The sequence below is a fragment of the Bradyrhizobium jicamae genome (genome assembly GCF_018130695.1).
Lineage (GTDB): Bacteria > Pseudomonadota > Alphaproteobacteria > Rhizobiales > Xanthobacteraceae > Bradyrhizobium > Bradyrhizobium jicamae_B.
Genome location: NZ_JAFCJX010000024.1, coordinates 56992 through 138379, shown reverse-complemented (window position 1 = coordinate 138379; position 81388 = coordinate 56992). Strand labels below are relative to the sequence as shown.

The following is an 81388-nucleotide window of genomic DNA, read 5'->3' as shown; positions in this document are numbered from 1 at the left end:
GCTTTACGGCTTATACGTGCTCGCCCTGGTGAGACTCTGCGTTTGTGCCACCATCATCCGCGATCGGCTTTGGACCTCTCGCGTGCTTGCCACCTGCATCGGGGCGGCAGGCCCACACGACTTCACCGTCCGCCTTGCGCGCACACGCCTGTCGCACGCTCAGCGGCCACCGCATCTGCACCCACGTTCATGGCGTTCGCGAGCGCCCCTCGTGTCGGGTGAGACGGGCGCATCTTACACTAATCAGAATTCGTGTAAAGCGAAATATTTTTGATTGTGGGGCTTGACACGATTCCGGCGATCCGAACTGATTTGCCCGTCGTGTCGAATGGGCAACACTCGTCGCTATCGAGCGATATCCGGGGGCTTCGTCCCCATCTCGCTCTGCGAGCTACGAGCCCGCTCTCAGAACGGAAGCAGATCCTTCGTAAAGCTGGCGACGAAACTTTGTACTCCGACGAGCGCAGAGTGCCGCTCGAGCCCCGGAAAGCCGCCCCAACGGAACGCGAGACGCAGATAGTCGAGGAACGGCACCTCATGCCGTTCGTCCGTAAACATTGGATCCGGACCGAGATATGGCACTTCAATGCAATATGGGGGACCGCCGCTTATGTTTGCCTTATGCAGATAGTCGGGTGCGAGATCGATGCGAAACGGGCGCTCCGTATGCCCTTGATCGATCCATTCATCGAACAGGTAGGTGATGACGGAGGGAGCGTGCACGCAGAGAGCGTCCAGTTCTTCTGGCGGCAATGAAAAGTCCAGGACCGTCGGTTGAGCTCCAGAATCGTAGTCCCATGCCCAGTTGATGCCGCCGACTCTGCGCCAGAACGCGAATAGCGTGGGCGGAATGGGCGCTCCGGAAATCTCCGCGATCTGAGCGAACACTGCCTCATCGCCAGGGTGGGGTGGCGTTCGCAGCCCCTGATATTTTTGTGCTTGCCAACCAATGCTCTGTAGCCGCGCAGCGATCACGTCCGCATTGTGCGCAACCCGCTGCATGGTGGCATCTGCGACCTCCATGACTTGCTCGCGCAACTCGCCTTCGATGGTCGCACAGGCGCGAATTTCTCTCCAAACCTGATCAAACTCGCTGGAGAAGTAGCGCTTCAACCAAGTCCCGTCGCGCGGCATTGTCGTTAGCTCCAATGCTTAATCGGATTGATCAACGCGGCATTGTACCGCAAACGTAGTCCGATGAGCGCGCGCACGAATCGCTGCGCGCTCATCCCAATTTCGTCGATTCAAATCGACATAGTCGGTCATGCCGAACACCATGTGGCGTACGCAAAAAACTGGCAAGGGACCGTCAATGCTGCTGACGGTAATTCGCCGGAATTGCTGTTATTCTCAACGCGGTCTGAGATGCTGCATTCAATGCATCCACTCGACGTCGAGACAGCTCCTGTTCCTGTATTTCCATTGGAGACGATCATGCGCATCATGGCACTGGTGATTGCAATCGTGATCTCATCGGCCGCGCCGGCTTCGGCTCAGAAGGCCGAGATCGACGCGATCAACGCGAAATGGATTGAAATGTTCAACAAGGGCGACTTTTCCGGAATTGCGTCACTGTACGGCTCTGATGCCATCGCGTTGCCGCCCGGATCTGCGATGGTGCAGGGACGAGCGGCCATCGAGGTCATGTGGAAAGGCATGGCGGAGCAGGTAGGTGAACCCAGGCTCACAACCATCGACGTCAAGCCGCTGGGCCCCAACGCGGCACGCGAGATCGGGACCTACATGCTGAAGACCAAGGGACCGACGCCGCAGGAGGTGTCCGGAAAGTATGTCGTGGTTTGGGAGAAGGTCGGAAACGACTGGAAGCTCATGACCGACATATGGAACGACGGCAAGTAGGCGCGTTTCTGTCGACGTCTTGTATCGCGTCACCGTAACCTTCGCTTGTTGCGGATCTTCCCGGATTTCGCTCTGCGCTTAGAACCAGGCCGTGCCTTGCAGGCGAATCGTGCCCACGTTCCGCGCTTGGGAGTTCGGAACGCGAAATCAGAATTTGGCTGGATTTCGCGAGGCTAGCTGACTTTGCCCTGCATGCAGGCGATAACAAAGTCGCGCGGCTTGATGGCGCCTTTGGTTCGGCCGCCGCCTAAAAAGCCCCGCTCGCGGGCAAGCTCCCGGCACTTCTCCCGCTTCTGGGCAAGGTCCGGACCTTTGCGACTTGCAGCGCCGATGCAGCGAGGGGAGTCAGCAGGGCAGCGATCAAGAGAATTCCCGCGATCAATCGAGGCATAAGCATTCTCCTAAAAAATAGCAGATGAAAGGCTCATGGAACCGCAACAGAGCTGCGCGCGCAAGGGCGCCGCACAAACTTTCCTGAAATGCGGAGGTCACGGTGAACCGAGCGCAGCCCCGTGACCTGGAGGCCTCGTGCCGCAACGTCACGCGTGCCCTTGCTGGCTGCGGGCCGCCTACCGCTTCCGCTCCAGAAACCCCTGCATCAGCCGCTGCGGCTCGCCGGTCAGGAAGGACTTGCCGAACACGCCGACGCTGAGGTTGACGGATTCCGTCAGCGGCAGCTCTTCCCATTGCCGCAGCAGATCCTTCTGGATGCGTAGCGCTTCGGGGCCACATTCAAGCAGCGCTTTCACGGTGTGCTCGACGGCGGCGTCGAGGCCGCCTTCCTTGGCGACGACGTCGACGAGGCCCCAGGCGAGTGCGGTCGGTGCGTCGATATTCTCCGCGGTCATCACCAGCCAGCGGGCGCGGCCCCAGCCGATCAGGCGCGGCAAGAGCGCGGCGTGGATCACCGAGGGGATGCCGACGCGGACCTCGGGCATGCCGAACATCGCGTCGTGCGCGGCGATGCGGAAGTCGCAGGCGGCCGCGACTTCCAGCCCGCCGCCGAGGCACCAGCCGGGCAGGCGGGCGATCACAGGCGCGGGGAATTGACGCACGGCCTCGCAGAGGTCGCGCAGGCGGGTGATGAAGGCTTCAGCGGATGTTTGATCGAGCGTCGCCATCTCCTTGATGTCGGCGCCGCCGATCATGCTGCGCTCGCTTTCGCCGGCGAGGATCACGGCGCGGATGTCGCGATCGGAGGCCAAGCGCTCGAATCCCTCGCGGACGCCATTGGTGACGGCCGACGAGAGGATGTTGAGCTTGCCGGCGTTGCAGATCGTCAGGCGAACGACACCGCGATCATCGCGGGTCATTCCACAATGCGGATTGAGCATGTCCATGTCTTGGCTGTGGCTCCCTTGCGCACGCGTGCTTCGAGAGGGCCACTTCCTCGGCAAGGGCGCGCCTTGTCAAGGGTCGCCGGCGCAGGGTTCTCAGGCCGGCGCGGAATGGATGCGCCGCGAGGCCGCTTCATAGGTTGCAGCTTCGGCGGCCGCCAGCCGCTCCAGCCGGACCGGGACATGCTTGTGATAGGGCGTGCCGGCGATGGGATCGCAATTGCCGCTGTCGGTCAGCACGTTGACGCGCGGGCCGTTGTTCAGCCGTTCGCCGTCGGCAGCGGGATAATCCTGGCCATAGCCGTGCGGCAGGGCGAGCTGGCCGCTGCGCATGCTGTCGTCGCGCTTGCAGCGTGCGACGACGCGGCCGGCGGCGGATTGCACCGCGATCCACTCGCCATCCGCAGCGCCAAGCGAGGCCAGATCGGCGGCATTGATCAGCAGCGCGCCATCGGGATCGTCGCGGCGCCAGGCGGGATCGCGAAAAATCTGGTTGGCATTGAACATGCGCCGCTGTCCGGCGGCGAGGACGAAGGGATAATCGCCGCGGGGCGCCGCGTTCGCCGGGTCGAGCCGGCCGAGCCAGTCCAGCATCGGCGCGATCGCGAGGCGGACCTTGCGGTCGGGATGCGAGATCAGCGACCAGACCTCGTCGTAATCATGCGCGGTGAAGGCGGCGCCGTTGCGCGATCCGACAATGGCATCGAACAGCGCTTCGCCGAGCATCTCGTCCTTGACGTCAGGGCCCGCATCGAGGGCGCGGCGCACGGCCTGCGGCGATCGCTTGGCGCAGAGCTGCGCGGCCTGCCACAGCGGCGCGGCGGCCGCCGTGCCGTCGGGCAGGGTGGCGCCCAGCGTGTTGTAGAGCACGAGCGCGCCGAGTGCTGCCGCTTGCGGATTGACGCCCATGAAGCTGCGCAGCTCGGCGGCGAAAGCAGGCCGGGAGCGGAAGGCGGTGTCGCGCAATGGCGCCAGCGCGTTGTCGCCGGGCAGCAGGCCCAGTGCGCGGCTCAGCCGCGTGTAGATCTCCGGCTCGGGCAGGGTGCCCGCCAGCGGCGGCACCACACCGGCGCGCACATGGAAATAGTTCGTCGGAAATTCGAAGTTGAACAGCGTGAATTCGGTCTTCTCATATTGCGACGAGGCGGGCAGCACGTAGTCCGCCAGCTGCGCGGTCTCGGTCATGGCGACGTCGACGACAACGACGAGGTCGAGCGCGCGCAGCGCCTGTTCGACCCGCGCGGTGTTGGATGCGGTGTTGGCCGGATTGGAGCTGTCGACCCAGACCGCGTGCAGGCGGTCGGGGTGATCGGACAGCACCGCATCGGGAAACAGATTGGGCGGCAGCAGTCCGCCGATCACTTCGATATCGGCTGCCGCGAAGCGCTGGTTCGGCGAGTTGCCCCACAGCGGCACCAGCCAGCTGTGCAACTGGTTGGTGCCCTTGCGGCCGAAGCTGCCGGTCAGCATGATCAGCAGCTTTTCGAGATAGGAATTCAGCGTCGAGTTGACGCCCTGCTGGATGCCGAGCTCGACGCGGACGGTCATCGCTTTCGCCGCCACGATCATGTCGACGCATTGCTCGATCTGCGCGAGCGGGATGTCGGCGGCCTCAGCCCATTGCTCGACCGGAATCCGCGTGAGCGCGTCACGGACCTCTGTATAGCCTGTGGTGTGCTCGGCGATGAAGGCCTGGTCCACCGCCTCGCGCGCGATCAGCCGTGCGAGGATTGCGCCGAGCAGGAAGGCGTCGGTGCCGGGTCGGCAGGCGAGATGCAGGTCGGCGCGCTCGGCGGTCTCGCTGCGCCGTGGATCGATCACGATCATCTTGCGGGCGGGATCCTTGCGGATGTCGTTGAGATGGTCGCGGGCATTGGGAAAGCCGTGGGCGATCCAGGGATTGGCGCCGATCACGAACAGCAGGTCGCAGTGGTGGACGTCCTCGGCGGTGTGGCAGGTCTGGCTGCCGAACATGTGGCCATTGACCCAGAAATCGCCGGTCTTCTCCTGCGACAGCGCGTTGAACACATGGCGCGAGCCGAGCGCGCGCAACACCGCCGTCGCATACGCGCCGCCGGCGTGATTGCCCTGGCCGCCGCCGCCATACAGCGCCAGGGACTTGCCGCCGTGGCGATCGACGATTTCGCGCAGCCTTGCGGCAATTTCGGCAATCGCGGTGTCCCAGTCGATCGCGTCAAAGCCGCCATCCGCGCGCCGGCGCAGCGGCGTGGTCAGGCGATCGCGGTGGTGGGCATAGAACGGGATCCGCGCCGCCTTGTTGCAGAGATAGCCTTGGGATTTCGGGTTGTCGCGGTCGCCCCGCACCTTGGTGATGCGGTCGTGCTCGACCAGCACCTCGAGGCCGCAATTGACATAGCAGAGATTGCAGGCGGTCTTGCGCCAGTCGGGGCTCGGCATGGCCATCTCTTCCCATGTTGGAACCGGGCTGTTATATATTATGATCGTCATTCAATCAATCGGCTTCACCGGCCGTCATCGAGGAGAGCGATCATGACCGCCGCCGACACCACCGACCTGTTTTCGCCGGAGTTGCGCCGCGAGCGCCTGGTCGACTGGCAGGCGCCGGGGCCGGCCGCGAAGGCTGCGATGACCATGTCGGGCATGGAGGCGATGCTCGCGATCCGCGATGGCCGCCTGCCGCCGCCGCCGATGGCGAAGCTGATCGGTTTCCGCATGGCCACGGTCGAGCAGGGGCGCATTGTCATGGACCTCGACCCGCATGAGAGCCTGGAGAACACGATCGGGCTGCTGCACGGCGCAACGGCGGCCGCGCTGCTCGACACGGCCATGGGCTGTTCGATCTCGACCCTGCTGCCGGTCGGGCAGACGTCGGTGACGCTCGAGTTGAAGCTCGCCTATCTGCGGCCGCTGTCGATGCGCTCCGGAACCATTGTGGCGGAGGGCAAGGTCGTCAAGCTCGGACGCCAGACCAGCTACACCGAAGGGTTTATCCGCGACGGCAGGAACAATCTGGCCGTGCACGCGACTGCGACTTTTTCCATGATCGGTACGGCGGTATAGGCGTAGCTTTTTCGGCCAGAAGCTGCTATTATATGATTAGAAACATTCTATGAGACCAGGTCATGCGCTATTCCAAAGAGCACAAGCAGGAAACACACGCGCGGATCGTCAAGAAGGCGTCCGTCAAGCTGCGGGAGAAGGGCGCGCACGGCATCGGCGTCGCCGACCTGATGAAGGACGCCGGCCTGACCCATGGCGGTTTCTACGCGCATTTCGATTCGCGCGAGGCGCTGGTGATCGAGGCCTTCAACTTCGCGATGGACCGCGCCAATGAGCGCTGGCGCAAGGTCGCCGAGGAAACGGCGCCGGAGAAGCGTCTGGCAACGATCGTCGACGGCTATCTGTCGGCGGTGCATCGCGACAACCCCGGCCAAGGCTGCGCGATCCCCGCGCTCGGTGCCGAGATCGCGCGCGAGAGCCTGAAGACGCGCAAGGCATTCTCGGCCAAGCTCGAGCAGATGATCGACATGATGGCCGACCAGATCCTCGACGTGCCGCGCAAGGTCGCGCGCAAGCAGGCGATGGCCACGGTCGCGACCATGATGGGAACCATCGTGATGTCGCGGATCGCGGGCAATGGCGAATTGTCCGAGGAGATCCTGAGTGCCGGCCGCGAGACAGTGCTGGGCCGCGCCGCCGCGGCGAAGGCGCCCGCGAAGAAGGCCAAGGTGAATTAGGTAAGCCGAGATTTGTAGGGTGGGCAAAGCGAAGCGTGCCCACCATTCCCGGCCTGCTTGTGACGGTGGGCACGTCGCTTCGCTCCTTTGCCCACCCTACAAGTCGCGGCTTCACACCCCACTGAACAACGCCCGCTCGGTCTCGACGAGCTCGTAGATATAATCCGCCACCGCCCGGATCCGCGCCAGGTCCTTGCTGTCGGCGTGCATCAGCAGCCAGAAGGTGCGGGAGATCCGAACCTCGTCCGGCAGCACGGGCTGCAATTCCGGATGCGCCGTCGCCATGAAGTGCGGCAGCACGGCGATGCCGAACCCGGCGATGGTGGCGTTGAGCTGCGCGATCAGATTGGCGCTGCGGAATTTGGCGGAAATCTTTGGCGAGACCTGCGGCAGGTAGTCGAGCTCCGGCGTGAACAGCAGTTCCTCGATATAGCCGACGAAGCGATGCTGCTGCAGGTCGCCTCGCGCCGTGATCCTTGGCGCCCGCGCGAGATAGGCAGGGGCGGCGTAGAGGCCGAGCGTGTAGTCGAGCAGCTTGCGGCCGACGATGCGGCCTTCCTTCGGCATGGTCAGGCTGATCGCGATGTCGGCCTCGCGCTTGGAGAGTGAGAACAGCCGCGCGGTCGCGACCAGCTGCAGGTCGACATCGGGGTACCGCTCGGTGAATTTCAGCAACCGCGAGGCGAGGAAGTGGCTGCCGAACCCGTCCGGCGCGCCGATCCGCACCGTGCCGGTCAGATGCGCGCGCGAGCCGCCGACCGCCTCCTGGTTGGCGACGATGGTCGACTCCATCGCCTCGGCGCTGTCGGCGACGCGCTGGCCGGCCTCGGTCAGGAGATAGCCGGTCTTGCGGCGATCAAACAGTTTTGCGGAGAGGTGGCGTTCCAGCCGGTCGACACGGCGGATCACCGTGGCATGATCGACGCCGAGCTGTTTTGCCGCTGACGAGACCGACCCGCCGCGCACGATCGAGAGCACGAAGCGGAAGTCGTCCCAGTCGATCGTGCCGCCGTCTTGATCCTGCATTTCCGCACATCTATGGTGCAATTTATCGCACTTGAATCCTATAAAATGCAGGGTCAATAGGGTTTGTAAAGTGGGCTGGCCGGCGGGTCGGCGATTCAGGTCCTCAAGGGAGGTTTTCCATGCGCGCAATCGGACATTTCATCGGTGGCAAGGAGGTCAAGGGCTCCTCGGGTCGCACCGCAGACGTCTTCGAGCCGATGACCGGCGAGGTCCAGGCCAAGGTGGCGCTGGCCTCCAAGGCGGAAGTCCGCGCCGCGGTCGAGAATGCCCGCGCCGCGCAACCGGAATGGGCCGCGACCAACCCGCAGCGCCGCGCCCGCGTGATGATGAAATTCGTCGAACTGGTGCAGCGCGACTATGACAAGCTCGCCGAACTGCTGGCGCGCGAGCACGGCAAGACCGTTCCCGACGCCAAGGGCGACATCCAGCGCGGCCTCGAGGTCGCCGAATTCGCCTGCGGTATTCCGCATCTGATGAAGGGCGAATACACCGAAGGCGCCGGCCCCGGCATCGACATCTACTCGATGCGCCAGGCGCTCGGCGTCGTCGCCGGCATCACGCCGTTCAACTTCCCGGCGATGATCCCGATGTGGAAATTCGCCCCCGCGATCGCCTGCGGCAATGCGTTCATCCTGAAGCCCAGCGAGCGCGACCCGGGCGTGCCGATGAAGCTCGCCGAACTGATGATGGAGGCGGGCCTGCCGGCCGGCATCCTCAACGTCGTCAACGGCGACAAGGAAGCGGTCGACGCGATCCTCGACGATCCCGATATCAAGGCGGTCGGCTTCGTCGGCTCGACCCCGATCGCGCAATACATCTATGAGCGCGCTGCCCAGACCGGCAAGCGCTGCCAGTGCTTCGGCGGCGCCAAGAACCACGCCATCATCATGCCCGATGCCGACATGGACCAGACCGTCGACGCGCTGATCGGCGCCGGCTATGGCTCGGCCGGCGAGCGCTGCATGGCGGTGTCGGTCGCAGTCCCCGTCGGCAAGACCACGGCCGATCGTCTGATGGAAAAGCTGATCCCGCGTGTCGAGTCGCTCAAGATTGGCACCTCGGTCGATCCGTCCGCGGATTACGGTCCGCTGGTGACGCGCGAGGCGGTCGAGAAGGTCAAGAACTACATCGATATCGGCATCAAGGAAGGCGCGACGCTGGCGGTTGACGGCCGCGGCTTCAAGATGCAGGGCTATGAGAAGGGCTTCTATCTCGGCGGTTCGCTGTTCGACAACGTCACCAAGGACATGCGGATCTACAAGGAAGAGATCTTCGGCCCCGTGCTCTCGGTGGTCCGCGCGCACGACTACAGCGAGGCGCTGGCGCTGCCGTCCGAGCATGACTACGGCAACGGCGTTGCGATCTTCACCCGCGACGGCGACGCCGCGCGCGACTTCGCCGCCAAGGTCAATGTCGGCATGGTCGGCATCAACGTGCCGATCCCGGTGCCGATTGCCTATTACACCTTCGGCGGCTGGAAGAAGTCGGGCTTCGGCGACCTCAACCAGCACGGTCCGGACTCGATCCGCTTCTACACCAAGACCAAGACGGTGACCTCGCGCTGGCCCTCCGGCGTCAAGGAAGGCGCGGAGTTCTCGATCCCGCTGATGAAGTGATCCAGTCCTGACGAGGCGAAACATGCAGTTCGCTCTCAACGAGGACCAGATCGCCATTCGCGACATGGCGCGGGCGTTTGCGGCGGAAAAGATCGCGCCGCACGCGCTCGAATGGGATGAGACGAAGCACTTCCCGGTCGACGTGATGCGCGAGGCCGCCGGCCTCGGCATGGGCGGCATCTACATCAAGGACGATGTCGGCGGCTCCGCGATGACGCGCTTCGACGCGGCGCTGATCTTCGAGGCGCTGGCGACGGGATGCCCGACGACGTCAGCCTTCATCTCGATCCACAACATGGCCTCCTGGATGATCGATGCCTATGGCAACGACACCCAGCGCCGCAAATGGCTGCCGAAGCTCTGCACCATGGAGCTGATCGCAAGCTACTGCCTGACCGAGCCCGGTGCGGGCTCGGACGCCGCAGCGCTGCGCACCCGCGCGGTGCGCGACGGCGATCATTATGTGCTGAACGGCCAGAAGCAATTCATCTCCGGCGCCGGCGGGACAGACTTGCTGGTCGCGATGGTGCGCACCGGCGGCGATGGTCCCGGCGGCGTCTCGACGATCGTGATCGACGGCAAGACGCCCGGCGTGTCCTACGGCAACAACGAGCGCAAGATGGGCTGGAATGCGCAGCCGACCCGCGCCGTGATGTTCGAGAACGCCCGGGTGCCGGTCGAGAATCGTTTGGGCGACGAAGGCATCGGCTTCAAGATCGCGATGGCCGGCCTCGACGGCGGCCGCCTCAATATCGCGGCCTGCTCGCTCGGCGGTGCGCAGGCCGCGCTCGACAAGGCGCTCACCTACATGAAGGACCGCAAGGCGTTCGGCAAACGCCTCGACGAATTCCAGGCCTTGCAGTTCAAGATCGCTGATATGGCGACCGAGCTCGAGGCCGCGCGCACCTTCCTGTGGCGCGCCGCGGCGTCGCTGGACCGCAAGGATCCCGATGCCTCCATGCTGTGCGCGATGGCCAAACGCTTCGGCACTGATGTCGGCTTCGAGGTCGCCAACCAGGCGCTGCAGCTGCATGGCGGCTACGGCTACCTCAGCGAATACGGCGTCGAGAAGATCGTGCGGGACTTGCGCGTGCACCAGATCCTCGAAGGCACCAACGAAATCATGCGGCTGATCGTGTCGCGCAAACTGATCGAGAGCGCGCGATGAGCGAGGCGGGAGACGACCTGATCGCACGGAAAGAGGGTTTTGCGGGCATCATCCGCCTGAATCGGCCGAAGGCGATCAATGCCGTGACCCTGGAGATGTTTCACGACATCGACACGGCGCTCGACGCCTTCGAGGCCGATCCCGAGATCGCCGTCATCGTGCTGGAAGGCGCGGGCGAGCGGGGGCTGTGCGCCGGCGGCGACATCCGCGCGCTCTGGGAGAGCTCGAAGGTCAAGGGCGATCTCGGCAAGATTCTGTGGCGCGACGAGTACATCCTCAACGCGCGGATCAAGAAATTCCCGAAGCCCTATGTTGCCTTCATGGATGGCATCGTGATGGGCGGCGGCGTCGGGCTATCGGCGCATTCGGCTCACCGCGTGGTGACGGAAAAGACGAAGCTGGCGATGCCCGAGGTCGGGCTCGGTTTCTTCCCCGACGTCGGCGGCACCTATCTGCTGTCGCGCTCGCCCGGCGAGATCGGCACCTATTTGGGCCTGACGGGTACGACCATGAATGGCCCGGATGCGATCAACGCGAAATTTGCAGACGCGGTGGTGCCGACGGCAAAGCTCGCCGCGCTTCGCGACGAACTGACCAAGGTGCAGCCGGGCACGACATCCGCCGAGATCGCGGCGCTGATCGCGGGCTTTGCGACCGGCGGGACGGCAGGTCCCGTCGCGGTGCAGCAGGCGAAGATCGACGGCTGGTTCGCGCATGACCGGATGGAGGACATCATCGGCGCGCTCAAGGCCGACGGCTCCGAGCTGGCGCAGGCGACGCTGAAGACGCTGGGCGAAAAGTCGCCGCGCGGCATGGTGGTGACGCTGAAGCTGCTGCGCTTGGCGCGTCAGACCGCGACTCTGGAAGAGTGCCTGGTGCGCGAATATCGCGCCGCATTGGAGGTGTTCGCCAGCGACGATTTCCGCGAGGGCGTGCGCGCCGCCGTGATCGACAAGGACCGCAATCCAAAATGGTCGCCGCCGGCAATCGAGGACGTGACGCCGGACATGGTCGCGCCTTACTTCGCCGAAATCGGCGCCGATGAATTGAAGTTTCCGAACCACAAATAGAAACGACTTCGCGGAGGAACATCATGGCAAACGTCGCATTCATCGGGCTCGGCAATATGGGCGGGCCGATGGCGGCCAATCTGGTCAAGGCCGGCCACAAGGTCACCGCGTTCGATCTGGTTGCGGCCTCCCGCGATCAGGCCAGGAGCGATGGCGCTGCGCTCGCCGAGAGCGGCGCGGCGGCCGTGAAGGGCGCCGATGTCGTGATCACGATGCTGCCGGCCGGCAAGCATGTGCTCGGCGTCTGGAATGAAGTGATCCCGGCGATGGCCAAGGGCACGCTGATCATCGACTGCTCGACCATCGACGTCGAGAGCGCCAAGCAGGCGCATGCACTGGCAGCCAAGAGCGGCATGCTCTCGGTTGACGCGCCGGTCTCCGGCGGTACCGGCGGCGCCAAGGGCGCGACGCTGACCTTCATGTGCGGCGGCGAGGACAAGGCGTTCGCCGCGGCCAAGCCCGTGCTGGAGAACATGGGCAAGAAGATCGTGCATTGCGGCGGCGCCGGCGCGGGGCAGGCGGCAAAAATCTGCAACAACATGATCCTCGGAATTTCCATGATCGCGGTCGGCGAGGCCTTTGCGCTCGCCGAAAAGCTCGGCCTGTCGCACCAGGCGCTGTTCGACGTCGCCTCGACCTCGTCCGGCCAATGCTGGTCGCTGACGACCTATTGCCCGGTTCCAGGCCCGGTGCCGACTTCGCCGGCGAATAATGGCTACAAACCCGGTTTCGCCTCGAATCTGATGGTGAAGGACCTGACCCTGGCGCAGGACGCAGCCAAGGCCGCGGGGGCGGCGACGCCGCTCGGCAAGCATGCGCAGGAGATCTATCAGGCCTTCGACGCCGCCGGTCACGGCGGGGTCGACTTTTCCGGAATTATCCAGCACGTTCGCAGCCTCGCTGGGAAATAGCGAGGCTTCGTAGCCCGGATGGAGCGAAGCGAAATCCGGGACGGTTTATCCGTGGGCACAAGGCCCCGGATTGCGCTTCGCTCCATCCGGGCTACGTTGAAGACAACTTCGACGGGCCGGAAACATGACCACCTTTCAGGACGCACGCGCCTTTCTGCTCGAGCACCGCACGGACTACGATGCGGCGGTGAAGGGTTTTCGCTGGCCGGATCCAGTGCCGTTCAACTGGGCGTTGGACTGGTTCGATGCGGAGTTGGCGCACAGCCCCGAGAGCCGCGAGCGGCCGGCGCTATGGATCGTCGATGCCGGCAGCAACAAGGAGACAAAGCTCTCCTTTGCCGCGCTGTCGCGCCGCTCCAACCAGGTGGCCAATTTCCTGCGCGGGCAGGGGCTGAAGCGCGGCGATCACCTGCTGTTGCTGCTCGGCAATGTCGTGCCGCTGTGGGAGACCATGCTGGCGGCGATGAAGCTCGGCGTCGTCGTGATCCCCGCGACCACGCTGCTGACCCCGGACGAACTGAAAGACCGGCTCGACCGCGGCAAGGCGAGGGCGGTGGTCGCGACGCAAGACCAGGTTGCGAAGTTCGCGAACCTCGGCGGCGACAAGCTCGTGCGCATCGTGGTCGGCGCGACGCAGGCCCATGACGGCTGGCTGCCGTTCGAGGATGCGGCCAAGGCGAGCGAGACATTCACACCGGACGGCGTGACCAACGCCGACGATCCGATGTTGCTCTATTTCACCTCGGGCACCACGGCAAAGCCAAAGCTGGTGCGGCACAGCCAGCGCAGCTATCCGGTCGGCCATCTCTCGACCATGTACTGGATCGGCTTGCAGCCCGGCGACATCCATCTCAACATCTCCTCGCCCGGCTGGGCCAAGCATGCCTGGAGCTGCTTCTTCGCGCCGTGGAATGCGGGAGCCACGATCTTCATCGTCAACCAGCCGCGCTTCGAGGCGAAAGGACTTTTGGCGACGATCGGCCGCTGCGGCGTCACCACGCTGTGCGCGCCGCCGACGGTGTGGCGTCTGTTCATTCAGGAGGAGCTCGCGAGCTTCAAGGTGAGCCTGCGCGAAGTCTGCGGCGCCGGCGAGCCGCTCAATCCCGAGGTGATCGATCAGGTGAAAGCCGCCTGGGGTCTGACCATCCGCGACGGTTACGGCCAGACCGAGACGACGGCGCTTGCCGGCAACTCGCCGGGGCAGAAGGTCAAGGTCGGTTCGATGGGTCGGCCGCTGCCGGGTTATCGCGTCCAGGTCACCGACAATGACGGCAACGCGGCCGGGGAAGGCGAGGTGACGCTGCTGCTCGGCGCTGCCAGGCCCGCCGGCCTGATGCAGGGCTATCAGGGCGACGACGGCAGGCTCGGCGGCGCCGATGGCGAGATCTATCGCAGCGGCGATGTCGTGTTCACCGACGACGAGGGCTATCTCACCTTTGTCGGCCGCACCGACGACGTCTTCAAATCCTCCGACTACCGCATCTCGCCGTTCGAGCTGGAGAGCGTACTGCTCGAGCACGACGCCGTCGCCGAGGCCGCGGTGGTGCCGAGCCCCGATCCCATCAGGCTCGCGATCCCGAAGGCCTATGTGCTGCTGGTCTCAGGCGTCGAGCGCACGCCGGAGACGGCGCTGTCGATCTTCAAGCATCTGCACACGCGCCTTGCGCCATTCAAGCGGATCCGGAAGATCGAGCTGGTCACCGAGCTGCCGAAGACGATCTCGGGAAAAATCCGCCGCGTGCAGTTGCGCCGGCTCGAGCATGACGATAATCGCTCGGATGCGTTGCGCGGAAACGAGTTCCGCGAGGAAGAATTCCCGGAGCTGCAGAAGGTCCGGGCGGCCGGATCGGAGAGCCAATAGAAATGAACGAAGTCTGGAAGAATCCGCCGGTGTCGCTTGCGACGTATCAGGGCATGGTCGGCAAGGAGATCGGCGTGTCCTCCTGGCATCTGCTCGATCAGCCCCGCATCGATACCTATGCCGACGTGATCGAGGATCACCAGTTCATCCATGTCGATCCGGAGCGCGCCGCCAGGGAGACTGCGTTCGGCACCACGATCGCGCACGGCTTCCTGACGATGTCGCTGATGTCGATCATGTCCTACGAGGTGATGCCGGTCGTCGAGGGCACCGCGATGGGCGTCAATTACGGTTTCGACAAGCTGCGCTTCCTCTCGCCGGTCCGCTCCGGAAAACGCGTCCGTGGCCGCTTCGTGCTGGCCGAGGCGACGCTGCGCAAGCCGAAGGAATTGCTGTCGCGGACGAACGTGACCGTCGAGATCGAGGGCGAGGACAAGCCGGCGCTGGTCGCGGATTGGCTCGGGTTGATTTATTTCAACTAGGGTTTTGGCCGAATGGCCTGGGCTTGACCCGACGATCCATCGCTGCTCAAAAGCGTGCCGACCACGCGCTCGCTGCACCCTCTCCCCCTGTGGGAGAGGGTGGCTTCGCGGAACGCGAAGCCGGGTGAGGGGTATCTCTCCGCGAGCGCGTCTGTGGAGAGATACCCCTCATCCGGCGCTTCGCGCCACCTTCTCCCACAAGGGGAGAAGGGAAGAAAAAAACAGGAAGTCTAGGCATGGCAATCAGGTTTGACGGACGCGTCGCTATCGTCACCGGCGCGGGCAATGGTCTGGGGCGGGCGCATGCGCTGGGGCTGGCCAGCCGCGGCGCCAAGGTCGTGGTCAACGATTTCGGCGGCGCGCGCGACGGCACCGGCGGCTCGCTGTCGCCGGCCGAGACCGTGGTCGAGGAGATCAAGAAGGCCGGCGGCACCGCGATGGCCGATGGTGCCGACGTCTCCAATTTCGAGCAGGTCACCGCGATGGTCGAGCGCGCCACCAAGGAATGGGGCAGCGTCGATCTCTTGTGCGCCAATGCCGGCATCCTCCGCGACAAGTCGTTCGCGAAGATGGAAGTCGCCGACTGGGCCAAGGTGCTCGACGTGCATCTCACCGGCACCTTCTACTGCTGCAAGGCGGTGTGGGCCGGCATGCGCGAGCGCAATTACGGCCGCATCGTGCTGACGACGTCGTCATCGGGCCTGTTCGGCAATTTCGGCCAGGCCAACTACGGCGCCGCGAAAGCCGGCATGGTCGGCCTGATGAACGTGCTCGCGGAAGAAGGCCGCAAGAACAACATCAAGGTCAACACGGTGTCGCCGACGGCCGCGACCCGCATGACCGAAGAGCTGTTGCCGCCACAGGCGCTGCAGCTGATGCGCCCCGAGGCGATCACGCCGGCGGTCGAGTTCCTGCTCTCGGAGGACGCGCCGACCCGCACCATCATGGGCGCCGGCGCCGGCTCGTTCGCGGTCATCAAGGTGCTGGAGACCGAAGGCGTGAACCTGCCGCAGTCCGACTGGACGCCGGACGCGATCGCGGCACACTTTGCCGAAATCGGCGACATGTCGACCGCAAAGGCGCTGCAGGGCGCGTTCGAGCAGACGCAGAAATACGTAGCCCAAGCCGCCGCGCGCGCGGGCGTAAAACTCTGAGTCCGTAGGGTGGGCAAAGGCGCGCTTGCGCCGTGCCCACCATCTACGGCGTGCTCGTGAAGGTGGGCACGCTTCGCTTTGCCCACCCTACGCACTGCCCTACACTCACGCCATGTCACCAAGCATCAAAAACGTCGCCGTCATCGGCGCCGGACCTGCCGGGCTGATGGCGGCGGAGGTGCTCGTGCATGGCGGTGCTGATGTCACCGTCTACGACGCGATGCCGTCGGCTGGCCGAAAATTCCTGATGGCCGGCCGCGGCGGCCTCAATCTCACGCATAGCGAACCGCTCGCCGATTTCCTCGCGCGCTATCGGGAGGCGACGCAGCATTTGCGCGCTTCCGTCGAAGCGTTTCCGCCGCAGGCGCTGCGTGACTGGAGCGAGGAGTTGGGGCAGCCGACTTTCGTGGGCAGCAGCGGGCGAGTGTTTCCAAAGACCTTCAAGGCCTCGCCGTTGCTGCGCGCCTGGCTGCGCCGGCTCGACGCGGCCGGTGTGCGCTTCGCCTTCCGCAATCGCTGGCTCGGTTGGGACGAGGGCGGTCGCCTGCTGTTCCGGACGACAGACGGTCAGCAATCCGTTGCAGCCGACGCAACGGTGCTCGCACTCGGCGGCGCAAGTTGGCCGCGCCTTGGCTCGGATGGCGCGTGGACCGATATCCTCGCTCCCAAGGGCGTTGCGATCTCAAAGCTGCGTCCCGCGAATTCCGGTTTCACAATCGCATGGTCCGACGTGTTCCGGGACCGCTTCGAGGGCCAGCCGCTCAAGGGCGTCGGCTTGAGGATCGGTGCGCACACCGTGCTCGGCGAAGCGATGATCACCCGCACCGGCATCGAGGGCGGCGCGATCTACGCGTTGTCGGCGGAGCTGCGCGAGGCGGTGCTGGGCATCGGGCGGGCGACATTGATGATCGCGCTGCGGCCGGACCTCGATGCTACAGCGCTGACCACGCGGCTGTCAGGCACGCGCGGCAAGCAATCGCTGGCGAACTTCTTGCGCAAGGCCGCGCAGCTGGCGCCGGTCGGGATCGGCTTGATGCAGGAGGCGGCGATCGCGTCAGGCAAGCCGCTGGCGTCGTTTTCGCCGGCTGAGCTTGCGCAGCTCATCAACGCGATCCCGGTTCAACTCATCGGCGTGGCGCCGATCGATCGCGCGATCTCGACCGCGGGCGGGATTGCATTCGACGAGCTTGACGAGAATTACATGCTGCGGAAGTTGCCGGGCGCGTTTGCCTGCGGCGAGATGCTCGATTGGGAAGCGCCAACCGGCGGCTATCTGTTGCAGGCGTCGTTTGCGACGGGTGTTGCCGCAGGGAAGGGCGCGTTGCGGTATTTGACGAAATCGTAGGGTGGGCAAAGCGAAGCGTGCCCACCATCACGAGCACGTCGTGGATGGTGGGCACGGCGCAAGCGCGCCTTTGCCCACCCTACGAAATCACCGCAACTTCCCCCGCGCCGCGACCGGCAGCGTGCCGATGATCTCGTCGCCGCGGACCATCACGACCTCGTCCATCATGTTGACGACGACGCAGACGTGGTTCGGCACGATGCGCACGACGTCGCCGACATTCGGCCGCGTGTTGCTGCGGGCGAGGTCGAGGAAGCCGTGCTCTTCAGCAAACTTCGCGATCTTGGCTTCGGGATGCTCCAGGATCAGCCCGTGGCCGTCGAGGCCACCGGTGTCCGTGGTCAGCGTCTTCGAGCCGGCGTCGAGAATGCCGCGTTCGGGGCCGGCGCGGCTGACGACCGTGGAGTAGATGTTGAGCGCGCAGTCGTCCCAGGTCGCGACGCCGGCGGCGACCTGCATGCGGTCGTTGTAGATGTAGGTGCCGAAGCGATGCTCGGTGCCGCCCTTGAGCTTGCCGATGTTCCTCAGGTTCGGCGTGCCGCCGGTCGAGACGATCTCTGGCTCCAATCCGACCGCCCGCACCCCGGCGAGAGCCTCGTCGAAGAAGCGTTGTGCTTCGGGCCAGCCCGTTTCGGTTGGATACATAAGAAAGCCAGCAAACTTTAGTCCGGGCCAGGCTGATAGTTCGCGTGCCAGTTCGATCGCTTCAGCGGGAGTTTCGACACCGGCACGCTTTCGGCCTGTATCGCATTCAACCACCACAGGAAGGTCCCGACCGGACATTTGAGGCACTTTGATCAGTCCATCGACAACAGTCAGATTGTCGACGGTGACCGTCACGTTTGCCCTGGCTTGCAGCGCAGCCAGCCGCGCCATCTTCTCGTCGCCGAGCAGATTGTAGCTGATCAGAATGTTGTCGATGCCGGCATCCGCCATGATCTCGGCCTCGCCGAGCTTCTGGCAGGTGATGCCACGGGCGCCGGCCGCGATCTGCATCCGCGCCAGCATCGGGTTCTTGTGGGTCTTGATATGCGGCCGGTTGGCGACGCCGGCGGCATCGCAGGCCGCCTGGATGCGCGCGATGTTGCGCTCGACCTTGTCCATGTCGATGACGGCGCAGGGCGTGCCGTATTCGCGGGCGATCTTGGCGGCGAGCGGTGTGGTCATCGGGTCAACTCCAGTTCAGTGCTTCCTTCATTGCGAGCGCAGCGACTTGTCCGCCGAAGCCTTGGCGAAGGCGGAAGCAATCCGTTGTTCGGCACAACGGATGGATGGATTGCTTCGTCGCTTCGCTCCTCGCAATGACGGTGGAAATAGCTATGCCTGTTCGATCTCTTCGCGCAACACTTCGAGCTCGAGCCAGCGATCCTCGGCGGCAGACAATTCCTCTTGCGCCTTGCCGATCGCCGCGGACGCAGCATCGAATTTCTTGCGATCCTTGGCGTAGAGGTCGGGATCGTCAAGCAGCTTCTGCTGCTTTGCGATCTCGGCCTGCAGCTTCTCGATGGTCTTCGGCAGGGTCTCCAGCGCGTGCTTCTCGTTGAAGTTCAGCCGGCGCTTTGGCGTCGCCTCGGGCGCAGCGGCCTTCGCTTCCTTCTTCTCCTCGACCACGGCCTGCGCCTTGACGGCCTCACGCCGCACATCGGCACCGCGTTGGGCCAGCATGTCCGAATAGCCGCCGGCATATTCGATCCAGCGGCCCTGGCCTTCGGGCACGATTGCCGAGGTAACGACGCGGTCGAGGAAGTCGCGGTCGTGGCTGATCAGGATCACGGTGCCGTCGTAATCGCCGAGCATCTCCTCGAGCACGTCAAGGGTTTCGAGATCGAGGTCGTTGGTCGGCTCGTCCAGCACCAGTAGGTTCGACGGCTTGGCCAGTGCGCGCGCCAGCATCAGCCGGCCGCGCTCGCCGCCGGAGAGGGCTTCGAGTGGCGTGCCGCGCTGCTCCTGCGCGAACAGAAAATCCTTCATGTAGCCGATCACGTGCTTCGGTTTGTCGCCGACCATCACGTGGTCGCCGCGCCCGCCGGTCAGCGCTTCCGCCAGGGTCAGCTTGGGGTCGAGGCTTTCGCGATGCTGGTCCAGCGTCGCCATCTCGATATTGGCGCCAAGCCGCACCGAGCCGCTATCGGGTGGATCGTTGCCGATCAACAGATGCACCAGCGTGGTCTTGCCGGCACCGTTCGGGCCGACAATGCCGATGCGATCGCCGCGCTGGATCCGGGTCGAGAAGCCGTCGACGATGATGTGCTCGCCATAGGCTTTCGAGATGTTCTTCGCCTCGATCACCAGGCGACCGGATTTCTCTGCCTCCGAGGCGGCAAGGTTGGCATTCCCCGTGGCGCCGCGATAATTGCGGCGCTGGTCGCGCAGCGCATGGAGATTGCCGAGTCGCTTGACGTTGCGCTTGCGGCGGCCGGAGACGCCGTAACGCAGCCAGTGCTCCTCGTTGACGATCTTGCGGTCGAGCTTGTGCTGCTCGCGCTCTTCCTCTGCCAGCACCTCATCGCGCCAGGCCTCGAAGGCGCCGAAGCCGCGGTCGATCTGCCGGATCTGGCCGCGATCGAGCCAGGCGGTCGCGCGCGACAGATTGGTGAGGAAGCGGCGATCGTGGCTGATCAAGACCAGCGCGCAGCGCCGGCTCTCCAACTCGCTTTCCAGCCATTCGATGGTCGGCAGATCGAGATGGTTGGTCGGCTCGTCCAGCAACAGGATGTCGGGCGAGGGCGCCAGCACCCGTGCCAGCGCCGCGCGGCGCGCTTCGCCGCCTGAGACATGGGCCGGGTCTTCCTCGCCGGTCAGGCCCAGCTGCTCGACGAGATAGCGCGCCTGATAGTGATCGTCGCCGGGACCGAGGCCGGCCTCGACATAGGCAAGTAGCGTCTTGTGTTCGCCGAAATCAGGTTCCTGCGGCAGATAGCGGATGGTGGCGCCGGGCTGCACGAAGCGGCTGCCTGAATCCGGCTCGACGAGCCCGGCCGCGATCCGCAGCAGCGTCGATTTGCCGGAGCCGTTGCGGCCGATCAGGCAGACGCGCTCGCCCGCGGACACCGATAATTCGACGCCGGTCAATAGCGGTGTGCCGCCGAAGGTGAGGTTGATGTCCTTGAGCTGAATGAGAGGTGGCGGCATGGGTCAGCTCTCGCTCCAGCCTTGACTCGTAGCGGCCGTCTCGGCGCGGCGGCGCTGAATGCGGCGGATGGTCTGGTCGAGCGTCGACAGGAAGGTCGAGCGGTCGCGCGGCGAATAGGATTTCGGCCCGCCGGTGATTTCGCCTGACGAGCGCAGGTCGGTCATCAGGTTGCGCATCGCCAGCGTCATGCCGATCGAGGCTTCCGTGAACGGCTTGCCGTTCGGCGCGATCACCTCGGCGCCGGCCTTGACGCAGCGGCTCGCCAGCGGAATATCCGCGGTGATGACGATATCGCCGGCATGCGCGCGCTCGGCGATCCAGTCGTCGGCGGCGTCCATGCCGGAACCGGCGGCAATGCGCTCGATCAGCGGGTCCTGCGGCACGCGGATAAAGCTGCCCGCGACCACGCTGACCGGCAGGTCATGGCGGATCGCGACGCGATAAATCTCGTCTTTCACCGGGCAGGCGTCGGCATCGACATAGATGCGGGGAGAGCTAGGGGGTTCAGTCATCGATTCAGGGGTTCGGCGGATGGCCGCGTGTACTCCATCGTGCGGAAAATTGCGAGCAAAACGAGAGGCTTGCCACGTATGCCGGTTCGATTACCATTATCCGCAGAAAAACAACCGAAATAAGGGGAAACCCGTGGGGCAACTGACGTATCGCGTCTCGGCGCACAACACCTCAAAACAGTCCGAGAACAAGATCCACGACGACACCGTGGCGCGGCGGTTTGGCTTTTCCGGCGGGCTGGTGCCCGGCGTCGACGTGATGGCCTACATGATGCATCTGCCGGTCGAGACATGGGGCCGCGATTTCCTCGAACGTGGTCTGATCGAGGCGCGCTTCATGAAGCCGGTCTATGACGGCGAGACCGCCGAGTTGACGGCCAGGGAGAGCGGTGGCGCGCTCGCAATCGAGGTGCACAGCCGCGGCGAGCTCTGCGCTACCGGAGCTGCGTCGCTGCCGGCATCAAGGCCGGTGGTCGCGATCGATGAGTTCGAGCAGGTCGCGGCGGTCGCCGAGCGCAAGCCTGTGAGCCCGTCGTCCTACGAGGTCGGCAAATGGCTCGGCACCATCCCGCGCGACTGGTCGGGCGAAGCTGCGAAGGAATATCTCGCCGACATCAGGGAGACCGATCCGATCTTTGCCCGCGACGGTCTCGGCCATCCCGGCCTGTTGCAGCGGATGATGAACCGGGCGCTGACCGACAACGCCATCCTCGGGCCCTGGATTCACGTCGGCAGCCGGATGCAGCTGTTGTCGGCGGCGAAGGTCGGCGATGAACTGACGGCACGTGCGAAGGTCACCGGCAATTACGACAAGAAGGGCCATCGCTTCGTCGAGCTCGATGCGCTTGTCGTCGCCAACGGTACGACGCCGCTGGCGCATTGCTGGCACATCGCGATCACTCAGCCGCGCGAGCAGGAGGCCGCCTAGATGTCCATCACCATCGACTATTATCTGTCGCTCAACTCGCCCTGGACCTACATGGGCAGCGCGCCGTTTGCCGAGATCGCGCGGCGCCATGGCGCGACCGTCAACGTCAAGCCGAGCAAGTTCGGCCCGATCTTCGAGCAGACCGGCGGCCTGCCGCTGCCGAAGCGTTCGCCGCAGCGGCAGGCCTACCGGCTGATGGAGCTCCGGCGCTGGCGTGAGGTGAGGGGCATTCCGCTCAATGTCGAGCCGAAATATTTTCCGAGCGATGATCTCGCCGCGGTGCGCCTCGTCATTGCCGCCAGGCTGCAGGGCAAGGACGCGCACCGCCTGTCGCTGGAGTTCGGCCGCGCGATCTGGGAGCGCGAGGAGTCGCTCGCCGACGCCGCGGTCATGTCGGCCGCTGCGGAGCGCGCTGGCCTCGATGCAACGGCATTGCGCGCCGGCGGACCGTCGGATGCCGAGCTCGATCAACTCTATGAGCAGTATACGCAGGAAGCGCTGAAAGCCGGCGTGTTCGGTGCGCCGAGTTACGTGCTGCCGTCGGGCGAGATTTTCTGGGGCCAGGACCGGCTGGAGCTGCTGGAACGCGCGTTGAAGAAGTTGGCTTGATCTTCACCTCGCCCCGCTTGCGGGGAGAGGTCGCCGCGCATTTGCGCGGCGGGTGAGGGGGTACAGGTCCCTCGACAGACTGTAGTCGCGGAGAGATGCCCCTCACCCTAACCCTCTCCCCGTAAGAACGGGGAGAGGGGAAGAGATTTACGCCGCCGCCTTCGCGTCCTGGATCGCACGCCACACGCGCTCCGGCGTCAGCGGCATGTTGATGTGCTTGATGCCGTATTCCGACAGCGCATCCACCACCGCGTTGACGATGCAGACGAGGCTACCGGCGCAGCCGGCTTCGCCGCAGCCCTTGGTGCCCAGCGGATTGGATTTCGCCGGCGAGGGATGATCGCCGACGGACATCGACGGGATGTCCCCGGCGCGCGGCAGCGCGTAGTCCATGAAGGAGCCGGTGATCGGTTGGCCTGACGTGTCGTAGTTCACTTCCTCCATCAGCGCTTGTCCAATGCCCTGGGCGACGCCGCCGTGCAATTGCCCGGCGACGATCATCGGATTGACCACGGTGCCGAAGTCGTTGACTGCGGCGTAGCGCACGATCTGCGTCACGCCGGTCTCGGGATCGATCTCCACCTCGGCGACATGACAGCCGTTCGGGAAGGTCGAGGGCGTTTCCTTGGTGGCGTGGTCGACGTCGAGGGAAGCCGGCGCGCCGTCCGGCAGCTTGCCGTCGCGCATGCGCTGCGCCAGCTCCATGATGCCGATCGAGCGGTCGGTGCCGGCGATGGTGAAGCGCCCCTGGCCGAACTCGATGTCGGCTTCGGAGGCTTCCAGCACGGCAGCCGCGGCCTTCTTGCCCTTCTCGACGACCAGCGCGGAGGCTTCGACGATTGCCTGACCGGTCGCAGTGATCGAGCGCGAGCCGCCGGTGCCGTTGCCGAAGCGGACGAGATCGCTGTCGCCCTGTTCGAGCGTGATCTTCTCGAAGGGCACGCCGAGCTGATCCGACAGCACCTGCGCGAACGGCGTGGCGTGGCCCTGGCCGTAATCGAGCGTGCCGGTGGTGAGCTTCACGGAGCCATCCGGCTCGAAGGAGATCTTGCCGAGCTCGCCGCTCGGCGGCGCGGTGACCTCGAGATAGGAGCCGACGGCGATGCCGCGCAGTTTGCCGCTCTTCTTGCTCTCCTTCTTGCGCCTGGCAAAGTTCTCGTAGTCGGAGATCTCGAGCGCCTTCTGGAACACGCCGCCGAAATCGCCGCTGTCATAGGTGACGCCGGATGCCGCCGGGAAGGGCAATTGCTGCGGCTTGATGAAGTTGCGCTTGCGTAACGTGAGGCGGTTGATGCCCATCTCGTCGGCGGCGGCGTCGATCAGCCGCTCCATGTAATAGTTCGCCTCGGGCCGGCCGGCGCCGCGATAGGCGCCCATCAGCGTGGTGTTGGTCAGCACGGTCTTGATGTCGACCCCGAGCAGCGGCGTGCGATAGACACTGGCGAGGTTCTTGCCGGTATTGAGCGACAGCGGCCCGGGCGCGACGCCGGTGATGTAGGCGCCGAGATTGCCGTAGCCGGAGAGCCGCACGGCGAGGAATTTGCCGTCCGCATCGAGCGCGAGCTCGGCATGGATTGTCTGCGCGCGGCCGTGGCTGTCGGAGAGGAAGCTGGTCGAGCGCTCGTCGAGCCATTTCACCGGGCGGCCGAGCACCTTCGCCGCATGGGCGATGCAGGTGTATTCGGGATAGTTCAGGTTCTTCATGCCGAAGGAGCCGCCGACATTGGCGGTGAGGATGCGGACCTTCTCCGCGGGAACGTTGAGGATCTTTGCGAAGGTCGCCTTGTTGCCGGAGACACCCTGGGTCGGGACCTGCAGCGTGATGCGCTCGGTCTTCTTGTCGTAGGCGGCGAGCGCGACGCGCGGCTCCATCGAGACCACGGCGACGCGGGTGTTGACGATGTCGAGTTTTGTCACATGCGCGGCGCTGGCGAATGCGGCGTTGATCCTGTCGGTGTCGCCATAGTGGTAGTCGAGGGCAACGTTGCCCGGAATGTGATCATAGAGAAGCGGCGCGCCGGGCTTTGCGGCCTCGGCGGCATCCGTCACCGCCGGCAGCGGCTCGATGTCGAGCTCGACGGCCTCGGCGGCATCGCGCGCCTGCGCCGCGGTCTCGGCGACGACAAAGGCGATGGGGTCGCCGACGAAGCGGACCTTGTCGGTCGCGAGCGCCTTGCGGTTGGTCTGCAGCAGCGGCGAGCCGTCACGGTTCTTCAGCGGCAGCCCGCAGGTGAAGGGGTTGTAGCCGGCCGCTTCCAGGTCGGCGCCGGTCCATACCCCGAGCACGCCCGGCATCGCCTTGGCGGCCGTGGTGTCGATGCCCTTGATGAGCCCATGGGCATGGGAGGAGCGAACCATCCAGCAATAGGCCTGCCCGGGCAGCGAGAAATCGTCGGTGTATTTGCCCTTGCCGCGGACCAGCGTGTCGTCCTCCTTGCGGCGCACAGGCTGGCCGACACCGTATTTTTGCAGCGCAATAGCGTTTTCCAAGGAGGCGGGGGACGTATGATCTTGCATCGGAAATGACCTGAAAAGCCCGGATTTACGGTGGTTTGGGGGTTGGATACGAGATAACCCACGCACCCCTTAACGACAACGTCCGATTGGGCATGGAGCCATTGTGAACGGATGTTGCGTAGGGCTTTGGCGCTGCTAAAGTTTCCGTGAACGGTAATTTCTTCGGCGGGCCTTGAACGGGGTCTGCGGAAAGACAGGTTTGATGAACGACGATGTGCGGCTTTGCGATGGCCCGGTGGCCGCCGAAGCCCCGTCAGGGATGGTTGCGGCGGGCGCCGAGAGCGGCGTCTACGCCGCGCTCGACCTTGGCACCAACAACTGCCGGCTCCTGATCGCCTGTCCATCAGGCGACGGGTTCCGCGTGGTCGACTCGTTCTCGCGCATCATCCGGCTCGGCGAGGGCATCGCGGCGACCGGTTCCATCAGCGAGGCCGCGATCGAGCGCGCGATCGCAGCCCTCAGCATCTGCAGCGACAAGATCCGCTACCGCAAGGCGCGCCGGCTCCGGCTCATCGCCACCGAAGCCTGCCGCGCTGCTGCGAACGCCGAGAATTTTCGCGCGCGCGTTGCAGCCGAGACCGGCATCAAGCTCGAGGTGATCGATCGCGAGACCGAGGCGACGCTGGCCGTCATCGGCTGCTCGCCGCTGCTCGACGCAAAAGGGCGGGGCGCCATCCTGTTCGATATCGGCGGCGGCTCGACCGAGCTGGTGCGGATCGAGCGCGATCCGGCCGAGCCGAACGCTGTGCCGCGGATCAAGGCGTGGATGTCGATCCCGCTCGGGGTCGTCACGCTGGCCGAGCACTTTGGCGGCAAGAACGTGACCAACGAGTTGTATGCGCGGATGATCGCCGAGGTCGCGCAATATGTCGCGCCGTTCGCGGCCGAGCACGGCCGGGATTTGCGCGACATGCACATGCTGGGCACCTCAGGCACGGTGACGACGCTCGCCGGTGTGTTCATGAATTTACCGCGCTACGACCGCCGCCGCATCGACGGCATCTGGATGAACGACGCGGATGTGACGTTCGTGATCCAGAAGCTGCTCGGCATGAGCTATGCCGAGCGCGCCAACAACAATTGCATCAGTGTCGAGCGCGCCGATCTGGTGCTCGCCGGCTGTGCCATTCTCGACGCGATCCGCAACGCCTTCCCGATGCCGCGGCTGCGGGTGGCTGACCGGGGCCTGCGCGAAGGCATGCTGGTCGAGATGATGCGCGAGGACGGCGCGCTGCGGGCGTGCTAGAACGCGGCTCAATCCTTCGAATCCCGTAAGAACCATCATGGCGAAAGACACCACCGGGCGGATGCACGTCCAGGTCAAGAGTGCCGGCAAGCGCAAGCTGTCGTCAAAGCTCTGGCTGGAGCGCCAGCTCAACGATCCCTATGTGGCCAAGGCGAAAGCGCTCGGCTATCGCTCGCGCGCGGCCTTCAAGCTGCTGGAGATCGACGACAAATATCGGCTGCTGAAGCAGGGCATGACGGTGGTCGATCTCGGCGCCGCGCCCGGCGGCTGGAGCCAGATCGCCGCCAAGCGCACCGGCGCCGTCGACGGCAAGGGCAAGGTGGTCGCGATCGATCTGCTGGAGATGGGCGAGATACCCGGCGTCACTTTCGCGCAGCTCGACTTCCTCAACAATGACGCGCCCGAAAAACTGATCGCGATGATGGGCGGCCGCGCCGACATCGTGATGTCCGACATGGCCGCCAACACGACCGGGCATCGCAAGACCGATCAGCTGCGCATCGTCGGCCTGGTCGAGACCGCCGCGCAGTTCGCATGCGAGGTGCTCAATCCCGGCGGCGCGTTCTTGGCGAAGGTGTTTCAGAGCGGCGCCGACGCCGAGCTGCTGGCGCAGCTCAAGCGCGATTTCGCGACGATCCGCCATGTGAAGCCGTCGGCGAGCCGACAGGATTCCTCCGAGCGCTATGTGCTGGCGACCGGGTTTCGCGGGCAGGCCGGTCGCCCCTGAGCGCAATAGAGCATGATCCGGAAAAGTGTGAAGCGGTTTTCCCTCGCGACAAACGCGAAGCGTTTGCGCGGAGATCATGCTTGAACAAAGAGCTTTCGTCGCCGCGCTCGAAATCCCTTTGTGCACAGAATTTCGGAGGTAGCCCTTTCGAGCGAAGCGCGCCGTTTCGCCGCGCAGTGAATTGATTGGAACGTTGCTCCGCAACGGCGTATTTAATAAGTCTCGGTGCGGTCTGTTTGTTGCGTATGCAGCGTGGCGCCACAGCTGATTTGTGCAGCGAACCGCACCTCCGTCTGGGAGCTTACCCGTGATGGAGCACAAGATGAGCATTGGCAATCGCCTCTTGGCCGCGCTGCCGCCCGCCGATCTCGATTTGCTTGTACCTCACCTGCGGAAAGTCTCGCTGGAGCGCGATCTCGTGCTGATCCGGTCCGGCGACGCGGTCGAACACACCTATTTCCCCTGCAGTGCGGTGGTTGCGTTCGTCATGGACATGCCGAACGGGCAGACGGTCGCGACAAACATCGTCGGCAACGAGGGGGCGGTCGGTATCTTGTCGGCGCTACGGCCGGTGAGCTCGCCGATAACGGCGGTCGTTCGCGTTGCCGGTACCGCGTGGCAGCTATCCCCGGCACGGCTTCAAACGGCGCTTGCCCGGGGTGGGGCGCTTGCCGAGGCGGTGCAAGTCCACATGCGGACGCTCTTGATCCAATTCCAGCACATCGCGGCGTGCAACGCGCTGCATTCGGTGGAGGCGCGTCTGGCCCGCTGGTTGCTGCAGGTCCACGATCAGGTCGGCAATGACGTCCTGCCGCTGACGCAGGAGACGCTGTCGGAGATGCTTGGTGTGCGCCGAACGACTGTGACCCATGCGGTGCACAAGCTCCGTGAAACGCAGGCGATCCGGTCCAACCGGCGGAGCTCGATCGAGATCGACCGGCCACGGCTCGAGGCGGCGGCCTGCGACTGTTATCAGCTCATGCGCGGCAGGGTCGATCATCTTGTGTCGCCGGAAGCTGCGAAGCCGCACGGCCATGGGCGGGCGGCGCATGGACATCCGCGCCATCACGCTTCGGTGTGGGCCGAGACCGGCACGCTGCACGCACGATTTCAAGCCGCGAGCGGCCAGCGGTCAGGGGACCATTGAAGGTATCGTCTGATGGACCGGCGTGGCGGCGCAGACGCCGATGTCACGACATGCCTTGGTTCATGAAGCCTTGGTCATGATGCCTTGCGCAGCTCTTCGGTCGGTTCATGGACCCAGGCCTCCTTGGCGAACCATTCGTGACTGATCCGGCAGATCTTGCAGTAGGTGCGCGCAAAGAACACCGCGCTGCAGCGGAATGTCTCGCGGTCGGTCTTCATGTCGGTCGGAATCGCGCGGCCCGTCTCCGGGCACCTGATCATGACAACTCCCACATCGATCTCCCTTGTATCGGTGATTGTCGGCTGGGCGCCGTCAGCCGAACTGCGCCTTCTTGTGGGAGGCGTTTGATGTGGCGACCTTATGCGCGATCGAGATCAGGGCTTCAGTTCGCTTCCTGACTCTTGGCGAGATTTTGCCGCCGGTGCGTCAGGCAGCCGCAGGCTGAAGCGGAACACGACAATCCAACATCGCCACGTTTCGTGGGCACGCCAATCGTGCTTGAGGGCGGTGAGTGGCACTGCGGTTAACCAGCTGTTAACCAAGCCGTCCCATCCTCGATGCGTCTCCAACATCGCGGCCTGCACCATGATCGCCGACAGCAACAGCAGCATCGCCTGGCACCGGGTTCAATTGAAGAAGAACCGCGAGGCCCTCCGAGATCTCGAGATCGCCCGTTTCAAGGTCGGCGCATTTTCCGGCGCAGCCGGTCAGGCGCAGGACAGGGCTGCGGCCGGCATCAAGCGCAAGATCGCCGAATCCGAGCGCTGCATCGCCGATTACGAGCGCCGCACCAAGCGCCCGCTCGCGACCGACCTGCGCAGCCTGGCGCGGGTCAACTGGGCGGCGTGGGATACTTATGTGCCGCAGCATCGGCAGGCCGTTTCGAGAACCACAACGCTAGCCCGACCACAGGCCTTGCGGGCAGTCAGGGATGCTATACAGTAGCTCGTCGATCAGCATCGACCAGCGCGCAGTCTGCTCATATGCGCAGGAGCGATCTGCAGCAGAAAGAGCAATGCCGGAGCATTGCCCTCTTTGCAATGACAGTTCAGGTGCTGGGGCACCAGCAATCACGTCGCCGGCATAGCCGATCATCTGCGCCCGATCTGCAAGCATCACGCGTGTGCCGACCGGCACCTGACGGTGCGACTTGGCACGGGAATACGGCAGTTCATTCATCGACTTACCATTTGGGTAAAGCGCTTCATGCTCGGCCCAATTATCGAAATTCAAGCGATCGATATTATCGACGAATGTTTTAGCCGGAGTGTTATCGGCCAGGATCAGCGAGTGATCGTCCAGCTCAACATGGTAGTAGGTGTAAGTCGTTGGGACGGCCGACTCGCGTACGATTGATGTGCCATTGACAAGGGCGCCGGCCTGGATCAAGGCGCTATCAACCAGCAAAGCATGGTCCGGAGAGACCAAGAGATCCCGGCATATGGGATCGCATATCAAGCCGTAAACCGGTATAATCGTACTTCGGCACCGGGTGGCTGGCGTTAATGATGCGGCAGCGTTCGAATTCCCGGATAGATTATGTTGATGTAGTACGTTTGAGTCTGTCTTGCGCCCATTTCTCAAAGTCGATTTTCAGTTCTTATGACCACGTCCAATTCTAATGAAGCTCATCGATTGATCGAGGAGGGCCGGCGACTGCGTAGCGCCGGAAACCGATCTGGATCGCTTGATGCCTTTAAAAGAGCCGCCGTTGCTGATCCGGCGAGCACGACTGCGATTGTCGAAGCTGCCTATGACCATTTGCATCTTGTCCAGATTGCCGAAGCGCGTACTGCATTCGAACGTGGCCTCACGTCTGATCCGGAAAACAAGGCGGCGTTAATCGGTTTGGGTCACACTTTTCGCCATCTCGGGCAACTCGGCGATGCAGAGCAAAATTTCCGAAAGGTTCTTGCCCTTGAGCCGGAGCACGGGGGCGCCAACGCCGGTCTCGGCTATACATTACGGTCGCTCGGCCGTAAGGACGAGGCGCTCGATGCTTTTCGCACCGTCATCAAGGGGGCTCCGACGAATAGCGGAGCCAAGATCGAAGCTGCAAATCTCCTGCGGGACCTGGGGCGCGCCGAGGAGGCGATCACACTTCTGAGGGAGGTCGTCGATCGCGAACCCGGAAACGTCGGGCAGTTGGTCGCACTCGGCAGGCTGCTCAAGCAGGCTGGGCGATTAGATGAAGCGGCGGACGTCTTTCGCACGACGATTGCAATTGACCCTGACAATCCGGGCTACAAGATCGAGCTCGGGCATTTGCTCCGTGACGTCGATGCGCTCGATGAGGGCCAAACGCTGCTTGAAGGCGTCTTGCACCAAAGCCCGGACAATGTAGCCGCTTGGGTCGCATTGGGTTGGCTGCATCGTAAGGCCAAGCGCGTCGAGGCCGCCTCCGACGCGTTCCGCAAAGCGGTTGCAATACAGCCCAGCAATGCCGGTTCCCTTCACGCTTTGGGATTGATCGAGCGTGAACTCGGTCACTACGCCTCGTCCCTCGATTATTTCAATCAGGCTCGTCAAACTGATCCGGAAGCACTGTATATTCGTCTGGAAATCGGCAATACCCTGCAGAAGCTTCAGCGCTTCGACGATGCCATTGGCGAATACGGAGCTGCTATCGCAAAATGGCCATCTTCGCGCGACGCGCATCTCGGTCTTGGCTACGCGCTCCGCAGCGCCGGTCGCAGCGAAGAGGCGCTCGCTGCGTTCGAGAAAGCTGCGATCGTCGATGTGAAGCACCCGAATGCGTCCATCGAAGCCGGCCATCTGTTGCTGCGATTCGGTCGGCCACTTGAGGCCGATCAGCGTTTTCGCATGGCGCTGGAGCGCTCGCCTGGTAACGGGGCCGCGCTGGTGGGGCTCAGCTATGCTGTTCGTCGTTTGGGCCGGCTGGACGAAGCCGAAACCGTTTTACGCGAAGTCCTGGCCAAACAACCGGACAACAGTGGTGCGCGCGTGGCGCTCGGACATCTGCTCGATGCTCTGTACAGGCTCGATGAAGCGGCTGAGTTGTTTTCGGCGGTCATAGACCGTCAGCCCGATCACGCCGATAGCCACGCCGCACTCGGCAACATTCATCGCCGCCGCGGTGATCGTATGGCTGCCCTTGAAGCATTTCGGCGCGCTGCTGACGCAGACCCTCTCAATAAGGCACGCTTGGTCGATGTTGCCACCGAACTCCGCGATCTGGGCCAGTTTGAGGAAAGCAGGCTGATCCTTGATGACGTGCTCAAGGCCGATCCGACGGACGCACGGGCGCTGCTCCAGCGCGGCCAATTGTTGCGACGCCAGGACCAGAGAGTAGAAGCTCTTGCTGTGTTTCAGCAACTTTTATCGGCGCATCCCGGCCACGCGCAAGCTATGGTCGAAGCGGCGGCTGAAGAACGTGCTCTGGGACGTCCGGTCGAGGCCAAGCAATTGCTGTTGCGGGCACTCGAAACGGAAACGGATCAAATCGGTGCGCTGATGGCGCTGGCCGAAATTGCTATGCAGAGCGACGACGCTGCCGGTGCTCTGGACTTCTATCGGCGCGCTGCGGCAGCACATCCAACCCACGTCTGGACCTGGATGGGTGGGGCCCGCGCCGCTTTCGAATTGGGCGAGCGCGACGAGGCGTTCCGAATGATCGCAGAGGCGCGCGACAAACTCGGCGCGCATCCGGAGATCACGGGCACCGAGATCGAACTGCTGCGCCACCAGCGCGACTGGAGTCGCGCCATGTCGATTCTGGACGAAGAGTTTGCCCGGACGCCACGGCAGAACTTCTGGCTATGGTCGCATCGCGTCCAGATTGCGACCATGACAGCAGACTACGACCGGGCGGCGGAAGCACTGGACAAGTCGCCGGCCTCAAGCGTCGTGGACCACGCCCGCGTCGCATTGCTCCGCGGCCAGTTGGCTGAAGCGCAGTTCCGATACGACGACGCAATCTCAGCCTATCGGGAATCGATCGCCGGCAATCCCAGTGACGCGTGGGCTCATTTCGAGCTTGCGCGGGCCGCCCTGATGAACCTCGACCTAGAGACGTCGCGAACCGCGCTGGGCCACTTCATCCGGATAAGCCGCTCCTCTCTGCTGCTCAAGGGGCAGTCGCTAAGCCCGTCACAAAACCATGTCGGCCAGTTGCTTGACGAATTCGTTCTGGACGGAGAGGCTCTGGCCGAGCTGAAGCGAATCTGGGGGCAGCCGCGAGAAGATCGGTTCAAAGGGTTGCGCGCGATGCTGCGCGACTATCCGGACTATACCCCGGCGGCGATCGCAGTCTGCATCGTCTTAAGGCAGGAAGGGGCGTTTGCACCGGAGAAACCAGCCGCTGATGAGCCGCAAAGTCCGATCCCGCGGCATGTGTTGCAATTCTGGGACCGCGATCCGCCGGACGACGTGCGTGAACTGATGGCGACGTGGCGGCGACTCAATTCAGGCTATCGCTGGACTGGATTTGAGGATTCAACGGCAGCCGACTTCCTTCGCTCCGAATTTGGCGGCGATATTCTGCGGGCCTATACGCGCACGCAGTTGCCGGCGCAGAAAGCGGATTTGTTCCGTCTCGCATATCTGGCGGCGCGAGGCGGGATTTATGCGGATGCGGACGACCGTTGCCTGGTTGGATTCGACAGTTATTTCGATCCTCGGGCGACGTTGATCGTGCATCAGGAGAACTATGGTTCCATCGGCAACAATTTCATTGCGGCGGTGCCGGAGCATCCGGTAGTTGTGCGCGCGCTGGAGCTTGCCGCGGCGGCCATGGTGCGGGGGGATACAGATTTGGTTTGGCTCGCGACCGGACCGGGGCTGCTCACACGGGCGTTTGCACTGCAATGGGCGAAGCAAAGCGACGGCCAGTTGCTGCGTAGGACGCAGGTGCTTGACCTCGGAGAATTGCAGCGACGGATCGGCATCCACTGTCCGGTACAGTATAAATCGACGGACCGTCACTGGAGCCGGAAAGCATTTGGCCGAGCAAAGCGACGTGTTTAAGGTCTCTATCGAAGCCGCTCGTCAGGCGCAGGACAGGGCTGCGGCCGGCATCAAGCGCAAGATTGCCGAGTCCGAGCGCCTGATCGCCGATTATGAGCGGCGCACCAAGCGTCCGCTCGCGACAGACCTGCGCAGCCTGGCGCGGGTCAACTGGGCGGCGTGGGATACCTATGTGCCGCAGCACCGGCAGGCGTCGTCACGCGCCTGATTGTTCGAGGCAAGGGATCCGCTGCGCGATTGCGCCGGGGCCCGCGACGCGCCGGCACTTTGTCGTCGCAGGCTGCAGCGGCGCCGCGACATCTCGCATCGCCACCGGGCTGTGTGCCACAGCGAAGATATCCATCGCATCGTCAAAGCCCTTGAATGCCCGCTTTGCGAGCCGCGTCAGTGCAAAGTCGTCGTTGACCTGCCTGGCCATGACGGGATCGAGCAGGATCTGAGCGTCGTCCGCCGCATCGCAGAGCCGTGACGCCAGGTTGACGACATTTCCGATGGCGGTGTAGTCGAGCCGGCCCTCATAACCGACTGTTCCGACGGTGGCCGGCCCGATCGCGGCGCCAATCCCGAAGCCGATCGCGTAACCCCTGGCGCGCCAGTTCGCGACCAGCGCCTGGACCGCCGCCTGCATGTCGATCGCCAATCGGACGCCGAGCTGCGCCGGATTCTCGCAAGCCACGGGCGCATTGACGAGCACCATGACGCCGTCTCCCGCGAAGCGGATCAGGGTGGCGCGATGGCGTGTCGTCACAGCGCCGACAGCCTCGTAATATTCCCGCAGCAGCGCCATGATCGAGTCGGGGGCGGCACGCACCGAGCAGGCGGTGAAGCCGCGCAAGTCGCCGAAGATCGCCACGACATCGCGCTGTTCGTCCAGAAGGCGCTGATTGGAGGTTTCGATCAATTCGGCCACCTGGGGCGCCAGGAACTGCTTCAACCGGGTGATGCGCTCGGATTTTTGCTGTGAGATGCCAAGTTCCTCCGCCATCTCGTTGAAGCGAGCGGCCAATTGCTCCAGCTCGTCGCCGCTGTGGATGGCGATGCGGTGGTCGAAATGGCCCATGCCGATGCGTTCGACGCCGGTCTCGAGGTGTTTGATCGGCCCGGACATGCGGTGTGCGAGCCAATAGGCGAGGGTGCACGCGACCACGGCGCCGATGGCGATCAGCGCCAGCGAGCGCCAGAGTGCCCAGCGGATCGATTCGAATGCCTCGAAGATCGGCTGCTGGGCGATCACGGTCCAGCCGACATTGCTGGCACGCACCGCGAGCGCGACGACGGGTTTGCCGTCGTCGCCGGTCGTCACCACGGCCGAACCGTTGGCGGCGCTGACCGCGGCCTTGAGCCCCTCGAAATCGCCGGATGCGGCGTTGCCGCGCAGAACCAGGCTGATGTCAGGATGAGCGATCAGGCGGCCGGAATCGTCGATGATGAAGGCGTGGCCGGTGTCGCCGATCCTGATGGCGGCAATCACGTCGCGGATCAGTTTCAAATTGATGTCGGCAATCACGATCCCGGCCACAGGGCGCTTTCCGGCCACGGCGATCCGCATGTAGGGTTCCGAATCGTGCCGGTACTGAACGGGGCCGTACCAGACGCCGCCGGCGCGCGCGCCGATCACGGCGGGGTCCTCCGACATGTCGATGCCCCGGCCGATGCGGTTCAGTCGCATGCGCGACACGAACACGCGCTCGATCCCGGCCTGATCGATCAGGTTGACCGAAACGACCGCGGGGACCTGCTGCAGCAACCGCAGTGCATCGATCCGGCGCCGGTCGTCCTCGTTCGCTGTCCATGGCGACTGCACGACCCAGCCGAGCTGGTCGCTGATGCCGTCGATGAACGTCTGCATCCGGCTGGCGGTCGAGCGGGCTTCGACCTGGAGAACCTCGTTGAGATAGCGCCATTGATCGCGGTACGCGAACCACGCTTCGCTCATGGCGCCGAGCATGAGGGGAACGGCGACCGCGGCAAACATCGTCACGAAGTATTTGACGAAGAGCGGGCGGCGCGCACGGGTCACGACGAGGGAACCTCGCAAGCGCGGCGTCGCACCGGCAACCGACATGGCGGTTTCATTCGATCACCCTGTTGGTCCGAAACAGCACCGAGGATTCGTCCAGCTCGATACCGAGCAGCCGGGCCGTCCTGAGATTGACGACGAACTCGAATTTGGTGGGCTGCACGACCGGAAGATCGGCCGGACGCTCACCGCGCAGGATCCGGTCGGCGTAGGCCGCCAGCGAGAAGTAGGTCGCCCGCTGGTTCGCGCCATAGCTGGCAAGGCCTCCCGCCTCGCAATACTCGCTCCATCCGAACATCGAGGGCAAATGCTGGTCGATGGCGAACTGAGCGATCCTGGACCGATGCACCATCGTGGTGGCGTCCGGGAACACCAGCAACGCATCGGCGCGTGCATTGGCGGCCGCGCCGAGCGCAGCTTCCACTTCCCGCGGGCCGGCGAACGGGACGTAGACTGGTGTGATCTCCAGCTCGCGGCAGGCCTCGCGGGTCGCGCGCCATTCGGATTGCTCACCGGGGTGATTGGTGTTCGACAGCACCGCAAGCCTGCGCAGCTTCGGGAAGATGTCCTTCAGCAGCTCAACCCGTTTTCCTGCCAGCTCCAGCGAGAGGAATGTCGAACCCGTGAAGTTGCCGCCGGGTTGGCCGAGGCTCTTGACGATGCCGAGCTCCACCGGGTCTCCGCTCAGCGCGAACAGGACGGGGACCTCGGTCACTTCGGTCATCGCGCGCGTCGCCGGACCGCTCGATACCGCGAGGTCGATGTTGCCGCGCCTGAGTTCGGAAATCGCCTGACGCAGCCCGGCCGGATCGCCGGGAGCGTAGTGCAGCTCGAAGGTCAGGTTCTTTCCCTCGACGTAGCCCCGTGCGCGCATGCCTTCGCGGAACCCGTCCAGGAACGGGTCCGGCAGCGACTGGGTGGAAAACCACAGAATATGATAGCGCTTGGTCGCTTCCTGCGATTGCGCGGCGACCGGCCATGCCATCGCTCCACCGACAAGCCTGATGAAATCTCGCCGTCTCATGGCCGCCAAGTTAGGCCTAAACCTCTGGCAACGCTTTGAGCTGGTGCTTAGGCGCAGTCCAGACAAGCTTGATTTTTGCTTGACCACGACTGTGCGCCGCTGCGGCTGCAATGCACGTATCCGTGCGCGCAGTCGTCCCGTCCAATAGGTCAGTGTCCCTCAATCTCAGCGCGAGCCAATTCAAACCGGCCCGCGGCAGCGTCCGTTGCGCTGATCCAGAATGTCAGATTGCCTGCGTCCCACCAGCAGAACCGCGGACCCCACGGATCGGTGTCGAGCTGAAGCAGGAGCACTGGTTCCGGCCCGGTCATGGTCTCGCCCTGGATGTCGTTGGGGGGACCCAGCATGCGGTGGCCCGACCCGAAACAGGATTGGGTCGGGTGCGCTGCCAATACTTCGTCTGCATGTCCGATAGCCGTTTCGGGATGATCAATTAGCAATGTCGCGAGCGATATCTTCGCTGCCTGCTGCGATTCGAACGACGAAAAGCCCAGGCCGTATCTTGTAATCTGCTCCCGCAGCGCGTCCGCCTCGGCGACAATAGCGACCACTGACGCGCGGTGTTCGCTATCGAGAATAGTCGCACGTCCGAGATCCGTGAGCTGATGCCACAGCGCGATCGCGCGTTGCCGCCAGTCAGCATACTCGCGCTCATACTTGAGCCAAAACTCGGGAGATACCACGTTGTCGATGTAGGCTGGTCGGGGCAGTTTGTCTTCCCACTTGGAGGGACGCTTCTCAAATTCCAGGTATTCTTCGCCATATTGAATTGCTGCGCTTCGAATGGTCGAGAATGGCAGGATGTTTTCACTCCAATCATTGCGAGCGAAGTTGATATGGAGCAGTGCGTCTTCGACACGAAAAGGCAGATCGGTATCGCGAAATTCGAAGCCGGTTTCTGTTCGTCTCTGACGCGGCTCAGGCTCGTCGGCGATGAGGGCCGCCCTGGCCCTCAATGGACAACGTGGAAAGAGATCGCCCGGCGGTGCATCGGTGTTGCGGAACTCCGCGGCATGCATGTGCGCGTAATCCAAATCGCCCAAGCCCCAACCTGCATCAGGTGGCGGTGCGCGTCGCGGAATGTCGCGTGCGTCCCCTGGATAATACAAGACGCGGGCGGCTTCAGGCCCATACTCGTGGAGCGGAACGTTGCTCTGGGACAGCACGAAAAAATAGAGTGTGCCGGTGGCCGGCAGCAAGCTGCGCTGGGAGACAGTCGGAAGCCCCGCCAGATCGATCTGCGCGACGAAGTCGAGCGCTGCGCTGGATCCGTCCTCGAACTGAATGCGTGGCCATGGCCAATCAGCCGGCAGGTTCGGCCAACCACCGAGTTGGCTGATCGTGTCGGCCGGGGCGGTGGCGGGCGGCCAATAACGCTCCAGTAGAATGACATCTGACGCCATTGAGAGACCCCCGGGACAGGACCCCATCCATTATGGCGCAACGCCAAGGTGTGGCACAACCGCCGATCGCCGCCAACGCAATCCGTGAAGCGGATACCGATCAGCCCAACCGCTGATCGCGTGCGTCTTGGGTGTCCTCGACCGCGACCTTGACCGCGGCGCTCGCCGCACTCTTGGCGGCTTCCTTGCGGCTTCCGATCTCGATCGCCTTGCGGCCGGAGATCTCGTGGCCGGCATCCTGCGGCATCTGCCAGAAGAACCAGCTCGAGGCCACCGAGATCAGCGAAACCACGATGAAGGCGGGCACGAACACGTCGGCCGTCAATTCGGCCTGGTGATGCAGCGCCAGTGTCGTCTCCACCGAGAACGCGCCGACCGCAACGCCGGCGGAGACTGCCAGCTGCTGGTTGACGCTGACCAGCGTGGTCGCGCGGCTCATCTGCGCGGCGTCGACCTCTGCGTATGCGACTGTGTTGATCGCGGTGAATTGCAGCGAGCGGAAGAAGCCGCCGACCACCAGGATGATGAAGATCAGCAGCAGTGGCGTCGTCACCGTGAACAGCGCGCAGGCCGCGAGGAAGACCGAGGAGATCACCGCATTGACGGTCATCATATTGCGAAAGCCGAAGGCGCGGATGATGCGTGCGGCCAGCGTCTTCATGCCCATCGCGCCGACCGCGGAGGCAAACGTCACGAGGCCGGACTGGAACGGCGTCAGGCCGAAGCCGATCTGCATCAGCAGCGGCAGCAGGAACGGCAGCGCGCCGATACCGAGACGGAACAGGAAGCCGCCGATGATCGCCGCGCGCAACGTCGGCAAGCGCAGCAGCGTGAAGTCGAGCACCGGCGAGCCGGTGCGGCGGGCATGGATCACGTAGAGCGTCATCGAGATCGAGCCGATGCCGACGAGGCCCGCGATCACCGACCACGGCAACAAATTGAGCCCGGCGACCGAGAGGCCGAAGGCGATGCCGGCAAGGCCGATGCCGGCGAGCACCAGGCCATAGAGGTCGAACGGCTCCGGATTCTCGCTCTTGATCGGGTCGATGTATCTCATCGCCAGGAAGATGCCGAGCAGCCCGATCGGAATGTTGATCAGGAAGATCCAGTGCCAAGAGGCGTAGGTGGTGATGAAACCGCCGAGCGGCGGGCCGATCACCGGCCCGATCAGCGCGGGGACCGTCACCCATGCCATGGCGTTGACGAGCGCGCTCTTGTCGACGGAGCGGAGCAGCACCAGCCGTCCGACCGGCGTCATCATCGCCCCGCCCATGCCCTGCAGGATGCGGGCGAACACGAAATCGGTGACCGAGGTCGACACCGCGCAGCCGACCGATCCCAGCATGAACACGACGATGGCGCCGGCGAACACGATGCGCGGGCCGAAGCGGTCGGCAGTCCAGCCGCTCGCCGGGATGAACACTGCGAGCGACAACAGGTACGAGGTGATCGCAAGCTTCAGCGTCAGCGGGCTGGTGCCGATGTCGGCGGCGATCGCCGGCAGCGAGGTCGCGATCACCGTGGAGTCCATGTTCTCCATGAACAGGGCAGTGGCCACGATGAGCGGGATCAGGCGTTCTTTGTTCATCAAATTCGGCGGGCTGAAAAAGGCGGGCGAGGGGGCTGTATCATCCCGCTGTCAGCCATGCCATTGCGGAACCTCCCGGATCACCTAAATCCTGCGTGACGCTGCCATGCATGGAATGGGCGTCGGAGGTTTGCCGTGATCTACGTCCTCGCCGCCCTGCTGCCGCCGATCGGCCTGCTCCTGAACGGGCAGCCGTTTTCGGCGATCTTCAATCTGGTCCTGATCGTGTTTTGCGCGATTTTCGGGCTGATTTTCCATGTGTTGCTGCTGGTGCCCTCGGCACATGCCCTGATCGCCGTGCACATGAAGCGGCAAGACCGGCGCCACCGCGAGGTGGTCGAGGCGATCCGCCAGCACGGGCCGCCGGCCGGCTACCGATAGCGTTTTCAAGCGAAGTGGGCGCCGGTTCGCGTGAAGAAAACGCGTCAAAACATAGAATCCGGGGCATGTCCCATCAGATTTTGGCGGGATGCAGGCCCTTAAAAAGCCTGTGCATGGCTGGCAAACGCTTTGATTCGGCCGCCTGCCATGCTAGGGACCAGCGTCAACCCCACCGATGGGCACCGATTCGACGGTGACGCCTCTGGCGCCGCCGAAGATGGCGTTCATCCCTGTTTGCTTTTGCGGCGGGATGCCGCTGAAAGGAGTTGGCAATGGCAACCGGACTTCAGGCGATCCGTGAGGCCTTCACGTTCGACGACGTGCTGCTGAAGCCCGGCCTCTCGGACGTTCTCCCCGGCGAAGTCGACATCCGCTCTCGCGTCACCCGCGCGATCCCGCTCAACATCCCGATCATGGCGTCCGCCATGGACACCGTCACTGAGGCGCGGATGGCGATCGCGATGGCCCAGGCCGGCGGTCTCGGCGTCATCCACCGCAACTTCGATCCCGAAGGGCAGGCCGCCCAGGTGCGGCAGGTCAAGCGCTACGAGTCGGGCATGGTGGTGAACCCGCTCACGATCGCGCCCGATGCGACGCTCTCCGATGCGCTGGCGCTGATGAAGGATCACGGCATCTCCGGCATTCCCGTCGTCACCGGCGGCAGCAAGACGACGCCCGGCAAGCTGGTCGGCATCCTGACCAACCGCGACGTCCGCTTTGCTACCGATCCGCGGCAGAAGGTCTCGGAGCTGATGACGCACGAGAACCTCGTCACCGTGCGCGAGAGCGTCAGCCAGGACGAGGCCCGGCGGATGCTGCACAAGCACCGCATCGAGAAGCTCGTCGTCGTCGACGACCAGTATCGCTGCGTCGGCCTGATCACCGTCAAGGACATGGAGAAGGCGGTCGCCCATCCGCTCGCCTGCAAGGACGCGCAGGGCCGTCTCCGCGTTGCGGCTGCGACCACGGTCGGCGAAACCGGCTATGAGCGTACCGAGCGGCTGATCGATGCCGGCGTCGACGTCGTCGTGGTCGATACCGCCCACGGCCATTCCAGGCACGTGCTGGCCGCGGTCAACCGCATCAAGCGACTCTCCAACGCGGTGCAGGTCGTCGCCGGCAACGTCGCCACCGAAGGCGGTGCGCAGGCGCTGATCGATGCGGGCGCCGACTGCATCAAGGTCGGCATCGGCCCGGGATCGATCTGCACCACGCGCATCGTCGCCGGCGTCGGCGTGCCGCAGCTCACCGCGATCATGGATGCGGTGGCGGCGGCCAAGAAGGCCGACATCCCCGTGATCGCCGATGGCGGCATCAAGTTCTCCGGCGATCTGGCCAAGGCGCTCGCCGCCGGTGCCGATATCGCGATGGTCGGCTCGCTGCTCGCCGGCACCGACGAGACGCCTGGCGAAGTCTTCCTGTGGCAGGGCCGCTCCTACAAGGCCTATCGCGGCATGGGCTCGGTCGGCGCGATGGCGCGCGGCTCGGCCGATCGTTACTTTCAGCAGGACATCAAGGACACGCTGAAGCTCGTGCCCGAGGGCATCGAGGGCCAGGTGCCCTACAAGGGCCCGGTCGGCAACGTCATGCACCAGCTCGCCGGCGGCCTCCGCGCGGCGATGGGCTATGTCGGTGCGAAGAATATCGCCGACTTCCACGAGAAGGCCGAGTTCGTCCGCATCACCGGCGCCGGCCTGCGCGAGAGCCACGTCCACGACGTGACGATCACGCGCGAAGCGCCGAACTATCCGGGCGGCGTGTAACGCGCTGCCGCGTCATTCCGCGGCGCCTCGTCCAACTGTGACCTGCAATTGCGCGCCGGAGAATTCTGGAATTCTCCGATGCGCAGTCGTGCGTTGCGCTCACGACTACCGAACATCATTTCAAACTTTGTTCGCTGGAAAGAGCAAATCCGTCTCCCTTGCGGGGAGGCGGGTTGCGTGACTACGTGTGCGCGACGAACCAACACCCAAGAGAGGAAAACCCAGATGTCCCAAGGCAAGCGCATCGTGCTCGCATCCCGCCCGCAGGGCGAACCCAACGCGTCCAATTTCCGGACCGAGGATTATGCGGTGCCGACGCCGGGTGCGGGCGAGGTGCTGTTGCGCACCATCTGGCTCTCGCTCGATCCCTATATGCGCGGGCGCATGAATGACGGCCCGTCCTACGCCGCGCCGGTGCCGGTCGGCGGCGTGATGGAAGCGGGCACGGTGTGCGAGGTGATCGCCTCCAACAATCCCGCCTTCGCCAAGGGCGACATCGTGCTGTCGCGCGCCGGCTGGCAGACCCATGCGATCTCCGACGGCAAGGGCCTTGCCAAGGTCGATCCGAAGCTCGCGCCGATCTCGACCGCGGTCGGTGTGCTCGGCATGCCCGGCATGACGGCGTACACGGGCCTGCTCGAGATCGGCAAGCCGAAGCCGGGCGAGACGGTGGTCGTTGCTGGCGCTTCCGGCGCGGTCGGATCGGCGGTCGGCCAGATCGCCAAGATCAAGGGCGCGCGGGCGGTCGGCATCGCCGGCGGCAAGGACAAGTGCGATTATGTCGTCAAGGAGCTCGGCTTCGAGGCCTGCCTCGATCACCGCGATCCGGATCTGGCGGCGAAGCTGAAGGAAGCCTGCCCGAAGGGCATCGACGTCTATTTCGAGAACGTCGGCGGCCCCGTGTTCGAGGCGGTCTATCCGCAGCTCAACGCCTTCGCGCGCGTGCCAGTGTGTGGCCTGATCGCCCACTACAACGACCGCGAGGCGCGGGCGCCGAAATGGGCCTCCTCGATCATGTTCGCGATCCTGACCAAGCGGCTGACCTTCCGCGGCTTCATCGTCAGCGACTTCGCCGCCATGCACGGCGACTTCCTGCGCGACATGTCGCAGTGGGTCCGCGAGGGCAAGGTGAAGTACAAGGAGTTCGTCACCGAGGGCCTCGACAGCGCGCCGGAAGCCTTCATGGGCCTGCTCAAGGGCGCCAATTTCGGCAAGCAGCTGGTGCGGGTCGGGCCGGACAAGGCCTGAGCGACGCTCGCACGTTTGGCCGCCGTTTCGTCCTGGGACGTCCTCGGCCGCCGCGGGGGTCTCAGCCCGCGCAGAAACGTAGCCAAAAGGCCACAATGGCCGGCATTTTGGGGGCTTTATGCCCCCATTTGCTTGACCGCGATGGGATCCCATTGAATCAATAGGTTAATTTTTAGTGTACTGAACACCAATTTTCGGGTGTCGCCATGTTGTTTGAGCTTGTTGTTTTCGGAATTATCCTGGTCGCCGTCGGCTATTGGGCAACCATGTACACCATGGGTCGCCGCGATGACGTGATCCACGGAAACTTCGTGCAGGACGAGGCCGCCGAGCCGGCCCCGCAAATGGCCGCGCGCCCGCAAATGCCGCCGCTTCCGGCGCGCCGACCCGCGCCCGCGGCGCCCCGCGCCAGCCGGGAATCGCTGCAGTCACTTCTCGCCGTCATCAAGCAGGATCTGAAGGACGCGGCGCAAGTCTAGGCGCCGCGCGATTTTCCGCTCACACGCTGCCGCGCTCGACGAGCACCAGCTCGACCATGCGGTGCTGCTCGGTCGCTGCGCCGGCGAGGTGCGCGAGCAGCAATTCCCCCGCGGTGCGGCCGATCGCTGGCGCATCGAAGGTGATGGTGGTGAGTCCCGGCGTGATCTGGGCCGCCACGTCATTGTCGCCAAAGCCGAGCAGTGCGAGATCGTGCGGGATCACGAGGCCGCGCGCGCGCGCCTCGATCAGCGCGCCGGTCGCCAGGAGATCATTGGCGCAAAATAGGGCGTCAATCGACCCGCCGCGGGCAAGCAGGTCGGCGAAGGCGGCGCGGCCGTCGGCGAGGCCGGTGATCTCGCCGACGCCGATCTCGTGGATGACCTCGAGCCCGAGCGCCTGGGCGGTGCTCCGAAAGCCGTCGCGGCGGAGCGCACCGCGACCGCCGCTGCGGCCGATGAAGGCGACGCGGCGATGGCCGGCGGCGGCCAGCCGTCGGGCTGCCATCGCGCCGGCATCGGCGTTGGAGAAGCCGACCAGCATGTCGATGGGGTCGCGGGGATAGGCCCAGGTCTCGATCACGGGGATCGCGAGCTCCTGCAGCGCCGCGCGGTTTTCCTCGAGCTCGATCACGCCGGTGAACATTACGGCCGCGGGGCGGATGCCGCGCAGCGACTGGATCATCGCGACTTCCTTGGCGTAGGAGTAGGAGGTCTGGCCGACCAGCACCTCAAAGCCCTCCGGCTCCAGCGCGGCGGCGAAGCCGCGCACCGCCATGCCGAATTGCTGGCTCAGGATGTTCGAGACGAAGGCGACCACGACGTTGGAGCGGCCGGAGCGCAGCGCGCGGGCGTGCGGGTTGGAGGCATAGCCGGTGGCCTCGATCACCTCGAGGATGCGGCCGCGGGTTTCCGGATTGACCATCTCGGGATGCCGCAGCACCCGCGACACCGTGATCGGGGAGACGCCGGCGCGGCTTGCCACTTCCTCGATGCGCGGCGGCCGTCCCGATGCCGCGCGGCCGGGCGGCGCGGGGACGCGCAGCACATCGTCGAATGTCGGCCTGGTCGGATCGGGCATCGAACCTCAGCTAAAGCGCGATGAGATTAGGTTGAATCGTCATCGCGCTTTAGTCCTTTGTTTGAGCATGATCTCCGCGCAAACGCCTTTGGCGTTTGTCGCGAGGGAAAACCGCTTCACACTTTTCCGGATCATGCTCTAAACGCGAAGCTTCGCATCAACTGCTCATCGAACCAAAGCGTGCGTCGGTGTCAACGGCCGACCGACCTGGACCAGGCAGTCGCCGCTCTGGCAGTCGGCATGCAGGCGTTGCGAGATCACGATGCCGTCGGCCGGGAAGTGGAGTGTTTCCTCCGGCGCCTCCGGCCGTTCGAAGTCGTGATACCAGCCCGCGACGTCGCCCGCGGTGACCCGTGCGCCCGGTGCGACCGCCGGCTCGAACCAGCCGCGCCGCGTCGCGAACACCGCCTGGGCATGGCTCTGCAGCGCCAGCAGCTCGGTTGCGCCCTCGACCGGCGCATGCGGGCCGAGCACCGGCGATGTGATGACGCGAAGGGCGATCAGCAGGCGGTCCACCGCACGCGCCGTCAGCGCCATAGTCTGCGGCGTCACCGTGCCGCCGCCGCCGAATTCGCCTGACAGGCCGATCGCGCCGGCGCGTGCTGCGCCCGCCATCGAGGTCGGCGCGTCGGCGCCATTCTCGGCGACGAAGGCGAACGGCATCCCCAGGCCCTTCATCAGGTCGAGCGCGCGTGAAAACATGTCGGGCGGGCCCTGCTGCTCGATCAGCGCGCAGGGCAGGTGCGCCATCGACGTGCCGCCGGAATGCAGGTCGAACACGACGTCGTGGCGCGGGAACAGCTCGTGCTCGAGGAAGTGCGCGAGCCGGAATGTCGGCGTGCCCGCCGCGTCGCCGGGGAAGGCGCGGTTGAGATTGCCCTCGTCGAGCGGCGAGCGGCGCCGCGCGGCCATCACCGCCGGCAAGTTGGCGAACGGCAGGATCGTGATCTCGCCGGTCACCGCGCTCTGGTCGAGCCGGCGATACAGCCGCGCCAGCGTCATTTCACCCTCATACTCGTCGCCATGGTTGCCGGCCATCAGCAGCACTTTTGGCCCGGTGCCGTTCTTGATCCGGAACACCGGAATCTTGAGCTGGAAATAGGGCGAGCGATCGATCGAGAAGGGAATGCCGAGATGGCCGGACCATTTCTGGTCCGCCGCGAAGTCGATGTCGTGGAAAACTCCGGTATGCATGTGCGTCTCAGAGTGCGGCGACGGCCGTCATCTCGACGCGCAGATCGGGATCGGCGAGCCGCGCTTCGACGCAGGCGCGCGCCGGCGGATTGGCCGGATCGATCCAGGCGTCGTAGACCGAGTTCATGGTGTCGAAGTCGGTGATGTGCGGCAGGAAGACGTTGACCGCGACGAGCTTCGAGCGGTCGGAGCCGGCCTGTTTGAGCAGCGCATCGATCTTGGCGAGCACCTGCTCGGTCTGCGACACGATGCCGGTCTTGCGGTCGTCGGCGACTTGTCCGGCGATATGCACCATACCGGCGCAGGCCACGGCCTGGCTCATGCGCGAGCCGACGACATAACGTTTGATCATTGTTGTTCTCCCGGTGAAAGTGGCCTCCCGCGCATTGCGCGCGGGAGGTTGATTGGTTCAGAGCGTCGGCAGCGACTGCTCTTCCTTGAACCATTTCAGCTGCAGCGCGCCGAGCTTGCCGTTCAGCTTGTTGGTGAAGAGGTCGGTGTTGATCCAGTTGAGCAGGTTCTGCTCGCCCTGCCGCACGCCGATATGCGCCGGCGACTGGCGGATCAGGAATTTCAGCTCGACCTCCTTGGTCGGGTTCTGCTCCTGCACCTTGATCGCGATCGCGCTGTTCTCGGCAAAGCTGTCGGCCTGTCCGGCAAGATAGGCGGCGATCGCGGCCGGCGTATCCTCGAAGCGCACCAGCTTCACCTTGGGCGCGTTATCGGTCAGCCAGACGTCGAGTGTGGTGCCCTTGGCGACCGCAACCGTGCGGCCCTCGAGATTGTCGGGCTTCTTGCCCGTCGCGGCTGCAATCGCCTTCGGCCCGTAGACGCCGAGATTCACCACAGCATAGGGCTGCGAGAACATCACCTGCTGGGCGCGCTCCGGCGTCGCGCCGAGGCCGGCGATCAGGATGTCGATCTTGTCCGAGAGCAGGCTCGGGATCCGCGCCGCGCCGGTGACCGGAACGAGCTCGAGCTTTACGCCCATGTCGGCGGCGATCAGCTTGGCGAGGTCGGCATCGAGGCCGGCGATCTCGCCCTTGTCATCCTTGAATCCCCACGGCGCGGCGTCGGTCAGGATGCCGACGCGCAGCTTGCCCGAGCCGAGCACGTCCTGCAGCTTGTCGGCTGCAGTAGCGAGGCTGGGGACAGCCGCGATGGCGAGCGCGGCGACGGCGATGCTGAAGAGGGACTTCCACTTTCTCATGACGGTCTCCTGGTGGCGGGTGTTGGAAGGACGTTCATTTCGCGGAGGCGATGAAGCTTGCGAGCTCGGGTGTTTTCGGTGATGCGAACAATTCGGCCGGCGGTCCCTGTTCCCAGACGCGGCCCTGGTGCATGAAGACGATGCGGTTGGCGACGTTGCGGGCAAAACCCATCTCGTGGGTGACGAGAATCATCGTCATGCCCTGGCGCGCCATCGCCTCCATCACCTTCAGCACTTCGCCGACCAGCTCGGGGTCGAGCGCCGAGGTGGCCTCGTCGAACAGCATCAGATGCGGCGCCATCGCCAGACACCGCGCGATCGCGACGCGCTGCTGCTGGCCGCCGGACAATTGATCGGGCCAGGCATCGATCTTGTCGGCGAGGCCAACGCGGGTCAGCACATCCTCGGCGAGCACACGCGCCTTTGCCTTGTCGATGCGGCCGGTCAGGAGCGGGGCGAGCGTGATGTTGCGCTCGACCTTGAGATGCGGAAACAGGTTGAAGGCCTGGAACACGATGCCGACGCGCTGACGGAATTGCTTGAGGTCGGGCATCCCGGAATGGATCTTCTGGCCCTCGACGCGGATCTCGCCGGCGTCGACCGTCTCCAGCGCGTTGATGCAGCGGAGCAGCGTCGACTTGCCCGAGCCGGAGCGGCCGATGATGGTGACGATCTCGCCTTCCTCGACGTCGAGCGAGACGCCCTTGAGCACGTCGACCCGACCGAATGTCTTGTGCACGTCGCGGATTTCAACGAGAGCCATCGAGGCGGGCCTCCAAAGAGCGGGACCAGAGCGTGAGCGGCAGGCACAGCGCGAAATAGACCGCGGCGACCAGCGCGTAGGTGAGCAGCGGCTGGAACGTCGCCGCGCTCACCACCTGTCCGGCGCGGGCGAGTTCGACGAAGCCGAGGATCGAAGCGAGCGAGGTGCCCTTGATGAGCTGCACCAGGAAGCCGACCGTCGGCGGCAGCGACAGCCGCAGCGCCTGTGGCGCGATGATGTGGCGGAACTGCTGCCAGGCGGAGAGGCCGAGGCAGGCGCCGGCCTCCCACTGCGCCTGCTTCACCGCCTCCAGCCCGCCGCGCCAGATCTCGCCGAGGAAGGCCGCAGTGTAGAGCGTGTAGGCGATGGTGACAGCGATCAGCGCCGGCACCTGGATGCCGAGGAACACCGGCATGCCGAAATAGAAGAAGAACAGGAGGCCCAGCAGCGGCACGCTCTGGATCACCTGGATGCAGGCGGCCATCGTCCAGCGTAAACCAGCGAAGCGGCTGATACGGCCCATCGCAAGCCCAAGCGCCAGCGGCGCGCCGAAGGCGAGCGCGAGCACCACGAGTGTCACCGTCCAGCGCAGCGCTGACACCAATGAGACGAAATCGATGAGGGAGAAGGATCGCATCGCCTCTCCCTCAGCGCCGTCGCGGCCAGCGGAACGCCGCCGCGCTGATCAGCGCGAACAGCGCCTTGAACGCCATCGCCATCGCGAAATAGACCGCGCAGATCACTGCATAGACCTCGAAGCTGCGATAGGTGCGGCTCTCGATGAAGCCCGCGACGTGAAACAGCTCGTCGGCCGCGACCTGCGAGGCCAGCGAGGTGCCGAGCAGCAGCAGCACGAATTGGCTGGTCACGGCCGGATAGGCGTTGCGCAGCGCCGGCGGCAGCAGGATGTGGCGAAACACCTGCCAGCCACTGAGGCCGAGGCACTGGCCGGCCTCGATCTGGCTGCGCGGCACGGAGTCGAGGCCGGCGCGGATGATCTCGACCGAATAGGCGCCGAAATAGAGCGACAGCGCGACCGCCGCAGCCTCGAACGCCGGCAGCTTCAGGCCGACGCTCGGCAGCACGAAGAAGATGATGAAGATCTGGATCAGCGAGGGTGTGTTGCGGAACAGCTCGATGTAGCCGCGCACCAGCCAGCGCAGGAAGGTCGCACGCCCCTTGAGCGCGACAGCGCCGCCGATTCCGATGATGAGCCCGCACAACGCCGCGATCACGGTCAGTTCGAGCGTGATGATGGCGCCGTCGATCAGCTGGTTCTGGTAGCGCCAGAGCGGCAGGAAATTCATCGCGCGCGCTCAACCGAAATGGGTGGTGAGCGCCCGCGTCACCGTGCCGTCGGCGCCGAGGCCGAACAGCACGCGCCAGCGGTCGAGGCAGGTGCAGGGATGCGAGATGCCGAAGGCGATGACGTCGCCGACGGCAAGGCTGCTGCCGGCGGGGAGGGCTATGAAGGCGTGCTGATCGTTGAGGCGGGTGACGGTCAGTCCAGCGGCGAGCTCGCTTTGCTCAACGCCGTCGCGCCAGACGCGCAGCGCCACCGGCAGTCCCTGGTCGAAGGAGGCATCGCGCATGCCGAAGCCGCAGATCGCAAGGCCAGGCTCCGGGCGCGACAGCACCTCGGCCCACAGCGTCAGCGAGGGGCGAAAACTCTCGACCGCCGACCGACGCACGCCATCGATGACGAGGCCGCCGCGGCGGTCGATCTCGGCGAAGGCGCGGGCGTAGACGCCGTGGTCGGCGAAGAACAGCGCGCCGGAGCGCAGGATGACGGTCGCGTTGCAGTCGCGTGCGGCGACCGGCGCAAGCGCTGATGTCACGACGTCGAAATAGGCCGAGCCGCCGGCGCTGATGATCAGGGGGCGCCCGGGTGCAGCCGCACGAACGCGCGCGAACGTGTCGATGGTCCGTTCCATCAGCCGCGCGATGGCGCTTGCGGTCTCGTTCGCGTCTGATGTCGCGGCGGCGCCTTCATAGGTCGCGACGCCGCCGAACGTGACGCCTTCGGTGTTGGCCACAGCGTTGATGATCGCATCGATCGCGGCACCATCGCGCGCGCCGCCGCGGCCGGTGCCGATTTCAACCAGCACGGAGAGTTCAGCGCGAGCCGAATGCCCGGCGGCTTCAGCCAGCGTTGCGACCGCGGCTGGTGAGTCCGCGAAGGCATGGAATTCGACGCCGGGATAGGCCGAGAGCAGAGCGCCGAGCCGTCGTCCGGCCTGCTTGCCGCCGATTTCATTGGCTAGCAGCAGGCGCTTCTCACCATGGGCGAGCAGCACGGCCGCCTGCTGCAAATTGGCGACGGTCGCGCCCCAGGCGCCGGCCTCGCGCAAGCTGCGTGCAAGCTCCGGCGACATCGGTGTCTTGGCGTGCGGGGCGATTCTGACGCCGGCCCCGGCGCACCAGCGCAGGAACAAGTCGCGATTGGCGGCAAACGCGGTTTCATCCAAGGTCAGGACGGGCAGGGCCAAATCGCCCCGCGACGGCGACCAGCCGGCGGTCCCGATCTCGGCGGCAACAATGCCGTCGACCAGCGGAATTCCCCGCGTGGTCGCGTCGAGGCGCAGCGTGCCTGTCCCGGCCATGGAATGCATCGTTACTCCGTCTCAGGCGGTCTCAATCGCGGAACAGACGCTATTATGTAATGACAACGTTGTCATTAGCGATTTTGAGGGAATTTTGGGCTGTGGACAGATCAGTTTAGGAGCAGGAGGAGGGCCGACCGGATGTGAGATCCGGTCTGGCCGGGAGGACAAGCCCGTTCCGGCTAGCCGGCCGGCTCCTTCTCGAACAGCTCATCAAGGTCAACATTGAGCTGCCCCTTGGCCCTGACATGGCGGACCTCAAAACTGTCGGGCGCAAAACGATACTCGACGAGACCCGTCTCCTTGATCCCGATCAGCTCCTGCTTGGCATCGGAGATCACGAAGCCTGTCGAGGGCGCCCAGACATGGCGGACACGCTCGAAGGTGAAGTCACGGCGCTGGTGGACGTGGCCGCTGCCGACCAGCCGCAAATCGACCTTGCCCAGCATGTCGAGCAGCCGCCGCCGCGCCGGCTGCGGCACGTAGCGGAACGAGGTCTCCTCGCGTTCGGCATCGTCGGGCGCGTCGAGATAGAGCGGCTTGTGCACGAACAGGGCGACCGGCTTGCCGCTGGTGCTATCGAGCTGCGAGGCCAGCCAGTCGAACTGCGCGGCCTCGCGATCGAGGCCGGTGTTCACGATCAGCGAGTTCAGGCCGATGAAGCACCAGCCGGCGGCCTCGAAGCGCCAGTGATCTTCGCCGATGATGGATGTGAAGGCCGCGCAGGTCGCCTCGGTCGGCAGCTGCTTCGGCGTCGGGGCGACGGCCGTCGGGTTGTCGCCGATGTCGTGATTGCCGGGCAGGTAGACGCAATCGACCGGCAGCGCGTTGTGCAGCTCCCTGGCGAACACGAGGTCCTCGCGGCTGGTCGGGCCGTCGAAGGAGACATCGCCGGAGTTGAGCACGAGGTCAGGCCGCGTCGCATCGATGTGCTCGGCGACGCGATGGAAATTGTCGGTCAGCTTCGGCAGCCAATGCGCGAGATGCGTGTCGGAGATCTGGGTCAGACGAAATTGGGACATGCGGCGCTCCTGTTTGCCCCGATTATAAATGCGTCGGCGACAAATTCATGAAGCTGCGGCGGCGATTGTCGCTGCGTTGTTTGAGACCTTGTTTGAAAGAGCGTTCGAATAGAGATGCAAGCACCGTTGTCGTACCCGCGCATGCGGGTACCCAGTACGCCGCGGCCCATCGGCTCAAATGTAGGTCTCTGGAATACTGGATCGCCCGCACCTGTGCGCAAGTGCGCACAAGGCGGGCGACGACACTATTGGTGTGGCGCGGTCGCGTGCGGCAAGCCGCATGTCAGAGCACGCGATAGCGGATCGCGAACGCATCGTTTGGTCCTGCGTTGTCGGCGATGCCGTCGGAGAGATGCCACGGGCTGAAGCGATCGGAATGCGTCGGGCTCGCCGGCAGGCGGAGCTTGAACTGGCGCTGCGCCTGGCCGGGCAGGTTCAGCACCATCACGCGCTCGGTGGTGCGGTAGTCGAGCGTCACCGTGCCGCGCATCAAGCTGCGGCCGTCGGCGGTCTGGTCGAGCGCGTCCTGCACCTTCGCGAGCCTCTGGTTTTGGTCGGTGCGCAGCTCGATCTGGGTGTCGGTCACGTGAGAGAGTTCGGTCCGCGGCAGGCGGATCTCGAACTCGATCGCAGGCCTGGTCGGGTTGAGCCCGAGATAGGCCAGCGCGGCATGGCGCATGTCCGAGATCACGAAGGCGATCAGGCCGAGCGCCAGCACGGCCGCCAGCCCATGCCTGACGATGTCGCGGGCCGAACGATGCCCGGTGCGCAGATAGATCGAGAACAGGATCGCGACCGCCAGCGCCGCGGCGACGCCTGCCAGCACCGACATCACCATGCCGAGCCCGCCATCCGGATTGTCGTCGAACAGCCCGGTGGTCGGGCCGATCACCTTGAGGATGGAGGTCATGGAATCGCCGGGCATCTCGGCCACGCGGACTGCGCCGGCAAAAATCGGGGAGGTGATGTTCATCGCGCGCTCGGGAAAGGCTGAAACCGCCAATACGCTTCAAGCGTTGGTCACAGGCCCGCCGATTCCGGTTCAAGTCGGATGCGTTTTTCCAGCGAAGTGGGTACCGGTTCGCGTGAGCAAAACGCGTCAAAACCAGAATCCGGCGGCCTCGATTGTCAGACGGGGATGCGGCGGCTAAAAGCCGGCCAACCCCGATTTAGGGAGAATCCGATGTCCGTTCAAATGGTCCTGTTGCCGGTGTTCGTGCTGGTCGGGCTCACCTTTTGTCTCCTGATGGGGATGGCGGTGGCGCGGACGCAGGCGCTGTCGGGCGGGCAGACGAAATTCAAGGACATCGCGCTGCGCCAGCAAAACTGGCCGGAGCGCGCCACCCAGATCGCGAACTGCTTCTCCAACCAGTTCGAGGTTCCCGTGCTGTTCTACATCCTGATCGCGCTGGCGCTGCCGCTGCGGCGGACCGACCTGTTCATGGTTTTGCTGTCCTGGGTATTCGTGGTAACGCGCTTTGCCCATGCTGGCATCTTCGTCACCTCCAACGACGTTCGCACCCGCTCGCTCGCCTGGTTCGCCGGCGTGCTCGTGGTGTTCGCGATGTGGATCTATTTCGCGCTGAAGATCCTGCTGCTGATCTAACCGAAAGACCCAAATGACTCCCGCTGCCCGGCTCTCCGCCGCCATCGAGCTGATCGAGACCATCGACGCCCAACGTGTGCCCGCTGCGAAAGCGCTGAAGGAGTGGGGCACCGCGCACCGCTTTGCCGGCTCCGGCGACCGCGCCGCGATCTCCGGCCTGCTCTGGGACGTGCTGCGCCGGCAGTCGTCGGCGGCGTATCTGATGGACGATGACAGCGCGCGCGCCCGCGCGCTCGGCATGCTCAAGCTCGAGCGCGGCATGGATGTCGCTGCTATCGCCGCGCTGTGCGACGGCGGCCGCTTTGCGCCGCAGCCGCTCACCGACAGGGAGCGTGATGCGCTGACCGCGCGCTCGCTCGACGCAGCACCGGCGCACATTGCCGGCGACTATCCGGAATGGCTTGATCCCCACCTAGCGAAAGTGTTCGGCGACGATCGCGCGGCGGAAGCGACCGCCATGGCGAGCCGCGCGCCGCTCGATCTGCGCGTCAACACGCTGAAGGGCAAGCGCGAGAAAATCTTGCCGCGGCTGTCGCATCTCGGCGCTGCCGAGACGCCGTGGTCGCCGCTGGGCCTGCGCATCCAGCTCGGCGCCGACGCGCGCAACCCTGGGGTCTCGTCGGAAGAGGATTTCATCAAGGGCGCGATCGAGGTGCAGGACGAGGGCTCGCAGCTCGCGGCCTTGCTCTCGGCGGCAAAGCCCGGCGAGCAGGTGATCGATCTCTGCGCCGGCGCCGGCGGCAAGACGCTGGCGCTGGCGGCGATGATGGGCGGCAAGGGCCGGCTCATTGCAACGGACCACGACAAGCGCCAGCTCGCGCCGATCCATGAGCGGCTGTCGCGCGCCGGCGTGCACAATTGCGACGTCCGCACTCCGCGCGGCGAGGCCGACGTGCTGTCTGACATCAAGGCCTCCGCCGATCTCGTGCTGATCGACGCGCCGTGCACGGGCACCGGCACCTGGCGCCGCAATCCCGACGCCAAATGGCGCATGCGCCCCGGCGCACTCGAAGTGCGGTTGAAGGATCAAGCCGAAGTGCTGGATCGTGCGGCGCCGCTGGTGAAGGCGGGCGGGCGCATCGCCTACATCACCTGCTCGGTGCTGGCGGATGAGAACAGCGAGCAGGTGAAGGCGTTCGTTGCGCGCCATCCGGAGTTTTCCGTGCAGCCGCCGGAGCAGACCGCGAGCGTGCTCTGGGACAAGGCCGAGGCGTTTGCGGAAGCGGCCATGCAGTTGCCCGAGGGATGGCTGATGACCCCGCGCCGCACGGGCACGGATGGGTTCTTCGTGTCGGTGTTGAAGAAGGCGTAGGTTTTGTAGGGTGGGCAAAGCGCTTGCGTGCCCACCATCACAAGCCCGCCGAGAAGGGTGGGCACGTCGCTTGCGTTCCTTTGCCCACCCTGCGGCACTCAAATATCCAATTCGGCCCAGATCGCCGCGTGATCCGAGGCCGCTTCGACCTCTCGCTCGATCTCGGGGAAATGCGGGAACAGGTCGCCGTTCTTGCCGCCCCAGACGCCCATGCGGAAGATGCCGCCGGCGGTCGCCTTCTCGAACAGGGCCGGCGACAGCAGGATGTAGTCGATCTTGTTCGAGGCCGTGCCGTTCTTGAAGGTGCCGGGGCGTCCGCCATCGTCGAATCCGTCGAGCTCGCTGATGTCCTTCAGTCCGGTCTGGCTGAACAGCGGGCCGATCGGGTCGCTGTCCGCCGTATCGTTGAGGTCGCCGATGACCGCAATAAACTTGTGCTTGTCACGGAGCTGCCGGTAGATCTGGGCCACCCGCGCGGACTGGCGCTTGCGCTTCGCGTTCGACGTCGCCGGCGTGCCGAAGCCCTTGCTCTTGAAGTGGTTGGCGAGCACGATGAGGGAGTTCCCCTTCGCGGTCTCGATCTCGAATTGCGCGCAATCGCGGCTGAAGATCAGGCCGCCGTCGTCCTCGTCGTCGACATGGCTCGCGATCGAGGCGATCTCGAATTTCTTCTTGGTCATGATCCCGACATCGATGCCGCGGTCATCGTTGCCGTCGATCAGCATGATGTGGTCGTACGGGGTGCCTTCGACGGCCCGCATGACGTCCTTGCAGAACCGCACCAGCGCCGGACGACTCTCCGCTTCCACGACTCCGAGCACGTCGGCATCGATCTCCTTGATGACACGTGCGGTGTTCTGCGTGGCCTTCTCGTTGACCTGCTCCAGCGTGAGGTCGACCCAGCCGATCCAGTCGTCGCGTCCGTCGGCCACGATTTCGATCGGCTTGCCGTTCGGCCGCTTGACGAGATGCCCGCGGTTCTGCCGCAGGATTGCGAATTTGCTTTCGTCCGACTTCTTCAAGCCGAGCGCATCGAGCAGCTCGACGATCCGCTTCTTGTCGTTGGCGGTGTATTTGTCCTTGCCGAGGATGGCATTGATGTCGGCCTGGGCTTTCAGGATTTCGCGGCCTTCGTCGGAAAATCCCGAACCGCCGAGGGCGCGTGCGCGCATGAAAAGGTTTTCGACGTTGTAGGACGCAAGCTTCATCTCGAACCTCCGGGTGCTGAAATGGATGATGCAATTATGGGTAGAGAATAGCCGTGCGGTCCGGCCAAGTCGTGGCGCGGATTGTCGCAAGCCCGTCCGAAAATGAGTTCAAGGGAAATCCGACGATCGCGCCGTGAGCGGCGCGCCGCCGGTCTCAATCGACGATGAACAGCGTCGCGCCCGCCGCCGTCGACGACCGATGCGCGGCGTCGCCGAAATCCGACACCTGGTAGCTCATTCCCGGCGTCAGCTTGAACCTGCGCCCGTCGCGCAATTCGGTATCGAGCTCGCCCGCGACGACGAACAGAACATGCCCGCGATCGCACCAGTGGTCGGCGAGATAGCCCGGCGAATACTCGACCATCCGCACGCGGACGTCGCCGATCTCGAGCGTGCGCCAGATCGCCTGGCCGGTCTCGCCGGGATGCACCGTCGGCGCGACCTTGCTCCAGTCGGTGACGGTGAAGGGCAGGGTCGGGATTTTCATGGCGGAACCCCAGCGGTGTCGGGCCAAATTAGGTCAATAATACTGACATATAGCGTGCTGTCCACGCCCAAAGAAGCATGTGGGCGCCTCCCTCCGCGCGGTTGCTCCGCCGCCCCCTGTCGCGTATTGGCTTGCCATGACAGCCGCACCGCAAACCAGCTCGCCGTCGACGCCTTCAGTGGCCTCGGCGCATGACAAGATTCTGATTGTCGATTTCGGCAGTCAGGTGACGCAACTGATCGCCCGCCGCGTTCGCGAGGAGGGCGTTTATTCCGAGATCGTGCCGTTCCAGAAGGCGGAGGCCGCCTTCAAGGAGATGAAGCCGAAGGCGGTGATCCTCTCCGGCGGTCCGGAAAGCGTGCATGAGGCCGGCTCGCCGCGCGCGCCGCAGCTGATCTTCGATGCCGGCGTGCCCGTGCTCGGCATCTGCTATGGCCAGATGACCCTGGCCGCCCAGCTCGGCGGCGAGGTCGAGGGCGGCCATCACCGCGAATTCGGCCGCGCCGATGTCGAGGTGAAGGCGCAGAGCTCGCTATTCGACGGCATCTGGGGCCAGGGCGAAAAGCATCCGGTGTGGATGAGCCACGGCGACCGTATTACCAAGATGCCGCCGGGCTTCACGGTGGCTGGCACCAGCGCGAATGCGCCGTTCGCGATCATCCAGGACGAGGCGCGCAAGTACTACGGCCTGATGTTCCACCCCGAAGTGGTGCACACGCCCGACGGCGCCAAACTGATCCGCAACTTCGTCCGCAAGGTCGCAGGCCTCACCGGCGATTGGACCATGCGCGCCTTCCGCGAGGAAGCGATCGAGAAGATCCGCGCCCAGGTCGGCCGAGGCAGGGTGATCTGCGGCCTCTCCGGCGGCGTCGATTCCGCGGTTGCGGCGGTGCTGATCCATGAGGCGATCGGCGACCAGCTCACCTGCGTGTTCGTCGATCACGGCCTGCTGCGCAAGGACGAGGCCAAGACCGTCGTCGACCTGTTCCGCCACCACTACAACATCCCGCTGGTGCACGTGGATGCCTCCAAGCAATTCCTCGGCGAGCTCGAAGGCGTCACCGATCCCGAGGTGAAGCGCAAGACCATCGGCCGGCTCTTCATCGACGTGTTCGATGCCGAGGCGAAGAAGATCGGCGGCGCCGAATTCCTGGCGCAGGGCACGCTCTATCCCGACGTGATCGAAAGCGTCTCCTTCACCGGCGGACCTTCTGTCACGATCAAGTCGCACCACAATGTCGGCGGCCTTCCGGCGCGCATGAACATGAAGCTGGTCGAGCCGTTGCGCGAGCTGTTCAAGGACGAGGTGCGCGTGCTCGGCCGCGAACTCGGCCTGCCCGAAATCTTCGTCGGCCGCCACCCGTTCCCCGGGCCGGGCCTTGCCATCCGCTGCCCCGGCGACATCACCCGCGAAAAGCTCGACATCCTCCGCAACGCGGATGCCGTCTACATCGACCAGATCCGCAAGCATGGCCTCTACGATGCGATCTGGCAGGCATTCGCGGTGCTGCTCCCGGTGAAGACGGTCGGCGTGATGGGCGACGGGCGCACGTATGACTACGTCGTGGGCCTCCGCGCCGTGACCTCAACTGACGGCATGACCGCGGACTTCTATCCGTTCGAGATGAAGTTCTTGGGAGAGACGGCGACGCGGATCATCAATGAGGTGAAGGGGGTCAATCGGGTGGTGTACGACGTGACGTCCAAGCCGCCGGGGACGATTGAGTGGGAGTAGGTCGGGTGGGCGCCACCCACCCAAACGTTCCAATCCAGTTCCGTTGTCGATCAGCCGAGGGAGTTGATCTGCAGTGGAGGCTGCCATGGCAAGAGGCCAGTACGTCGACGATCTTCCTTCAAGAAGCCAAATATTCGAGTTTTGGAAGGATCGCATTGTTAATGCGGTACGGTGGATTGACTGGGGCGAGCCCGGATGTTGGGCCTGCGGATTTTACTACGGCCGGAAGTACGATATCAAACGATCCGACGCGAGTTGGGACGAGATTCTGCGCTGTTGGGATCGCATTCCCCTTCAACGGTGCCACATCGTAGCGCGCTCGCTCGGCGGCGCCGACGACGTCTCAAATCTATATTTGTTGTGTCGCGAGTGTCATGACCGGATGCCGAATACGAGCATTCCCGAGATATTCTTTGAATGGGCACGCGCTCAAAGTTGGAATGCACGGGAGGATGCCAAATACCGTGATGCGATGAGGGCATTTGGGGTTGACGAAGCGCTTCTACCCGAACTGTATCGGGTGATGAACTCTGAGAATTTCAAGGCTTGGTCTGACGGCAAACGTGGCTTGCACTGGCCTCAGTCCAATTATGCTCCCGTCTCGTCGAGGTTGACGCCAGCAACCACATTTGGACTAGCCGTCTACTATCTTCGTAGTTTTGAGCGCAGTCGGCCCAACGCCGATGCAACTTGCCGAACGAGCCCAACCAGGCGGCTGGGTAAGCCTACTCGCTTGAGAAAATTGACTACAAGGTGTATATGACTACTGTAGTTATAATAACGGTGGATTCATGCGCGAAATTCAGCTTCGTGATGCTAAGGCCAATCTGTCTGCGGTTGTGGATGAGGCTGTTGACGGTAAACCCGCCGTCATCACGCGGCACGGGAAGAAGCAGGCGGTAGTCGTGGGCTACGAGGAGTGGCGGCGGCTGTCGCAGGTTCCAAGCTTCGGACGCCTGCTTATGGCGGCTCCTGTGAAAGCGGGTGATCTGCCGGCGCGCAATCGCGCCAAGCTGCGCAAGACCGATTTTTGAGACGTGTACCTCGTCGATACCAACGTGATATCCGCGGCCTCGCCTGGTCGGCCTGCGCCTCCGGCACTCGTCGAGTGGATGGATGCGCACTCTGTTTCCCTGTTTTTGTCGGTTGTGACGATTGCGGAGATCGAGGACGGAATAGCCAAACTGCGACGCGAGAAGGCGGCGCGCAAGAGCAAGGACTTGGCCCATTGGCTTGAAGCCTTGCTGCACCTCTATGGCGACCGCATCCTGGCGTTCGACACATCGATCGCGCGCGTCGCGGGGGAGCTATCGGACCGGGCTCGAGGGCAGGGGCATGCGCCCGGATTTGCCGATATCATCATTGCCGCCACCGCTCGCCAGCATGCGCTGACGATCCTGTCGCGCAACCTCAGGCACTTCGAGCCGCTTGGCGTGCCCGTGCTCGATCCCTTTGGCAGGTTGCTGCCGCCCTGATCCATCGCATGGGGCGGGTTCACCCCGAACCGCAAGATCGGTCGAGCGCGCCACCGCGACTTGCGCCCAACTGCCCTCCGCGACGGAGGAGGGACGATGAAGGCGGCGCTACGGAATTATCAGCGCGTAGGGTGGAAGTTAGTCTAACCAGCCCTACGAGGCGCTTCAAGAACCGCCGTTTGACGTCTGCTCTTTGTAAGTCTTCATAATTGCATCGTGCAGAGCAGCCGATCGCGTGTCGCCTCCCTTTAGACCTGCAGCACATTCACCCCACTGATCTGCCGTGCGAGTCTGTAGAGCGGTGACGAGGCGATCAGGATCGAAGTCCAGTTCTGGACTCGACATTATCCGCACAAGGCCCCCAAAAATGGCGCCACCGTGCCGCATCTTTTGATCTGGGAAGGCGACCGCCATATTTGTGAGAACGGCTGATGTAACGGCTGGCCCAAATCGCCGAACTGAATTCGCGATCGCTGAGGTGAAGGCAACCTCACCAGGTCCCCAGGCGGTCAAGGATGTTGTCCTCGCGACTTGTAGCCCGGCATCTGTAACGAGTTGCTGAATTTCCAGAGCATCCTCATCCGCGGCTGCAACAGCAGCGAAGAAATCATCGAGACGATTCATCGGCTTTCGAGCGCGATTGGCAACGATGAACATCCGAGCTTCTTCTTGGATGCTCTCATATCTGAAAACGCAACAGGGGAGCTGTGGAATGTCTTCCCTCTGCGAAGCAGCCATCCATCTATGCTGGCCGTCGATGATCGTAAGGGTGTCGTCGGGGCGTCTCTATACAACGAGCGGAGCGCAAAGTCGCCAATCGAATTTTGCAGCAATGCTAGCTATCAGGCGTCGAGATGCCGCATTGTCAGTGGATCGTTGATAGGCCTGATCGATCGATAGCCGCTCAAGATGAATCCATTCAATGGATGGTTGCGAACCGACCGGCGGGAGATGCCGAGGGCGCTTGTCTTTACCTTTGCTGGCTGTTTCGGGCTTTCTTTGGCGAGTGTTCAGGCCAAACTGCCGCACCTTTCCTGGTCCGACACTCGTCATTTCCGACGAGGTATTGGATTTGAGCCCTTCGATAAACTGCGGAACCTCCTCGACTGGTCTAACCCACACATCCCCGCGGCTCTCGATGATGACGTTGCCGAGGTGGACTCTGGCCCGGCCAAGCTCAGTCGCGAGCGTAAAAGTTCCATTTGCTTCTATGCCCCCGGCCATGTGCGGCGGCACCCAGTCCGGCATCGGAAAATGTCCATGCGTCCAGGTTCGTATCTCGCAGCCATCTCGGGTCGCTAAGGTGGGCAGATCATGTGCCATCGCTATCCTCCCGTTTGAATCGGCCTGCCGTTGTTGGCTGGAAGGGACACGATGCCGCGATCAATCGACCCCTCTATGAAGGATATGCGAATAAAAAATGTGATCATTAGAGTTCTATCGCGACAGAACGCATAGCATCGCGTGCTAATCTAGCTCGTTCGCCCCATCTTCTCGAACCGCTTGATCAGCCGCTCGCGCTTCAGCCGTGACAGCCGCTTGATCTAGAACAGGCCGTTCAGCTGATCGATCTCATGCTGATGGCAGACCGCGCGCAGGCCCTCTGACTCTTCGCTCCGCTTGTTGCCATCAACATCCCAATAGCTGACGCGGACGCGGGCGTGGCGTTCGACCTCGTCGCGGACGCCGGGCATCGAGACGCTGCCTTCGATGTGCATGATCATCTCGGGTGAGGCCTAGACGATCTCCGGATTGACGTAAGTCCGCGCGCCTTCGCTGTCGCCGAGGTCGAGCAGGACGACGCGCAAGGCGACGCCGACATGCGGCGCGGTGATGCCGATGCCGGGGGCGGCGTGCATGGTGTCGAGCAGGTCCCGCGCGAGGTCGCGCAAGCCGTCGTCGAAGGCGGTGACGGCTGCGGGCGAGCGCGTAGAGCGGATCACCCACACGGGGCGTGCCTATCGCGGCGACTCAAAGCGCCGGCTATCGTCGATACTGTTCGTCCGTCACCTTCTCCATCCACTCGACGGACTTGCCGTCGAGCGATTCCGAGATGGCGATATGCGACATGCCGTTGGTCGGGGTGGCTCCGTGCCAGTGCTTCACACGCGGTGGAATCCATACGATGTCGCCCGGCATGATCTCCTGAATGGCGCCGCCCCATTCCTGGACAAGGCCGATGCCCGCCGTGACGATGAGGGTCTGGCCGAGTGGATGGGTATGCCAGGCCGTACGGGCGCCCGGCTCGAATGTCACGATTGCTCCGCCGATGCGGGCAGGGGCAGTTCCCTTGAATCGGGAGTCGACCCTCACTGAACCAGTGAAGTTCTCGGCAGGACCTGCGCTGGACGGCTGCGATCCCGGACGCGTGACGGTGATCATGAGATCAGACTGGGCTGACGCCGCCGAGGCGCCGAAGACAAAGATGAGGAGCGCCGCTACGGGGGACTTCATTCACTCGTAACCCCGTCAATTTTTGAAGACTTCGCGGGCAACGCCGACGGCGGTGATCGCGTTGGGCCAGCCCGCATAGAAGGCGAGCTGGGTGATTGTTTCGACGATCTCCTGCTCGGTCACGCCATTGCGGCGCGCAAGGGCTATGTGGGAGCGGAGCTGCTCGGGGCGGTTGAGCGCCACCAACGCTGCGACCGTGATCAGGCTCCGATCTCGCTTGGCGAGGCCGGGCCGTTCCCAGACATCGCCAAACAACACGTCATCTGTCAGTTCGGCGAGCTTGGGCGCGACGTCGCCCATCAGCTGCTGCGCGCGCGACTGCTGCGGGGCAGGTGCCGCGTCGGAGGCAGCGGGTATCTGATTTTGGGCGTTAGCCATGGTGGACAATCCTCCGGCTAGAAGCAGGCTGGCCGTGACGAGCAGATTCCTGGTGAGCGTCTTCAATGCTGTCTCCTCGCTTATGAACGGTCGGAGACGAGGGTTCGGGTAAAAAACGGCGTCAGCTTGCCCATCGCCGCCTCGACATATTCGGGAATCCAATAGGTTTCGATGTGGGTCGCGCCGGTGATCTTGAACAGTTCCTTGTCTTTCGTGCCGCTGGCTTTGGCAAAGACATCCTCGGTCATGTACAAGCTGTCGGCCTTGCTGCCGGCGATCATCAGCAACGGCGTGTTGATGAGTTCGATCTGGTCGGCGGCATCCCAGCGCATCAGGTCCAGCAAGCTGCTCGTGGTGTACTTGAAGGTCGAGCCGGGGTGGGCGTGGGTTTTCCAATAGTATTCATAGCCTTGCCGATAGAGATCGAAGGGCAGCGCGGCGATCTGCGCATCCGTCAGATTGGCATCCCCCGAATAGAGAATTTCTCCGCCGGCGACCTCCCGGGCGCGCGCATTCGACGCCTGCTGGAGCCGGGCCTGGACTGTCCCCAGTTGCGAGTCCGCGTAGCCATTGCGGCGAACCCGCCCTGAATTGAACATGCTCAAGGTCGCGATCGACTTGAAGCGCTTGTCGGTCTTCGCCGCGGCGAGAGCGTAGCCGCCGCCACCGCAAATTCCAAACAGGCCGAGGCGGCTGGCGTCCACGCCGGGAAATCGGGTGATGAAATCCGCTGCGCCATGAATGTCGTCGATGCGGAATTGTGGCTTGTCCACGCTGCGCGGCTCGCCACCGCTACCTCCCTGATATGCGGCTTCGGCTGCGATCGTGATGTAGCCCTGTTCAGCGAGATGCTGAGCATAGAGGCCCGCGACCTGTTCTTTCACCCCGCCGTTCGGGTGCGCCATGACGATCGCAGGATACTTCTGGTTCGGATCATAGTTCGCTGGCGTGTAGACGTTGGCGACGATGTCCAGGCCATTGAGCCTGTAGGTGGCCGGATGGATGTTGACGTTGCCCGGCTCGTTCTTCGTGATGGCGCCGTCGTAGACGAGGGTGAGCGGATTCTGCTTGTGGTCGGCTGCAACGGCCGTTGCGTGGATCATTGCTGGATCTCCTAACATTGCAGCTGAAACACCAAGTGCGGAGGCTCCGAGCAACGCGCGCCGACCCTTGTTGATGATTTCGTCGTTCATCTCGAACTCCAAATCTCTGATCCGCAGCGCCGATCGTCCGCGCGGGCGGATCAATCCAGTGTTTTCTCGGCGAGGAACCGTGAGACCTGATCGGCGATCTGGACATTGTTCAAGTCGGACATCAGGAAGTGCGTGTTGCCGCGGATTCCGATATCTGGAAGATGGACCAGTTGGGCGTCGCCGCCATGTTTGTTGATGGTGTCGACCCAGAGCCGGGCCATGGCCAGCCGCACCCGCCAGTTGTCCTGACCGCGCTCTGTGGTTGGCTCGACCGGGAAGTTGTCGCCGTAATAGATGACGATCGGGATGCGCGTCAGTTTCTCGAAGTCCGCGAGCGGCACGGCTTCAGGCTTCAGCGTGCCGGCTGCGCTCGGCATCTCCGCAGGCAACTCGCCTTCCGGGAAGATGAAGCCGCTGCCCGGCTCGAAGGCGACGATCGCCTTGACGTTGGGATTCTTGATCGCCGTCAGCCAGCCCGGACCGCCACCCTGCGAATGCGTGAAGAGGGTGGCCGGACCGATCTTTGCGAACAGCGCGGACATGGCGTCCGAGATCACGCCGACATCGTAGGGGCCGGTGTTGGGCGTAACCGAACGAAAGAACTGGTCCAGCGTCTCTGGCTTGCGATCGAACTGGACGTTGTCGAAGTAGTTGGGCCACTTGCCGAGCCGGAACTGGTCGAAGAAGAGCTGGTCGTAGGGGGACGGCTCGAGCGTCGCAGCGACCGTGCTGTTTCCCGCCCGTCCACGACGCGGCTGATCGGCCAGATAGACTGCGAAATGCCGACGCAGGAAAATGTTCTGAAACCCCTCGCGGCCATCTGAAGTGGTCTCCCAGCTGCGCGCCGACTGATAGGCGCCATGCAGCATGACGATGGGTAGCCGCCTCGGGTTCTGCGGCACTTGATAGGAAGCATAAAGATGATCGCCATGAAGGGTTTGCCCTTCGGCGGTGGGCGAATTGTTGTTGTAGGTGCCTGGACGGCTCAGAATCGTGCCGCCGACGGCGAAGCTCCCTTGCTCTTGGATGACGAGCGGTTCCCGCCTGCCAGCCTGCTGGGCGATCGCCACGGGAATTGCAGCGATGCCGACAGCGACGGGCAATAGCGCGAGCAGATGCGTCCAAGAGGAGAAAATCGTCATTGCATTTTCGATTGTTCGGGATCGGTCCTGAACGTAGCGCGGGCGCCGGTGTTTGATTAGACAGCTGGATGCGATAGCGTTTATGAATTTGGCTCATGAATGAACGCAGACATCGCTCGCAACGAGAGACCGTCATATCGAGCAGGGCGCGCTGACGGTCTTTTTTCGATGGCGTCCGAGCATTGGGAGCCGGAGCGGGCCGATCGTTTGCGCCGGCAAGCATGGCGCGCAAATCCGCCAGCGCTCGTTTTTTACAGCGGCGCCGATGAATTTCGCGGACATCGACGGTCTTCACAGCACGCACACCAAGGCGGTGGCAAGACCAGCCGCCTCCTCGCGCGTCAACCCGAAATGGGAAGGGACTGGCTATGCTGCTCGAAAACAAGACCGCAATAATCCATGGCGCCGGAGGGGCAATCGGAGGCGCCGTGGCCCGGACATTCGCTCGCGAAGGCGCCAAGGTTTTCCTTTCGGGCCGCACGCTGGACAAGGTCGAGCGGGTCGCACGGGAGATCGTTGCCGCCGGCGGAGCGGCGGAGGCCTTCCAGGTCGACGCCCTCGACGAAGCGGCTGTCGAAGGCCACGTTGCCAGGGTCTTCGAGGCTACGGGACGGCTCGACGTTTCGTTCAACGGCATTACCCCTGTCCCGCAGCCCGGGACCCAGGGCATCCCGATCGCTCAGCTGTCGGTGGATGCCTTCGCCGCGCCGATCACCCTCTACCTCCGGTCGCACTTTCTGACGGCGCGGGCCGCCGCGCGGCGGATGGCCGAACAGGGCTCGGGCGTGTTGCTGATGAACACGCCCGAGCCGGCTCGCCTCGGGTTGGCTCGAGTTGGCGGAATGGGCCCCGCCTGGGCCGCTATGGAGGCCTTGAACCGCAATCTCTCCGCGGAATTCGGCGCTAACGGTGTCCGCGCAGTTTGTATCCGCTCGTCGGGCATGCCGGAGACGAAGACGATTGACGTTGTCTACGGTCTCCATGCTGAGGCGATGGGGATCTCCCGAGAGCAGTTCCAAGCCTTCGGCGAAAGCCTGACGCATCGCAAGCGCTCGTCCCGGGTTTCGGAAGTGGCGGAGATGGCCGCCTTCCTGGCCTCCGACCGAGGGAGCGGCGTGACCGGGACCGTGGCCAACCTCACCGGCGGGCTCATCGTCGATTAACGGGCAGTCCGCATCGCACAGTACGTCGAGGTCCATCTGCGTTGAGGCGTGGGCTGCCGATCGCTTCGGTGCGGCGGGCGAACCTAAAGAGTCTTCGCCGGACCGATGAGTTTCCCGTCGCCCGCGATCTCGACAACGACAATGATATCTGAGGTGATTTGAACCATGTCGTCGGAGAATGGGCCGCTACAGGGCAAGCGCGTGGTCGTGCTGGGCGCGAGCCGGGGCGTCGGACGCGAGATCGTGCAGCGCGCGTCGGCCGAGGGCGCGCAGGTCCTGGCGGTCGCCAGACAAGGACGCGGCCTGGCCGAGCTCGCGAAGCGCACGCGCAGCGTTGAGACGATGGCGCTGGACGCCGCGACCGAAGCCGCGCCACGGAAAGTCTTCCGGAAGACGAGGCCCGACCTCTTGGTCATCTGCGGCGGCGCTACGCCTCCGGTCCGGCCGATATCCGAGCTCACCTGGGCCGAATTCGGGGTGAATTGGGAGGTCGACACCAAGATGGCCTTCCTGTTCTGCCGAGCGGCGCTGCGGGCGCCACTCGCGCCGGGCTCGACCGTCGTGATTATTTCTAGCGGCGCCGGCCTTGGCGGCTCGCCGATCTCGGGCGGTTATGCCGGCGCCAAGCGCATGCAAATGTTCATCGCCAAGTACTGCCAAGCCGAATCCGATCGCCTGGAGCTCGGCATCCGCTTCATGGCGCTCGTACCCTCCCGCGTCATGCCAGAGACCGACCTCGGGCAGGCCGCAGTGAATGGCTACGCTCAATACCTCGGCGTTACAGCGGAAAAATTTCTCGACAATATGGGGCCGCGACAGTCGCCCACAAATGTGGCCGAGGCGGTGCTCGACGTTGCAAAGAAGCCACCGGTGGAGCCCGGATCGATCTTCACCATTTCAGCCAATGGCATGGCGGCGGCGAGTTGAAGATGCCAAAGTGGAAGAGCTGTGGAGCTGGAAGTTTGAGCGTGTTGCAATGAAAGACAGGACGCTCGTGGGCTCTGTCGGCGGCGTTCCACCCGGTCGCGCCGACTTCGCCAAGGCGGCCGAGGCGCATCGCCGCGCGCTCAAGCTGCATTGCTATCGCATGCTGGGCTCCCTGCACGAGGCCGAGGATGCGGTCCAGGAAACAATGCTGCGTGCTTGGCGGGGCTTCGACGATTTCGAGGCGCGCGCCTCGATCAAGAACTGGCTCTATCGGATCGCGACGAATGTGGCCCTCAACATGGTGGCGAGCCGTTCGAGGCGCGGCCGGTTGATGCCTGACCAACTGGGCGGCCCGTCTAGCGAACGGCCGCGGGGGCGGCCGGATGCGGAATCGCTGTGGGTCGAGCCCTATCCGGACGCCGAGCTGGAGAACTTGCCGGATCCGGCCGCCGGCCCAGATGCCCGCTACGAGCTGCGCGAGTCCGTCCGCCTCGCGTTCATCGCAGCGATCCAGCAGCTACCGCCGCGCCAGCGTGCGGTTCTGCTGCTGGCCGATGTCCTCGGCTGGTCCGCGATCGAGGTCGCCGCTGTGCTCGACGCCTCGGTCGCGTCCGTGAACAGCGCGCTGCAGAGGGCGCGAGCTAGGCTGGCCACACTTGGTCGCGCCGCTCCACTGGTCCCAATGGCCGATGAGCACCAGCGGAGCCTGCTGGAACGCTATGTGCAGGCGTGGGAGAGTGCCGACCTCGAACGCTTTGTCGCGCTCCTGAAGGAGGACGCCGTCTGTTCGATGCCGCCTTGGCGAGAATGGTATCACGGCCGCCGCTCCATCAGGGGATTCTTCGGAGCCGTTTGGCCAGCCTATCGCGGCTTCCGTCTCGTCCCGGTCGGCGCGAACCTGCAGCCCGCGTTCGCCCTCTATTCCTTGGGCGCGGAAGGCCGCTGGAACGCGCATTCCATCCAGCTCTTGGCACTAAACGAAGATGGGATTGGCACGATGACGATGTTTATGCAGCCGCTCGCCCAGAAGCTCTTCACGGTGCTCCAACGGCCGATGGTCTTGGGAGCTTGACGAAACGACGAGACTGTCAGGTGGCGCAGTCGCCTCGGCCCTATCGTCTGCCACGCTCGAACCCGAGTGACCTCGGAAGATGGGAAGCCCCGTTACAATTTGCAACGATGGTCGCCGCGGTCTCGGAGATGTGGAAGGCCTGCCTGCGGGCACCGGCGTTTCCGTCAAGGCTCCGCTGCATCTTGGCAACGAGCTGCGCAGGCACTCACGCGTCTTGCCCGACGCGATCGCCTGGTCCGGGCCGGACGGGCCTGTTCCTGTCTTCCGTCCATGGTCGGTTCGGGACAGGGGGGCCCTCGATCGAAGAGACGATAAGGGCGATTGCAGTCCAGAGCGGCGAGGTCATCGTGCTGTCGTCGATGCCATCTCCCGCCAACGTGTCGGCAAGACTCCGTCCTGCCTGAAGCTGCCGAGAAACCGCAAGCGTGCGGCCTGCGGATTTGCGCCGGACTCGATTGTTGTGCCGATGATCTGCACGACATCTGTCTCATACGCGGGCCACACCGGCAGACCCGATCCATTCGGATCGCTGCACCTCGCGAAATTCACCCAGTAGCTCATCATCGTCTCCGCCAACGCTCGATCCTCCTCCGCCGGCGGCACCGCGCACCCGATCACCTGCTGCGGCGTCAACGTGCCGAACACGAACGGGATCTCGGTGACGTGCGAGGCGATCGGCGTGTAGGGCGAGGTGTAGCTGAAATGGTAGCCGTAGACGGGCGCTCCGCCCAGGCGATGCAGCCGCAGCCACTGCCAGACCTGTTCGCCGATCACGGTGTCGCCGGTGAGCGCGGCGGCGGAGACCTTTGCTTCCGCGTCGGTCGCGGAGGGGTAGACCTTCAGGAAATCCGCCATGCGCTCTTTGCCGAACATCGTCTCGGCTGCGGCGCGAAAGGCTTGCGCCGATTGAGCGGGGAGCGATTGTGCCATGAAGGGAAATTCCTCCGCGGCATTCCAGCCGGCGAGCAGGGGGATCCGCATCTGCTCGCCGCGCAGGAAGCGTCGGGCGGGCACGTCGGGCACGACGTGGCGATCGATACTCGGTGAGAACGCCGATACGACGTGGTCCATCTTGAAGTTCCAGGACGCGGCTGCGTTCAGCTGCTCGGCGCGTATGGCGCGCAAGGCTGATATCGACGCGTTGCCTTGCCCGCGCGCGAAGGCGACGCCGCGGGCGCGGGCTTCGTCGAAGCTTTGCAGTGGTCCGTGCCGGCCATCCCAGAATGCGCCGCTCTGTCCGATCGCCTTGTGGAACAAGCCATGCGCGAGCGGAGAGGCCATCAGGATGCCAACGGCCATCGCGCCGGCGGATTCGCCGAACAGGGTGACGTTATCAGGGTCGCCGCCGAAGGCAGCGATATTGGCTTTGACCCAGCGCAGCGCCGCCAGTTGATCCCTGAGGCCGTAATTGCCTGAAGGTGCCTCAGCGTCGAGATCGGGATGGGCGAGAAAGCCGAAGATGCCGAGGCGATAGTTGAAGCTGACGACGACGACGCCTTTGGCGGCGAGCCGCCCACCATCGGTGGACGGATTGGCGGATGAGCCGAACTGAAAACCGCCGCCGTGAATCCACACCATCACGGGCCGCTTCTCGTGAGCCTCTGTCGCGGCGGTCCAGACGTTGAGATAGAGGCAATCCTCGCTGCGCGGCCCTGGTCGGTGATCATTCTCGAGCGATGAAAGACAGCCGGCACCAAAGGTGAGGGCGTCGCGCACGCCGACCCAGGGCGCGCGCGGCTGCGGCGTGCGCCAGCGCAGCAGCCCGACCGGCGGCGTCGCGTAGGGGATGCCCTTGAACGCCAGCACGCCGTTTGCGTCGCGCGCGTGACCGCGCACGAGACCGGATTGGGTACGGACCTCTCGTCCGAGTTCGGCAGGTCTGGAAATAGGGGCGTGCACGGTCGTGTTTCCTGATTGTGTGAGCGGAAACCTATCGACTTTGCCGTCCGGCGAATTTAGATATTCAGCCAATCAATCGCTAAAAACTGTCAGGCATGCGACAGCCCCTCCAGTATCCCTGGCTGAACCTCGATGTGGACGCCGTCGCCGCGCCGGTCATCGCCGTGCGCGTCGACGTCACAGGTACCAAAGCAGAGGTGGCCGATCACAGCCACCGCAAGGGGCAGCTCGTCTTTGCGCTGGGCGGCGGCGTCACCTGCCGCGTGCCGTCAGGCCTGTGGATGGTACCGCCGCATTGCGCGGTGTGGGTTCCCGGCGGCATGCCGCACAGCAATCGCGCGACCGCCAATGCGCGGCTGTTCTTCGTCTACATCGCGCCCGACAATGTCGCGCTGCCGGATCGCTGCTGCACGCTGTCGATCTCGCCGCTGCTGCGTGAAGTGATCGTCGAGCTGTCCGATCAGGCCGCTGACGATGATGAGCGCGTGGACCTCCTGACGAGCGTGCTGCTGCGTGAGCTCCCGCGTATGCCCGTGCAGCAGCTGCATCTGCCGCTCTCGTCCGAGCCGCGCTTGAAGCGGATTGCTGCAAGCCTTGCAAAAGACCCGTCCGATCGCCGCACGCTGGCGGAATGGGCCGATCGCGTCGCGCTGAGCGAGAGCAGTCTCGCGCGCCTCGTGGTCAAGGAGACCGGGCTCACCTTCGGCCGCTGGCGCCAGCAGCTGCACCTGATCGTCGCGATCCGCGAACTCGCCGCCGGCGCCAGCGTGCAACAAGTCTCGGCCGATCTCGGCTATGAGTCCGTCACGGCCTTCATCACGATGTTCAAGAAGGCGCTGGGCAAGCCGCCGGCGAAATATATCGATGGTGTCGCGTTCAAGCCGTGAGGCACGGGGTAGGGTGTATGTTGTCCCTCATGGTGAGGAGCGCGCAGCGCGTCTCGAACCATGTGGCCCGGCTGGTGGCCTCGTCCTTCGAGACGCTTGCTTCGCAAGCTCCTCAGGATGAGGGGCTTGGACTTTTGTGACGCAACAGGACCAACCGCCCTACGAATTCCGCCCCATCTTCTCGAACCGCTTGATCAGCCGCTCCCGCTTCAGCCGTGACAGCCGCTTGATCCAGAACAGGCCGTTCAGCTGATCGATCTCATGCTGATGGCAAACTGCGCGCAGTCCCTCGGACTCCTCGCTCTGCCTGATGCCGTCGATGTCCTGATAGCTGACCCGCACGCGAGCGTGACGTTCGATCTCGTCGCGAACGCCGGGCATCGAGACGCTGCCTTCCATGTGCATGATCATCTCCGCCGAGGCCTGGACGATCTCCGGATTGACGTAAGTCCGCGCGCCGTCGCTGTCGCCGAGGTCGAGCACGACGACGCGCAAGGCGACGCCGATATGCGGCGCGGTGATGCCGATGCCGGGGGCGGCGTGCATGGTGTCGAGCAGGTCCTGCGCGAGCTCGCGCAAGCCGTCGTCGAAGGCGGTGACGGGCGCGGCGGGCAGGGCGAGGCGCGGGTCGGGATAGCGGATGATCGGACGCAGCGGCATGTGAGCTATTTCGTTTTGCCGGGCCCTTCTAGCACGTCCAAAATTGCCGTGCATCGGCGCATGGCATAACAATGCGCACAACAATATCAATCCGGGGAGGCAAACTCATGCGCGCGATCGCGATCACTCTGGCTGCCATCGTCACGGCGGCGACGCCGGCGGCGGCCGATTATCTCGTCAAGGAGGTCGGCAGCTTCCATGTCGGCGGCCGCACGGAGACGCTGAACGGACTTGCCTCGAAGGAGATCGTGTTCTCGCCCGGCGCGCCGCCGATCAAGGTCGATCCGAACGGCGAGTTCGAGGTCGAGCAGATGTATGTGCAGTACGTCAAGCAGGCCGCGCCGAAGTCGAAACTGCCGCTGCTGCTCTGGCATGGCGGCGGCTTGTCGGGCGTCACCTGGGAGACCAAGCCCGACGGCAAGCCGGGCTGGCAGCAGTTCTTCCTCAACGCCGGCTATGACGTCTACGTCTCGGATGCGGTCGAGCGCGGCCGCGCCTCCTGGGCGCGCTATCCGGAAATCTTCAAGAGCGAACCGTTCTTCCGGCCGAAGAAGGAAGCCTGGGAGCTGTTCCGGATCGGGCCGGCTTACGAGGTCGGCGGCAAGCGCGAGGCGTTCGACGGCGAGCAGTTTCCGATCGAGGCGTTCGATCAATTCGCCAAGCAGGGCATCCCGCGCTGGGCGACCAATGATGCGGCGACGCAGAAGGCCTATGACGCGCTGGTGCAGAAGGTGTGCCCGTGCATCGTCGTGGTGCACAGCCAGGGCGGCAATTTCGGCTTCACCGCCGCGCTCAACGCGCCCGACAAGGTGAAGGCGCTGATCGCGATCGAGCCCTCGGGTGCGCCCGATCCCGCCAAGGCCGATGCCGCCAGGCTGAAGGACGTGCCGCATCTGATCGTGTGGGGCGATTACATCGACCGCGTGCCGGTGTGGTCGAAGCTCGTGGTCAATCCGACCAAATGGAGCCAGGCGATTGCCTCCGCCGGCGGCAAGGTCGATACGTTCGAGCTGCCCAAGATGGGGATCAAGGGCAACACCCACATGATGATGATGGACCGCAACTCCGACGACATCGCGAAGCTGGTCAATGACTGGATCGAGAAGCAGGGGCTGCGGTAGGGTGGATTAGCCGATAGGCGTAATCCACCGACGCGTATCGCGGCGAAGGATGGCGGATTACGCTAACGCTAATCCGCCCTACAACCGCTTCTCGAAAAACAGATCCGGATACGGATCGTCGTTGAACCGCGGGATCTCGGTCCAGCCGGTGCGGCGATAGAGCTGGCCGGCCTCGGGGAGCGCGCTGTTGGTGTCGAGCCTGAGCACCGCGATGCCGAGCTCGCGCGCGGCGGCCTCTGCCGCGTCCATCAGGCGGCGGCCGAGGCCGAGGCCGCGCGCTGACGGCGCGACCCACAGCCGCTTGATCTCCGCGATCTCGCTGCCGCTGCCTTTCAGGCCGACGCAGCCGATCGGCAGGCCGTCGGACATCGCGACGACAAAACTGCCGCGCGGGCGCACCATGTCAGCAGCATCGGGGTCGCGCGACAGCTTGACGTCAAAGCCCTGTTTGAAGCGGCGCGCGAGCTCGGCGTAATATTCGCCGAGGCAGTAGCGCGCCTCGTCGCCGCGCGGATCCATCTCGCGCAAATCTGTCGCGTCGCGGCCGAGCGCCGACGCGATCAGGTCCATCGCCGCCAGCAAGGCTTCGCGTTGCGTGTTGCGGGCGAGAAAATCCTCCGCCTGGCTGTTGGAGAGCGCCTCATAGGCACTGAACTCGCGCTTGCCCGCGCGCGTCAGCTTCGCGACGCGTCGGCGGGCGTCGTCGCCATGCGCTGATGTCTCGATCAGTCCTTCGTCTTCGAGACTGCGGAGCAGGCGGCTCATCAGGCCGGAATCGAGTCCGAGATAATCCCTGACCTCGCCGACCTCCGAGCGCCCATGCCCGATCGCATTCAGCACCCGCGCCGCGCCGAGCGGCCGGCCACGGCCGAGGAACGAGGTGTCGAGCGCGCCGACGGCTCTTGTGACGGCGCGGTTGAAGCGGCGAACGCGGGTGACGGGGTCAAGCATGATATCTGACTTTAGTCAGATATTATCGGCAGGTCAACAAGCTTCGGCCTTGTGCCGGGCATCCACGTCTCGGTTCCAAAGACGTGGATGGCCGGGACGAGCCCGGCCATGACGAAAGAGAGATGCATGCGTCGGGCGCTCACGTCGCCTTCGCCCGCTTCGGCCGCCGCACCGCGCGCAGCTTGCCGCTGCCGCCACCGCCGCAGAAGAAGGTATCGCCGCCGTCGCTCTCCATGCCCGACACGCCGGTGCCCGCGGGCATTTCCAGCCGCTCCAGCACTTTTCCCGTTTGCGGATCAATACGCCGGATGTCGCTCTCCTCGCCTTCCCAGGTGCCGTGCCAGAGCTCGCCATCGACCCAGGTGACGCCGGTGACGACGCGGTTGCTCTCGATGGTGCGCTGGATCGCGCCGGTCTCGGGATCGATCTGGTGGATCTTGCGGTCGCGATGTTGGCCGACCCACAGCGATCCTTCCGCCCAGGCCAAACCTGAATCGCCGCCGCCGCCGGGCGCCGGAATCGTGTGCAGGATACGGCCACTGGCCGGGTCGATCCTGTGGATGCGGTCTTCGGCGATTTGATAGAGGTGCTTGCCGTCGAAGGCGGTGCCGGCATGGGAGGCGACATCGATCGTGCGCTGCGGCTTGCCGCTGTCCGGATCGAGCGCGATCAGTTTGTCGCCCGAAGCGATCCAGACATGCCGGCCGTCGAAGGTCACGCCGTTGACGCGCGCGGCCTCGGGATAGGGGCCGTATTCGCGGAGGATTTCGGCTGAAGAAGTTTTCATGGCTGCACTCTCAATTGCCGGGGGCATGATCATCATCTAGTCGCTCGGCAGCGGACCCGGGAGTAACAAGGTTGTCGTGAAACCCGCGACCTGCGCCGTCATCCAGCGTTGTGCGCGGCCGCGGCCGTAAGCCTGCACCTTGCCCGCGACCGCAAGCTGGTCGAGCGCGCGCTGCACCGTGCGCGGACTGGCGCCGAGCGCGAGCGCCAGCGCCGAGCTCGACCACGACTCGCCGTCGGCGAGGAAGGCGATCACGGCGGCATGCTGATCCTCGACCGGCGGCGCCAGCACGACGATCCCGGCTGCGCGGCGTGGCGTCAGCGCAAAGCCCTGCGCCGTCGCGCTCACGCTCGCCAGCGGCCGCAGTTTGGTGCGGAGCCGTCCGATCTCGACCCGCAGCCGCGCGCGATGCGATTCATCGGCGCGCTTGGCGCGGAACACGCGCCGGACCAGCTCGTCGCGTCCGAGGTCGGAAGGCCAGGCTTCGCCAAGCGCCCGCGCCAGCGCGAGCAGGACAGGGCGCTTTGCCAGCGACACCACTTGATCCCCACCGCGCACGACATGCCGGCACGCATCCACGACAACAGTGTCGGATGTCAGCACCGCTTCGACGTGGTCGAGCTGCAGCTGCTTCTCTTCACCGTTCGCGATCAGCCGCGCCACCGGCATGTTCAGCGCGTGCAGCGCGCCGTCCACCTCCGCGATCAGGGCAGGGATGCTGGCCTCCAGCGCAGCCTGCCTGGCCCGCATCAGCGCCGCCCGCGCGGCCTTCGCGCGAATCCGCCGCATTGCAATTCCTGCAACGACCAGATCATGCGCCGCGCGCGAGGCCGGCGGCAGCGGCGCCACGTCGAGGCCGTCGAGCGCGCGCTCGGCATCGTCGAGCCGGCCGATCAAGAGCAGACGCCGCACCTCGAGATGCCTGGCATGCGCGGCGTTCAGGCGATCGCCATGCCGTTCCAATGTTGCACGCGCTGCACCAAGGGCCTGCGGCGACCAGCCGAGATCCCGCGACACCAGCGCGATTTCGGCCTCCGCGACGACGCAGCGCGCCCGCGCCACGGTTTCACGGGAACCGAACGCACGCGCCGCGCTTTGCAACAGAGCCTTCGCGCGCGCGTAATCGCCGAGCTGGGCCATCGCGATGCCGCGAAGCGCAAGCGCCGGCGGGTCCTCGCGCAGCGCAACCCGCTTCAACACGCCGAGGAGATCTCCCGCGGCGAGGGCCCGCGCTGCCGCCGTGATCAGCGAGTCCATCGAAATCCCGTCACACTTGTCACTCCCACCGCCTCGATGTGGCGCGTTAAGCCAAGGTCACGAACCATAGGAAGGAAGCTACACCATGAACACGCCAAACATCGTCTCACCCCAGGAGTGGACAGCCGCGCGTGAAAAACTGCTCGTCAAGGAGAAGGAACTGACCCGCGCCCACGACGCACTGGCCGCCGAGCGGCGGCGGATGCCGTGGCAGGCTGTCGACAAGACATATACGTTCGATGGTCCCAATGGCAAAGCGAGCCTCAACGACCTGTTCGAGGGGCGACATCAACTCGTCGTCTACCGCGCCTTCTTCGAGCCCGGCGTCCATGGCTGGCCGGAGCATGCCTGCATCGGCTGCTCCATGGTCGCCGACCAGGTCAGCCATCTCAGCCATCTGCACGCCAAGGACACGTCACTGGCCTTCGCCTCGCGCGCGCCGCAGGCCGATATCAAGCGGCTGCAGGCGAGGATGGGGTGGGAGCATATCCCCTGGTACAGCATCACGGACAATTTCGACCTCGATCACGGCGTCGACCAGTGGCACGGCCACAACGCCTTCATCCGCGACGGCGACCGCATCTTCCGCACCTACATGATCAACAGCCGCGGCGACGAGGCGATGGGCACGGTGTGGAGCTATCTCGACATGACCGCGCTCGGCCGCCAGGAGGAGTGGGAGGATTCGCCGAAGGGCTATCCGCAGACCCGGCCCTACAAATGGTGGAACTGGCACGACAGCTACGTCCCCAACGCCGCGCCCGATCCGAAATGGGTCGCCGTGTCGGATGCCGGCGAGGCCGCGTTCCGCAAGCGGAACGGGTAGGTCTTCAGGTAGGCACGGCCGAACGCGAGGAGATGCATGATGTCCAGCACGATGGATGCAATTGCCCCAGATGTTCGGCCGCGCCCTGCGCATTGGCTATCACTAGCGGCGGCACCAACTTTCGCCGTCATGGCGCTGGTCACCGGTCTTCATGACGGCAATATGCCCGCGATGCTCTGCGCGTCCGATGCATCGCCATTCACCGGCATGGTCGCGATGTATCTCCTGATGTGCGCCTTCCATCTGCCGCCGTGGCTGCGGCTGGTCACGAGATGGCGCGAGGACTCGTAGGGTGGGTAGAGCGCAGCGAAACCCACCATTCGTGCCGCGTGGCGAGATGATGGGTATCGCTTCGCTCCACCCATCCTACGAAGTCAAAGCATCCCTTATGCTCTGCATAAGCTCCCAAAGCTTCACTTATAGAGGCGAACGCCGCATGCTCGGGCAGTGCAATCGAGCAAGGCGAGACGAGGGACATGAGCAGGGAGGTCGTGATCCGGCCTGCGGCGGAAGCCGACATGGCCGAGGTGCAGCGGATCTACGCGCCGTATGTGCTGACGGGACTGGCGACCTTCGAGGAGGTGCCGCCGACCACTGACGAGATGCGCGCACGTCGCGCCGCCGTGGTCGCGGCCGGACTGCCCTTTCTCGTCGCCGAGCTCGGCGGGCAGGTCGTCGGCTATGCCTACGCGACCTCCTATCGGCCGCGGCCGGCCTATCGTCATACGATCGAAGACTCCGTCTATGTGTCAGACACGGTGCACGGGCGCGGCATCGGCGCCGCCTTGCTGCACCAGCTGATCGCGCGCTGCGAGGCGGGGCCGTGGCGGCAGATGCTGGCCGTGATCGGCAACAGCGCCAATGCCGGCTCGATCGCGCTGCATCGCCGGATGGGCTTTCAGCCGGTGGGCACGCTTGCCTCGGTTGGCTTCAAGCTCGGGCAATGGGTCGACACCGTGCTGATGCAGCGCGCGCTCGGCCCCGGCGCGGCCACATCGCCGGGAGACGTCGCGACGTGATCGCGCGGCGGGTCGTAGTCGCCCTTGGATTGGCCCAGCTGATCTCCTGGGGCGTTACCTACTATCTGATCGGCGGCTTTGGCGAAGAGATCGCCGCCGATCTCGGCTGGAGCCGCGACATCGTCTATGGCGGCTTTGCAATGGCGCTCCTGGTGATGGGCGTCACGTCGCCGCTGGTCGGAAAATGGGTCGATCGCCGCGGCGGCCGCGACGTCATGGTCACCGGCGCGCTGGTCAATGCGGCCGGTTGTACCGGACTCGCGTCAGCGCAACAGACGAGCCTCTATTTCGCCGCCTGGATGGTGCTCGGTGTCGGCATGCGGCTGACGCTGTACGATGCCGCCTTCGCGGCGCTGGCGCGGATCGGCGGACCCGACGCACGCCGGGCCATGGCGGAGATCACGCTGCTCGGTGGACTCGCCGCCACGGTGTTCTGGCCGCTCGGCCACATCCTCTCGCAGCATTTCGGCTGGCGCATCGCGCTCTTCGTCTACGCAGCCGTCGCGCTGCTGACGATCCCGCTGCATCTCGCCATCCCGACGCATCGATACGCCGGCGTGCCGCGTCACGACGATCCCGAACGGCGAAAGCTGCGCGCGTCCGATCCGCGCAGCGTGCTGATCGGAGGAGGGCTCTATGCGGTGATCGCGACCGGTGCCAATTTCCTCAACGCCGGCCTGTCCGCGTACATGATCGCCGTGCTCACGGGTCTCGGGCTCAGCGCCTCAGTTGCAGTGTGGATCGCAACATTGCGCGGCGTCGGACAATCGGCGGCGCGTCTCTGCGAAGTCCTGTTCGGCAGACGGATCGATCCCGTCGCGCTCAACCTGGCGGCCTGCCTGATCACGCCGCTGTCCTTCATCGCCGGACTGTTCAGCGGCGCCTCGACCGCGATGGCAATTGCCTTTGCGCTGCTCTACGGCGCCTGCAACGGCATCCTCACGATCACGCGCGGCACCTTGCCGCTGGTGCTGTTCGATGTCGGGAGCTACGGCACGCTGGTCGGCCGCCTCATCGTGCCGAGCTTCATCCTGCCGGCGGCGGCCCCGCTGGTCTATGCCGTCGTCATCGACCGCATCGGCAACGCTGGCGTGCTGTATTTGTCGACCGGCATCGCCTGCGTGACGCTCGTTGCGGCGGTGTTGTTGTGGATGCTGTTTCCTCGGACGGAGAAGCCGTAGCCCGGATGGAGCGAAGCGCAATCCGGGGCGGTCGATCTGCGGAGAAGCTGTCCCGGATTTCGCTGCGCTCCATCCGGGCTACGGACTTCCGGCGCGGCGCGCTTCGGCATCCATCACTTCGCCAGCGTCAGCGTCGGCTTGCCCTTCTCGACGATGTATGTCGCAAGCTCGCTCGCATTGTCGTTCCCGACATTCTTCGCCGCGTGCACGGTACCCGCCGGAATGAACAGCACGTCGCCGGCCTTCAGCGTGGTCGGCTTGCCGGCCACGTCGTATTCGATCGTACCCGACAGCACGTAGATGATCTCCTCGCCGGGATGGGTGTGGTTGGGGAAGGCGATACCGGGCGCGAGGTCGACGCGGACCTGGATCGCTTCGCGGCCGGGTGCGCTGAGGTCGCGGCGCTGCAAATCGGTGCGGGTGATGCCGGCTTGCTGCGCCTGGGCGCTCGGGATGGTGAGGAAACTTGCGGCGAGCAGGGCGGCGCGGGCGAGGACGCGCGCCTTCAAGAGGCTGGTCATGACGAATTCCTTTGTCTGGTCCGGACCGCGGACTTGGCCGTGATGCGGCCGGTCCGCGTCGGGGAGGTAGATTGGCATGGCGTATTGTCCGCGCTGCCGCGATCAGGCGAGCGTCGTGGTCACGTCGATGTTGCCGTGGACGGCCTTGGAGTAGGGGCAGATGCCGTGCGCGGCCTCGATCAGCTCCTCGGCAACCGCGCGGTCGATGCCGGGCAGGCTGACGTTGAGACGGGCGCGCAGGAAGAAGGATCCGCCGGCCTGGTTCAGGTCGATCTCGGCATCGACAGCGGGCTCAGCGGGCAGCTTCACTTTGCGCTGGGCTGCGGCGAGCTGGATCGCGCCGAGATAGCAGGCCGACCAGGCGGCGCCGAACAGGTTTTCGGCGGCCGGATGCGGCTGCGCCAGCTTGACGTCGACGAAGCCGTCGGCCGAGCGCGCGGCGCCGTTGCGGCCGGCGGTGGTGTGGGTCTTGCCGGTGAAGAGGACCTTCGCGGCGGTTGATGTTGCAGTGGCGGTCATGGCGAACTCCTTCTGGTGAATATTGATCGTGTCCGATTTAATCTGATGCGATGTGAAATAGGCCGGTGTCTCGACCAAGTCAAGCTCTTCCGATTTAATCGGATACGATATATATTGCCGGCGAGATCACAAATTCCGGAGGTTCCCCGTGACCCGTGCCCCGAAAGCCGCCCCGCGCGAGCGAAAACTTTCGAATTTCCTGTGCTTTGCGGTCTATTCCGCCAATCTGGCGTTCGGCCGGGCCTACAAGCCGATCCTGGATGCGGTCGGGCTGACCTACACCCAGTACATCACGCTGGTGGCGCTGTCGGAGGAGGACGAGCAGACCGTCAGCGCGCTCGGCGAAAAGCTGTTTCTGGAATCCAACACGCTGACGCCGATCCTCAAGAAGCTCGAGCAGATGGGCTACATCGCGCGCCGCCGCGATGCCGCCGACGAGCGGCAGGTGCGTGTCAGCCTGACGCCCGCGGGCCGCAAGCTGATCGAGAAGGATATCGGCCATCCCATGGTCGCAGCGACCGGCCTCGGCGACGAATTTCCGGTCGTGCAGCAGACGGTGAGCCGGCTGCGCGACAATCTCCTGCGCAGCACCGGGGGCGAGGGGGCAAGGGAGGGTGGACGTCAGCTCGCAAAAAAGTGAGGCTCGGATGTCGGAATCCGGTCTGTCCCGTTCGTCTTCATTCCGAACGGGAAGACAGGGAGATCAGGAATGACCAATTCGAGCTATCGCTGGGTGATCGTGGCGGCAGGTGGCACGCTTGGCTGCGTTGCGATCGGCGGCATGTTTTCGTTGCCGGTGCTGCTGCAGCCGATCGCGCACGACACCGGCTGGTCGGTGACGGGCATATCGAGCGCGATGACCATCGGCTTCCTCGCGATGGCCTTCTCAAGCATGATCTGGGGCACGCTGTCCGACCGCATCGGGCCGCTGCCGGTGGTGCTGACCGGCTCGATCGTGATTGCGCTGAGCCTTGCGCTCGCGAGCATGGCGACATCGCTGATCGCGTTCCAGTTCATCTTCGGCCTGATGGTCGGCGGCGCAACGGCCGCGATCTTCGCGCCGATGATGGCGACGGTGACGGGCTGGTTCGATACCCATCGCAGCCTTGCGGTGTCGCTGGTCTCGGCCGGCATGGGCATTGCGCCGATGACGATGGCGCCGATGGTCGCCTGGCTGGTTTCGCACCATGACTGGCGGACCTCGATGCAGATCGTCGCCGGTATCGTCGCCGCGATCATGATCCCGGCGTCGCTGCTGGTGCGCCGTCCGCCGGCCCTGCAGGCCGCTGCCGCTTCGCCAGCGGGCGGCCCGGCCGCGTCCGGAGAGATGTCGATGGCGCAGGCGCTGCGCTCGCCGCAATTCATCATCCTGCTCGCGACCAATTTCTTCTGCTGCGCCACGCATTCCGGCCCGATCATCCACACCGTCAGCTATGCGGTGAGCTGCGGCATTCCGCTCGCGGCGGCCGTCACGATCTACAGCATGGAAGGCTTTGCGGGACTGTTCGGCCGCATCGGCTTCGGCCTGCTCGGCGACCGCTTCGGCGCCAAGCGCGTGCTGGTGTTCGGTCTGCTGGCGCAGGCATTCGGCGCGCTCGGCTACGTCTTCGTGCGCGAGCTCGCCGCATTCTACGCAGTCGCCGCGGTGTTCGGCTTCATCTATGCCGGCACCATGCCGCTCTATGCGGCGCTCGCGCGCGACAATTTCCCGCTGCGCATGATGGGCACTGTGATTGGCGGCACCGCGATGGCCGGCAGCCTCGGCATGGCGACCGGCCCGCTCGCGGGCGGGCTGATCTACGACACCTTTGCGAGCTACGCATGGCTCTATATCGGCTCCTGCATCATGGGCCTCGGCGCGTTCCTGATCATCATGAACTTCAAGCCGATCCCGAAGGTCGAGCCGCAGCAACCGATGCCGGCGCCGGCGTGAGGCGCTAACTTTCGGAGCGGATCAGCTTGATATCCTGGTCCGCGGCCCAGGCGGCGACGTCCTCGCGCTTCAGGGCGGTGGCCATCAGGTCGGGAAACTGATCGGGCGTGCAGGCGAACACGGGGATGCCGAGGGCTGCGACCCTGGCCGAGAGCGCGGGATCGTAGGCGGGGCGTCCGGTGTCGGTCAGCGCCAGCAGCACGATCACGTTGACGCCGCGCACCGCGATCCGCGCCAGCCGGTCGACCAGCGCATCGGCATTGCCGCCCTCATAGAGGTCGGTGATCAGGATCAGATGGGCTTTGGTCGGCCGCTCGATCTTGTCCTCGCAATAGGCCACCGCGCGGTTGATGTCGGTGCCGCCGCCGAGCTGGACGCCGAACAGCACCTCGACGGGATCGGCGAGCTCCTCGGTGAGATCGACGATCGCGGTGTCGAAGCAGACGAGCTTGGTCGCGACCACCGGCAGCGAGGCCATCACCGCCGCGAAGATCGAGGCATAGACCACCGAGGTCGCCATCGAGCCGGACTGGTCGACGCACAGG

81 protein-coding genes and 1 pseudogene (1 of these 82 cut by a window edge) are annotated in these 81388 nt (G+C 64.6%); 40 read left to right on the top strand and 42 right to left on the bottom strand.

The genetic code is table 11. The annotated features are described in order from the left end of the window. Positions 1 to 405 precede the first annotated feature (405 nt). Complete coding sequence (locus JQ604_RS30155; RefSeq protein WP_212364327.1) at positions 406 to 1134, bottom strand: hypothetical protein; 729 nt, start codon at positions 1132 to 1134, stop codon at positions 406 to 408. Positions 1135 to 1197: 63 nt separating this feature from the next. On the opposite strand from JQ604_RS30155, the gene JQ604_RS41700 reads away from it, so the two are divergent. Further along, positions 1198 to 1860, top strand: coding sequence for a YybH family protein (locus JQ604_RS41700; RefSeq protein ID WP_249158864.1), 663 nt, complete (start codon positions 1198 to 1200; stop codon positions 1858 to 1860). 569 nt (positions 1861 to 2429) lie between these two features. On the opposite strand, the gene JQ604_RS30145 is transcribed toward JQ604_RS41700, so the two are convergent. Next, on the bottom strand, positions 2430 to 3200 hold the full coding sequence (locus tag JQ604_RS30145; protein ID WP_212364326.1) for an enoyl-CoA hydratase: 771 nt from the start codon (positions 3198 to 3200) through the stop codon (positions 2430 to 2432). A gap of 93 nt (positions 3201 to 3293) precedes the next feature. Further along, positions 3294 to 5615 carry a molybdopterin-dependent oxidoreductase gene (locus tag JQ604_RS30140; RefSeq protein WP_212364325.1) on the bottom strand — a complete coding sequence of 774 codons (2322 nt, stop codon included), beginning with the start codon at positions 5613 to 5615 and terminating at the stop codon, positions 3294 to 3296. Positions 5616 to 5708: 93 nt separating this feature from the next. Here JQ604_RS30140 and JQ604_RS30135 point away from each other — a divergent pair, with 93 nt between their 5' ends. Together JQ604_RS30135 and JQ604_RS30130 are read left to right on the top strand one after the other, a co-directional pair. Beyond that, entirely contained in the window at positions 5709 to 6239 is a 531-nt protein-coding gene (locus JQ604_RS30135; RefSeq protein ID WP_212364324.1) for a PaaI family thioesterase, read from the top strand. 62 nt (positions 6240 to 6301) lie between these two features. Then, the gene (locus tag JQ604_RS30130) at positions 6302 to 6916 is read left to right on the top strand and encodes a TetR/AcrR family transcriptional regulator (protein ID WP_212364323.1); all 615 of its coding nucleotides are present in this window, start codon (positions 6302 to 6304) and stop codon (positions 6914 to 6916) included. Between the two features lie 111 nt (positions 6917 to 7027). Here JQ604_RS30130 and JQ604_RS30125 read toward each other — a convergent pair whose 3' ends face one another. Further along, positions 7028 to 7942 (bottom strand): LysR family transcriptional regulator, encoded by a 915-nt coding sequence (locus tag JQ604_RS30125; protein ID WP_212364322.1) that lies wholly within the window; start codon positions 7940 to 7942, stop codon positions 7028 to 7030. A gap of 119 nt (positions 7943 to 8061) precedes the next feature. Here JQ604_RS30125 and JQ604_RS30120 point away from each other — a divergent pair, with 119 nt between their 5' ends. The 8 genes from JQ604_RS30120 to JQ604_RS30085 all read left to right on the top strand — a co-directional run bounded on the left by JQ604_RS30120 (position 8062) and on the right by JQ604_RS30085 (position 17549). Next, positions 8062 to 9558, top strand: a complete 1497-nt coding sequence (locus JQ604_RS30120; protein WP_212364321.1) for a CoA-acylating methylmalonate-semialdehyde dehydrogenase — start codon at positions 8062 to 8064, stop codon at positions 9556 to 9558. Positions 9559 to 9580: 22 nt separating this feature from the next. Beyond that, positions 9581 to 10726: an isobutyryl-CoA dehydrogenase gene (locus tag JQ604_RS30115; protein WP_212364320.1), complete on the top strand. Its 1146-nt coding sequence runs from the start codon at positions 9581 to 9583 to the stop codon at positions 10724 to 10726. Continuing rightward, entirely contained in the window at positions 10723 to 11796 is a 1074-nt protein-coding gene (locus tag JQ604_RS30110; protein WP_212364319.1) for an enoyl-CoA hydratase/isomerase family protein, read from the top strand. Before JQ604_RS30115 ends, JQ604_RS30110 begins: the two co-directional genes overlap by 4 nt. Before the next feature lie 23 nt (positions 11797 to 11819). After that, positions 11820 to 12707: a 3-hydroxyisobutyrate dehydrogenase gene (gene mmsB, locus JQ604_RS30105; RefSeq protein ID WP_212364318.1), complete on the top strand. Its 888-nt coding sequence runs from the start codon at positions 11820 to 11822 to the stop codon at positions 12705 to 12707. Between the two features lie 124 nt (positions 12708 to 12831). Then, on the top strand, positions 12832 to 14568 hold the full coding sequence (locus tag JQ604_RS30100; RefSeq protein ID WP_212364317.1) for an AMP-binding protein: 1737 nt from the start codon (positions 12832 to 12834) through the stop codon (positions 14566 to 14568). A 2-nt stretch (positions 14569 to 14570) separates the two neighbouring features. Continuing rightward, a complete protein-coding gene (locus JQ604_RS30095) occupies positions 14571 to 15050 on the top strand; it encodes a MaoC family dehydratase (RefSeq protein ID WP_212364316.1) in 480 nt (159 codons plus the stop codon). 236 nt (positions 15051 to 15286) lie between these two features. Continuing rightward, on the top strand, positions 15287 to 16204 hold the full coding sequence (locus tag JQ604_RS30090) for an SDR family NAD(P)-dependent oxidoreductase (protein WP_212364315.1): 918 nt from the start codon (positions 15287 to 15289) through the stop codon (positions 16202 to 16204). A 112-nt stretch (positions 16205 to 16316) separates the two neighbouring features. Next, positions 16317 to 17549: an NAD(P)/FAD-dependent oxidoreductase gene (locus JQ604_RS30085; protein WP_212364314.1), complete on the top strand. Its 1233-nt coding sequence runs from the start codon at positions 16317 to 16319 to the stop codon at positions 17547 to 17549. Positions 17550 to 17636: 87 nt separating this feature from the next. Here the strand turns inward: JQ604_RS30085 and JQ604_RS30080 are convergent, their stop codons facing one another. From JQ604_RS30080 to JQ604_RS30070, 3 genes are all read right to left on the bottom strand, one after another. Then, complete coding sequence (locus JQ604_RS30080) at positions 17637 to 18716, bottom strand: D-TA family PLP-dependent enzyme (RefSeq protein WP_212364313.1); 1080 nt, start codon at positions 18714 to 18716, stop codon at positions 17637 to 17639. A 150-nt stretch (positions 18717 to 18866) separates the two neighbouring features. Then, a complete protein-coding gene (locus tag JQ604_RS30075) occupies positions 18867 to 20681 on the bottom strand; it encodes an ABC-F family ATP-binding cassette domain-containing protein (RefSeq protein WP_212364312.1) in 1815 nt (604 codons plus the stop codon). A gap of 3 nt (positions 20682 to 20684) precedes the next feature. Further along, positions 20685 to 21194 (bottom strand): YaiI/YqxD family protein, encoded by a 510-nt coding sequence (locus JQ604_RS30070; protein WP_212364311.1) that lies wholly within the window; start codon positions 21192 to 21194, stop codon positions 20685 to 20687. Positions 21195 to 21327: 133 nt separating this feature from the next. Between JQ604_RS30070 and JQ604_RS30065 the strand changes: the two genes are divergently transcribed. Together JQ604_RS30065 and JQ604_RS30060 are read left to right on the top strand one after the other, a co-directional pair. Then, the gene (locus JQ604_RS30065; protein WP_212364310.1) at positions 21328 to 22122 is read left to right on the top strand and encodes a hypothetical protein; all 795 of its coding nucleotides are present in this window, start codon (positions 21328 to 21330) and stop codon (positions 22120 to 22122) included. After that, positions 22123 to 22731, top strand: a complete 609-nt coding sequence (locus JQ604_RS30060; RefSeq protein ID WP_212364309.1) for a 2-hydroxychromene-2-carboxylate isomerase — start codon at positions 22123 to 22125, stop codon at positions 22729 to 22731. Between the two features lie 147 nt (positions 22732 to 22878). Here the strand turns inward: JQ604_RS30060 and JQ604_RS30055 are convergent, their stop codons facing one another. After that, positions 22879 to 25248 carry a xanthine dehydrogenase family protein molybdopterin-binding subunit gene (locus tag JQ604_RS30055; RefSeq protein ID WP_212364308.1) on the bottom strand — a complete coding sequence of 790 codons (2370 nt, stop codon included), beginning with the start codon at positions 25246 to 25248 and terminating at the stop codon, positions 22879 to 22881. Positions 25249 to 25450: 202 nt separating this feature from the next. Here JQ604_RS30055 and JQ604_RS30050 point away from each other — a divergent pair, with 202 nt between their 5' ends. From JQ604_RS30050 to JQ604_RS30040, 3 genes are all read left to right on the top strand, one after another. Then, positions 25451 to 26494: a Ppx/GppA phosphatase family protein gene (locus tag JQ604_RS30050; RefSeq protein WP_249158856.1), complete on the top strand. Its 1044-nt coding sequence runs from the start codon at positions 25451 to 25453 to the stop codon at positions 26492 to 26494. A 37-nt stretch (positions 26495 to 26531) separates the two neighbouring features. Further along, entirely contained in the window at positions 26532 to 27221 is a 690-nt protein-coding gene (locus tag JQ604_RS30045; RefSeq protein WP_212364307.1) for an RlmE family RNA methyltransferase, read from the top strand. Positions 27222 to 27531: 310 nt separating this feature from the next. Beyond that, complete coding sequence (locus JQ604_RS30040; RefSeq protein WP_212364334.1) at positions 27532 to 28368, top strand: Crp/Fnr family transcriptional regulator; 837 nt, start codon at positions 27532 to 27534, stop codon at positions 28366 to 28368. Positions 28369 to 28442: 74 nt separating this feature from the next. On the opposite strand, the gene JQ604_RS30035 is transcribed toward JQ604_RS30040, so the two are convergent. After that, a complete protein-coding gene (locus JQ604_RS30035) occupies positions 28443 to 28628 on the bottom strand; it encodes a hypothetical protein (RefSeq protein ID WP_249158854.1) in 186 nt (61 codons plus the stop codon). A 114-nt stretch (positions 28629 to 28742) separates the two neighbouring features. Continuing rightward, positions 28743 to 28979: a hypothetical protein gene (locus JQ604_RS30030; protein ID WP_212364305.1), complete on the bottom strand. Its 237-nt coding sequence runs from the start codon at positions 28977 to 28979 to the stop codon at positions 28743 to 28745. Between JQ604_RS30030 and JQ604_RS30025 the strand changes: the two genes are divergently transcribed. After that, positions 28954 to 29313 carry a hypothetical protein gene (locus tag JQ604_RS30025; RefSeq protein WP_212364304.1) on the top strand — a complete coding sequence of 120 codons (360 nt, stop codon included), beginning with the start codon at positions 28954 to 28956 and terminating at the stop codon, positions 29311 to 29313. The two genes, JQ604_RS30030 and JQ604_RS30025, sit on opposite strands and share 26 nt — an antisense overlap. Here the strand turns inward: JQ604_RS30025 and JQ604_RS41695 are convergent. Beyond that, complete coding sequence (locus tag JQ604_RS41695) at positions 29266 to 29796, bottom strand: Hint domain-containing protein (protein ID WP_283818038.1); 531 nt, start codon at positions 29794 to 29796, stop codon at positions 29266 to 29268. The two genes, JQ604_RS30025 and JQ604_RS41695, sit on opposite strands and share 48 nt — an antisense overlap. Before the next feature lie 207 nt (positions 29797 to 30003). Here JQ604_RS41695 and JQ604_RS30015 point away from each other — a divergent pair, with 207 nt between their 5' ends. Beyond that, positions 30004 to 33354, top strand: coding sequence for a tetratricopeptide repeat protein (locus tag JQ604_RS30015; RefSeq protein WP_212364303.1), 3351 nt, complete (start codon positions 30004 to 30006; stop codon positions 33352 to 33354). After that, positions 33347 to 33562: a hypothetical protein gene (locus tag JQ604_RS30010; protein WP_212364302.1), complete on the top strand. Its 216-nt coding sequence runs from the start codon at positions 33347 to 33349 to the stop codon at positions 33560 to 33562. The genes JQ604_RS30015 and JQ604_RS30010 overlap by 8 nt, the downstream gene beginning before the upstream one ends. Here the strand turns inward: JQ604_RS30010 and JQ604_RS30005 are convergent. The 4 genes from JQ604_RS30005 to JQ604_RS29990 form a co-directional block, all read right to left on the bottom strand. Further along, positions 33551 to 35419, bottom strand: a complete 1869-nt coding sequence (locus JQ604_RS30005) for a HAMP domain-containing protein (RefSeq protein WP_212364301.1) — start codon at positions 35417 to 35419, stop codon at positions 33551 to 33553. The two genes, JQ604_RS30010 and JQ604_RS30005, sit on opposite strands and share 12 nt — an antisense overlap. Positions 35420 to 35426: 7 nt before the next feature. Beyond that, positions 35427 to 36509 carry an ABC transporter substrate-binding protein gene (locus JQ604_RS30000; RefSeq protein WP_249158850.1) on the bottom strand — a complete coding sequence of 361 codons (1083 nt, stop codon included), beginning with the start codon at positions 36507 to 36509 and terminating at the stop codon, positions 35427 to 35429. Positions 36510 to 36547: 38 nt separating this feature from the next. Next, entirely contained in the window at positions 36548 to 37801 is a 1254-nt protein-coding gene (locus JQ604_RS29995; protein ID WP_212364300.1) for a DUF1963 domain-containing protein, read from the bottom strand. A 100-nt stretch (positions 37802 to 37901) separates the two neighbouring features. Then, positions 37902 to 39389 carry an MFS transporter gene (locus JQ604_RS29990; protein ID WP_212364299.1) on the bottom strand — a complete coding sequence of 496 codons (1488 nt, stop codon included), beginning with the start codon at positions 39387 to 39389 and terminating at the stop codon, positions 37902 to 37904. 135 nt (positions 39390 to 39524) lie between these two features. Between JQ604_RS29990 and JQ604_RS29985 the strand changes: the two genes are divergently transcribed. The 4 genes from JQ604_RS29985 (at position 39525) to JQ604_RS29970 (ending at position 43260) form a co-directional block, all read left to right on the top strand. Beyond that, on the top strand, positions 39525 to 39770 hold the full coding sequence (locus tag JQ604_RS29985; RefSeq protein ID WP_212364298.1) for a hypothetical protein: 246 nt from the start codon (positions 39525 to 39527) through the stop codon (positions 39768 to 39770). A 272-nt stretch (positions 39771 to 40042) separates the two neighbouring features. Further along, positions 40043 to 41533 carry an IMP dehydrogenase gene (gene guaB / locus JQ604_RS29980; RefSeq protein ID WP_212364297.1) on the top strand — a complete coding sequence of 497 codons (1491 nt, stop codon included), beginning with the start codon at positions 40043 to 40045 and terminating at the stop codon, positions 41531 to 41533. A 225-nt stretch (positions 41534 to 41758) separates the two neighbouring features. Then, positions 41759 to 42781 (top strand): NADP-dependent oxidoreductase, encoded by a 1023-nt coding sequence (locus JQ604_RS29975; RefSeq protein ID WP_212364296.1) that lies wholly within the window; start codon positions 41759 to 41761, stop codon positions 42779 to 42781. Between the two features lie 206 nt (positions 42782 to 42987). Then, a complete protein-coding gene (locus JQ604_RS29970) occupies positions 42988 to 43260 on the top strand; it encodes a hypothetical protein (RefSeq protein WP_212364295.1) in 273 nt (90 codons plus the stop codon). Between the two features lie 19 nt (positions 43261 to 43279). Here JQ604_RS29970 and JQ604_RS29965 read toward each other — a convergent pair whose 3' ends face one another. The 10 genes from JQ604_RS29965 to JQ604_RS29920 form a co-directional block, all read right to left on the bottom strand. Continuing rightward, entirely contained in the window at positions 43280 to 44338 is a 1059-nt protein-coding gene (locus JQ604_RS29965; RefSeq protein WP_212364294.1) for a LacI family DNA-binding transcriptional regulator, read from the bottom strand. 165 nt (positions 44339 to 44503) lie between these two features. Then, entirely contained in the window at positions 44504 to 45532 is a 1029-nt protein-coding gene (locus JQ604_RS29960) for a succinylglutamate desuccinylase/aspartoacylase family protein (protein WP_212364293.1), read from the bottom strand. A gap of 7 nt (positions 45533 to 45539) precedes the next feature. Next, positions 45540 to 45884, bottom strand: a complete 345-nt coding sequence (locus JQ604_RS29955; protein WP_212364292.1) for a RidA family protein — start codon at positions 45882 to 45884, stop codon at positions 45540 to 45542. Positions 45885 to 45941: 57 nt separating this feature from the next. Beyond that, a complete protein-coding gene (locus JQ604_RS29950) occupies positions 45942 to 46742 on the bottom strand; it encodes a transporter substrate-binding domain-containing protein (protein ID WP_212364291.1) in 801 nt (266 codons plus the stop codon). 34 nt (positions 46743 to 46776) lie between these two features. Beyond that, positions 46777 to 47505 (bottom strand): amino acid ABC transporter ATP-binding protein, encoded by a 729-nt coding sequence (locus JQ604_RS29945; protein WP_212364290.1) that lies wholly within the window; start codon positions 47503 to 47505, stop codon positions 46777 to 46779. Beyond that, the gene (locus JQ604_RS29940) at positions 47492 to 48142 is read right to left on the bottom strand and encodes an amino acid ABC transporter permease (RefSeq protein ID WP_212364289.1); all 651 of its coding nucleotides are present in this window, start codon (positions 48140 to 48142) and stop codon (positions 47492 to 47494) included. The genes JQ604_RS29945 and JQ604_RS29940 overlap by 14 nt, the downstream gene beginning before the upstream one ends. A gap of 10 nt (positions 48143 to 48152) precedes the next feature. Further along, on the bottom strand, positions 48153 to 48812 hold the full coding sequence (locus JQ604_RS29935) for an amino acid ABC transporter permease (protein WP_212364288.1): 660 nt from the start codon (positions 48810 to 48812) through the stop codon (positions 48153 to 48155). 9 nt (positions 48813 to 48821) lie between these two features. Continuing rightward, positions 48822 to 50108 carry an alanine racemase gene (locus tag JQ604_RS29930; protein ID WP_249158848.1) on the bottom strand — a complete coding sequence of 429 codons (1287 nt, stop codon included), beginning with the start codon at positions 50106 to 50108 and terminating at the stop codon, positions 48822 to 48824. 182 nt (positions 50109 to 50290) lie between these two features. Continuing rightward, positions 50291 to 51130 carry a metallophosphoesterase family protein gene (locus tag JQ604_RS29925; protein WP_212364286.1) on the bottom strand — a complete coding sequence of 280 codons (840 nt, stop codon included), beginning with the start codon at positions 51128 to 51130 and terminating at the stop codon, positions 50291 to 50293. 283 nt (positions 51131 to 51413) lie between these two features. Then, positions 51414 to 52103: an acriflavin resistance protein gene (locus JQ604_RS29920; RefSeq protein ID WP_249158846.1), complete on the bottom strand. Its 690-nt coding sequence runs from the start codon at positions 52101 to 52103 to the stop codon at positions 51414 to 51416. Positions 52104 to 52313: 210 nt separating this feature from the next. Between JQ604_RS29920 and JQ604_RS29915 the strand changes: the two genes are divergently transcribed. Further along, positions 52314 to 52736 (top strand): MAPEG family protein, encoded by a 423-nt coding sequence (locus JQ604_RS29915; protein WP_212364285.1) that lies wholly within the window; start codon positions 52314 to 52316, stop codon positions 52734 to 52736. A gap of 13 nt (positions 52737 to 52749) precedes the next feature. Then, positions 52750 to 54048 (top strand): RsmB/NOP family class I SAM-dependent RNA methyltransferase, encoded by a 1299-nt coding sequence (locus tag JQ604_RS29910; RefSeq protein ID WP_212364284.1) that lies wholly within the window; start codon positions 52750 to 52752, stop codon positions 54046 to 54048. A 98-nt stretch (positions 54049 to 54146) separates the two neighbouring features. Here the strand turns inward: JQ604_RS29910 and JQ604_RS29905 are convergent, their stop codons facing one another. Both JQ604_RS29905 and JQ604_RS29900 read right to left on the bottom strand, forming a co-directional pair. Then, positions 54147 to 55256 carry an endonuclease/exonuclease/phosphatase family protein gene (locus tag JQ604_RS29905; protein ID WP_212364283.1) on the bottom strand — a complete coding sequence of 370 codons (1110 nt, stop codon included), beginning with the start codon at positions 55254 to 55256 and terminating at the stop codon, positions 54147 to 54149. Positions 55257 to 55410: 154 nt separating this feature from the next. Next, the gene (locus JQ604_RS29900; RefSeq protein WP_212364282.1) at positions 55411 to 55743 is read right to left on the bottom strand and encodes a DHCW motif cupin fold protein; all 333 of its coding nucleotides are present in this window, start codon (positions 55741 to 55743) and stop codon (positions 55411 to 55413) included. A 136-nt stretch (positions 55744 to 55879) separates the two neighbouring features. On the opposite strand from JQ604_RS29900, the gene guaA reads away from it, so the two are divergent. From guaA to JQ604_RS29880, 4 genes are all read left to right on the top strand, one after another. Continuing rightward, positions 55880 to 57478, top strand: coding sequence for a glutamine-hydrolyzing GMP synthase (gene guaA / locus JQ604_RS29895; RefSeq protein ID WP_212364281.1), 1599 nt, complete (start codon positions 55880 to 55882; stop codon positions 57476 to 57478). 85 nt (positions 57479 to 57563) lie between these two features. Continuing rightward, the gene (locus JQ604_RS42215) at positions 57564 to 58241 is read left to right on the top strand and encodes an HNH endonuclease (protein ID WP_212364280.1); all 678 of its coding nucleotides are present in this window, start codon (positions 57564 to 57566) and stop codon (positions 58239 to 58241) included. 28 nt (positions 58242 to 58269) lie between these two features. After that, positions 58270 to 58512 (top strand): type II toxin-antitoxin system Phd/YefM family antitoxin, encoded by a 243-nt coding sequence (locus tag JQ604_RS29885; protein WP_212364279.1) that lies wholly within the window; start codon positions 58270 to 58272, stop codon positions 58510 to 58512. Between the two features lie 3 nt (positions 58513 to 58515). Next, a complete protein-coding gene (locus JQ604_RS29880) occupies positions 58516 to 58953 on the top strand; it encodes a type II toxin-antitoxin system VapC family toxin (protein ID WP_212364278.1) in 438 nt (145 codons plus the stop codon). A gap of 165 nt (positions 58954 to 59118) precedes the next feature. Here the strand turns inward: JQ604_RS29880 and JQ604_RS29875 are convergent, their stop codons facing one another. From JQ604_RS29875 to JQ604_RS29845, 7 genes and pseudogenes are all read right to left on the bottom strand, one after another. Further along, entirely contained in the window at positions 59119 to 59610 is a 492-nt protein-coding gene (locus JQ604_RS29875; protein ID WP_212364277.1) for a hypothetical protein, read from the bottom strand. A 129-nt stretch (positions 59611 to 59739) separates the two neighbouring features. Continuing rightward, on the bottom strand, positions 59740 to 60276 hold the full coding sequence (locus JQ604_RS29870) for a hypothetical protein (protein WP_212364276.1): 537 nt from the start codon (positions 60274 to 60276) through the stop codon (positions 59740 to 59742). 149 nt (positions 60277 to 60425) lie between these two features. After that, positions 60426 to 60902: pseudogene (locus tag JQ604_RS29865) on the bottom strand (peptide deformylase). 34 nt (positions 60903 to 60936) lie between these two features. After that, positions 60937 to 61407: a (R)-mandelonitrile lyase gene (locus JQ604_RS29860; RefSeq protein ID WP_212364275.1), complete on the bottom strand. Its 471-nt coding sequence runs from the start codon at positions 61405 to 61407 to the stop codon at positions 60937 to 60939. 15 nt (positions 61408 to 61422) lie between these two features. After that, entirely contained in the window at positions 61423 to 61851 is a 429-nt protein-coding gene (locus JQ604_RS29855) for a carboxymuconolactone decarboxylase family protein (RefSeq protein ID WP_249158844.1), read from the bottom strand. A 14-nt stretch (positions 61852 to 61865) separates the two neighbouring features. After that, a complete protein-coding gene (locus tag JQ604_RS29850; protein WP_212364274.1) occupies positions 61866 to 62978 on the bottom strand; it encodes an alpha/beta hydrolase in 1113 nt (370 codons plus the stop codon). Between the two features lie 50 nt (positions 62979 to 63028). Beyond that, entirely contained in the window at positions 63029 to 64120 is a 1092-nt protein-coding gene (locus JQ604_RS29845) for an alpha/beta hydrolase (RefSeq protein WP_212364273.1), read from the bottom strand. Between the two features lie 368 nt (positions 64121 to 64488). Here JQ604_RS29845 and JQ604_RS29840 point away from each other — a divergent pair, with 368 nt between their 5' ends. The 3 genes from JQ604_RS29840 (at position 64489) to JQ604_RS29830 (ending at position 67282) form a co-directional block, all read left to right on the top strand. Then, positions 64489 to 65283, top strand: a complete 795-nt coding sequence (locus tag JQ604_RS29840; protein ID WP_212364272.1) for an SDR family NAD(P)-dependent oxidoreductase — start codon at positions 64489 to 64491, stop codon at positions 65281 to 65283. A 165-nt stretch (positions 65284 to 65448) separates the two neighbouring features. Next, a complete protein-coding gene (locus JQ604_RS29835) occupies positions 65449 to 66210 on the top strand; it encodes an SDR family NAD(P)-dependent oxidoreductase (RefSeq protein WP_212364271.1) in 762 nt (253 codons plus the stop codon). 10 nt (positions 66211 to 66220) lie between these two features. Beyond that, positions 66221 to 67282 carry a sigma-70 family RNA polymerase sigma factor gene (locus tag JQ604_RS29830; protein ID WP_349631157.1) on the top strand — a complete coding sequence of 354 codons (1062 nt, stop codon included), beginning with the start codon at positions 66221 to 66223 and terminating at the stop codon, positions 67280 to 67282. 342 nt (positions 67283 to 67624) lie between these two features. Here JQ604_RS29830 and JQ604_RS29825 read toward each other — a convergent pair whose 3' ends face one another. After that, positions 67625 to 69181, bottom strand: a complete 1557-nt coding sequence (locus JQ604_RS29825; protein ID WP_212364270.1) for a carboxylesterase/lipase family protein — start codon at positions 69179 to 69181, stop codon at positions 67625 to 67627. Positions 69182 to 69276: 95 nt separating this feature from the next. Here JQ604_RS29825 and JQ604_RS29820 point away from each other — a divergent pair, with 95 nt between their 5' ends. Beyond that, positions 69277 to 70068 (top strand): AraC family transcriptional regulator, encoded by a 792-nt coding sequence (locus JQ604_RS29820; protein WP_212364269.1) that lies wholly within the window; start codon positions 69277 to 69279, stop codon positions 70066 to 70068. A gap of 159 nt (positions 70069 to 70227) precedes the next feature. On the opposite strand, the gene JQ604_RS29815 is transcribed toward JQ604_RS29820, so the two are convergent. Beyond that, positions 70228 to 70728 (bottom strand): peptide deformylase, encoded by a 501-nt coding sequence (locus JQ604_RS29815; protein WP_212364268.1) that lies wholly within the window; start codon positions 70726 to 70728, stop codon positions 70228 to 70230. A gap of 107 nt (positions 70729 to 70835) precedes the next feature. Here JQ604_RS29815 and JQ604_RS29810 point away from each other — a divergent pair, with 107 nt between their 5' ends. After that, on the top strand, positions 70836 to 71849 hold the full coding sequence (locus tag JQ604_RS29810; RefSeq protein ID WP_212364267.1) for an esterase: 1014 nt from the start codon (positions 70836 to 70838) through the stop codon (positions 71847 to 71849). Between the two features lie 78 nt (positions 71850 to 71927). Here JQ604_RS29810 and JQ604_RS29805 read toward each other — a convergent pair whose 3' ends face one another. From JQ604_RS29805 to JQ604_RS29795, 3 genes are all read right to left on the bottom strand, one after another. Then, positions 71928 to 72800 (bottom strand): bifunctional helix-turn-helix transcriptional regulator/GNAT family N-acetyltransferase, encoded by an 873-nt coding sequence (locus JQ604_RS29805; protein ID WP_212364266.1) that lies wholly within the window; start codon positions 72798 to 72800, stop codon positions 71928 to 71930. 139 nt (positions 72801 to 72939) lie between these two features. Further along, on the bottom strand, positions 72940 to 73587 hold the full coding sequence (locus JQ604_RS29800) for a Vgb family protein (protein ID WP_212364265.1): 648 nt from the start codon (positions 73585 to 73587) through the stop codon (positions 72940 to 72942). A gap of 36 nt (positions 73588 to 73623) precedes the next feature. Further along, positions 73624 to 74844 carry a helix-turn-helix domain-containing protein gene (locus tag JQ604_RS29795; RefSeq protein WP_212364264.1) on the bottom strand — a complete coding sequence of 407 codons (1221 nt, stop codon included), beginning with the start codon at positions 74842 to 74844 and terminating at the stop codon, positions 73624 to 73626. An 85-nt stretch (positions 74845 to 74929) separates the two neighbouring features. On the opposite strand from JQ604_RS29795, the gene JQ604_RS29790 reads away from it, so the two are divergent. The 4 genes from JQ604_RS29790 (at position 74930) to JQ604_RS29775 (ending at position 77870) form a co-directional block, all read left to right on the top strand. Further along, positions 74930 to 75670: a DUF899 domain-containing protein gene (locus tag JQ604_RS29790; RefSeq protein WP_212364263.1), complete on the top strand. Its 741-nt coding sequence runs from the start codon at positions 74930 to 74932 to the stop codon at positions 75668 to 75670. A gap of 39 nt (positions 75671 to 75709) precedes the next feature. Beyond that, a complete protein-coding gene (locus tag JQ604_RS29785; protein WP_249158840.1) occupies positions 75710 to 75961 on the top strand; it encodes a hypothetical protein in 252 nt (83 codons plus the stop codon). Positions 75962 to 76146: 185 nt separating this feature from the next. Then, complete coding sequence (locus JQ604_RS29780; RefSeq protein ID WP_212364261.1) at positions 76147 to 76689, top strand: GNAT family N-acetyltransferase; 543 nt, start codon at positions 76147 to 76149, stop codon at positions 76687 to 76689. Next, positions 76686 to 77870 (top strand): MFS transporter, encoded by a 1185-nt coding sequence (locus tag JQ604_RS29775; RefSeq protein WP_212364260.1) that lies wholly within the window; start codon positions 76686 to 76688, stop codon positions 77868 to 77870. The genes JQ604_RS29780 and JQ604_RS29775 overlap by 4 nt, the downstream gene beginning before the upstream one ends. Positions 77871 to 77983: 113 nt before the next feature. Here JQ604_RS29775 and JQ604_RS29770 read toward each other — a convergent pair whose 3' ends face one another. Both JQ604_RS29770 and JQ604_RS29765 read right to left on the bottom strand, forming a co-directional pair. Next, complete coding sequence (locus JQ604_RS29770) at positions 77984 to 78391, bottom strand: cupin domain-containing protein (protein WP_212364329.1); 408 nt, start codon at positions 78389 to 78391, stop codon at positions 77984 to 77986. A gap of 102 nt (positions 78392 to 78493) precedes the next feature. Further along, positions 78494 to 78910 carry an Ohr family peroxiredoxin gene (locus JQ604_RS29765; protein WP_212364259.1) on the bottom strand — a complete coding sequence of 139 codons (417 nt, stop codon included), beginning with the start codon at positions 78908 to 78910 and terminating at the stop codon, positions 78494 to 78496. Between the two features lie 148 nt (positions 78911 to 79058). On the opposite strand from JQ604_RS29765, the gene JQ604_RS29760 reads away from it, so the two are divergent. Both JQ604_RS29760 and JQ604_RS29755 read left to right on the top strand, forming a co-directional pair. After that, complete coding sequence (locus JQ604_RS29760; RefSeq protein ID WP_212364258.1) at positions 79059 to 79550, top strand: MarR family winged helix-turn-helix transcriptional regulator; 492 nt, start codon at positions 79059 to 79061, stop codon at positions 79548 to 79550. A 69-nt stretch (positions 79551 to 79619) separates the two neighbouring features. Then, on the top strand, positions 79620 to 80843 hold the full coding sequence (locus JQ604_RS29755) for an MFS transporter (RefSeq protein ID WP_212364257.1): 1224 nt from the start codon (positions 79620 to 79622) through the stop codon (positions 80841 to 80843). Between the two features lie 4 nt (positions 80844 to 80847). Here JQ604_RS29755 and JQ604_RS29750 read toward each other — a convergent pair whose 3' ends face one another. Further along, on the bottom strand, positions 80848 to 81388 hold the 3' portion of the coding sequence (locus JQ604_RS29750) for a VWA domain-containing protein (protein ID WP_212364256.1). It continues 635 nt past the right edge of the window; 541 of the gene's 1176 nt are visible here — the last part of the coding sequence; the start codon falls outside the window, past its right edge; the stop codon is at positions 80848 to 80850.

Coding starts and splice junctions, on each gene's coding strand:
- JQ604_RS30155 (WP_212364327.1), bottom strand. CDS start 1,134: ATGCCGCGCGACGGGACTTGGTTGAAGCGCTACTTCTCCAGCGAGTTT.
- JQ604_RS41700 (WP_249158864.1), top strand. CDS start 1,198: ATGAGCGCGCGCACGAATCGCTGCGCGCTCATCCCAATTTCGTCGATT.
- JQ604_RS30145 (WP_212364326.1), bottom strand. CDS start 3,200: ATGGACATGCTCAATCCGCATTGTGGAATGACCCGCGATGATCGCGGT.
- JQ604_RS30140 (WP_212364325.1), bottom strand. CDS start 5,615: ATGCCGAGCCCCGACTGGCGCAAGACCGCCTGCAATCTCTGCTATGTC.
- JQ604_RS30135 (WP_212364324.1), top strand. CDS start 5,709: ATGACCGCCGCCGACACCACCGACCTGTTTTCGCCGGAGTTGCGCCGC.
- JQ604_RS30130 (WP_212364323.1), top strand. CDS start 6,302: ATGCGCTATTCCAAAGAGCACAAGCAGGAAACACACGCGCGGATCGTC.
- JQ604_RS30125 (WP_212364322.1), bottom strand. CDS start 7,942: ATGCAGGATCAAGACGGCGGCACGATCGACTGGGACGACTTCCGCTTC.
- JQ604_RS30120 (WP_212364321.1), top strand. CDS start 8,062: ATGCGCGCAATCGGACATTTCATCGGTGGCAAGGAGGTCAAGGGCTCC.
- JQ604_RS30115 (WP_212364320.1), top strand. CDS start 9,581: ATGCAGTTCGCTCTCAACGAGGACCAGATCGCCATTCGCGACATGGCG.
- JQ604_RS30110 (WP_212364319.1), top strand. CDS start 10,723: ATGAGCGAGGCGGGAGACGACCTGATCGCACGGAAAGAGGGTTTTGCG.
- mmsB (WP_212364318.1), top strand. CDS start 11,820: ATGGCAAACGTCGCATTCATCGGGCTCGGCAATATGGGCGGGCCGATG.
- JQ604_RS30100 (WP_212364317.1), top strand. CDS start 12,832: ATGACCACCTTTCAGGACGCACGCGCCTTTCTGCTCGAGCACCGCACG.
- JQ604_RS30095 (WP_212364316.1), top strand. CDS start 14,571: ATGAACGAAGTCTGGAAGAATCCGCCGGTGTCGCTTGCGACGTATCAG.
- JQ604_RS30090 (WP_212364315.1), top strand. CDS start 15,287: ATGGCAATCAGGTTTGACGGACGCGTCGCTATCGTCACCGGCGCGGGC.
- JQ604_RS30085 (WP_212364314.1), top strand. CDS start 16,317: ATGTCACCAAGCATCAAAAACGTCGCCGTCATCGGCGCCGGACCTGCC.
- JQ604_RS30080 (WP_212364313.1), bottom strand. CDS start 18,716: ATGACCACACCGCTCGCCGCCAAGATCGCCCGCGAATACGGCACGCCC.
- JQ604_RS30075 (WP_212364312.1), bottom strand. CDS start 20,681: ATGCCGCCACCTCTCATTCAGCTCAAGGACATCAACCTCACCTTCGGC.
- JQ604_RS30070 (WP_212364311.1), bottom strand. CDS start 21,194: ATGACTGAACCCCCTAGCTCTCCCCGCATCTATGTCGATGCCGACGCC.
- JQ604_RS30060 (WP_212364309.1), top strand. CDS start 22,123: ATGTCCATCACCATCGACTATTATCTGTCGCTCAACTCGCCCTGGACC.
- JQ604_RS30055 (WP_212364308.1), bottom strand. CDS start 25,248: ATGCAAGATCATACGTCCCCCGCCTCCTTGGAAAACGCTATTGCGCTG.
- JQ604_RS30050 (WP_249158856.1), top strand. CDS start 25,451: ATGAACGACGATGTGCGGCTTTGCGATGGCCCGGTGGCCGCCGAAGCC.
- JQ604_RS30045 (WP_212364307.1), top strand. CDS start 26,532: ATGGCGAAAGACACCACCGGGCGGATGCACGTCCAGGTCAAGAGTGCC.
- JQ604_RS30040 (WP_212364334.1), top strand. CDS start 27,532: ATGGAGCACAAGATGAGCATTGGCAATCGCCTCTTGGCCGCGCTGCCG.
- JQ604_RS30035 (WP_249158854.1), bottom strand. CDS start 28,628: ATGATCAGGTGCCCGGAGACGGGCCGCGCGATTCCGACCGACATGAAG.
- JQ604_RS30025 (WP_212364304.1), top strand. CDS start 28,954: ATGATCGCCGACAGCAACAGCAGCATCGCCTGGCACCGGGTTCAATTG.
- JQ604_RS30030 (WP_212364305.1), bottom strand. CDS start 28,979: ATGCTGCTGTTGCTGTCGGCGATCATGGTGCAGGCCGCGATGTTGGAG.
- JQ604_RS30005 (WP_212364301.1), bottom strand. CDS start 35,419: ATGTCGGTTGCCGGTGCGACGCCGCGCTTGCGAGGTTCCCTCGTCGTG.
- JQ604_RS29995 (WP_212364300.1), bottom strand. CDS start 37,801: ATGGCGTCAGATGTCATTCTACTGGAGCGTTATTGGCCGCCCGCCACC.
- JQ604_RS29990 (WP_212364299.1), bottom strand. CDS start 39,389: ATGAACAAAGAACGCCTGATCCCGCTCATCGTGGCCACTGCCCTGTTC.
- guaB (WP_212364297.1), top strand. CDS start 40,043: ATGGCAACCGGACTTCAGGCGATCCGTGAGGCCTTCACGTTCGACGAC.
- JQ604_RS29975 (WP_212364296.1), top strand. CDS start 41,759: ATGTCCCAAGGCAAGCGCATCGTGCTCGCATCCCGCCCGCAGGGCGAA.
- JQ604_RS29970 (WP_212364295.1), top strand. CDS start 42,988: ATGTTGTTTGAGCTTGTTGTTTTCGGAATTATCCTGGTCGCCGTCGGC.
- JQ604_RS29965 (WP_212364294.1), bottom strand. CDS start 44,338: ATGCCCGATCCGACCAGGCCGACATTCGACGATGTGCTGCGCGTCCCC.
- JQ604_RS29960 (WP_212364293.1), bottom strand. CDS start 45,532: ATGCATACCGGAGTTTTCCACGACATCGACTTCGCGGCGGACCAGAAA.
- JQ604_RS29955 (WP_212364292.1), bottom strand. CDS start 45,884: ATGATCAAACGTTATGTCGTCGGCTCGCGCATGAGCCAGGCCGTGGCC.
- JQ604_RS29950 (WP_212364291.1), bottom strand. CDS start 46,742: ATGAGAAAGTGGAAGTCCCTCTTCAGCATCGCCGTCGCCGCGCTCGCC.
- JQ604_RS29945 (WP_212364290.1), bottom strand. CDS start 47,505: ATGGCTCTCGTTGAAATCCGCGACGTGCACAAGACATTCGGTCGGGTC.
- JQ604_RS29940 (WP_212364289.1), bottom strand. CDS start 48,142: ATGCGATCCTTCTCCCTCATCGATTTCGTCTCATTGGTGTCAGCGCTG.
- JQ604_RS29935 (WP_212364288.1), bottom strand. CDS start 48,812: ATGAATTTCCTGCCGCTCTGGCGCTACCAGAACCAGCTGATCGACGGC.
- JQ604_RS29930 (WP_249158848.1), bottom strand. CDS start 50,108: ATGGCCGGGACAGGCACGCTGCGCCTCGACGCGACCACGCGGGGAATT.
- JQ604_RS29925 (WP_212364286.1), bottom strand. CDS start 51,130: ATGTCCCAATTTCGTCTGACCCAGATCTCCGACACGCATCTCGCGCAT.
- JQ604_RS29920 (WP_249158846.1), bottom strand. CDS start 52,103: ATGAACATCACCTCCCCGATTTTTGCCGGCGCAGTCCGCGTGGCCGAG.
- JQ604_RS29915 (WP_212364285.1), top strand. CDS start 52,314: ATGTCCGTTCAAATGGTCCTGTTGCCGGTGTTCGTGCTGGTCGGGCTC.
- JQ604_RS29910 (WP_212364284.1), top strand. CDS start 52,750: ATGACTCCCGCTGCCCGGCTCTCCGCCGCCATCGAGCTGATCGAGACC.
- JQ604_RS29905 (WP_212364283.1), bottom strand. CDS start 55,256: ATGAAGCTTGCGTCCTACAACGTCGAAAACCTTTTCATGCGCGCACGC.
- JQ604_RS29900 (WP_212364282.1), bottom strand. CDS start 55,743: ATGAAAATCCCGACCCTGCCCTTCACCGTCACCGACTGGAGCAAGGTC.
- guaA (WP_212364281.1), top strand. CDS start 55,880: ATGACAGCCGCACCGCAAACCAGCTCGCCGTCGACGCCTTCAGTGGCC.
- JQ604_RS42215 (WP_212364280.1), top strand. CDS start 57,564: ATGGCAAGAGGCCAGTACGTCGACGATCTTCCTTCAAGAAGCCAAATA.
- JQ604_RS29885 (WP_212364279.1), top strand. CDS start 58,270: ATGCGCGAAATTCAGCTTCGTGATGCTAAGGCCAATCTGTCTGCGGTT.
- JQ604_RS29875 (WP_212364277.1), bottom strand. CDS start 59,610: ATGTTCATCGTTGCCAATCGCGCTCGAAAGCCGATGAATCGTCTCGAT.
- JQ604_RS29870 (WP_212364276.1), bottom strand. CDS start 60,276: ATGGCACATGATCTGCCCACCTTAGCGACCCGAGATGGCTGCGAGATA.
- JQ604_RS29860 (WP_212364275.1), bottom strand. CDS start 61,407: ATGAAGTCCCCCGTAGCGGCGCTCCTCATCTTTGTCTTCGGCGCCTCG.
- JQ604_RS29850 (WP_212364274.1), bottom strand. CDS start 62,978: ATGAACGACGAAATCATCAACAAGGGTCGGCGCGCGTTGCTCGGAGCC.
- JQ604_RS29845 (WP_212364273.1), bottom strand. CDS start 64,120: ATGACGATTTTCTCCTCTTGGACGCATCTGCTCGCGCTATTGCCCGTC.
- JQ604_RS29840 (WP_212364272.1), top strand. CDS start 64,489: ATGCTGCTCGAAAACAAGACCGCAATAATCCATGGCGCCGGAGGGGCA.
- JQ604_RS29835 (WP_212364271.1), top strand. CDS start 65,449: ATGTCGTCGGAGAATGGGCCGCTACAGGGCAAGCGCGTGGTCGTGCTG.
- JQ604_RS29820 (WP_212364269.1), top strand. CDS start 69,277: ATGCGACAGCCCCTCCAGTATCCCTGGCTGAACCTCGATGTGGACGCC.
- JQ604_RS29815 (WP_212364268.1), bottom strand. CDS start 70,728: ATGCCGCTGCGTCCGATCATCCGCTATCCCGACCCGCGCCTCGCCCTG.
- JQ604_RS29810 (WP_212364267.1), top strand. CDS start 70,836: ATGCGCGCGATCGCGATCACTCTGGCTGCCATCGTCACGGCGGCGACG.
- JQ604_RS29805 (WP_212364266.1), bottom strand. CDS start 72,800: ATGCTTGACCCCGTCACCCGCGTTCGCCGCTTCAACCGCGCCGTCACA.
- JQ604_RS29800 (WP_212364265.1), bottom strand. CDS start 73,587: ATGAAAACTTCTTCAGCCGAAATCCTCCGCGAATACGGCCCCTATCCC.
- JQ604_RS29795 (WP_212364264.1), bottom strand. CDS start 74,844: ATGGACTCGCTGATCACGGCGGCAGCGCGGGCCCTCGCCGCGGGAGAT.
- JQ604_RS29790 (WP_212364263.1), top strand. CDS start 74,930: ATGAACACGCCAAACATCGTCTCACCCCAGGAGTGGACAGCCGCGCGT.
- JQ604_RS29785 (WP_249158840.1), top strand. CDS start 75,710: ATGTCCAGCACGATGGATGCAATTGCCCCAGATGTTCGGCCGCGCCCT.
- JQ604_RS29780 (WP_212364261.1), top strand. CDS start 76,147: ATGAGCAGGGAGGTCGTGATCCGGCCTGCGGCGGAAGCCGACATGGCC.
- JQ604_RS29770 (WP_212364329.1), bottom strand. CDS start 78,391: ATGACCAGCCTCTTGAAGGCGCGCGTCCTCGCCCGCGCCGCCCTGCTC.
- JQ604_RS29765 (WP_212364259.1), bottom strand. CDS start 78,910: ATGACCGCCACTGCAACATCAACCGCCGCGAAGGTCCTCTTCACCGGC.
- JQ604_RS29755 (WP_212364257.1), top strand. CDS start 79,620: ATGACCAATTCGAGCTATCGCTGGGTGATCGTGGCGGCAGGTGGCACG.